Annotated in this window: 76 protein-coding genes, 2 tRNA genes and 2 rRNA genes (2 of these 80 only partly in view); 34 read left to right on the top strand and 46 right to left on the bottom strand. The window is 41.2% G+C overall.

Annotated elements, in window-relative coordinates:
- The 4 genes from AACU32_RS34340 to AACU32_RS34325 form a co-directional block, all read right to left on the bottom strand.
- Window positions 1-1,030 (bottom strand): 23S ribosomal RNA (locus AACU32_RS34340) (it extends 1,799 nt beyond the left edge of the window).
- 265 nt (window positions 1,031-1,295) lie between these two features.
- Window positions 1,296-1,368: transfer RNA gene (locus AACU32_RS34335), tRNA-Ala, on the bottom strand.
- 90 nt (window positions 1,369-1,458) lie between these two features.
- Window positions 1,459-1,532, bottom strand: a tRNA-Ile gene (locus AACU32_RS34330).
- Window positions 1,533-1,651: 119 nt separating this feature from the next.
- Window positions 1,652-3,140 (bottom strand): 16S ribosomal RNA (locus AACU32_RS34325).
- The 16S and 23S rRNA genes sit together here with 2 tRNA genes alongside, the layout of an rRNA operon.
- Before the next feature lie 305 nt (window positions 3,141-3,445).
- Between AACU32_RS34325 and nadC the strand changes: the two genes are divergently transcribed.
- From nadC to AACU32_RS34305, 4 genes are all read left to right on the top strand, one after another.
- Window positions 3,446-4,315 carry a carboxylating nicotinate-nucleotide diphosphorylase gene (gene nadC / locus AACU32_RS34320; protein ID WP_096608308.1) on the top strand — a complete coding sequence of 290 codons (870 nt, stop codon included), beginning with the start codon at window positions 3,446-3,448 and terminating at the stop codon, window positions 4,313-4,315.
- Between the two features lie 27 nt (window positions 4,316-4,342).
- Window positions 4,343-5,986, top strand: coding sequence for an ankyrin repeat domain-containing protein (locus AACU32_RS34315; RefSeq protein WP_096606611.1), 1,644 nt, complete (start codon window positions 4,343-4,345; stop codon window positions 5,984-5,986).
- Window positions 5,987-6,383: 397 nt separating this feature from the next.
- Window positions 6,384-8,102, top strand: coding sequence for a diflavin flavoprotein (locus AACU32_RS34310; RefSeq protein ID WP_096606610.1), 1,719 nt, complete (start codon window positions 6,384-6,386; stop codon window positions 8,100-8,102).
- A gap of 381 nt (window positions 8,103-8,483) precedes the next feature.
- Window positions 8,484-10,196 carry a flavin reductase gene (locus AACU32_RS34305; protein WP_096608307.1) on the top strand — a complete coding sequence of 571 codons (1,713 nt, stop codon included), beginning with the start codon at window positions 8,484-8,486 and terminating at the stop codon, window positions 10,194-10,196.
- Window positions 10,197-10,412: 216 nt separating this feature from the next.
- On the opposite strand, the gene AACU32_RS34300 is transcribed toward AACU32_RS34305, so the two are convergent.
- The 4 genes from AACU32_RS34300 to AACU32_RS34285 all read right to left on the bottom strand — a co-directional run bounded on the left by AACU32_RS34300 (window position 10,413) and on the right by AACU32_RS34285 (window position 23,178).
- Complete coding sequence (locus AACU32_RS34300; RefSeq protein ID WP_096606608.1) at window positions 10,413-11,495, bottom strand: hybrid sensor histidine kinase/response regulator; 1,083 nt, start codon at window positions 11,493-11,495, stop codon at window positions 10,413-10,415.
- A 12-nt stretch (window positions 11,496-11,507) separates the two neighbouring features.
- Window positions 11,508-19,217 (bottom strand): PAS domain S-box protein, encoded by a 7,710-nt coding sequence (locus tag AACU32_RS34295; RefSeq protein WP_096606606.1) that lies wholly within the window; start codon window positions 19,215-19,217, stop codon window positions 11,508-11,510.
- A 243-nt stretch (window positions 19,218-19,460) separates the two neighbouring features.
- On the bottom strand, window positions 19,461-19,964 hold the full coding sequence (locus AACU32_RS34290) for a hypothetical protein (protein ID WP_096606604.1): 504 nt from the start codon (window positions 19,962-19,964) through the stop codon (window positions 19,461-19,463).
- A gap of 226 nt (window positions 19,965-20,190) precedes the next feature.
- Window positions 20,191-23,178: a CHAT domain-containing protein gene (locus tag AACU32_RS34285; RefSeq protein WP_096606602.1), complete on the bottom strand. Its 2,988-nt coding sequence runs from the start codon at window positions 23,176-23,178 to the stop codon at window positions 20,191-20,193.
- A 334-nt stretch (window positions 23,179-23,512) separates the two neighbouring features.
- On the opposite strand from AACU32_RS34285, the gene AACU32_RS34280 reads away from it, so the two are divergent.
- Window positions 23,513-23,869, top strand: coding sequence for a hypothetical protein (locus tag AACU32_RS34280; protein WP_096606600.1), 357 nt, complete (start codon window positions 23,513-23,515; stop codon window positions 23,867-23,869).
- Window positions 23,870-24,034: 165 nt separating this feature from the next.
- Here AACU32_RS34280 and AACU32_RS34275 read toward each other — a convergent pair whose 3' ends face one another.
- Window positions 24,035-26,665: a DNA polymerase III subunit alpha gene (locus AACU32_RS34275; protein ID WP_096606598.1), complete on the bottom strand. Its 2,631-nt coding sequence runs from the start codon at window positions 26,663-26,665 to the stop codon at window positions 24,035-24,037.
- A 175-nt stretch (window positions 26,666-26,840) separates the two neighbouring features.
- Between AACU32_RS34275 and AACU32_RS34270 the strand changes: the two genes are divergently transcribed.
- The 4 genes from AACU32_RS34270 (at window position 26,841) to AACU32_RS34255 (ending at window position 30,700) form a co-directional block, all read left to right on the top strand.
- Window positions 26,841-28,136: a dicarboxylate/amino acid:cation symporter gene (locus AACU32_RS34270; RefSeq protein WP_096606596.1), complete on the top strand. Its 1,296-nt coding sequence runs from the start codon at window positions 26,841-26,843 to the stop codon at window positions 28,134-28,136.
- Between the two features lie 459 nt (window positions 28,137-28,595).
- Complete coding sequence (locus tag AACU32_RS34265) at window positions 28,596-29,018, top strand: DUF1636 family protein (RefSeq protein ID WP_096606592.1); 423 nt, start codon at window positions 28,596-28,598, stop codon at window positions 29,016-29,018.
- Between the two features lie 149 nt (window positions 29,019-29,167).
- Complete coding sequence (locus AACU32_RS34260; RefSeq protein WP_096606590.1) at window positions 29,168-29,908, top strand: cobalt-precorrin-6A reductase; 741 nt, start codon at window positions 29,168-29,170, stop codon at window positions 29,906-29,908.
- Window positions 29,909-29,989: 81 nt separating this feature from the next.
- On the top strand, window positions 29,990-30,700 hold the full coding sequence (locus AACU32_RS34255; protein WP_096606588.1) for a Uma2 family endonuclease: 711 nt from the start codon (window positions 29,990-29,992) through the stop codon (window positions 30,698-30,700).
- A gap of 13 nt (window positions 30,701-30,713) precedes the next feature.
- Here the strand turns inward: AACU32_RS34255 and AACU32_RS34250 are convergent, their stop codons facing one another.
- Window positions 30,714-31,046 (bottom strand): hypothetical protein, encoded by a 333-nt coding sequence (locus AACU32_RS34250; RefSeq protein ID WP_096606586.1) that lies wholly within the window; start codon window positions 31,044-31,046, stop codon window positions 30,714-30,716.
- A 146-nt stretch (window positions 31,047-31,192) separates the two neighbouring features.
- Between AACU32_RS34250 and AACU32_RS34245 the strand changes: the two genes are divergently transcribed.
- On the top strand, window positions 31,193-32,584 hold the full coding sequence (locus AACU32_RS34245) for a lysophospholipid acyltransferase family protein (protein ID WP_096606584.1): 1,392 nt from the start codon (window positions 31,193-31,195) through the stop codon (window positions 32,582-32,584).
- A gap of 120 nt (window positions 32,585-32,704) precedes the next feature.
- Here the strand turns inward: AACU32_RS34245 and AACU32_RS34240 are convergent, their stop codons facing one another.
- From AACU32_RS34240 to AACU32_RS34125, 24 genes are all read right to left on the bottom strand, one after another.
- On the bottom strand, window positions 32,705-33,577 hold the full coding sequence (locus tag AACU32_RS34240) for an SGNH/GDSL hydrolase family protein (protein ID WP_096606582.1): 873 nt from the start codon (window positions 33,575-33,577) through the stop codon (window positions 32,705-32,707).
- A gap of 992 nt (window positions 33,578-34,569) precedes the next feature.
- Window positions 34,570-34,776, bottom strand: coding sequence for a hypothetical protein (locus tag AACU32_RS34235; protein ID WP_339378519.1), 207 nt, complete (start codon window positions 34,774-34,776; stop codon window positions 34,570-34,572).
- Between the two features lie 626 nt (window positions 34,777-35,402).
- A complete protein-coding gene (locus AACU32_RS34230) occupies window positions 35,403-36,341 on the bottom strand; it encodes a phosphoribulokinase (protein ID WP_096606580.1) in 939 nt (312 codons plus the stop codon).
- A 446-nt stretch (window positions 36,342-36,787) separates the two neighbouring features.
- A complete protein-coding gene (locus AACU32_RS34225; RefSeq protein ID WP_096606578.1) occupies window positions 36,788-38,788 on the bottom strand; it encodes an alpha-amylase family glycosyl hydrolase in 2,001 nt (666 codons plus the stop codon).
- Window positions 38,789-39,111: 323 nt separating this feature from the next.
- On the bottom strand, window positions 39,112-40,398 hold the full coding sequence (locus AACU32_RS34220; RefSeq protein WP_096606576.1) for an MFS transporter: 1,287 nt from the start codon (window positions 40,396-40,398) through the stop codon (window positions 39,112-39,114).
- Complete coding sequence (locus AACU32_RS34215) at window positions 40,358-40,837, bottom strand: MarR family winged helix-turn-helix transcriptional regulator (protein WP_096606574.1); 480 nt, start codon at window positions 40,835-40,837, stop codon at window positions 40,358-40,360. The genes AACU32_RS34220 and AACU32_RS34215 overlap by 41 nt, the downstream gene beginning before the upstream one ends.
- A gap of 20 nt (window positions 40,838-40,857) precedes the next feature.
- The gene (locus AACU32_RS34210) at window positions 40,858-41,712 is read right to left on the bottom strand and encodes an ABC transporter permease (protein WP_096606572.1); all 855 of its coding nucleotides are present in this window, start codon (window positions 41,710-41,712) and stop codon (window positions 40,858-40,860) included.
- Window positions 41,669-42,523 carry an ABC transporter ATP-binding protein gene (locus tag AACU32_RS34205; RefSeq protein WP_096606570.1) on the bottom strand — a complete coding sequence of 285 codons (855 nt, stop codon included), beginning with the start codon at window positions 42,521-42,523 and terminating at the stop codon, window positions 41,669-41,671. The genes AACU32_RS34210 and AACU32_RS34205 overlap by 44 nt, the downstream gene beginning before the upstream one ends.
- Window positions 42,524-42,798: 275 nt before the next feature.
- The gene (locus tag AACU32_RS34200) at window positions 42,799-44,175 is read right to left on the bottom strand and encodes a cytochrome P450 (protein WP_096608305.1); all 1,377 of its coding nucleotides are present in this window, start codon (window positions 44,173-44,175) and stop codon (window positions 42,799-42,801) included.
- Between the two features lie 30 nt (window positions 44,176-44,205).
- Complete coding sequence (locus AACU32_RS34195) at window positions 44,206-44,835, bottom strand: Coq4 family protein (RefSeq protein ID WP_096606568.1); 630 nt, start codon at window positions 44,833-44,835, stop codon at window positions 44,206-44,208.
- A gap of 84 nt (window positions 44,836-44,919) precedes the next feature.
- Entirely contained in the window at window positions 44,920-45,345 is a 426-nt protein-coding gene (locus tag AACU32_RS34190; RefSeq protein ID WP_096606566.1) for a VOC family protein, read from the bottom strand.
- 658 nt (window positions 45,346-46,003) lie between these two features.
- Window positions 46,004-47,017: an HNH endonuclease gene (locus tag AACU32_RS34185; protein ID WP_096606564.1), complete on the bottom strand. Its 1,014-nt coding sequence runs from the start codon at window positions 47,015-47,017 to the stop codon at window positions 46,004-46,006.
- 631 nt (window positions 47,018-47,648) lie between these two features.
- The gene (locus AACU32_RS34180) at window positions 47,649-47,834 is read right to left on the bottom strand and encodes a GNAT family N-acetyltransferase (protein WP_339378726.1); all 186 of its coding nucleotides are present in this window, start codon (window positions 47,832-47,834) and stop codon (window positions 47,649-47,651) included.
- Window positions 47,795-48,043 carry a hypothetical protein gene (locus AACU32_RS34175; protein WP_339378518.1) on the bottom strand — a complete coding sequence of 83 codons (249 nt, stop codon included), beginning with the start codon at window positions 48,041-48,043 and terminating at the stop codon, window positions 47,795-47,797. Before AACU32_RS34175 ends, AACU32_RS34180 begins: the two co-directional genes overlap by 40 nt.
- A gap of 57 nt (window positions 48,044-48,100) precedes the next feature.
- Window positions 48,101-48,802 carry an NADH-quinone oxidoreductase subunit NuoB gene (gene nuoB / locus AACU32_RS34170; protein ID WP_096608304.1) on the bottom strand — a complete coding sequence of 234 codons (702 nt, stop codon included), beginning with the start codon at window positions 48,800-48,802 and terminating at the stop codon, window positions 48,101-48,103.
- Window positions 48,803-49,089: 287 nt separating this feature from the next.
- Window positions 49,090-54,519, bottom strand: coding sequence for an NHLP family bacteriocin export ABC transporter peptidase/permease/ATPase subunit (locus AACU32_RS34165; RefSeq protein WP_096608303.1), 5,430 nt, complete (start codon window positions 54,517-54,519; stop codon window positions 49,090-49,092).
- 191 nt (window positions 54,520-54,710) lie between these two features.
- On the bottom strand, window positions 54,711-56,150 hold the full coding sequence (locus tag AACU32_RS34160) for an NHLP bacteriocin system secretion protein (protein ID WP_096606562.1): 1,440 nt from the start codon (window positions 56,148-56,150) through the stop codon (window positions 54,711-54,713).
- 688 nt (window positions 56,151-56,838) lie between these two features.
- Window positions 56,839-57,060 (bottom strand): hypothetical protein, encoded by a 222-nt coding sequence (locus tag AACU32_RS34155; protein ID WP_339378517.1) that lies wholly within the window; start codon window positions 57,058-57,060, stop codon window positions 56,839-56,841.
- A 510-nt stretch (window positions 57,061-57,570) separates the two neighbouring features.
- The gene (locus AACU32_RS34150) at window positions 57,571-57,858 is read right to left on the bottom strand and encodes a hypothetical protein (RefSeq protein ID WP_096606558.1); all 288 of its coding nucleotides are present in this window, start codon (window positions 57,856-57,858) and stop codon (window positions 57,571-57,573) included.
- Window positions 57,859-57,915: 57 nt separating this feature from the next.
- The gene (locus tag AACU32_RS34145; RefSeq protein WP_096606556.1) at window positions 57,916-58,194 is read right to left on the bottom strand and encodes a hypothetical protein; all 279 of its coding nucleotides are present in this window, start codon (window positions 58,192-58,194) and stop codon (window positions 57,916-57,918) included.
- 67 nt (window positions 58,195-58,261) lie between these two features.
- Complete coding sequence (locus AACU32_RS34140; protein WP_096606554.1) at window positions 58,262-58,528, bottom strand: hypothetical protein; 267 nt, start codon at window positions 58,526-58,528, stop codon at window positions 58,262-58,264.
- A 58-nt stretch (window positions 58,529-58,586) separates the two neighbouring features.
- Entirely contained in the window at window positions 58,587-58,868 is a 282-nt protein-coding gene (locus AACU32_RS34135) for a hypothetical protein (RefSeq protein ID WP_096606552.1), read from the bottom strand.
- 570 nt (window positions 58,869-59,438) lie between these two features.
- Window positions 59,439-59,723 carry a hypothetical protein gene (locus tag AACU32_RS34130; protein WP_096606550.1) on the bottom strand — a complete coding sequence of 95 codons (285 nt, stop codon included), beginning with the start codon at window positions 59,721-59,723 and terminating at the stop codon, window positions 59,439-59,441.
- A 737-nt stretch (window positions 59,724-60,460) separates the two neighbouring features.
- Window positions 60,461-60,673: a hypothetical protein gene (locus AACU32_RS34125; RefSeq protein WP_339378516.1), complete on the bottom strand. Its 213-nt coding sequence runs from the start codon at window positions 60,671-60,673 to the stop codon at window positions 60,461-60,463.
- Between the two features lie 1,241 nt (window positions 60,674-61,914).
- Here AACU32_RS34125 and AACU32_RS34120 point away from each other — a divergent pair.
- From AACU32_RS34120 to AACU32_RS34100, 5 genes are all read left to right on the top strand, one after another.
- Window positions 61,915-63,183 carry an HlyD family secretion protein gene (locus tag AACU32_RS34120; protein ID WP_096606546.1) on the top strand — a complete coding sequence of 423 codons (1,269 nt, stop codon included), beginning with the start codon at window positions 61,915-61,917 and terminating at the stop codon, window positions 63,181-63,183.
- Window positions 63,184-63,234: 51 nt separating this feature from the next.
- A complete protein-coding gene (locus tag AACU32_RS34115) occupies window positions 63,235-63,678 on the top strand; it encodes a hypothetical protein (RefSeq protein ID WP_339378515.1) in 444 nt (147 codons plus the stop codon).
- 164 nt (window positions 63,679-63,842) lie between these two features.
- Window positions 63,843-65,846 (top strand): ATP-binding cassette domain-containing protein, encoded by a 2,004-nt coding sequence (locus AACU32_RS34110; RefSeq protein ID WP_096606544.1) that lies wholly within the window; start codon window positions 63,843-63,845, stop codon window positions 65,844-65,846.
- A gap of 17 nt (window positions 65,847-65,863) precedes the next feature.
- Complete coding sequence (locus AACU32_RS34105) at window positions 65,864-67,009, top strand: ABC transporter permease (RefSeq protein WP_096606542.1); 1,146 nt, start codon at window positions 65,864-65,866, stop codon at window positions 67,007-67,009.
- 422 nt (window positions 67,010-67,431) lie between these two features.
- Entirely contained in the window at window positions 67,432-68,520 is a 1,089-nt protein-coding gene (locus AACU32_RS34100; RefSeq protein ID WP_096606540.1) for an aromatic ring-hydroxylating dioxygenase subunit alpha, read from the top strand.
- Window positions 68,521-68,799: 279 nt separating this feature from the next.
- Here the strand turns inward: AACU32_RS34100 and AACU32_RS34095 are convergent, their stop codons facing one another.
- Window positions 68,800-69,000 carry a hypothetical protein gene (locus AACU32_RS34095; RefSeq protein ID WP_096606538.1) on the bottom strand — a complete coding sequence of 67 codons (201 nt, stop codon included), beginning with the start codon at window positions 68,998-69,000 and terminating at the stop codon, window positions 68,800-68,802.
- Between the two features lie 436 nt (window positions 69,001-69,436).
- On the opposite strand from AACU32_RS34095, the gene AACU32_RS34090 reads away from it, so the two are divergent.
- The 10 genes from AACU32_RS34090 (at window position 69,437) to mnmH (ending at window position 80,508) form a co-directional block, all read left to right on the top strand.
- Window positions 69,437-70,195, top strand: coding sequence for a DUF5995 family protein (locus AACU32_RS34090; RefSeq protein WP_096606536.1), 759 nt, complete (start codon window positions 69,437-69,439; stop codon window positions 70,193-70,195).
- A gap of 523 nt (window positions 70,196-70,718) precedes the next feature.
- A complete protein-coding gene (locus AACU32_RS34085) occupies window positions 70,719-71,669 on the top strand; it encodes an ABC transporter ATP-binding protein (protein WP_096606533.1) in 951 nt (316 codons plus the stop codon).
- A 153-nt stretch (window positions 71,670-71,822) separates the two neighbouring features.
- Complete coding sequence (locus AACU32_RS34080) at window positions 71,823-73,721, top strand: ABC transporter permease subunit (protein ID WP_096606531.1); 1,899 nt, start codon at window positions 71,823-71,825, stop codon at window positions 73,719-73,721.
- Window positions 73,722-73,795: 74 nt separating this feature from the next.
- A complete protein-coding gene (locus AACU32_RS34075; RefSeq protein WP_096606529.1) occupies window positions 73,796-75,499 on the top strand; it encodes a hypothetical protein in 1,704 nt (567 codons plus the stop codon).
- Between the two features lie 174 nt (window positions 75,500-75,673).
- Window positions 75,674-75,982 carry a hypothetical protein gene (locus tag AACU32_RS34070; protein WP_096606527.1) on the top strand — a complete coding sequence of 103 codons (309 nt, stop codon included), beginning with the start codon at window positions 75,674-75,676 and terminating at the stop codon, window positions 75,980-75,982.
- Between the two features lie 30 nt (window positions 75,983-76,012).
- Window positions 76,013-76,474 (top strand): nitrogen fixation protein, encoded by a 462-nt coding sequence (locus AACU32_RS34065; protein ID WP_096606525.1) that lies wholly within the window; start codon window positions 76,013-76,015, stop codon window positions 76,472-76,474.
- A 315-nt stretch (window positions 76,475-76,789) separates the two neighbouring features.
- The gene (locus AACU32_RS34060; protein WP_096606523.1) at window positions 76,790-77,548 is read left to right on the top strand and encodes an ATP-binding cassette domain-containing protein; all 759 of its coding nucleotides are present in this window, start codon (window positions 76,790-76,792) and stop codon (window positions 77,546-77,548) included.
- Window positions 77,545-78,192, top strand: a complete 648-nt coding sequence (locus AACU32_RS34055) for an ABC transporter permease (protein ID WP_096606521.1) — start codon at window positions 77,545-77,547, stop codon at window positions 78,190-78,192. The genes AACU32_RS34060 and AACU32_RS34055 overlap by 4 nt, the downstream gene beginning before the upstream one ends.
- A gap of 26 nt (window positions 78,193-78,218) precedes the next feature.
- Entirely contained in the window at window positions 78,219-79,118 is a 900-nt protein-coding gene (locus AACU32_RS34050) for a glycine betaine ABC transporter substrate-binding protein (protein ID WP_096606519.1), read from the top strand.
- Between the two features lie 322 nt (window positions 79,119-79,440).
- Window positions 79,441-80,508, top strand: coding sequence for a tRNA 2-selenouridine(34) synthase MnmH (gene mnmH, locus AACU32_RS34045; RefSeq protein WP_096606517.1), 1,068 nt, complete (start codon window positions 79,441-79,443; stop codon window positions 80,506-80,508).
- Between the two features lie 108 nt (window positions 80,509-80,616).
- On the opposite strand, the gene AACU32_RS34040 is transcribed toward mnmH, so the two are convergent.
- The gene (locus AACU32_RS34040) at window positions 80,617-81,456 is read right to left on the bottom strand and encodes a prohibitin family protein (RefSeq protein ID WP_096606515.1); all 840 of its coding nucleotides are present in this window, start codon (window positions 81,454-81,456) and stop codon (window positions 80,617-80,619) included.
- Window positions 81,457-81,904: 448 nt separating this feature from the next.
- Here AACU32_RS34040 and nfi point away from each other — a divergent pair, with 448 nt between their 5' ends.
- The 7 genes from nfi to AACU32_RS34005 all read left to right on the top strand — a co-directional run bounded on the left by nfi (window position 81,905) and on the right by AACU32_RS34005 (window position 89,551).
- Window positions 81,905-82,570, top strand: a complete 666-nt coding sequence (gene nfi, locus AACU32_RS34035) for a deoxyribonuclease V (protein ID WP_096606513.1) — start codon at window positions 81,905-81,907, stop codon at window positions 82,568-82,570.
- 129 nt (window positions 82,571-82,699) lie between these two features.
- Entirely contained in the window at window positions 82,700-83,323 is a 624-nt protein-coding gene (locus tag AACU32_RS34030; RefSeq protein WP_096606511.1) for an FHA domain-containing protein, read from the top strand.
- Between the two features lie 150 nt (window positions 83,324-83,473).
- A complete protein-coding gene (locus AACU32_RS34025; protein ID WP_096606509.1) occupies window positions 83,474-85,432 on the top strand; it encodes an FHA domain-containing protein in 1,959 nt (652 codons plus the stop codon).
- Window positions 85,433-85,533: 101 nt separating this feature from the next.
- Window positions 85,534-86,244, top strand: a complete 711-nt coding sequence (locus AACU32_RS34020; RefSeq protein ID WP_339378514.1) for a GDSL-type esterase/lipase family protein — start codon at window positions 85,534-85,536, stop codon at window positions 86,242-86,244.
- 223 nt (window positions 86,245-86,467) lie between these two features.
- A complete protein-coding gene (locus AACU32_RS34015) occupies window positions 86,468-86,902 on the top strand; it encodes a hypothetical protein (RefSeq protein WP_096606505.1) in 435 nt (144 codons plus the stop codon).
- 393 nt (window positions 86,903-87,295) lie between these two features.
- Window positions 87,296-89,020 carry an AarF/UbiB family protein gene (locus AACU32_RS34010; RefSeq protein ID WP_096608302.1) on the top strand — a complete coding sequence of 575 codons (1,725 nt, stop codon included), beginning with the start codon at window positions 87,296-87,298 and terminating at the stop codon, window positions 89,018-89,020.
- A 156-nt stretch (window positions 89,021-89,176) separates the two neighbouring features.
- Window positions 89,177-89,551 (top strand): hypothetical protein, encoded by a 375-nt coding sequence (locus AACU32_RS34005; protein ID WP_096606503.1) that lies wholly within the window; start codon window positions 89,177-89,179, stop codon window positions 89,549-89,551.
- Window positions 89,552-90,087: 536 nt separating this feature from the next.
- Here AACU32_RS34005 and AACU32_RS34000 read toward each other — a convergent pair.
- The 10 genes from AACU32_RS34000 to AACU32_RS33955 all read right to left on the bottom strand — a co-directional run bounded on the left by AACU32_RS34000 (window position 90,088) and on the right by AACU32_RS33955 (window position 101,722).
- Window positions 90,088-91,116, bottom strand: coding sequence for an Npun_R2821/Npun_R2822 family protein (locus tag AACU32_RS34000; protein ID WP_096606501.1), 1,029 nt, complete (start codon window positions 91,114-91,116; stop codon window positions 90,088-90,090).
- A gap of 16 nt (window positions 91,117-91,132) precedes the next feature.
- Complete coding sequence (locus tag AACU32_RS33995; RefSeq protein WP_096606499.1) at window positions 91,133-92,023, bottom strand: Npun_R2821/Npun_R2822 family protein; 891 nt, start codon at window positions 92,021-92,023, stop codon at window positions 91,133-91,135.
- 3 nt (window positions 92,024-92,026) lie between these two features.
- Window positions 92,027-93,004, bottom strand: coding sequence for an Npun_R2821/Npun_R2822 family protein (locus AACU32_RS33990; protein ID WP_096606497.1), 978 nt, complete (start codon window positions 93,002-93,004; stop codon window positions 92,027-92,029).
- Window positions 93,005-93,007: 3 nt separating this feature from the next.
- Entirely contained in the window at window positions 93,008-93,967 is a 960-nt protein-coding gene (locus tag AACU32_RS33985) for a glycosyltransferase family 10 domain-containing protein (protein ID WP_339378513.1), read from the bottom strand.
- A 44-nt stretch (window positions 93,968-94,011) separates the two neighbouring features.
- Window positions 94,012-95,229 carry a glycosyltransferase family 4 protein gene (locus AACU32_RS33980; RefSeq protein WP_096606493.1) on the bottom strand — a complete coding sequence of 406 codons (1,218 nt, stop codon included), beginning with the start codon at window positions 95,227-95,229 and terminating at the stop codon, window positions 94,012-94,014.
- A gap of 42 nt (window positions 95,230-95,271) precedes the next feature.
- Window positions 95,272-97,590 carry an ATP-binding cassette domain-containing protein gene (locus AACU32_RS33975; RefSeq protein WP_096606491.1) on the bottom strand — a complete coding sequence of 773 codons (2,319 nt, stop codon included), beginning with the start codon at window positions 97,588-97,590 and terminating at the stop codon, window positions 95,272-95,274.
- A gap of 32 nt (window positions 97,591-97,622) precedes the next feature.
- Window positions 97,623-98,783: a glycosyltransferase family 4 protein gene (locus AACU32_RS33970; protein ID WP_096608301.1), complete on the bottom strand. Its 1,161-nt coding sequence runs from the start codon at window positions 98,781-98,783 to the stop codon at window positions 97,623-97,625.
- A gap of 13 nt (window positions 98,784-98,796) precedes the next feature.
- Window positions 98,797-99,840, bottom strand: coding sequence for a glycosyltransferase family 2 protein (locus AACU32_RS33965; RefSeq protein WP_096606489.1), 1,044 nt, complete (start codon window positions 99,838-99,840; stop codon window positions 98,797-98,799).
- Between the two features lie 100 nt (window positions 99,841-99,940).
- Entirely contained in the window at window positions 99,941-100,957 is a 1,017-nt protein-coding gene (locus AACU32_RS33960) for a hypothetical protein (protein ID WP_096606487.1), read from the bottom strand.
- Between the two features lie 537 nt (window positions 100,958-101,494).
- Window positions 101,495-101,722 carry a hypothetical protein gene (locus tag AACU32_RS33955; RefSeq protein WP_096606485.1) on the bottom strand — a complete coding sequence of 76 codons (228 nt, stop codon included), beginning with the start codon at window positions 101,720-101,722 and terminating at the stop codon, window positions 101,495-101,497.
- Between the two features lie 405 nt (window positions 101,723-102,127).
- Here AACU32_RS33955 and gloB point away from each other — a divergent pair, with 405 nt between their 5' ends.
- Together gloB and AACU32_RS33945 are read left to right on the top strand one after the other, a co-directional pair.
- The gene (gene gloB, locus AACU32_RS33950) at window positions 102,128-102,901 is read left to right on the top strand and encodes a hydroxyacylglutathione hydrolase (RefSeq protein ID WP_096606483.1); all 774 of its coding nucleotides are present in this window, start codon (window positions 102,128-102,130) and stop codon (window positions 102,899-102,901) included.
- 82 nt (window positions 102,902-102,983) lie between these two features.
- On the top strand, window positions 102,984-103,655 hold the 5' portion of the coding sequence (locus tag AACU32_RS33945) for a DUF2817 domain-containing protein (protein WP_096606481.1). The gene runs 408 nt beyond the window's last position; the window shows 672 of its 1,080 coding nt (coding positions 1-672); it begins with the start codon at window positions 102,984-102,986; its stop codon lies off the right edge, out of view.

Raw genomic sequence — 103,655 nt, 5'->3', positions numbered from 1 at the left:
ATTTGGGGACCTTAGCTGGTGGTCTGGGCTGTTTCCCTCTTGACAATGAAGCTTATCCCCCACTGTCTCACTGGCAATGTGTGCTCTGGGTATTCTGAGTTTGTCTCGATTTGGTACCGGTCTCCCAGCCCGCACCGAAACAGTGCTTTACCCCCCAGATATATTCATTACCGCTGCGCCTAAACACATTTCGGGGAGAACCAGCTAGCTCCTGGTTCGATTGGCATTTCACCCCTAACCACACCTCATCCGCCGATTTTTCAACATCGGTCGGTTCGGACCTCCACTTGGTGTTACCCAAGCTTCATCCTGGACATGGTTAGATCACCAGGGTTCGGGTCTATAAACACTGATTTTTCGCCCTCTTCAGACTCGGTTTCCCTTTGGCTCCAGCATTCTCGCTTTAACCTACCAGTGCCTATAAGTCGCCGGCTCATTCTTCAACAGGCACGCGGTCATCCGTTTAATCGGACTCCCACTGCTTGTAGGCTGACGGTTTCATGTTCTATTTCACTCCCCTTCCGGGGTTCTTTTCACCTTTCCCTCGCGGTACTTGTTCACTATCGGTCACACAGTAGTATTTAGCCTTACGAGATGGTCCTCGCTGATTCACATGGGATTCCTCGTGCCCCATGCTACTCGGGATGAAGCTACTATCCTTAAGTTTTCGACTACAGGACTTTCACCTTCTTTGGTGCAGTATTTAGCTGCTTCGTCTAACCGCTAGATTCGTTATTGCTTTCCCACAACCCCAAAAGGTAAACCCTTTGGTTTAGGCTTTTCCCCTTTCGCTCACCACTACACAGGGAATCTCTTTTGATTTCTCTTCCTCCAGCTACTAAGATGTTTCAATTCGCTGGGTTGGCTCTTTCCTGCCTATATATTCAGCAGGTAGTATTTAGGGTTGCCCCATTCGGACATCTCCGGATCAATGTCTGCTTCCAACTCCCCGGAGCATTTCGTCGGTAACCACGTCCTTCTTCGCCTCTGTGTGCCTAGGTATCCACCATCAGCCCTTATTAGCTTGACCACAATTCATTTGGTCTTCACCACTGCAAACACATTTCATTCATTAAATGTCTGTGTCTGCCTGCTTTTTTCGCGTTACTATGCAGTTTTCAAGGTTCTGGCTGGTTTTCACCCAGCAGTTTGACTTTGAGATTTGTCAATTGCTGAATTTAACCACAATCTTTGATTGTATCATACTGTCTTTGTCATCACAACCATTATACCGTTTTCAGCTTTTGACTGCCATCGATATAACTTTGGCGATTTTCACAAGGAAGTACTTGATGTGGAGGTTAGCGGACTCGAACCGCTGACATCCTGCTTGCAAAGCAGGCGCTCTACCAACTGAGCTAAACCCCCTAACACAATTCAAAATTCAAAATTCAAAATTCAAAAATAATTTATTTCTTACTTTTGACTTTTGACTTTTAACTTTTGACTTGCTTCAGGTGGGCCATCCTGGACTCGAACCAGGGACCTCACCCTTATCAGGGGTGCGCTCTAACCACCTGAGCTAATAGCCCATAATTGAACCTCATCATAGTTTGAAAGCCTCAACAATACTTGCGACCGACCTAGAGTAGACCATCTTTACATCTATTCGCTGTTTGCTTTCGATTTTAAAGTTGGGTAGGTCTCCCTAAAAGGAGGTGATCCAGCCACACCTTCCGGTACGGCTACCTTGTTACGACTTCACCCCAGTCACCAGCACTGCCTTAGGCATCCTCCCCCACGAATGGTTGGAGTAATGACTTCGGGCGTTGCCAGCTTCCATGGTGTGACGGGCGGTGTGTACAAGGCCCGGGAACGAATTCACTGCAGTATGCTGACCTGCAATTACTAGCGATTCCGACTTCACGGAGCTGAGTTGCAAGCTCCGATCTGAACTGAGCTACGGTTTGTGAGATTTGCTTGCTATCGCTAGCTTGCTGCCCTTTGTCCGTAGCATTGTAGTACGTGTGTAGCCCAAGACGTAAGGGGCATGCTGACTTGACGTCATCCCCACCTTCCTCCGGTTTGTCACCGGCAGTCTCTCTAGAGTGCCCAACTTAATGCTGGCAACTAAAAACGAGGGTTGCGCTCGTTGCGGGACTTAACCCAACATCTCACGACACGAGCTGACGACAGCCATGCACCACCTGTGTTCGCGCTCCCGAAGGCACTCCTCCCTTTCAAGAGGATTCGCGACATGTCAAGTCTTGGTAAGGTTCTTCGCGTTGCATCGAATTAAACCACATACTCCACCGCTTGTGCGGGCCCCCGTCAATTCCTTTGAGTTTCACCGTTGCCGGCGTACTCCCCAGGCGGGATACTTAACGCGTTAGCTCCGGCACGGCTCGGGTCGATACAAGCCACGCCTAGTATCCATCGTTTACGGCTAGGACTACTGGGGTATCTAATCCCATTCGCTCCCCTAGCTTTCGTCCCTCAGTGTCAGTTGCGGCCTAGCAGAGCGCTTTCGCCACCGGTGTTCTTCCTGATCTCTACGCATTTCACCGCTACACCAGGAATTCCCTCTGCCCCGAACGCACTCTAGCCATGTAGTTTCCACTGCTTTTACAAGGTTGAGCCTTGCTCTTTAACAGCAGACTTACATAGCCACCTGCGGACGCTTTACGCCCAATCATTCCGGATAACGCTTGCATCCTCCGTATTACCGCGGCTGCTGGCACGGAGTTAGCCGATGCTGATTCCTCAAGTACCGTCATTTTTTTCTTCCTTGAGAAAAGAGGTTTACAACCCAAGAGCCTTCCTCCCTCACGCGGTATTGCTCCGTCAGGCTTTCGCCCATTGCGGAAAATTCCCCACTGCTGCCTCCCGTAGGAGTCTGGGCCGTGTCTCAGTCCCAGTGTGGCTGATCATCCTCTCAGACCAGCTACTGATCGTCGCCTAGGTGCGCTCTTACCACACCTACTAGCTAATCAGACGCGAGCTCATCTTCAGGCAGCAAGCCTTTTACCTTTCGGCACATCCGGTATTAGCCACCGTTTCCAGTGGTTGTCCCCGACCTGAAGCTAGATTCTCACGCGTTACTCACCCGTCCGCCACTATCTCCGAAGAGACCGTTCGACTTGCATGTGTTAAGCATACCGCCAGCGTTCATCCTGAGCCAGGATCAAACTCTCCATTTTGTTGAAGTTTGTTTTAGCTCTTTTGACTGTTTTTACACCTCAGTCCGGTGATTTTCTTTACTGACGCAAGAAACTTGTTGTATACTGGCTTTCAAACTATAATATTTTCAAGGTTCGGTGTTCCTGCCGCGCTGCGCTTTTGGCACTCCGCTCTCAGGCACTTATCCAATATATCGAGCCGACTTTAGTTTGTCAACTCTTTTTTTCAAAAAATTGAGTTTTTTTTGAATCGAGATTGTAAGGCTTGCACAGTCAGGGTTTTCAGCTATAGTATTCCTGGCAGTTTAGAAGGAAGCAATGAAGTTGTGAGCAAGTTTGCTGTTTTGCCACCTTGGCTGGTGTTAGATCCGCTGTTGCATAGCTGGTTGTTGGAGGATATTGGTCGCGGCGATCGCACAACGAACAGCCTACTAGCTAAAGATGTCACGCCAGGAACAGCTATATGGATTGCCAAAGCTCCAGGAGTTATTGCTGGGTTACCAATTGCAGCTAGGGTATTTCAGCTTTTGAACGAAAAAGTCAGCTTTGTACCCATGACAGATGAAGGTGCATGGTGTGAACCAGGACAAGTAGTAGCGGAAATTCATGGTTCATTGGATGCGCTGCTGATGGGGGAAAGGGTTGCGCTTAACTTGACTATGGGTTTGAGTGGGATTGCGACGTTAACTCATATATATGTAGAGCGAATTGCGGATTTACCTGCTCAGTTGGTGGATACGCGCAAAACTACCCCAGGGCTGAGATTGTTGGAAAAATACGCAACGGCTGTGGGAGGGGCGATTAATCATCGCATGGGGCTGGATGATGCGGTGATGATTAAGGATAATCACATTGCGGCGGCTGGGGGAATTGGCGAAGCAATTACGCGCATCCGTTCTCAGATACCTTATCCGCTCACAATAGAGGTAGAGACGGAAACTCTAGAGCAGGTGAAGGAAGCGCTAGAGCATAAAGCTGACATTATTATGTTGGATAATATGCCTCTAGAGATGATGTCTGTTGCGGTGCAGTTGATTCGCCAAGAATATAGTCACATTAAAATTGAAGCTTCAGGGAATGTGACTTTGGACACGATTCGGGCTGTGGCGGAAACAGGTGTGGATTATATTTCTAGTAGCGCACCGATTACACAGTCTAAGTGGTTGGATTTGAGTATGAAGATTCCACTTAAATAAACAACAATAGTCGCATTTGGTAAGACTATGGCGTTTGTGGATGAAATCACACCTGAACAACAATCTTTAATGCCAAGTTACCGCGACAAGTGGCAATCAGTTTCATCTAGCTATGACTTTTATTGGTTTGTGCCACTCCACTCGTATGCTTGTAAAGGTGGATTATTCGATTTTCATTTTTCTGTGGTAAGTCATAGGCTATTTCAGCCTTATGATGAATTTGCCTGGGAAGTATTTCAAAAACTGGTTAAATCTTGTGGTTGGATTATTCCTTTTGAAACAATCTGTTTAGTTTGCGATCGCCCGTCTCAGTTCTTGTTTAATTCAGAAAATATCCTTCATGCAGAAGGAGAAGCGGCGGTTAAATTTAGTGATGGTAATGGGCTTTATTCTTACCACGGTGTAACGCTGCCAATGGAATATGGACAAATGCAACCTCATCAATGGCAAGCATTGTGGTTATTAGAAGAAACGGATAAGGAACTGAAACAAATTCTAGTTCGAGCTATTACCAGCAAATCTGATAACTATAAAATTTGCTATTTTAAAGAAGCTTTAGAAATGGCTACTCGATTGGGAAGGCTGAATATTGTACAACAAATATTAGCAATCCAAAAGTTTGATGGACATTCTCTATCTAATTCTCTTGCTCATGGAGTCTGGAGTAAAGATATCAAAATTGTAGAGGTTTTGATTGCGGCTGGTGCTTACTTAAATCTCCGCACAGATTGGGGGACACCTTTAATTGCTGCTGCTAGAACCGGAGAAGTGAGGATTGTTCGTTACTTGGTAGAAGCAGGTGCAGATCCAAATCTCTGGATTGACTATGATGGATACATGAGTCCGCTTTCAGTAGCAGTATATGAAGGGAATCAGGAAGTTTGTGATTATCTGCTTCCTTTAATTACAGATTCTGAAGAAATTGAATATGCTGAACGAGAATTACCAAAAGCGGTTATTCGCAAACAGCGACGAGAAAATAAGTCCTTACAAAAATTCTTCGATGCTGTTATTGAGGGTGACACAACTACAGTGCGTCAGTTAGTCGCACAAGGTTTAGATATAAATTCTTTAAATGAAAATGGTAGTACTGCTGTTCATTGTGCTGTTGCTGGTGGCAATGTGCAAATGATCGAGTTGCTGGCAGAATTAGGAGCTGATTTAAATCGCCTCAATGAAGATGGAAAAACACCCTTGATGTCAGCAATTGGCATCTACGCTTTTCAAGCTAGGGCATTGCGGGCGCTGATTCGTGCTGGTGCTGACATAAATTATAAAGACTGGGAAGGATATACAGTTTTAAATTATGTGGTTTTAGATGCAGTTATTCCACCAGTTTTTACAAAAATACTTTTGAAAGCTGGCGCTAAATATGGTTGTTGGAAAGGAGCAGAAATTCATCTGGCAGCCGAGATTGGTAATATTAGGTTAATTAATCTTTTAGTATCTTCTGGGATAGACGTTAATCAGTTTGCTACAGATGGTTTAACTCCATTAATGAAAGCTGTTCTCCGCTCTAAAGCTTGGGCAATGCGAACTTTGTTTCGCTCTGGTGCCAATGTGAATATGAGAACTGAAAATGGTGAAACAGCTTTATATTTTGCTGAATACACAGGACAGAAACATCCTGTAATTAAGAAGATTTTGCTACAAGCTGGTGCGACTTACTAAAAAGCAACAATTATACTGTAGGCAAGATTAGCTATTAATTTTGAATTTAATTGTGTATAAATACTAAGTAATAACAAGCATAAAAAATAAAAGCTAGATACATCGGTATAGCAGTTTATGCTTTTTGTTACGAAATGATTTTCAAAATGCAAATGATATGTATGATAAGTTGGGGATTTTAAATTAGGCAAATAAATATCAATATTTAATACTTGATACCTGAGAAAAATATGAGATTTTTAGTATAGTTTTGAAGTTAAAAAATATTCTAAAAAAGAGCAACAATTGCTACAAGTCGATTTTTACAAAAACTAACGTTTATTACAGCTTAAAGAAAAAATTATAGGGACAATGGGGACAGACAAAAATACTGTTGTTTTGCGCTCGGAGACGAATAATGGTAGCGATCGCAGAGAACGTTCAGCATCGGCTAACTATACAAACTGTAGAAATTGCCCCTAACACAACGGCGATTCGCTCTCTTGATTGGGATCGCGATCGCTTCGATATCGAATTCGGACTGCAAAATGGAACGACTTACAATTCCTATCTAATTAGGGGTGAGCAAACAGTTTTAATTGATACTTCTCACCAGAAGTTTCGGGAACTGTATTTAGAAACGCTCAAAAGTCTGGTAAACCCCAAGACTATTGATTACATTATTGTCAGTCACACAGAGCCAGATCATAGCGGTTTGGTAGAAGATGTGCTTCAGTTGGCTCCGAGAGCGACTGTTTTGGCTTCTAAAATTGCATTGCAGTTTTTAGAAGGTTTGGTACACGAGCCATTTTCCAAGCGGATTGTCAAAAGTGGCGATCGCATAAATATTGGTAAAGGACACGAAATCGAATTCGTGAGTGCGCCTAATCTGCACTGGCCTGATACCATCTTCAGCTATGACCGCAAAACCGAAGTTATCTACACCTGTGATGCTTTTGGGATGCACTTCTGTGATGAGCGCACCTTTGACGAAGACTTAGAGGCGATCGAAGCTGACTTTAGATTTTATTACGATTGTTTGATGGGTCCCAATGCGCGTTCGTTGCTAAATGCAATGAAGCGAATGGGTGATTTAGGAAAAATTAACATTATCGCCAACGGTCACGGGCCCCTACTGCACCACCATTTAGATGTTCTGACCGAGTGTTACCAAAGTTGGAGCCAAAGACAAGCAAAAGCAGAAACCACTGTTGGCTTGTTTTATGTCTCAGAATACGGCTTTGGCGATCAGCTAATTCAGGCTATTGGTGAGGGAATCCAAAAAACTGGAGTTGGGATCGAAATGATCGATCTCAGTTCTGCGGAAGCCCAAGAAATTCAAGAACTTGCAGGTAGAGCAGCCGGTATTATTATTGGTATGCCGCCAACTACAAACGTTGCTGCTCAAGCTGGGATTAGTTCGCTGTTGGCTGTGGCTAATACCAAGCAACTGGTGGGATTGTTTGAGTGTTACGGTGGGGATGATGAACCTATTGATACACTGCGCCGTAAATTTATTGACTCAGGTATCAAGGAAGCCTTTCCAGCAATTCGGATTAAAGAAACTCCTGGTGCGTCTACATACCAGCTATGTGCAGAAGCTGGTACAGACTTGGGACAAGTGCTGATGCGCGATCGCAACATCAAGCAACTCAAGTCCCTCGACGTGAATATGGAAAAAGCGTTGGGTCGGATTAGCAGCGGACTATATATTGTCACTACCAAAAAAGGTGATATTAGCAGTGCGATGCTTGCATCCTGGGTCAGCCAAGCAAGTTTACAACCTTTAGGATTTACCATTGCGGTAGCCAAAGACCGAGCGATTGATTCGTTGATGCAAATAGGCGATCGCTTTGTTCTCAATGTCCTAGAAGAAGGAAATTATCAGGAACTGAAGAAACACTTCCTCAAGCGCTTACCTCCTGGTGGTGACCGATTTGCTGGTGTAAAAACTCAAACAGCGAAGAACGGTTCCCCAATTCTTACAGATGCGCTGGCGTACATGGAATGTGAAGTGCAAAGCAGCATTGAATGCAGTGACCACTGGATTTTATATTGTACTGTCCAAGAAGGTCGTGTATCCAAATCAGATGGATTAACAGCGGTTCGCCATCGCAAGGTAGGTAATTACTACTAAAGCTGAGTAGAGCAGTAGGATTTGCTCTTTCAAGGTGCAGACAAATTATTGCTAATTTCTCTATTATCTCTTCACTCTGTGTCCTCTGTGGTTTTAATATTTTTTGAACCGCCGAGTACACAGCGAAAAGTCTGAGCGCCGGCTTCCGGCGATCAGAACTTTTCAAGACAGAGAGCGCAGAGATGAGAAAGAGATTTTTTCAGTCACTTTGAAGGAGAGATTAGCTGTCCTCTCATTTCTTGTTGCTATCTCATGCATGAGAAGGATTTCATCAAACAAATGAGATTCGCAAAACCCTTCATTCACATTTTTGAATTAGCTAAAAACTGGGTAAATAGTACCCGGTTTTTCCAAGTTTTTGCTAAAAATAACCGGAAATCTATGAGCAATTCCAAACCCCGTGACGTACAAGTTTTGCCCATTGCGACAAATACTAAAGTTCTTAGAGCGCGTAGTTGGTCACGTTTGCGGTTTGAAATTGAATATGCACTGGAAAGGGGAACTACTTCCAATTGCTATTTAATTGAAAGCGATAAAACGGCAATTATTGACCCACCGGCAGAAACTTTCACCGAAATTTATCTCGAAGGCTTACAGCAGACCCTGAATTTAAAAAAGTTAGATTATGTAATTTTGGGTCACTTTAATCCTAACCGGGTTGCAACTTATAAAGCTCTGTTAGAATTAGCACCGCAGATTACTTTTGTCTGTTCGCTTCCGGGTGCTGCTAATTTGCGAAATGCTTTCCCTGATGACACTTTAAATATTTTGGTGATGCGAGGGAAAGAAACTTTAGATTTAGGTAAGGGTCATGTTTTAAAATTCTTACCTACTCCTAGTCCTCGTTGGCCCGAAGCCCTTTGTACCTACGACCAACAAACACAAATTCTCTACACAGATAAGCTATTTGGCTCTCATATCTGTGGTGACGAGGCGTTTGATGACAACTGGGAAAGCTTTAAGGAAGACCAGCGCTACTACTACAATTGTTTGATGGCTCCCAATGCTTTGCATGTAGAAGCAGCTTTGGAGAAAATCTCTGATTTGCAGGTGAGAATGTATGGTGTTGGTCACGGGCCTTTGGTACGTACCAGCTTAATCGAACTGACCAAATCCTATGGAGAATGGAGCCACGCGCAGAGAACTAGAGAAATATCTGTAGCGCTGCTGTATGCTTCAGCTTATGGAAATACGGCAACTTTAGCACAGGCGATCGCCCTGGGATTAACTAAAGGCGGAGTCGCGGTAAAATCTATTAACTGCGAATTTGCGCCTCCGGATGAAATCCGTGCCACCTTGCAAGAGTGTGATGCATTTATTATTGGTTCTCCAACTATCGGTGGTCATGCACCTACCCCCATTCATACTGCTTTAGGAATTGTCCTTAGCGATGGTGATAATAATAAACTAGCTGGGGTGTTTGGTTCCTATGGCTGGAGTGGTGAAGCCTTTGATTTAATTGAAGGTAAACTCCGGGATGCTGGCTATAAATTTGGTTTTGATACCCTCAAGGTCAAGTTTAAACCAGATGATGTCACTCTCAAATACTGTGAAGAAGTCGGTACAGACTTTGCTCAAACGATAAAAAAAGCGAAAAAAGTGCGCGTACCACAACAATCCGCTACTCCTTTAGAACAAGCTGTGGGGCGAATCGTTGGTTCTGTTTGCGTGATTGCGGCGAAACAAGGAGAAGTTTCTACAGGAATGTTAGGTTCTTGGATATCTCAAGCAACATTTAACCCACCGGGAATTACTGTGGCGATCGCTAAGGAACGCGCCGTTGAATCTTTGATGTATCCTGGTGGTAAATTTACCTTAAATGTTTTAGAAGAAGGCAATCATCTAGACTACATGAAGCATTTCCGCAAATCTTTCGCCCCTGGGGAAGATAGATTTGCTAGCTTTAGTACAGCAGTTGCTGATAACGGCTGTGTTGTGCTTACGGATGCGATCGCTTATTTGGAATGCTCAGTTAGTCAGCGTTTAGAATGTGGCGATCATTGGGTAGTTTACGCAACTGTTGATAACGGTAAATTACTCAAACCTGATGCGGTGACTGCTATTAACCATCGCAAAACTGGTTCTCATTATTAGTAAGCCGTCACCCATCTAATTTGCACATTTTTTCGTGTTGGCTGTTGACTGCTGACTGCTGACTGTTGAGTGTTAACTCTCAGCAGTCAACTCACCTCATGAATAATTGTGTAATTTAAAGGTGTAATAACTTAGTTTGTTCCACTAATTCTGAGGGTACGATACCTTATCTTGCATTTTTGATGGTGCTTTGTTACTAAAAAAAATCTACAACAACTATACTAAATCTTTCAATAGTACTGTAAAAATGCTACCTTGGGGAGAATTTTCCTCGACATTAATAGTACCATCATGAGCCTCAATCGCCATTTTACAAAAAGCTAATCCTAAACCAATTTGCGAAACTTCTTGCAGTACAGTTCCAATTTCATACTTCTCAAAAATTTTTTGGCGGAGGTGGGAGGGAACTCCACGACCAAAATCACAAACTTGGACTTTAATAATTCCTGCATCTAAATATTCTGCTTTGAGGATGACTTGAGAGTGTGATGGTGAGAATTTAATTGCATTGGAAAGCAAATTATCCAGCACACGCCGGAAGATGGCTGCGTCTACTTTAATTATTCTGCTTAATTGAGGTAATTGACTAACTAATGTGAGATCCTTTTGAGTCGCGATCGCTTCAACATCTGTGACAGCTGACAGACAAATTTGTCCAAGGTCTACTTCTGTGTAGTTGAGAATCATTGTGTCAGATTCTAACTTTGCCATCAGCAATAAGTTATCAATTAAAGATTGGAGTTGTTGAACGGCGATGCCAATTTGATCGAGCTTTCGTTGTTGTTTTTCTGGTTTTATTTCCGGAAGTTGCAGAATTTCCGTTGCGAGAACAATACTCGCCAGCGGATTTCGCAAGTCATGCACAATCATGTTGACCATATCTTCTCGCAGTTTCAGCAAGGTTTGCAGATTGTCGTATTGCTGCTTAATCCGCAACATGGAATTAACTCTAGCTCTTAATTCCACACCGTTAACGGGCTTACTGATAAAGTCATCTGCACCTGTGGCTAAACATTGGGCCAAATCTTCTTTAGTGGTTAATGCAGTCACAATAATAATTGGTACTACCCGCCATTGGGGATCTGCTTTAATGCGCCGACATACTTCCATCCCATCGAGATCGGGCATCATGACATCAAGTAAAATGACATCAGGCTGAAAGCTACTCAGGCGATCGAGGGCTTGTTTACCGCTAGGAGCGTAGTATAGACGATAGTTTTCTCCATCTAGCAATGTTTCAACAACATCGAAGTTATCCGGTTCATCATCAATGACCAAAATAGAGGGTTGATTGTACATGGAGAATTATCGCTATTTGGCTAAAAGTTGTTGAATTGTAATTGCTAATTGTTTAAGTTTTACAGGTTTGGTTATATATTCGTTAGCTCCCGCAGCCAAACAAATTTCGCGATCGCCTGACATTGCTAGGGCTGTCAGTGCAATAATTGGCACATTAATTAATTGCGGGTTTTCACGGATGCCTCGCATCGCTTCTAGTCCGTCCATCACAGGCATTTGAATGTCCATCACAATTAAGTCAGGGCGTTGAGATTTGGCAAAATCAATGGCTTGTTGCCCATTTTTTGCTAACACCAGACGGTATCCTCGACTTTCAAGGTAGCCGGACATCGTATCAATGTTTGCTTGATTATCTTCTGCTAGCAAAATCAAAGGAGTTTTAACATCAGGTAGCTGTACTTCCATCCCCGCAGATAAGCTGGGATGAGTAAGATATTGTACTTTTTCTAGAGTTGCCTGAAACTGGGGACGAGTAATAGGTTTGACTAAATATTCACAAGCACCATTAACAATTCCTGTGGTACGCTCGTCCACTACGGAAATGATAATGACGGGAATTTCTTTAGTTTTCGGGTTGGCTTTGAGTTGAGTGAGTACGTCCCAGCCTGAGAGTTTAGGCAGTTGGATATCCAAAAAGATTATAACAGGCTGAACTCGCAACACTTCATCGATGACTCCTTCACCTTGGGAATAAACGATGGGTTGCATGTCCATTTCCTGGAGGTAGCGAGTAATTTGTTCAGCCGCCGGAACAGAATCTTCGATAATCAAAACTGGGGCATTAACCCCAAGTAAGCGACAGCTAGGCAATGGAGCTATTACTTGGGTAGTGGGAGAATTAATTGCTTTTTTGTAGGGAATGCGGACGGTGAAACAGCTACCTCTACCTACTTCACTGCTAACGGAAACTGTTCCGCCATGCAAGCTAGCAATCCGCTGTACTAGTGCCAAACCTAACCCTGTGCCAGAATATTGGCGGTTGAGGCTGCTATCAAGCTGGACAAAAGGTTGAAATAGCTTGTCGATGTTTTCTGGAGCAATCCCAATACCAGTATCAATGACACGGAAACAAAGATCAGGAATTTCAGGAGAATTGGGTTCGGGTGCTGACGATTTCCAGGAAGTGTTGTATAATCGTGGGTTGCTTATTACTTCCCCGGCTGTTTCCAACTTTACTTCTAAAATGACTGAACCGCCATCGGAAGTGAATTTAACGGCATTACTGAGCAAGTTGATCAGCACTTGACGTAAGCGGCGATCATCTACTTGAATGTAACCAATATTTTTGGCAATACTGGTACTGAGACTAATGTTTTTCTTCAATGCCATCTGTTTAATGAAAGCGAGGCTGGCATCGCAGAGACTGCTGACGGAAACATCACTCAGTTGCAATTCCATTTTGCCAGATTCGATTTTGGATAAATCCAAAATGTCATTAATCAGTTCTAGCAGATGTTTGCCACTACGTTCGATAGTGGCGATCGCTTTTGCTTGGCGTTGATTTATGGAACCAAACACACCTTCTAGGAAACCTTCTGACATACCCAGTATGGCATTTAGCGGTGTGCGCAGTTCATGGCTCATGTTGGCGAGGAATTCATCTTTGAGGCGAGTGGCGCGAGCTAGCTGTTCATTTGTTTGTCGCAGTTGTTCTTCAGCTTGCTTGCGATCGGTGATATCTTCATAAGACCCCAAAATGCCAATTACCTCACCTACGCTGTTAGTTAAGGGAACTTTGCTAGTTCGCAGCCATATTTGCTCACCGTTAAAATTGTTTGCTGGCTCTTCATAACCAAGTTTGGGGGTTCTTGTGTTGATCACCACAGCATCATCTGCACGGTAGAGGTGTGCCCACTTTGAGCAAGGTAACTCTAAATCGCTTTTGCCAATAATTTCATCTGGAGTCAGTTGATAATCATTGCCAAACGCAGGGTTACAACCCAAATAACGCAACTCACAATCTTTCCAGAAAACACGTTGGGGAATTGTATCAAGTATCAATCGCAACATTGTGCGTGATTCTTCTAGTTTTTGTTCAGCTTGTTTGCGATCGCTAATATCAAATAAATTTGCTCGGCTATATAGATAGTTTCCATCTGCATCCTTGACAGCAGTAGCACTGATCAGCACTGGTAAAATTTTGCCATCTTTACAAACCATGTCATACTCTAGGTCTTTCGCCCAGCCCCTTTCTTTGAAGGCAGAATAGTTTTGCACAAAAGCTAAACGACTAGCTTCAGTGAAGAAATTTTCCATCGGTTGACCAAGGATTTCCTGACGGCTATAGCCCAACAATTGCAGTTCAGTCTCATTTACCTTGATGAAGCAGCCTTGGCTATCAAGAGAATGGTAGCCGCAGGGAGCTTTGTTGTATAGATCTTCAACCTCACGGGCATATTTCATGATTGCTTCTTCAGCAAGTTTGCGATCGCGCATATCAAACATGCTGGAACGGCTAAATAAATACGTACCATCGTCGAGTTTGACAGCAGTTGCATTCAGCAGCACTGGTAAAATCGTGCCATCTTTACAAACCATCTCAAACTCTAGGTCTTTCACCCAACCACGTTTTTTGAACTTTGGATAGTTCTGCCAAAAAATCGAGCGACTTTTTTCTGTCACAAACTCAATAAAGTGTTTGCCAATTATTTCTTCATAGGTGTAGCCCAGCAATTGTAATTCCGTATCATTGATATTGACAAATCGGCCTTCAGCGTCGAGAGAATGGTAGCCACAGGGAGCATTGTTGTAAAGATCTGCAAGCTCGCGGGTATATGTGGCTAGTACTTCTTCGGCTTGTTTGCGATCGCTAATATCTGTAATCCGCACTAAATTAAGATGACGTCCAGCTACGTTAATGGGCTTGGCGGCAATATTCCCCCAGAAAAAGTTGCCTTGACGAGTCACATATTCAATTTCTCCGCTCCAAAAACCTTTTGACTGCATTTGTGCTATTACCGCTGCTATTTCCTCAGCGGAGAATTGATGGCGTTGGAGTAACTGTCCTTGAATGCCAATGAGTTCAGCTTTGTTAGCTACCTCAAACAGTTCTACTGCCCGCTGATTACAATCCAAGTTCAGCAGCGTTTGCGAATCAACTAGAAACAGGGCATCGGTAGATTCATTAAAAATTACCTCCCGCAATTTCTTTTGCCGCACTAGTTCTTCTTCGGCAATTTTGCGACTAGTAATATCCGTGAGTGTACCGATATAACCAATAATATTGTTGTTGGGGTCGGTTTCTGGTAAAGACTGGATGTAGAACCAGATGATGCTACCATCTGGGCGCAGACATCTGCCTTCGTTTTGGTACACTACTTGTTGCGCACATGCTTGAGACCAGGCGTTGAGCAGGCGATCGCGGTCTTCTGAGTGCAAGGTATCTACCCATCCCATGCCCATTGCTGCTGTTATTGGTCTACCTGTCATTTCGCACCAGCGATCATTGACATAAACACAGTTACCATGAATATCAAAGCGGAAAATCGCCACTGGTGAAGCTTCTGCTAAAGTTGCATAGCGGCGTTCGCTTTCCCGCAGGGCTTGTTCTATCTTTTTGCGTTCGGTAATATCATAATTAATACCCACCATCCGTATGGGTTCACCCTGTTCATCGCTTTGAATTAGCGCCGCAGCTTTAATAAAATGGATGCTGCCATCTGGATGAATAGCGCGAAATTCTATGCTTAATTCCTTTTCACCCCTCACAGTAGCTTGAATACTAGCTTCGACTGGAGCCACATCATCTGGATGAAGTAAATTTAGCCAATCCTGATATAATAGTGGAGCATCAGATTTTTGCATTTCATACAGTTCATACATCCGCTCATCCCAGTAGACGTTGTGGTGTAGATCCCAGTTCCAAGTACCGATCGCGCCTGATTGTAGTGCTAAGGTCAAGTGATCGGACAAACTACGCAGCTGTTGCTCAAATTGTTTGCGTTCGGTAATGTCTAAAATAGTGCCAATCAACTGTTTGGGGTTGCCATGAGCATCCAAGATGACTTCACCCCGGGACAGTAAACAGCACAAACTGCCATCCTGACGATAAAAACGGCTCTCTATTTCATAGGATTGCCCAAGAGCGATCGCTTGCTCAAGCACAGAATTGCGATGCTCGCGATCTTCTGGATGAATATACTTTTGCATTTCTTCGTAGGTTGGTATACCAGATTCTGGATCGCGGCCAAAAATGCGATACACCTCTTGTGACCAAACAATTGCTTTGGTTTGTAAATCAAATTCCCAACTACCTAAATTAGCAATTCTCTGGGCGGTAGCCAAGTGAGCTGCACTTTTACGGATTTGCGCTGCCATCTGTTTTTGCTGGGTAATATCTTTAGCAACACCCAAAAATCCAATCGTTTCTCTTTGATTGTTGGAAAGAGCTGTCACAGTCAACATTACAGGGAACCGAGAGCCATCTTTGCGGATGTAAGTCCATTCCTCCTCATAGGTTTTTTCCTGTTGGGTGATCACAGTAAAAAATTCTAACCCTGGTGCAATTTCTCTGCCTAGTTTCAACGAAAGTGCTGCTGCTTGTTGCTCGATTTCTGCTTGGTCGTGTAGCACATCGCTGGGAGTCGTCAAACCCACCACCTCATCTGCGCGATAGCCAAACATTTTTTCGGCACCTGCATTGAAGGTTTGAATAATGCCTTGGGAATCAGTAGAAATAATCGAATAATCTGTAGCATCTAAAATTGCTTGTTGCAAACTCGAAATAGCTAATAACCGGGCTTCGGTTTGTTTGCGATCGCTAATATCTTTGTGGGTTCCTACCATCCGCACCGGAGCGCCATTTTGATCGCGAGCCACAACTTTGCCATAATTGGCAATCCATTTCCATTCACCGAATTTTGTCAGCATCCGATAGTCGAAGGCATAAGGTGCATTGATGTTTTGCAGATGGGCGTTGAGCAGCTCCATCACCCAAGGTCTGTCCTCTGGATGAATCAGTGATTCCCAAGTACTTACATCATAGGCTAGCTCGTTTTCGCCATAGCCCAACATTTTCAGCCAATGAGGACTTAAATATAGTTCTCCCGTGGCGATATTCCAGTCCCACAGCCCATCGCCAGACCCCTCTAAGGCTAACTGTAACCTTTCTTGGCTAACGCGCAGGGCTATTTCCGCTTGTTTGCGTTCGGTAATATCCATGACAGTGCCGATTAAGCTGCTAGGTCTGCCATTTTCATCAAATATCACTTCTCCCCGTGATAATAAATGAATTATCGTCCCATCTGTGCGATATGAGCGATATTCCTCTTTATAAGACAGTCCGTATTTGAGCGTTTGCTGCACTAATAGATCGTGAACAATCCGATCTTCTGGATGCATTATCTGGCGAAACTCTTCGTAGCTGGGTGCGCCAGCGGCCGGATCGCGTCTATAAATCCGAAATACCTCTTCTGACCAGGTAATTTTTTGCGTTTGAAAGTCAAATTCCCAGCTGCCCAAATTGGCAATCCGTTGAGCAACAGTGAGGTGAGCGGCATTTGTGCGCAATTGCGCTTCCATTTGTTTTTGCTGGGTAATGTCTTTGGTAATACCCAGCAGTCCCATCAATTGCCCTTTGGCATCACGCAGAGGTGTAATCGACAGCAGCACCGGAAAGCGAGAGCCATCCTTGCGGATAAAAGTCCACTCCTGTTCATAGTTTTGTTTGTGTTGGCTGATCGCCATAAAAAATTCTAAATCTGGGGTAATTTCTCTTCCCAGTTGCCATGAAAGTGCGGCGGCTCGCTGCTGGAGTTCTTGCTCTGCGTGAAATATCATCGGAGTTAGCTTACCAACTACCTCATCTGCTGTATAGCCCAACATTTTTTGCGCCGCCGGATTGAAAGTTTGAATAATTCCTTCTAGAGTTATGGAAATGATGCCATAATCGCTAGATGCCAAAATAGCTTGTTGCAGTCTAGTGATGCTCAACAGATGGGCTTCTGCTGTTTTGCGATCGCTAATATCTGTTCCTGAACCTGCGATGCGAATTGCTTTACCTGTTTCATCCCACAATCCTTGTCCGCGATCCAGCACCCATATATATGATCCGTCTTTGCACTTAAATCGGTATTCTTCACAGAAAAAAGGTGACTTAAGTGCCAAATGATCGCCAAGAGCTGTTAAAACGCGATCGCGATCGTCGGGATGAATTTGGTTTAACCATTGCTCTACGTTGTAGTTAATCTCATGTTCAGCAAAGCCGCGCATTTGTTGCCAACGACTGGAAAAAAAGATTTCATCGGTTTTAAGATTCCAATCCCAAATCCCGTCATTACTCCCTCGCACTGCCAAATGCCAACGTTCTTCACTTTCCCTTAAAGCTGCTGTGCGTTCTTCTACTCTATCTTCCAGTTGATGATTTAGCTGTTGTAATGCTTGTTCTGCAAGGATACGCTCGGTAATATCGATACATGAACCCATATAGCCGAGAAATTCACCTGTATGGGTAAATCTCGGAACTCCTGTATCTAAAATCCACCGATATTCCCCATCAAAACGTTGGAGACGATATTCTATTTGGAAATTTTGGCGCGCCTCAAAGGCATTTACATAGCTATCTAAACAATTTTGAAAATCATCAGGATGCACTCCTTGTGCCCAACCATTACCTAGCTCTTGTTCTAGAGTACGTCCGGTAAAGTCTAGCCAGGTTTTATTGAAATAATAACAGTGCTTGTCAAGTCCAGAGATCCAGATCAGGACAGGCGCGGTGTCTGCTATAGTCCGAAACCGTTCTTCGCTTTCTCGCAGGTAAGCTTCTGTTCGTTGCCTTTCTAGCAGTTCTGCTTGTAACTGTTCATAGGCACTTGCTTGCTGAATGGCGATCGCTATTTGCACTGCCAGTTGCTCTAACAATTCTAGTTCTACTGCTTGCCAATTCCGAGATGCTGAACATTGGTGAGCAATTAATAATCCCCATAACTGATCGGCAAGCAAAATCGGTACTACCAAGTTGGCTTTGACTTCAAACTGTTCTAGCATCTGTAAATGACAGTCTTTTAAGCCTGCAAGATAAATATCGTCAATCGCCCGTTTTTTTCCCTGCTGATATTCAGCTGCTGCTTGCTGCTGTTGAAAACAGGTATCTTGAATTTGCTGACCCAAAGCCACTGTCCAACCGGGAAGAACTGACTCAGCAACTACATTGCCGCTCATATCCGGTTTAAATTGATACACTATTACCCGGTCTGTCACCAGAAATTCACGGACTTCTGTGGCTGTGACTCGGAGAATTTCTGCTAAGTTGAGAGACTGGTGAATCCGTAAAGCGATCGCATTAATTAGTTGTTGTTGTTCTCGGCTTTGTTCTAACTGCCGATTTAGGTGCATCCGTTCAACTGCATGATAAATTGCCCCTTGCAGGACTTCAGGTGTCACCTTGTCTTTGACGAGATAATCTTGAGCGCCGCTTTTCATCGCCTGGACAGCGATCCTTTCATCTCCTTGTCCTGTCAGCACAATCACAGCAGAATGGGTATTTTTTTGCTGTTCTCGCAATTGCCTAACAAACTCCAATCCATTCCCATCAGGCATGGAAAAATCCACCAAAATCACATCTGGTATCTCCTGCTGACACCATTGCATTGCCTCCGTTGCCCGCTGAAATTCTAAAATCCGATAGGTATATCGGTTATCCTGCTTCAAAAAACGACGCAATGCCATCCGATCTATAGTCGAATCATCAATTAATAATATAGTCAGGCAGTCAGGATGGCTCATAAATCACAATTCCAAACGCGATCGCGTTTTACATGAGATTGTACCATCACCATCCATCATCTTACTAACTTGATGTTAATAAAACTTTAGGATTTTCACCAGTCCAAACTCCAGAGTTAATAGTCCAAGGTCAACAGTCAACAGTCAACCGTAAACCGTCAACAGTCAACAGTCCACTTCAAAAAACTAATAAACTTTGATTTTTAACTAATGACCAATGACCAATGCCCAATGCCCAATATTTTAAAGTTCATCCTTAGTTGTTAATTCTTTTTCAATAGCATCTGCACCATATCCCACAGCTAATAAAGTATTTTTAATAGTTTCGGCATCACTATTTGCTGCTATTTTTGCTGTAAAGACAGCTATATTTGTTTGGTCTTTAGTAAATATTTGCCAAGCAGCTATTTTATTCAAAGCACTATTTTGTAATAATTTGTTGGCAATATCTGCCGAAAATGCTCCCTTTGATATATAACCTGGAGATGAAATATAGCGAATTTCAAAGCTGCCTAATTTTTCAGTTTTTGACTCAATAAATACTACTTGAGTCCTTTTATTTTCAGTTTCTACTAATAATTTAAAATCTCCATCAGCCATGACTTCATATTTAGCACCAAGTTTATCGAGGACATCTTTAATACGCGAGTCAGGTGATGGCTTGGTATTAGGTTGAGCCGAGACATTCTGGATATATATAGCAACTCCCATAATAGTTAAAATTGCTAATTTCAGGATGGGTTTCATGATATTTTTCTCAGAGATTTAGTAATTATAGTTTTACATATAAATAAACGGAAATAAACATAACTATATTAAGAAGGGAAAAGTGAAAAACCTTTACCCTTTAACTTTTCCCCTTTCTCTTCTACAAAACTTTACATATTTCACTTGAATCGCGCCTTACTTAAAAGTATAACAATTGTAAATACGTTGATAAATCTTAATATATAATTAGAGCTGTATTGTATGTTCACTCGGCTTCACCGATGAGAGTAAATGCAGCCCAGTCAAGAGGGTTGCTATACTTTTGTCTGGTAGTTAGCATTGCTTGTCGTAATGCTACTGCTTTATCAGAATTATGTTGGAGATGGCGATAAAACTCACTCATCAAAAATGCAGTAGATTCATCAGATACAGACCAAAGCGAGACAATCACACTAGGGACTCCGGCAGTAATTAAAGAGCGTGATAAGCCAATCACGCCATCGTCTGTAATATTACCACCTCCGGTGTTACAAGCACTAAGTACAACTAGTTCGGCATTGAGTTTCATGTCGAGAATTTCGCCGGATGTTAGCAAACCGTCGTCTTTGCCACTAGGAGCCAGAGCGATCGCACCTGGTACACCCAATCCTTTAAAATCATCTAGTAAGCCGTGGGTTGCAAAGTGAACAATCTGGGCGTGCTTCATCTTCTGTACCATCGCTGTTTCGGTAGCTTTTTTACCTGTAATTGCTTGTGTCTGGAATAAATTGGCAATTTGAATTGCTTCTTGTTCCGCACCTGGTAGAGGTTCTAATTGCTCATTGGTAATAGGAAGCTTGGGCATGGTAGGATTACCAACTATCAACACATCTTTTGCAGACTGGTTCAAGTTTTGTTTCTGCTTGCGAGTTAAGTCCAAAACTTGAATTGCAGGTACAGTTAGGATAGTATGTTTATCGATTAAATATTTACCTTGATCGTCTTGTAGTGCGGGGAATGGTACAAGAAACAGCGATTCTTGAGGAATGAAGATGACACGGGACTGAGGATTTGTGGGTAAATATTCAGCGATTGGTTTAATTAGGATTTCATAGAGTTTCTTTAACTGTGATTGTTTTTCACCGGGATTTTCGTTATTCTCAGATCTAGCTTCCCCATAGATACTTCTTCCTCTTACACCTATCGCTCTGCGACCTTTAATCACCAAACTTTTTAGGGTATAATTCAGAGATTTTTGCAGATTAATTTGCTCAAATTTAATTTCGCCTGTAGGCTTTACTACCCAAATAAAAAGTAATTTATCCTCCAAAGTTGAGTATTGAACGAGAGTAGCATTTTCCTGTTTGGCAAGGTTTTGAATTTGTTGCAGGTTTAAAGGTTTAACATTGATTTGCGCATTTGGCTTCTCTAATTGCTTTGAGGCTAACAACTCAACAAAAGCCCTGGCTCTTGCGCGATCGGAAACTTCTAGGGCAGAATTAATTTTATTCTGGGCAATCAGAGATTGTATAAGGGAGCGATACGTGATAGATTGACTTTCAAAGAAGGAGATTTTTTGAGTATCAGTCAATCCAGGGCGGAGAGATTCCCAAATTTTGACAGCAGCAAAGAGAGTTTTTTCAGCTTGAGGATACTGACTGGCTTGAATGTAGATTAAGCCAATATTGTTGAGAGTTTTTCCTTCTCCTACCTTGTCACCAATTTTGCGAACAATACCTAAAGCTTGCTGAAAGTATTCTAAGGCTTTAACATATTGTCCTAAGTTACGGTAAACTTCGCCAATATTATTGACATTTCCAGCTTCCGCAGCTTTGTCACCAAGTTGTTGATTAATAACTAAAGATTGCTGAAAGTAATTCAAGGCGATATCATACTTTTCTAAATTGCGGTGAAGTTCTCCAATATTGTTAAGAGTCTGGCCTTCCCCTTCTTTGTCACCGATTTGTTTACGCAAGACTAAAGCTTCCTGAAAGTAAGTCTTGGCTTTTTCATATTCTTTTAATTCCCGGTAAGCTTCGCCAATATTATTACGAGTTGTTCCTTCTCTAGCTTTGTCACCAATTTGCTGATGGATAGCTAAAGCTTGCTGAAAATATTGCAGCGCTTGGGGATATTGTCCTAAGTTGCGATAAATTTCCCCAATATTAGCAATATTTCCCCCTTCCCTAGCTTTGTCACCGATTTGTTTACTAATCGCTAAAGATTGCTGAAGGAAATCTAATGATTTAGCATATTGTCCTAAGTTTTGATAAACAGCGCCAATATTGTTAAGAGTTACCCCTTCGCCAGCTTTATCACCAATTTGTTGACGAATGGCTAAGGCTTGTTGATAAAACTCCAACGCTTTGCCATACTCTGCTAATTTGTCATAAATTAATCCCATATTATTGAGAGTGGTTCCTTGCTGCGCTTTCGCACCAATTTTTTGACTAATGGCTAAAGCTTGCTGATAAAATTCCAAGGCTTGGGGATACTGCCCCCAGTATTGATAAACTAAGCCAATATTGTTAAGATCTATTCCTTGCTCACTTTTATGACCAAGTTCTCGGTCAATCGCTAAAGCTTGCTGATAAAAGTCCAACGCTTTGGTATACTCGCCTAAGTTAAGGTAAGTTGTGCCCATATCATTAAAAACTACTGCTTGAGAAGCTTGATTACCAACTTCCTTGTGAATAGCTAAAGCTTGCTGAAATAACTTTAAAGCCTTATCATACTGTCCCAAGCTATTGTAGACTGAGGCCATATTGCTGAGTATTGAGCCTTCCTGTGCTTTGTTACCTACTTCCTGAGTAATAGCTAGCGATCGCTCAAAGTAATCCAAGGCTTTGGTATACTCGCCTACAAAGCGGTAAATCAACCCAATATTGTTAATCATCGCCCCTTCACCAGCGCGATCGCCTGTTTCTTTGACAATGACTAAAGCTTGTTCTAAAATTTCTATAGCTTTGGGATACTGTGCTAATTTGCGGTAAACAGCACTCATCTCATTCAAAATTACCGCTTCACCCTGACGATATTTAATTTCCCGAATAATTGCTAAAGCTTGTTCATAAGACTTTAAAGCTTCAGGATACTGCCCTTGATCGAATTGTTCTAAACCTATGTTATAAAGCCTTGTAGCCTCAGCTTTACGGTCTTGAGGCGTTTGTGCTTGCGCTGTCAGGGGAGAGGGTATGACAGGGACAAAGGGAGATAAGCACAGCAGGGGAAGTATAACAGCTAAAGATGAGAAGTATTTTAAGCGATCGCCCATCACAAATCCTCCAGTAAGAGTATAATTAACTACTTACTATCATTTATACTCTTCAGTTACCTGAGAATCAGCAAAACGACATAAAACTTTCGTAGTCAAGACTTCATACCAATTCTCTAAAATTGGGTGCAAGTAAGAAAATTAATTAAGAAAAATTTGATTCCCTTGCTGCAAAGCTTTATTTATAGTAGTTTCAGCAGCCAATGATGAGCAACTTCCTTGCGCGATAATGGCTGGTAGATGGAAAAAGCTTTGGCTTGAAGCTGCTAGTAAGGGGTAACGTAAAATTGGAGATTATTATATACAAACGTTCCCGGAATAGATTGAGCATTGTATGAGATATATTAGCGCCGAAGATTGGGAACTTTTATCATTTTTTGAGGTAGAGCCTCAAAGAGCCGATCCTTCTATTCCTTGGGTATATGATGACTCAGTTTATTTAGTAGAAGACGGAGAATTAGCTTTGTCATTTGCAATTCATCCAGCCTATAAAGATATTCAAATTATTTTGAAGTACCAAGGGCATAGTTTATATGAATTTGCCGCCACAGGAGTTAAAGATATACGAGTTCTTAAAGAAAAAGATGATGAAATGCTTGAGATTATCTTGTCAGAACAGCAAAAACTTTGGATTAGACTGCACCCATCAATTAAAATTGTCCAAGACAGCAGGGAGGAAACAATAGTTTAAAAAACCTGTATTTGCAAGTAAGAAAAACCACAACCGAGCAATAGAGATGTGCAACAATGGCTCCCAAAATTATTGATATACCTCGCTTGTAGCAACTAAAGTAAGAAAATGAGAACGCTCATTTTCTTACTTTGAGCATCCAATATTAATCATTGGTATTAGTTCTTATATTGGTAATCGCGGAACCTGTAGCAAATCTAACCCGCGTTCAAAAATTTCGTCAATGGGTAACATTTCCCCATCTGTAGTCATAAATTTATGGTCTTTTGTCGCCCGAATTATCGAACCATCTTCTAAACAATACTCAAATACTTCTTGTTGACCGCGATTATGCCACTGTGCTACAGGTTGGGTATAAACATTACCATGTTCATCAATACTATATACTCTGCATTCCAACTGTTTCTCAACAATTTCACCAATCGGAATCAAGCCGTATTCTACTGTCAAAACTTCTGTATCATAGCTCAAGCAATATTCGGCGAACTTCAACATATCCGCAAATAACTGTTCAGCTACTTGCTTTTTCACCCCATTTTTAGTCGCACCATCAATAAACTTTTCCTGCTGCTTTTGCATCTCCGAAACTTTCTTTTTCCCCATCGCCCGACGCAGTAAGTCAGCTTGTCCTAAAGAATATCCAGCCATATCTTGAGCAATTTTCATAATTTGCTCTTGATAGACCATAATTCCATAGGTTTCATTTAATATCGGTTCTAAAATCTCAGTTTCATAGGAAATTTCCTCTCGACCATGTTTGCGGTTAATAAATTTCGGAATCAGCCCCGCATCTAATGGGCCTGGTCGATAGAGTGCTAAAATTGAAGAGATATCCTCGATATTAGATGGCTTTAAATCTCGGACTATCTGCTTCATCCCCGAAGATTCTAACTGAAATACCCCTTCTAATTCTCCGGCTTCTAATAATTCATAAGCCTTTTTAACATCTTTTGGTAGAGTAGTATGTTCCCCTTTAGCTAATATCTTCTGTGCTTTTCTTTCTTGACCTGTAATTTCATCAGGGTCAACACGATAACCTTTAGTTTCTTCAATTAAATCTAAAGTCTTTTGAATCAAAGTTAGGTTCCGTAAACCAAGAAAGTCCATTTTCAACAATCCCATTGATTCCAAGTCTTCCATGAAATATTGAGTAATCACGGAACCATCATTATTTCTTTGTAATGGGACAATTTCATCCAGAGGATCAGCAGAAATCACTACACCTGCTGCATGAACACCAAAGGTTTTATTAGTTCCTTCAATTCGCATCGCCATATCAAGCCAATGGCGCACATGGGGTTCATTATCATATTTGGCTTTAAATTCTGGTTCTGGGGTGTCATCAGAAATCATCACCTTTAACTTAGTTGGTTTACCCCGCACCACCGGAATTAATTTTGCCATTTTATCGGCTTCCCCATAGGGAATATTTAATACTCTGGCAACATCTTTTAATACTGCTTTGGAAGTTAGACGGTTAAAGGTAATAATTTGGGCAACTTTATCAGCACCATATTTTTCAGTTACATATTCAATAACTTTATCTCTCTGTTCAATACAGAAATCCGTATCAATATCAGGCATGGATTTCCGTTCTGGGTTCAAGAAACGCTCAAATAGTAGCCCATGATGCACCGGATCAATGTTAGTAATGCGCATTGCATAGGCAACTAATGAACCCGCCGCTGAACCACGCCCAGGCCCCACAGGAATATTATTATCTCTAGCAAATTTGATGTAATCCCACACAACTAAAAAGTATTTGGAAAAACCCATTTGTTGAATCATTTTGAGTTCGTATTCCAACCTTTCTTTGTAGGTGGAATCGACTTCATTACGGGATTTGCGATTTAATCTTTCTAATAGTCCTTGCCATGCAACTTCTTCAGCATAAGTATCAGCAGTATGACCTGAAGGAATCGGCGGTGTAGGAATTTGCGGCTCACCCATAATTTGGTAAGGCTCAACTTTATCGGCTACTTCTTCGGTAGTAGCTATAGCTTCGGCAATTACATCATCGGGTAAATGATCGCGAAATAGCAGCTTCATTTCTTCGGCAGATTTGAGATATTCTGTGCCGCTATAACGCATCCGATTTTCTTCAATAATTAGCTTCCCTGTTTGAATACACAACAAAGCGTCATGTGCTTCTACATCAAAGCAAGAAATATAATGGGAATCATTAGTGGCAACAAATTTAATACCTAACTCACGAGCAATTTTAATAATCTCAACGTTAACAATTCTATCTTCCTGGGAACCGTGGTCTTGAATTTCTAAATAATAGTCATCGCCAAATACATCTTTATACCATTGAGCAACTTTCCGCGCTGCATCTGGTCTACCGCTAAGAATTGCTTGGGGAATTTCTCCACCCAAACATGCACTAGTAACTATCAACCCTTCATGATATTCTTTTAATAATTCTTTATTGATGCAAGGACGAGAAAAAATACCTTTTCCTTGTACACCTTTTAAATGGGAAATAGTAGTTAATTTAACTAGATTTTTGTAACCTTTTGTATTTTTCGCTAAAACGACTTGATGATAACGGGGGCGGCGTTCTTGCTTTTCAATATCACCATTAATGATATACATTTCATTGCCAAGAATCGGCTTAATGTTTTTACTGCGGCAAATTTTGATCAGTTCTACCGCACCGTACATCACACCATGATCGGTGAGGGCGATCGCTTTCATCCCCAAGGCGATCGCCTGATCCACCAACTCTGGTAGCTGACTAGCCCCATCAAGCAAGCTGTAATCACTGTGAATATGCAAAGGAACAAAAGACATATCAATCTCCAACCACAAACCAACGATAGCTCTTGGGGCATTTTGCTGACATACCCCTTTGAGCAGGATTTTGCAAACAAAGCAACGGGATCTTACATTAACCCGTTTACGGAAATTTCACTTCCGCAAGTGATGTTTAAATAATTACAGCAGTTCAATTAGCCCGCATTAAGCAATGAGTGAACCAGATACCATTACAACGCTTACAACCAAAACTCCTCCTTGGTGGCTGCGTATTCCTCTGACATTACAAATTGCGATCGCCTTAGTGCTTGCTATCAGTTTAGGAATAGCCCTTGGTGCAGGAAATCCCAGCCCAGAAAACGCCACTTTCATCACCAACTTAGCAATTCCGGCAGAATTGGTACTCAAAGCCCTCCGCGCCCTAGCGACACCCTTAATTTTGGTAGCAGTGCTGCACACCTTCATGACTACCAATATTCCTGGTACTGCTGGCAGACGATTAGCAGTACTACTATTAACAAACACCACCGTCGCAATTGTCATCGGTTTGCTGGTAGCCAACGTTTTGCGTCCAGGTACTTGGGGAAATTTAGCAGTATCCCCAGCAGACGCGGAGGTAGCTACTCAAAGTCTCGATCCGTGGAGTTTATTAAAAGATGCTATACCGGATGCCATCCTCAAGCCACTAGTAGATAATAACGTTATCCAACTGATTGCGATCGCCCTTTCTTTTGGCATTGTACTCAGAGCCTTAAAATCAGAACAAATCGCCCAAAGCAAAACCGCATTCCAACCAATTGAAGATGTCATCGGCATTTTATTTGAGGCGGTAATTCGCATCCTCAATTGGGTAATCGCCTTAGTCCCCTTAGCGGTTTTTGGCATTGTCGCTAAAACAGTTGCCGAAAAAGGTTTTGCGCCCTTCCAATCCTTAGCGGCGTTTATTGTGGCGGTGCTAGTCGCCCTAGCCTTACAAGCTTGCTACTATCTGACTAGGGTAAAATTAGGTTCTTGGGTGAACCCGTTAAGATTTCTAGCTGGTGGTTCTGATGCCTTTCTGACAGCTTTTTCCACATCTTCCTCAACAGTCACAATGCCGATTACCTTTGAGATATTGCAAACAAAAATCGGTTTAAGAGAATCTTCAGCTTCTTTAGGCGCATTAGTCGGGGCAAACTTTAATAACGATGGCACAGCCCTTTATGAAGCGATGTCTGCATTATATATTTCCCAAGTCCTAGGACAACATTTAAATATAGGACAACAGTTAATTGTCGTCCTCACCTCGATTTTTGCCTCTGTAGGCGCAGCAGGTATTCCCAATGCGGGACTAGTAACGATGACCTTAGTATTTACTTCAGTTGGCTTGCCCACACAGTATATTGCTTTGTTAGTCACAGTCGATTGGTTTTTAGATCGCTGCCGGACAGCAATTAATGTTATGGGAGATATGACAGTCAGTGCGTTACTAGATGGTAAAAAACCTCGTACTTTAGACGAGGCTTAGTTTGCACTCTTAATAATAGACATCTAATGCTGTTGAGGCCCCTTAGCATCACATTCTTTCGTCCAGCACCGTTCTAGAAGTTTAATTCGCCAGAGTGAAGCAAAAATACGCGGATTCCATATCAATTTATTATCACGGCTAAACAAAGGCTGGTTGAGATAAGGCCACAGTGGAAATCTAATCTTTTTAAGTTTGGGAGCCATAGGAAAAAATACTATACAAGCTTTGTCGTAGTCTAGTTAAAGATTAAACAATGATATATACGATCGTCCTGGTGAAAATTGCGGAAAATTACTAAATTTTATTTCACAAACTAAGACAGTTGTCATTGGGCATTGGGCATTTGTCTTCATCATCTCCCCACACTCCCCACACTGCCCACACTCCCTCATCTCCCTTGTCCCCCTTCCCCCATCCTATGCCCCACCAAATTTTTTTCCACACACCTGCGAGGTACAAATGACTGCTGTCAATAACTCTCCAACTAGTAACTTTGGTGTATCATCCCATACTCTATTCGTTTGCAAAACCTGTGCCAGTGTTTGGCAAGATGGGAAACGTTTAGGTGAAAGTGGCGGCGAAAAATTACTTAAACAACTGCAAGATCTCTCAGAAAATTGGGAGTTACGAGATCAATTCCCTATTCAACAAGTAGAATGCATGAGTGCTTGTAACCGTTCTTGTGTCGTCGCTTTTGCCGCACAGGGTAAGATTACATATTTGTTTGGTGATTTAGCTAGTGATACTAGTGCATCTGCGGTGTTAGATTGTGCTACTCAATACCACAGTAAGCCTGATGGTTTACTGCCTTGGTCAGAACGACCAGAAGCTTTGAAGAAAGGTGTTTTAGCTAAAATTCCACCGATACCTGAGTTGAAATAAGACCCCACCCCTAACCCCTCCCCCGAAGTTCCGATGCCTTCGGCAACCCCTTCGGTGTACGGAGGAAGCCTCCGCTCGGACTTCTCTCCGCAAGCGAGGAGGGTAAGCAGAAGTTTTTTCATGATGGCTACTTTTAATCCAAAATTGCTATGAAGCGCGTTTTGATTTTGGGGGGAACGGGAGATGCCGCCAAACTAGCGGCTAGAGTTGCTACTATTCCAGGAATTGAGGCGATCGCATCTTTAGCCGGTCGTACTCGTCAACCTTCAGTCCCAGCTGGTAATGTGCGCATTGGGGGATTTGGTGGTGTGGCGGGATTGGTTAGCTACTTACGTGAGATGAGTATCGATTTCGTGATTGATGCTACCCATCCTTTTGCTAGCCAAATTTCCTTCAATGCGGCGGCGGCTACAGCGGAAGTTGCTATCCCCCGCCTGCTGTTCAATCGCCCTGCTTGGGAAAAGGTGAATGGCGATCGCTGGATTGAAGTTGATGATATTGCCGCCGCCGCTACAGCATTGTCAAATCAAGCACAGCGAGTATTTTTAACAGTTGGGAGGCAAGAACTCAGTGCTTTTGCGGAGTTAGAATCAATTTGGTTTTTGATGCGAGTAATTGATCCACCTAGCCCTGACACCTTGATACCGCAGGGTTTGGTATTGTGCGATCGCGGCCCCTTTGCTTTAGATAATGAACGAGAAATATTGATTCAGCACAAAATCGATACCATTGTCAGTAAAAATAGCGGTGGTGATGCCACTTATGCCAAAATTATCGCGGCGCGAGAACTAGGTGTAAAAGTCGTGATGGTAAAACGTCCACCTACACCCCCAGGGGAGCAAGTAAGTAACATTGAAGATGCTATAGCTTGGTTGCAGGATAATTTGTAATTAAGTCAACAGTCAACAGTCAACAGTCTCCTGTGCCTTCCTATAAAATTAAACTATTAACAATACCTGGAGTAATGCTACATGGTGACACAACGGCAACCACAGCAACCAGAAATTAACGAAACTCCAGCTTTGATTCCACCTTTGGAAAGCGGTGATAGATTATCGCGCCATGAATTTGAGCGTCGCTATCAAGCTATGTCCGAACACAAGAAAGCTGAATTAATTGAAGGAGTAGTTTACTTGGCATCACCTCTACGTTTTGAACGTCATGCAGAACCACACAGTAATTTAGTGGGTTGGTTATGGACTTACCGGATTGCTACACCCGGTGTCAAGTTAGGAATAGAACCAACCCTCAGACTAGATCAAGATAATGAACCCCAACCAGACGCAGTTTTGTTAATCGATCAAGCCTTGGGAGGACAATCGCGATTAACCGCAGATGACTATATTGAAGGCGCACCAGAATTAATTGTAGAAATTGCTGCTTCTAGTGCAGCTTATGATTTGCACGATAAAAAAAAGGCTTATCGGCGTAACGGAATTCAAGAATATATTGTTTGGCAGAAATTAGAAAATCAACTCGATTGGTTTCGGTTGATTAACAGTGAATATGTTTCTTTAGAACCCAACGAAGATGGGATTTTACAAAGTCAAGTTATGCCTGGTTTATGGTTAGCAGTGACAGCGTTGCTTGCTGGAGATATGTCCACAGTTATGGCAGCATTGCAAGCAGGCTTAAATTCATTGGAACATCAAGAATTTGTCAAAAAATTATCACAACAGTAGTAATTGATAATTTTTAATTTCTACCATTTTTACGTAGCGGTACAAGCTTGTTAGCAAAAGAACGTTGCCACATCTGCCTTCCTAAAAAAAGCAGGCTAATAATTTGCCGTATTTGTTGAATTTGTACTTCTAGCCGTTGATTTCCCTGTCGTAAGTTATAAATACTTTGCTGGGCAGAAGAGATTTTTTCTGGTGCAGCATACAAAAGTGTATGGCTACAGCTTTCATAATAGGATAATCTATCTGTGATGATGCGCAACTGTTGTTTCAACTTCCATACGCGCCAAGCAACATAGAGTAACGCGAAGGAAATCAGGGTATTAATTACGACAACTAATATTACCATTTTTTACCTTGAAAAAATAACCAATGCCAGCTTTCAGGATTTATCACATAATTTATCTTGGATTGCCAGGGTCAGATGCGATCGCCCATTTCTAAAAATGTCAAAATCAAGTAGGCGATTCTGAAAAAAACAATCTGGAGCCTAACTTGCCAAAATCGATTCAATCCATTCAACCACCGCTAAAATTTATTCCTCCACGCTTTAACGCAGTCATACTCCAGATTGCCAAGTGGTTACTGCCAGTATTTCTGCGCTTCAGGCTTCGACCTTGGTTACCAGCGGGTATTATCAATATTGAAGCTAAAAATGCTCAGGTGTTAGCTCAGCTTTATCAACAATTCCAAGCTGGCAAAGTTCGTTTTTTGCTGGCTTTTCGACATCCAGAGGTAGATGATCCGCTTTGTATGTTCTATCTACTTTCCCGGATTGTACCACAGGTCGCTCGTGAGCAAGGAATACCGTTACAATATCCCCCTCACTCTCATTTTCTCTACGACCGAGGTATGACTTTATGGGCTGGGAATTGGCTAGGTTGGTTTTTCTCTAGCTTGGGGGGTGTAGCAATTCGTCGGGGTAAGCGATTAGATAGACAGGCGATCCAAACAGCACGGGAGTTATTTGTTAATAGTAAAATACCGATCGCGGTTGCCCCTGAAGGTGGTACTAATGGTCATAGCGGAATTGTTAGCCCCTTAGAACCCGGTGTTTCCCAATTGGGATTTTGGTGTGTCGAAGACTTAGCCAAAGCCAATCGTCCTGAGACTGTTTTTATTGTGCCGATCGCCATCCAATATCGCTACATTAACCCACCTTGGTCAAAATTAGAGCGGTTGTTAAGTAAATTGGAAGCTAATAGCGGCTTACCAGCGTTACCAATTGACAACAGCATCAATAGTCAAGCAGAAATTTACTATCAACGCCTCTATCGGTTAGCTGAACATGTCATTTCCGAAATGGAAGAATTTTACCGCCGTTTCTATCATCAAAATCTTCCTGTTATCCCCAATCAAGATATAAATTCCCGTCTTCATCGCCTCATGGATACCGCTTTACAAATGTCAGAGCAATATTTTAATATCCAGCCACAGGGAAATTTTATCGATCGCTGTCGCCGTTTAGAAGAAGCAGGCTGGAGTTATATTTACCGCGAAGATGTACCTGATATTGCTGCTTTATCACCTCTGCAACGCGGATTAGCAGACTGGATTGCAGAAGAAGCCGATTTACGAATGCGACATATGCGCTTAGTCGAAAGTTTTCTCGCCGTTACTACTAACTATATTCAGCAACAACCAACCGCTGAACGCTTTGCCGAAACAACGCTAATTATATTCGATATGCTTTCGCGAATTAGTGAAACTAAAACACCCGCACGTCCTCGCTTAGGTTGGCGACAAGCATGTTTGTCTGTTGGCGAACCAATTTCTGTCACAGAACGCTGGCTAAATTCCCAAAGCGATCGCCAAGCTGCGAGACAAGCTACAAGCCAGTTAACACAAGACTTAAAAATTGCTTTAGAACAATTAATTAATAGTTAATTTCCCTAGTATTTCATTGCAAAATTTTTCATAGCTTTGTAGTCAAGACTTCAGTCCTGACTACAAAATTAGGAATTACGAACTCGTACTGAGCGAAGTCGAAGTATTACGAATTACGAATTACCTTGGTAGTGAGAGTGCTTTTAGCGCTGCATCTGCCAAAATGCGATGAGCAGCAGTTGTGGGATGAATACCATCCCAAAATAAAAATTGGTCTGGATGGTTACAAGTAGTCACATTAGATAGACAAGAACTAGTCACATTTGCGAAACCAAATTTTGCTGGGTGAGAAATTGCTTCTTTATAGAGGTAATTAACATCGAGTTGGATGATATTATTGCCAGAACCAGATTTTTGCTGTAGTAAATCAATCGATTTAGTTAATTCTGAATTATGTAGCTTTGTGACGGCACTCAAATTAGTGGCATTTGCAGTATTAGAAGTAGCGGGAATTTTCCCTAAATCAGGTAAATTAGCTACCAAAATTGTTTTCGCTCCGGCTATTAACAATGACTGAACTGCATTGGATACATTGGCGATCGCCGCAGTCGTATTAGTTGCCCCAAAAAGATAATCATTGGCTCCAGCCCAAAGGATATAAAGCGCATTTGGGTTTACCTTTGGCTGGGATTTTGTATAACTATAGACTTGGGATAAAACCCCCGGAATGCCATTAACACTACCGCTAATACTAGTCGCACCACCATAAGCAAAATTATTATTTTTGGTATTATTCAATCCCAGTTTAGAACTAAGATGTTCTACCCAAACTGGGCCATTAGAATAACGTCCTTGAAAATAAGGAGGACTAGGGGGATAAACTCCGTTTGTAGCTTTGAATATATTGCCTGTATCGGAAAGGCTATCCCCAAAAACATAAACTTCATTGATTTTATCGTTAGTAAAACTTTGAGAACCCTGGGTAGAAGCTGTAAGTATAACCATAATAAAAGCTAAAAGAGATAGTGCTAGTGCAAAAATCTTTTTTTTCATTTGCAAAGTTTGAGCGAGTAGGGGAACTCCAAGAAATGAAAAACTCCACCCACTCTAGGGTTGGAGTTTCCCGCCGCTTTCAATAAATGTTAAGTAGGTCAACCAAAGAAAACGTAAGATGTCATTGCGTTCGCGTAGCGTCTCGTCCCTTGCGCGTCTCCCCTTGGGAGAAGAGAATAGGAACAACGACGCAATCGCATGGACTTGCTTTTAGTTAAAGATTTTGCGATTGCTTTGCTTCACTTCGTTTCCCTCGCAAAGACATACAAAAAACTAGGATGCTCTCGTTCTATTTAACCTTAGTTGTGGTTATTGAATCTGATTTTGATACTTGGTTTTACTCCGGTTATAGAGACGCGAGTAATTGCGTCTCTACATTCCGGAATCCGATAATTCCTTACTTATAGTTGAGGGAGCTAATATCTTAATGTGCCCCCAAATATAAAGGCTTGATACCGAGGTGATATTGCCTTTTCTTGGTTCGTGTGTCAGTTTGCTTTATTCTGACTTCTCTAATATAACAGGCAATATTTACTTTTCTGGAGTAGTAACCGTACTTGCTTAGGATAATTACACTACTTTTACTTCCAGGTAAACACTTAATTCTCTGATTATTTTTATAGACAAGCAAAGGGCACGGCACTGTTCCCTACATGCGACGATATAATTTTGTCTTGCATCCAACTGAGAACCGCTATATTCCGCATTTCTCACAAGCTTTAAGCGTTTGATGAAGCAGAGGGGCACAGGGGAAAGAACTTGTAAGTACTAATGCAAAATTAAATATACATTGTCATTGCGAGTGTAGCGTTCGCGTAGCGTCCCGAAGGGAAGCGAAACGACGCAATCGCAAGGGTTTGAGATTGCTTCACTTCGTTCGCAATGACATAAATATTTTTGCATAGGCACTTACAAGACTCTCTCCTGCTCCCTTGCACAAGCGCACAAGCGCAGGCTTTGAGAGGTATGGTGAGAAATCCGGGAGTATATTATTACGCCTGACAATGCGTAGACGCGGAGCGGCTTGTCGTAGACATCGCATCGACCTGCAATTGAGTTGCATCGACCTGCAATTGAGTTGCATCGACCTGCAATTGAGTTGCATCGACCTGCAATTGAGTTGCATCGACCTGCAATTGAGTTGCATCGACCTGCAATTGAATTGCATCGACCTGCAATTGAATTGCATCGGTCTGCAATCATTAAATTATACCAATTTGAAAAAAGAATGCGACAGATGGTAGGGGCACGGCACTGCCCATTGGTGTCAACTTAACGTGAAACCCGCTTGGTGAAAAGGTTTCGCCCTCACCCCCAGCCCCTCTCCCCAGGGGAGAGGGGAGCTAGAGATTCAATTCCCCTTCTCCTTGGGGAGAAGGGGTTAGGGGATGAGGGCGTGGGGGATTTGTACAACGCTTGCCCGATATAGCTTTCGGCTTAAGTTGACACCAATGGGCACTGCCGTGCCCTCTAGAATATATTGATGTGTCGCAAACATTATTTGAATTGGTATTACAGCAGTTTTCACGTATTTGAACCACATCGATCGTAGGGGCACGGCATAGACAATCTTCTGGTACATACAATAATCTACTGGTGCCGTGCCCCTACAGTGTGGTCTATTTACTTCACTGTACTGATATTTTTTTTGTGATTATTGAAGAAAAAATCAGAACACAAGCGTTCTAAGCGTAAAAAGTCAGATACGATCGCCAGTTAATTAATAATTAAACTTAGGCTAAAAAAAAGGAAAAGGGGAAAAGGCGAAAGGTTTGAATTTAGCCTTTCCCCTCTTCCCCTTTTCCCTTTCGCCCTGAAGCGAATGTTATAAATACATTTGTGTTGCTTTCAGCATATGGTAAGTAATGATCAACTGAGTCAACGCCAGGGGGTAACTCTGGAGTGTTTCGCCAGTTGTACCGGCAATTTTGCCAAGTTCAGGATTACTTTCGCGATCGCATATACTCTTTAAATGTGGCATGTCAGAGCAGATGATCTGCTCTAGTTTATTTACTTGCTCCAAAGTCGCGTGACCATCTACTTCTAAGACATCTACAGGCTTATTCATATCCCTGTCTAATCCTAGGCGGATTGCTGAGGAGGAGCTACCATTAGTAGATTTAATAATCTGGGTAAAATCCGGGTGGGGAATTGTGGGACGCAGTACCAGTCGCACATTGAGGTGTCCATTGAGTTCATCTGCTTCTTCTTCTGGTGGATAGAAGCTGACAACTATATCAGACCATTGTCTTTGGGGACGGATAAATTGCTCTGAGTCTGGTTCGCGCTTTTCTAATTCTGCAAGTACTTGTTCGGGAGTGTAGCCTCGCTTTTGGGTATCTCGTTTCACTTTCCATTGGGCGCGAACTTGTTCGGGGGGTGCGAGATAAACTTTGACATCATAAGCATCACGGGCTGCACGCGTAGAATAACCAAGTAATCCTTCGATAATTACGAATTTACTGGGTTTAATATACTGCGGTGGCTCAAATGTACCAGTTTTGTGGCTGTAAACTGGTTTAAGAATTGACTGTCCAGTGCGCAACAGCGATAGGTGCTGCTGCATAATATCTAGATAGTTGCAATCAGGGTGAAGTGCGGTAATCCCAATTTCTGCACGTTGTTGGCGATCGTAACGGTGGTAATCATCCGTACAGATAATCGTGACATTTTCGGGCCCGAGTACCTGAGCAATCCCTCTAGTTAGTGTTGTTTTTCCAGCGGCACTGTCACCGACAATACCAAGAATAATCGGACGGCTCATCATACCCCCCCACAAAGAGTAAAGTAAGTCTGTTCAGAATTAACAATATTCTTAATTTTAGAAGGGAATTTGCCAAGTAACTTAAATGAATAGGTTGTATGCAACATCTCTACACAATATTCTTGCTGATCTAATTTATGGCACAGTATACAACCCTAATTAAATCTAGGTTTGCTGAATTAGATAATACGGTATTTTCGTATAGTATTAGTTAAATGCAGAGGCTAAAAATTTTGTTTTGTCTTGATTTTCTTACATGGTCTTGAAATCAAAATAATCAGAATCTGCAAAAAAATTCTTTGTCGGGACAGTGCTGTACTTTCCTCAAAAAGGAAAGTGGGGGCAGGTTTACGAAAATTCTCGTTAACAATTGCGGTTATTTGTCACCCACCCCTACTCTCAACTCTCTGGCTGTTGCGATCGCCTGTAGCGATCCTCGCTCAAGATTAAACTAGTGTGTAAACTTTAGCTTCCCAAGGGAAGATGCCTTCTCTACCCACCCATTCTGAGGGGACTATACGCTCTTGAGTAATTTCTTTCCATTGCTTACCAGCTGGGGTTGCAGGCCAATTGGGAACTTTATACTCAGAACCCCAAGAAGTGCCGTAGTCAGAGAAATTTGCGACGACAACTACTAAATTATCGGCTTGATTGCCACGTTGCCAAACTAAAACTCGTTTGCCATCACTGAAGTCTGTGTGAATAAATTGCGTATCATTGGCTGCTAAAGCATCAGAGGTTTTGCGGAAATGAACCAACCTCGCAACATATTGGAAAATGCGTTTTCGCCAATCGTCTTTGACACGGCTGTAGTTAACCGGATCAATCTGTTTATGACTACCATGTTCGTCAGCTATGACTAAATCATGTTGATCGGCAAATTCATCACCAGCGAGAATCATGGGAATTCCCACAGCAGTTAGTAAGCAGACAAAGGCCAGCTTAATCCGTGGTTCAGTATGATTAATCCCATTACTAACTAAGTAGTTAAAGAAACGTTCGTTACCATAACCGCCGACATCATGGGAAGTTAGGTAATTTACTGCTTGCGAACCATCTGTAAAACCTAAGTTGCGACAATCAATGAGCTTGCGGACACTCCATTCAAAACTTGGTTCATCCCAAGCATTTTTACCTAAAATTACTTGACGGATGATTTGTTTGAACTTTTCGTTCCAAAGTCCATCTAAACGATTTTGATGCACTAAAGCTAAGGGTACGCTTAATTCTTCTCCGACTACCAAAAAGCGATCGCCTGCTCCTCCCCTTTTATCCCATAAAGTGCGGGCAAAGTCTTTAAACTCTTGCAAAAAGTCGTAATTGGCAACATTATTCACACTATCCAACCGCAACCCATCCACGCGATAATATTCCATCCAATGGGCAATGTGGGCTTTCAAGTATTCACGGGCGGGAACAAATGAGGATTTTTGTCCAGTAATTGGGTGATAACCTTCTACCCAATAGTTGTATTTAAATAAATCCCCACCAAAGCCATCTCTATTACCTTGTTCTGGATCTCCACTACCCCATTTCAGGTAAAAATCGAGAAAATTAACGTTATGGTAAGGATTATTCCGCGAAAATGCCATCACAATGTCAATAAAAAACCGCAAACCATTTTGATGGCACACTTTGATTAGGTTAGCTAAATCAGTTAAAGCCGTTGGTGCTGATTGTTCATCTGGCTTCCCTAAGTCGTAATCTGCTGCAAAATAATTTGCTGTACCGTAACCCCAATTCAAAGTATCATCGCTATCTTCTGGGGGAAGGAGTTCTAATGCATTAACTCCCAATTCCACAAGATGCGCCCGGTTATTTAAGGTACGCACTGTGCGAAAACTAGGCGCAGTTGCTTCCGGAATCAACAATGATAGAATATCGCGAAATGTCCCATTTCCTACATCAATCGCTCCATTTGGGCTAATTTTCGTCCAGCGGGTAGGTAATTCATAGATTACCAAGCGATTATTGCTTGGTAGTCTATCCAAAGAAGTATCACCTTCCCAATTCACGGTTTCGCCGTCGGGATCGCAAGGAATCAACTGTCCATTTTGATAAAGCACGACACTTGCGGGATCAAAGCTAGCAACTCCCCCTGGTTCTGAGGGTGTGGGTGCAGATTTTCTTCTATCTACAGTTGTGGCTGTGGGATCGGTGCAGTAAAGAACTTGGGTAGTATTGGCGGGATCGTAAGGATCTGTATTGCGGACTTTAAACCAGTAAAAGTAGACTTGTCCATCCACTAAACCACAATCTTGCGGTGAAACTTCCCACAGTTCTGGAAATTCTGGAGATTGATGAAGCTTAAATTCTCCTAATTTCTTGATTTGATTGGGATTTGCGGGATTGCTAGTGCCAATGTAGAGAGTGGGCGCTGTTGCTAAATAATTGGGTCGCCACAAGACAAAGTGAGTCTGTTTGCGGCTCAATAAATCAATAACCATTGCAAAAACCTCTGATTGGTAAAAGTTAGCTCAAGGATGAAATATAAACTATGAACTTAGAAATGGCGAAATATTCATCCTTCTACTTTTTTGGTCAGTTCTGTAATTATTACAACATGGTTGAGTGCGATTCCAGATTGGCGGTTAAATTTTTAGAGGCTAAGCTAATGGGCGTCTAAATTGCATAAATACTAATAAGGGCTGTTGAGTTTTGTACGGGCGGGTTCACAGATATCCTCGTTGATCGACAATGATCTAAATAAACCCGCCCCTACGGTCAACAGTCAACAACCTGAAGTTGTTGTTTATTTTTTGGAGTTCCCTTAAACCGTTGTTTTTTCGGTTGTATATTCTTGTAATGCTCCTAGTTTGGCAATACCCGGCCAGATTGCAGCTACAGCAATCACGACAACAATTGTGCCAATTCCACCACCAACTACGGAGATAATGGGCCCAAATAAAGCCGCAGTCAAGCCTGATTCAAAGCCCCCTAATTCATTGGAGGCACTAATAAATACATTATTAATCGCCGCAACGCGACCGCGTAAATGATCTGGTGTTCTAATTTGCACTAATGTATGGCGAATCACAACGCTAATGGTATCTAGTGCGCCACTCAGCACTAGCATCAATAATGATAGCCAAAACCAACGAGACAGCCCAAAGATAATAGTAGCAAAGCCGAAGCCAACGACTGACCAAAGTAAGGCTGGGCCAGCTTTGCGTAAGGGCGGTAGATATGCCAGTACAACTGACATCAGTAAAGCACCAATTGAGGGAGCTGCTTGTAGGTAGCCTAATTCTAATGGCCCAACGTGTAAAATATCCTTGGCGAAAATTGGTAGTAGAGCGATCGCACCCCCTAGCAATACTGCGAACATATCCAAGGTGATGGCGGCTAAAATCAATTGATTTTGCCAAACAAATTTAGCCCCGGCTGAAAGTGCTTGGAGTGAGATTGGTTCTCTGGAAACAATCGTTTGTTGTTTGGAGATTGCCACAGTTAAAATTAAACACATCAATCCGGCGATCGCCGCTAGCACATATACCCCTGTAGCACCTTTCAATAAGGCTATGCCAAATCCTCCCAAAGCTGGGCCGATGACTGAGGCTAACTGAAAGCTACTACTATTCCAAGTCGCAGCATTGGTAAAGGCGCTGACGGGTATTAATTGCCACATCAATGCATCGCTGGCAGGCTTCAAGAAGGCTCTGGCAATACCTGTAATGACCAAGCAGGTATAAATTAAAACTACTGCTCCTTTACTCCAGGAAAGTACTGCCAAAGTGAGGGAACATAAAGTTAACAGCAGCACTGCTAGTAACATTGTCAATTTGCGATCGCGGCGATCGGCGACATCGCCAGCAATCAAGGTCAGCAGAATCATTGGTAAGACTTGGGCTAGCCCGACACCACCTAAAGCTAAAGCTGAGTTGGTGCGATCGTAGAGTTCCCAGCCAATGGCCACAGTCTGCATTTGTGACCCGATAAATAAAAGTACACGCCCGATAGTAAATAGTCGATAATCTCGAAACCTCAACGCCGCAAAAGGATCGTGTTGTGCCGATTCAGCGTTGGGTAGGTTTATTTTCCGTTTGCTCGAAGACATTTTTCAGTAGAGCCAACCCTTCTTCTATGTGGGAAACTTGTTCTTGTGTCAGACCTTGCAAAAGGTCGGTAATATGAGCGCGAGTTTGGTCTTGAGATTGCTTTAAATGATACCTTCCGTCTTCCGTCAGATTCAGAAGCACTCGCCGCCGTTCTTGGGGATCATCAGCGCGTTTGATCAAGTTGCGTTGTACTAGCCTTTCTACTGTGGCTGATGCTGTCGCACAGGTGACTCCTAAATGGTCTGCTAAATCAGATAGTGAAGCACCGGGACTGCGGTTGAGAAATGCTAGCGATCGCAACTGCGGTATCGATAAAGAAGCTGCACTGTTAGCTCGCATATCCGCTCGGATAAACCGCATCACTAACGGAATTGTCTCCATTACTCTGGCAGCACATTCTTCAGAAGTTCCGCCTTGCGTAGTTTTACCGAGGGTCATGTCGCTCTTTATTCTCCAAATTACATGGCTACCCGTGGATAAAGTTTTCCACAGATTAAGGTCAAGCCTATTAATGTTAACAAGAGAATTGTACAGTCCCAACCAAAACCATAGATACTATTTCCATTTGCTAGCATCGTACCGCGTAATGCGTCTACTTGGTAAGTCAAGGGATTAATGTGAGATAGGAACTTTAACCAGTTTGGCATCATTGAAATCGGATAGATGGCATTACTAGCAAAAAACAACGGCATTGTTAACAATTGTCCAATTCCCGTCATTCGTTCTCTGGTTTTGACCACACAGCCAATAATTAAGGAGAAAGTGCAAAAACAACTAGCTCCCAGCATGACAATTAATAGCACCTGCAAAATAGCTACAGGACTCAGGTTGAGTTTGACACCTAACAGTAGTGCTAAGACGTAAATCACCAATACCTGTGATAAACAACGTACTCCACAGGCTAGGGATTTACCTAATACCATTGCCACTCTTGGTGTGGGACTCGCCAAGAATTTATGCACAACTCCTAAGTCTCGCTCCCAAATCAGTGTCATACCACCTGTAAAAATGGCGACAAACAAAACGCTCTGTGCCAGAATCCCCGCAGTCATGAAATCTAAATAAGGTAAGTCCCCTGTAGGAATTGCGCGGATGCGGGTGAAGACTTGTCCAAAAATCAGCAGCCACAGTGATGGTTGCACGGCTCGGACGACTAAATCTGTGGGATCGTGTCGGAGTTTTCGCACTTCCATCTCGGCAATCACGAGGGTTTTTTTCCAGATCTGAGTAATTGCAGAGATTGCATTGGTTAGACGATGAGGTTTTGCCTTAACCCAACCGTTTAGCTGTACGTCTGGTTCTGGCTGTATCACTGTAGTTGACTCCTGATGTTAATTGATCGCCTGTGTAGTGAATAAAGACATCATCTAAAGTTGCATTCGGCTGATTTAAAGCCGCTTTTAAATCACTGGGTAAGCCTGCGATCGCAATTTTGCCTTGCTGCATAATCGCCACTTGAGTACACAGATTATCGGCTTCTTCTAAAAAGTGCGTAGTTAAAAAGATGGTTGTGCCGTAATCTAGACGCAGTTGTTGCACAAGTTGCCATACTTGAGAACGAGCGATCGGATCTAGCCCTACAGTCGGTTCATCGAGAAACAAAATCTTGGGTTGGTGCATAATTGATTGGGCAATTTCTAGCTTGCGGATCATCCCACCAGAGTAGTTACGTACCAAGCGATGGGCGGCTGCTTGCAAACCCATAAAATCTAGAACTTCCCGAATAGATCTTTCCCTGCGGTTGCGGGGAATGTCGTATAACTTGGCAAAAATTAAGAGGTTTTCGTAGCCCGTGAGACTACCATCAGCAGATAGGGCTTGGGGTACATAGCCCAATAGTCGCCTCACCTCAGCCGCCTGATGAGTAACATCATAACCAGCTATTGTGGCTCTGCCTGCACTCAGGGGTAATAGCGTAGTCAACATCTTAATTGCTGTGCTTTTACCTGCGCCATTCGGGCCGAGTAAGCCAAATACCTCACCTTGTTCTACTGTGATACTCAAATTATCCACAGCAACTGCTTTACCGAAGTAACGTGTCAGTCCCTGTGTTTCTAAAATCACTTCTTTAGAACCACTAACGAGTGATTCTGTCAAATCAATGTTTCCCGTAAGTCTAGTCACGAGTTTGATGCACTGCTGAATACTTAGTTTAACTAAATATTAGCTTCGCACATTTCATGTCAAAGTCAAGAATCTAGCTTGAAAATGGGCATTGGGCATCCCTACCCTTCTCCTGACGGAGACGCTGCGCGAACGGGTTCTGCTTCGCAGTACGACTTCGCTCAGGGCAAGTGGGCATGGGGCATTGGACATGGGGCATGGGGAAAAAACTGCCCACACTTCGCACACTCCCCACACTCCCCACACTCTGCCCCCCCTCCCCCTGCCCCGAATCCCTATCTCTTTACCGCTAACCGCACACCCCCAGGCGGTGCAAATACAATACCGCGCCGGACAGGTTTGAGGGGAACTTTATCCAGCAATTCTAGTGAGTAGCGCGATAGGATAGTTGCGAGTACGAGTTTCATTTCAAACATGGCAAAGGCTGCGCCAATACAGCGACGATTACTACCGCCAAAGGGTATAAATTCATAGGGAGAAAATTGCCGTTCTAGGAAACGTTCTGGTCGAAAACGTTTAGGTTCGGGATAGATATCAGGACGCTGGTGAGTTAAATAAGTGCAGATTGACAGGTACATTCCTTTTGGTAAATCGTAGCCCATCAATTGCATATCAGTGCGCAGAATTCGTGGTAAACAAAAGAAAACAACGGGGTAAATCCGCAGTGTTTCGCAACAGACCGCATTTAAATATGGTAATTGCGCGATCGCCATTGGATCAGCATTGGCCATATCAATGGAATTGAGTTCCCAAAGCAATTTTTCGCGGACTTCCGGGACATAGTGAATCCAATATAAAGCCCAAGCCAGAGCGATCGCAGTGGTTTCATGACCTGCAAATAACATGGTCATCAATTCATCGCGTAACTCTACATCAGTCATTGGCTGACCTGCTTCATCATGCGCAGACATTAACAAGCTGAGGATATCTTCAGCGTCAGTTTTACCTTGTTCTCGACGTTTATTAATTTCTTGGTAAAGCAGTTGATCGAGTAGCTGTCTGCGCCGGACAAATTTTCCCCAAGGACTCCAAGCGCCTAAATCCTTTTGTAGAGATTTGAAAAACAGTAAAGTCGCACTCAACGGAGAATTAAAAGTATTCAACATCTCAATTAATATCTGCTTGATTTGTTGATAACGCTCTCCTTCTTTTAGTCCAAAAACAGCCCGTAAAATCACTTGCAAAGAAATATCCTGCATACTGGAACGAGCGACAAAAGGTTGACCAATCACCCACTGGCTAGTTACCTGCTCTGTAATTTCACGGATAATTTGACCGTAAGCCCGCATCCGTTCACCGTGCAAGGGAGGCATTAAAAGCTTACGCTGTTGCATGTGGCGATCGCCATCTAATAAAGTTAGTGAGTTTGCTCCCAGTAATGGTTGCAGAATTTTGCTTCCTGAACCTGATTCAAACAGCTTGGAATCAGCCGTAAAAATTTCCTGAATAGCTTGGGGATTACTAATAATTAATTGCGGGGGAAAAGCACTAAATTCACTATAAAAAATATCTCCATAGCGCCGTTGTAAATTTTCTAAATTTTCTACTGGTTGTAAAACTATTTTGAATGTTTGCAACCATTTGGACTCTTGGAAACCGTTTGGCAGTTTAGCGACAGTTGTTTTGGCAGATTTTTCGAGAATTTTAATCATTGGTTGCATCCAAATATTTAATCACAGCATTTAGCTGAAAAAATGTGAAATAGAAGAAATTTGCTTTAATCCTAAGCGCTGTCTCACCTCATTAATTGGTTCTGCCCAATGCTCCTCAAAGCGATAGCCTAGAAGAAAATCAGCTTGATTACCTAATTCAATTCCTGTTTTTAGGTTAACAAAAATTGCTTTGATTTGTTGGGGAGCTAAAAGCGGATAGAGCAATTTGGCTAACCACAAACTAATTTTGAGTGCATAACTGTAATTTTGGGCAGCAGCAACAGCAAGAACGCCAATTTCTCCAGCATAGCTGGTATCAAAACCCAGCAAAACATGAAAAATATCATGGGTGACGACATAGCGCAAAGCAAAGGCATTACGTTTAGCTACATCATCAAGCTCTGGACTGATATTCAATGGCTGGAGATGATTTCTATGCATGTGTTCAGCATATTCTCGCCCAAAAGAACCTGGGGGATATTGGCTTAATTTTTCTAAATCAATTGGGGGATAATATCCGACTACCGATCGCAATTTATCAGCCACATCTGGAGTAACTTTTGCACCCAGTAAATCAGACTTGAGAATCGCAAAGTCGCCTAAATTGCCGGAATTTTTGGCAGCTAAAAGAGTTCTGAATTGTTGCAGTTGTTTTAACATAGTAGAATCACCATTTTTGGGTGATGCGATCGCACCTCAACTTGCAATCGTTAAAAATAGCGATCGCCAATTTAAAATTGTCAATTACTCGTGATGCAGAGCTTGCTCAACTGTGAAAGTCACCTCTTGACCATAGGAAACCTCAAGGGTATGACCATCAGGATCGCGCAGAAAAGCCCAGTAACCGACCGGCGCACCCCAGTCATGGGGCCCATCTATCAACACACCTTCTGAGCGCGCCTGATTGCAGAGACGATCCACTTCCTCACGAGTTTTACAAGCCACCCCTAGATGAGATGCAGGTGCAAGTGTGCATTTTAATTCAGCAACTTGAATTAACACAATCACAAATGGTCGAGTTAAATCGCTAATCCAAGCAACATCTACGTGCTTCGTTTTATCGGTGCGACGATGTACTACTTGCATAGCCGCATACTTTGTATAAAACGAGATGCTTTGATCTATGTCGCTTACCCCAAGTGCAACATGAGTAAAACCAAGATCCGACATCAACGGTTTCCTTTTTTAAAATAAACAATATCTTTCAGATTAAGATATTGCACATTAGCACAAGGATGGAATAGCAAGTGCGATCGCGCAATTCTTCTACAAGTTCACATTACTTCTCAGAAGTTGCAACGATCCCAAAGGTCTACTTTACAGGCTGCTCCTCTGTGTTCAGCGTGCATAACTTAGGGACATCCAATTTTTTAAATACCCAATAAGTTTGTAGCGCGTGCGCGTAGCGTGTCCGTAAAGCCTGCGGCATAGCTACGCTTAGGGCACAGCTTCCCGCAGGGAAGGACAAACGTCTCGCTCGATGAATGAACATCAGCGAGCAAGATGCTCGCACTACGGAATATGGCTAATTTATTTCTTGTAAATCGCTTATACCGATTCTCTGTGACATCTCTCCGACCTAAAAGGACGGAGCTTCTAAATTTCACAACTTAGATTTTTCTGGTTACTTGAATTGACAAGAATTTCACCCATAAACTTGCACTTAAATAGTTAAACCACATCTATTTTGAGAACCATAGTTTTAAAAGTAGTGGGAGCATCTTGCTCCCTGTTGTTCTTAGTGGGAGCATCTTGCTCCCTGCTGTTCGTAGTGGGAGCATCTTGCTCCCTGCTGCTAGAGAAAGTAGTAGCGTGGGCTTTCTGTCACTCAAGTAGAAGCAGAACCACCGAACGCACCCTTGTAAGCCTCAGCAGCTTCCATGCCAAAACCGCCGGCTTGGGTGTGGCGAAGTAGCGATTGGATAATCGGCATAGCAATGCTTATACCTAATAAGGAATTGAATCCGGCAACAACCACTGGTGCTGACAATATGACTGCAAACTCTGGGAATAACGCCAACACAGCTACTAAAACCAGAAAAACAATTGGTGTAGCAATACCTGCTGCTTTTGCTGTTGATAAAATTAAATTTTTATATTCTTCAACAGTAATGTCACCCCGATAAAGATCCAAGGAGTATGAAATTGCTGTCACTATCACCTGGGTGAGAATAGCAGTTCCCGTTGCCGTAATGCCAAGTTTAGCAATTGTTCCAGAATTGCTGACAATAGAATCTACGGCATTGTAAACCCGAATATAGAACTGCTCCCCAACAGTCATAACTTTCGCACCGCGACGGAGATTGTCAACACCTATTTCCCAAAGGATATTGTCAGCACCATTTGAGCCACCTTGAGAGCGGGGAATAATATGACTACCATGTTTATCACTGAGAAATTGACGAATAGTCCTTTCGCTACCTCCCAGCTTTGATGTGCCAGGAATTTTCTCAAAAAGCTTGATAACATCTGCATCAGAGCGAGGAGAATCGCCAACTCTTAGACCAGCACGATACCTCAACCTATTTGCAATCTTGGGCATTTCTGCCGCTAATTCTGTAGCTGTTGCAGGCAAGTTTTTCAGAGCATCAGCTATCACCAGACTAGAGGTAGTAGCCCCAATAGCAACTCCTTCCAATGCTTGAAAACCTTGCTGTGCTGCTGTAGTTGATAATCCTTGTAAATCTTTGACTACATTAATACTTGAAGTGGTAATTTCTACAGTAGTATTCTTAATTCCATCAACCACCTCATCTACACCGTTGGCTGTATTAGTTACCACTTCTTGAACTTTATCTCTAACCTGAGATGCTAACCTTTGTGCTTGGTTGATGAAATCCATATTTTAAGCTGTTTTTATGCATGAGTATATAATCCAGCTTATCTGTTGACTCCTGAGAAGCACAAGAACATTAATCACCAACTTCTTGCCAAAATTTTTAAAGATATAGTGAAGAAGAATTGTGAGGAGTAGGTTCGGCATTGCCCAAGCTACAAATACTCATTCGGTGTTAGCAGATCAAATAATACCAATTTGAAAAAAGAATGTGACAAATGGGTAGGGGCACAGCAGTGCTGTGCCCTCCGAATGAGTTATCTGTCGCAAACATTTTTTGAATCGGTATAAAGCGTCTTGAAACTTGCAATTTCGGGTTTTGAACTTGAAGTTTCCTGTTCCGAATTCGGAGTTTTGTGTTCCGAACTCGGAGTTTTGTGTTCTGAACTCGAAATTTCCTGTTTTGAACTCGGAGTTTTGTGTTCTGAACTCGGAATTTCCTGTTCCGAACTCGGAATTTCCTGTTCCGAACTCGAAGTTTTCTGTTTTGAACTTGGAGTTTTGTGTTCTGAACTCGGAATTTTGTGTTCCGAACGCGAAGTTTCCTGTTTTTAACTCGGAATTTTGCGTTCCAAACTCAAATAATCTTCATCGTAGCCTCGTTAATTGCAATGACAACAAGAAACGAGTCCCTAACTTACTCAATTAAGTCGATTGCAAAATGATAAGCTCTGATTTCTAAACGCTGTTTGAAGTAAAAACGGTGAGCCGCGAAACGCTGAACCCCGGAGTCGAGGTGTAACTGTTGGCAAGCATGAGCTTTGGCATAGTCTAAGAGCCAATTTAAGAGATTTGTACCATAACCTTGAGAGCGTTCGCGAATGCGTTGGCGAAGCCATCGCTTTCTCGAGTGACTAAATCATCCACATACAGAAACTTACCGCTAGATAAGGACTCACCGATTCTAAATCCTGCTACAGCCTTGATGCTCGCCTCATCTTCCAGATAAGCTAGTTGAAAACCTTGCTGCTCTTGTCTTCTAATCCGAGTGACAAACTCGCTAGCGACGAGATGGGGACGAAGCGCTTGCATGATTGCAAAACAACGCTCAATTTCTACATCCGACTTTGCAAGGCTAATATGAGTCATTTAGTCTGGGTTAACTTCAGAATTATGAGTTTCTGGCAATACTAAAAATAATTCTAACCCTGGAGCGGTAGCAAGTTCTGCTGGTGGAACTTCTCTTGTTGAACTTCTGAGATATTGTCCATCGTTGACAGGCTCTACAGACTTCATGCGGTGAGTAATACTGTAATAGCGGTGAATTTGTTGATTTTGCTGCCGTTCTTGAATGCTTTCATTACCAATTTTCTTGCGCAATTTGATAATTGCATCGATGACAGCTTCCGGTCTGGGCGGACATCCTGGTATATAAATATCAACTGGAATTAATTTATCTACACCTCGCACTGCGCTAGGAGAATCGACACTAAACATTCCCCCTGTAATCGTACAAGCTCCCATCGCAATCACATATTTAGGTTCTGGCATTTGTTCATAAAGCCGCACTAAGTTAGGAGCATACTTCATAGTAATTGTCCCGGCCGTGATTAATAGATCTGCTTGTCGCGGAGTCGCCCTGGGAATCATCCCATATCGTTCTAAGTCGAAGCGAGACGCATAAGCAGCCATGAATTCCATGAAGCAGCAGGCTGTACCAAACATCAATGGATACAGACTGGACATTTTCACCCAGTTGTACATGTCATCTACTGTGGTGAGAATAATGTTTTCTGATAATTGTTGCGTAATTTCCGCGCGCTCAACGGGATTGATAATTGAACTTGTCATGAGTTGAGTTCCCCAATAAATCTTTGTAGAGCAATTAATCACTACATCATTGCTAACTAAAATTTCTGATGACTTTCCAAACTGCGCACTTCGACTTCGCTCAGTGCTAGCACTTCGGCGGCGCAAAAGTCGAGCGGTGATTGCTGAGCGAAGTCGTTGGCGTAGCGTCTCGCAGAGAAGCAAGTCCAGATTCAGGACATTCTTTCCGGTTCTCCATCATCTGATACATGTGTACACTGGGAGCGATCGCAGAAGTTTTCGTTATCTACTATCTTCCCAATACCCAGTTAAAGCAACTGTTGCATCATGAGTTGTGCAAATAGCCCTGATTGATTTGCTAGTTCCACGAAACTACCTTGCTGTACTACTTTGCCACTTGCAAGTACATAAATTCGGTCAGCGTTTTGAATAGTACTGAGGCGATGGGCGATCGCAATCCTTGTTACCTTTAACTGTTGTAAACTTTCACTAACAATTGCCTGGGTTCTGTTATCTAAAGCGCTAGTCGCCTCATCAAATAGCAAAATCCGGGGTTTCAACACCAACGCCCTAGCAATCAACAGCCGTTGTCGTTGTCCACCAGAAAGATTACTACCTCCCTCACTAACGATTGTATGCATCTGCATTGGCATGGCCGCAATTTCATCGGCAAAACCTGCCATTTGCGCTGCTTCCCAAGCTTCGTCCATCGTAATCAACGCACCACTGGCAATATTGTCAAAAATCGAGGCTGACATTAACCGACTATTTTGCAGTACCACACCCAATTGACGGCGTACAGCATGGACATCCACAGAAGCTAAGTCTTGTCCATCGTAATAAATCGTGCCAGATTTCGGGAATTCAAACCCCAATAGTAACCTCAATAAAGTTGATTTACCGCTACCAGAAGGCCCAACAATGGCAATAAATTCTCCCGGTTCAGCACGAATGTTGACATTATCCAGTATCAAGGGGCCATCATCACGATAGCGGAAAGTTACACGGTCTATAAGTAATTTGCCCATTAGCCTACCCGGATCTGCTTGAGCGGAACTAATTTCCGGTTCAGCTTGCAAAATTGGTTGCGCCCGTTGCCACAAGGGTAAGACTTGTAAAATTTCCACAACTGTGCTGCTTAAGCTAGTGGCTCCGTTAATAAATGTGCCAAAAGCAACGTTGAATGCTAAGAAAGTACCAGTAGATAAACCACCACCTCCAGGAGTTTGGGACTGGACAATTAAGCTAGTAGCAAACCAGAAGATAGCGGCAGTTGTGATCGCAGGTAATACTTGATTGATTACCGCAACACTGTCTTCAATGCCTTGGGTACTTAGCATTAATTTCAGTTGATGGGTATACTGTTTACCCCAGTAGCCAAAGGCGCGGGTTTCAGCTTTGGCGACTCGGAGTTTGGTAACTCCATTAATTAACTGCACCATCACGCCAAAGATTTGTCCTTGTAACTCTAGTAATGGGCGAACTTTACGGACAATCAGAGTACCAGAGATGATAGTGACGGCAATATTCACCAGTGCCACGACACAAGCTATTAAAGCTAAGTAAACATTGTAGTAAAATAACAATCCCAGATTCAGCAAGGAGAACAAACTTGAGAAAATTGTTTTTAAGACTGTGTTACCCAGTCGCTGGCGAATTTGAGTAATAGCCGTGACTCGAGAATCCAAGTCACCAATTGAGAAAGAGCGAAAAAAGGAAGCCTTCAAGTTTAACAATCGATCCCATACGGCGGCTTGGGTAGAGGAATCGGCAAAAGTTTCCAACCTAATGGTGGCAAACCCAAGGGCTAGTTGAAACAGCATTCCGCCAAAGGCAGCAGCTACCAAAGCAACAGCAATTTGACTCAACAAGCCTCGATTAGCATCTGGGATAGCTTTGTCGATGAGGATAGCTGTAGCTTGAGGTGTTAGCATTCCTAACAAGCTGGTGATCATTCCCATTACTAAAACTACAATTAGTTCTTTGTGATGTCCTTGGAGAGCAAACTGAAGTAAATCAAAAGTTTTCAGCTTTTTATCGGGTAAAGGTCGATAGAATACGTAGGCAGTCTTAGCTAGAGCCGCTGCTATGCGGGCATCGACAGAAATAGGCGTTGGTTCCCCAGGAACGTAGAGTTTGTAATGAGTATCAGAAACTGGTAATAATGCCACTGGCATTTTATCCGCAAGGATGAATGCCAACATTGCACCGCAATCCTTTTGCCACCAGTTGTCCCGCAACTGAATTCGGCGCACGCGGATACGCGAAGCACGAGCGATCGCTTCCACAGGATCTTGTACTCGTGATAAATCTTCTGAGGCACCTGGGGGACTAATCTTAATTCCTAATGCTCTTCCCACAGCACCAGCCGCAATTAGTAAGGCTTGGTTTGGGTCAGTTGCATCAAGATTACTACTTAATCCTAGATTATTTAGCCCGTCTGACTTTGGCTGTGGCAATACAGATGCTAATTCTGTTAACGTCTCTTGCATCACTTGGCTCTCAAGACGTTCCCTGGCTTGAAATCTTAGTAATTCTGCATCCATTTCCTGCCGTTGCAGCAGATTAACGCAGTTGAGGAAGTAGGTTTGTAGTTGGGACAAACCACTCAGCAAGGAATTGATCTCTTCAATGTCTGCGGTGTTAACACTGTTCAACTCTACAGTGTTATCTGCTTGTAACCACATGTTTGCACCTAAAGGCATCATTCCACAGGCAGAATTTAACAGCAGATCGTCAAATCCCATCCATCTAGCATGTCCTTCGAGAATTCGCACCCAGCATATTTTATGCGGCTGGAAAATTTGGTTTTTGACTAAGGAGAAATGGCCGATTTCTGGCAGCGATGTTGGTGTTGTGGGCGTAGTAATACCTGCAAGTACCGAACCTAATTGCGAAATCCAGCGTTCTATCAGAGTTACTACTTCTTGATGAGCTTCAGCAAACAACTGGTAAAAGTCTGCTTTCGATACTTTGAGAATTTCCGTATCTTCCAGTGATACTGCTAAAATCTCTTGCTGCTTGCCTATGTTACTGGGTGCGATCGCAAATATTGCCTGTCCGGCGGTGCTACTAAATAAATAGCGGCGAGTGCCTTCGGGAATGCCATCATTAACTGCGATCGCAAATAGTGCCAAGTAACCAGATTTCACTAGCCAAATTGACTCCGGATCGTCTAGCAATAGCGAATCATTGCATTGAAAACGATAGTGTTGTCCTTTGAGATTTGAGAAGGACAAGAGGGATGAGGGGGATGTGGTTCGACTCCCTTCGACTGCGCTCAGGGCAAGTCGCTCACCAACCGGGGACAAGGGGGACAAGGAAGACAAGGGGGACAAGGGAGTAATTTCTTCGGCTACCTCCCCTGCTTCCTGGTCACTGAGCGTAGTCGAAGTGCTGCCTTCTGCCTCCTCCCCTGCTTCCTCACTGCGAATTAATTGTAAATACGGCCCTTCAACTTGCCGCAATTGTTTATGGCTTCCCCGTTGGACTATCTTACCGCGATCGAGGACAATAATTTCATCACAATCTCGGATGGTTGAGAGGCGATGCGCCACAATGATGCAAGTGCAACCGCGTAACCGCAGATTACGAGTGACGTTCTTTTCTGTTTCGGCATCTAGGGCGCTGGTGGCTTCATCCATAATCAGGATACTGGGATTATTTACCAAAGCACGGGCAATTTCTAGCCGCTGTCGCTGACCACCACTCAAATTGGTAGCACCTTCTAAAAGGTCAGCATGATAGCCTCCAGGCAGTGAAAGGATGACATCGTGAAGCGCTGCGTCTTGACAAGCTCGGACGAGTTGACTGTCAGGTATGGTAGTATCCCAAAGCGTTAAGTTATCTTTGACACTACCAGCAAATAACAAAATCTCTTGCTCGACAACAGAAATAGAATTGGCTAGTACCTGGCGAGAAATTTGCTGTCTTGGTTCGCCGTCGAAGAGAATTTCTCCCTGCCACGGTTCGTACAGCCCACATAAAAGTTTGGCAATGGTAGACTTACCTGAACCACTCCCACCCACCAAAGCCACTCGCTGCCCTGGTTTGAGCGAAAGACTAAAATTTTCAATCAACGGCGGGGCAATTTGACTATAACCAAATGTTACATTGTGTAATTCAACATAACCCTGGAGTTTGGGTAAAGGGTAGGGAGATGAGGGAGATGAAAGGGATGAGGGAGACAAGAGAGATAAATAAGTATTTTCTTCGTCTGCTGGCGCTGAGCGAAGTCGTTCGCGGAGCGTCTCGCAGAGAAGCGCTCCCCTGCGATCGCTGAGCGAAGTCGAAGCGCTACCCTGTTCTAACTGCGGATCGATGGGGTTACGCAACACATCATCAAGGCGGTTTAGATTACCTTCCATCTCTTGGAGTTGGCTTCCTAGGCTGATAAGATTACTTACTGGAGCGAAAAATCTTTGCATCATGCCGAGAAAGGCTATTAACATGCCGATGCTCAAGGCACCATCCATGACTCGCAGACCACCTACAGCTAAAAGCAGCATGGAAGCGATCGCTGACAGAAAAGTTGGTAAAACACTGATTGTCTGGTTTGTTTCTTCTAATTCTTGCTGGGTGTTGATGGCTTTGGCATAGTGTCCCCCCCAACGGGAGAAGAAATCTGACTCTAACCCAGAGGCTTTGATTGTCTCCATACTTTGAAGACCAGAAATTTCTACGCCGCGAACTTTTCCTTCTTCTTGAATAAGTTTAATATTGGCATCTACGCGCCGCCCTCTCACCCACTGCAAGGCGGTAAGGTTGATAATGACGAAGGCGATCGCTATTACAGTTAGTACAACATCATATTGCAACATCACTATTACATAGAGAAATACTGATGCTGCGGCAATTACTGTAGTCGCTAACTCACCGGAAAGCATACCAGCGATGCTGTCGTTAAGTTCCATGCGGCTACTGATTTCTCCTGCATACCGCTGATCGTAAAAACTAACGGGTAGGCGTAAAATGTGCCACAGATACCGACTCTTCATGCCTACGGACAATTTAATTTTCATTTGACGCAAAAACTGCAACTGTAGCAGCGTCAAAAATCCGCTGAGTCCGGCGGTGAAGATCATGCCTAAAATTAGCGGACGCAACCACTCATAACGACGCTCAATTAAGATGTTGTCTACAAATACTTGGGAAAATGCAGGTATTGCCAGTCCCGGAATTACTAACAAAAATCCTGCCAGCACGCAGTAAATTAATGCGCCCAGAGAACCCCGCAGCCGTGTCCACAAACCTAAGATTGTGCTGGGCTTGCGTCCGCCGCGTTGAAATTCTGGAGTCGGTTCTAGAAATAGTACCACACCAGTGTAAGCACCGCTGAATTCTTCTAAAGAGACGCTGCGCCTTCCCGTAGCCGGGTCATTGAGATAAACTCGCTGTTTGTGGAATCCTTCTACTACTAAAAAATGGTTAAAGTTCCAAAATACAATGTAGGGAGATTTTAACTGCAACAAGCCAGCTAAGTTGGTTTTAAAGCTTTTAGCGCTGAGTTTATATTTTCTGGCAGCTTTCAAGATATTTAAGGCACTAACACCATCCCGGGAAACACCGCAAGCTTGTCTCAGTTCCGTCAGTGGGACAATGCGATTGTAATAACCGAGAATAATTCCTAAAGCAGCAGCACCACATTCTACTACCTCCATTTGTAGCAGAGTCGGAGTGCGACACCGCTTGTTTTTCGGCGCTCGCCTGAATATATTTTGCAGATTTCGCCAGAACATAAAAATATTTTTAAAACTTGGACTTTGGCTGAATTTTATTGATATATAAGTTATTGTTGGTAGGCGTGTAGGCGTAGCCCAACTTAAGCATCGCGTTGAATGAATGTCAGTTGGTAATTGGTAATCGGTAATCGGTAATTTTTCCTCCTGTGCTTCCTCTGCTTCCCCTGCTCTCTTCCTCCTCATCCTCGTCACGAAATGCCACTCCAGGATCTGAGAATCGGCAAGACAAAAGTAATCGGGGCGCGTTCTTCCACAGTGACTTGTACTGAGGTGGTAGTTCCAGAAGTGACTTTCATCTGTGGCCCTTGGGAAGAAGACCATTTGTACTTGCTGAAGGTGGAAGAGTCTGGTTGCAGTCGCGCGGTAATTAGCATCTGTGGCCCTTGTGACATCAAAGCTTCTACGAATTGGGAATTGCCGACTACACTTAATGCACCTTCTTTAGTCACGGGAAAAGCTGAGACTTCTGTGACAGTCCCCATGATGCCACCAAAGCGTTCGCGTTGCACTGTACTCGGTGTAACTTGTAACTTCATCCCTGGTTGAATTTGCTTACCTTCGCCAACGGGAAAAAATGCCAAGCTCACAGGTTGAGCCGATCGCTGTTGTGCGGCGATCGTTCCTATGGGTGTACCTTGTAAAACAACTTGTCCTGGAGTTGCGGAAATTTCTAAAATCCGCCCGGAGAAACTGCTCTTGATGAAGCGGTTGTTCGATAGTTGCAGTCCTAATTGCACAATGTTGCGCTGGACTTCCTGAATTTCTTTTTTGCGGTTGGTTACAGTTTCTAAATCTTGTTGCGCCGCCGTCGCTTCTTTACTATCTAGTTGTTTTAACTGAGCTTGCAAATCTTTAATTGAGTTCAAGTTCTCTATGTATTGTCGTTGTGCATCTGCTTCCTTGACATCAAGTTGCTTGAGTTGGGATTCGGCTTCATTAATTTGTCTGACAGCATTTAAGTAGTCTTGCTGTGACTGTAAGACTGTATCGCCAGAAATTGCTCCTTCTTTTAATAGCTCTTGGCGCTTATCCCATCTCTGCTTAAAAGTGGGTAAAAGCTCCCGCAGTGCTTGTAAGCTTTGGATTTGGCTGGCGCGATCGCGTTGAATTGAGTCCAGCCCTTTTTCTTTTAAAATCGGGGTGAGCTTCTGTACCGCCCGGATATTTTGCTCTAATGATTGGCGTTGCTCTTGAATGGCTTTTTTGTCTGCGTTTTGGCGCTGTAGTTGCACTAAGCCAGCAGCGCGATCTTCTGCTTGTAGTTGCTCTAATTTAGAGCGTACTAGTTCTAGCTGTTTCATCTGTTCGTTTTGGTCTAGGGTCGCCAGCACATCTCCTCTATTTACATAAGTGCCAACCCGGACGTTGATTGTTCGTAATCTGCCCGCGATCGGTGACTGGAATGAGGTAACTGTACTCGGATTGACTATTATTCCAGTACCCGTCACCGTAATTGGGATTCGACCTAAAAAACTCCAAGTCAGCCCCGTTGCTACTAACGAACCAACAGCAACTAGAGGTAGCCACTTTTTTGGGCTGACTACCTGCATAATTTGATCTAATTCTTCAGGCGAAGAAGCACGCTCTAAAGCTTCTTTGCGGAACAGGTCGCTTTTTTCCTTAACCACCGAACACCGTCCCAATCTCTATGGGAATGAAAACAAAATACACTTTTGACTCACTACAATATTGCTGCAAACACTGGGATTTGCAGCCTAAATAGAAAATAAGCAAGACAATTGTTTGCTTATTTGATAGTATTAATACCCGAAAATAGTAGTTAAAATATCATAACATTTTCTGAGAATTTGGAAAATTAGAAATTAAATATTTTTTAATTTTTATTGTTTTAGACATGAATTGAATTTTCAGCAAAGAAGCCTTTACTGATAACTCAGGAGAAATATAACCAACTGTTCACAGCCTTTAAAAAAAGGGTGTAAAGGTTTAGAGAAAAGACTTTTACTTAAGAGTTTGTTTTTTTAGTGGTTTGTTGTGTTTTTAAGCACGTTTAGATCCACTCAAGTTCCCCTTTTCAAGGGGGTAAACTGGACTCAAACTCCCCTTTTTGACAAGGATTTAGGGGTGTATACCACGTTTTGCTAACGATAGCAAGACTTTTCAAACAGTCCTCTAAAATTAAATAATCAATCCCGCCTACACCTTTACACTCTAGTCTAAAATAGACCTGACAGAACTTGTGAAAAGTCTACTTAGCCGTAAGCGTTGCTTTCTATCATTTTTTCTTTGTTTAGATGTCAGGTTAACTGATATCTCAACACTGAATTAATGATAGTCTGAACAATGTGCAATTTACTACAGCTTAATCTTCAAATTAATCAGGCCAAGAACATTTAGTTTGAGCGAAACAAGACTCTGGCCTTTTGAGCGGAGAAAGTCTGGTAGCTCAGGTAGTTCTGGTAGGTCAGGAAGTTTTGGTGGTTCCCAAGAACTTCCGCCTACGAGGGCGACTGTTTTTTCATCATCCAACTCTGTGAGAACTGCAACCTCTTCTTGTTCAAGAGTGATGTTAGACATAACAAATCCTTCCGTCATCAAAATGAGTCTGTTCTAGTGAAACTTTTTCAGTCACTTAACCAAAAATTACAGTAACTGCCGTTAAGGTAAAGATTCTGTAATCTTGATACAAAAACATTGACGGGTAGGTAAGAACTAAGGGATGATAATGGTTGGTCGCTTACCTTTGACCTGCCACATTATCCGGCTTACACCCGCCAATGTTCTTATAACGTTGTCGTAAGTTGTGATACCAAAAATAGTCAGACCACTATGTAATAAGATGTCTGTACACTTATTCGTAAGGGTTGTTTGTAGTCCTTTGTCAGTTGTTCGCAGCAATTGGCGAAGGATTACTGCTTTATAAGCGTCTTAACGAAATATTGTGTAAATTGCATACTTATTTGCTTTGTGCTGTTTTGATTTGTAGTAATGATACAAATCATGATGAAGAAATTTTTGGTAATACAAACCGTTAAAGTGACTTTTGTTGAGGTGATAATTCAAGGCAGAGCGTACTAGAGAGAAAACCTAGTAACTGTAACCACCGAAAGTTATTACCTTGTTTTTGCTGTTATTAATTGTGCTGTCTGAGTTTTGCTTAACAACAGCATCTCCACCACCAATTGCAACTGCGTTACCAATTTGAGTGGTTACGATTACGTTGGTACCTTTGACTTTAACACCAACCTTAGTCTTGCTACTGACATCTGGACTTTCGTAGTATCCGTAGCTTCCGCCGACAATTTCACTGATTTCTTCATCAGCTAACTCGCTCATAACTACGAGTGTTTCTTGTTCAAGTGTTACAACTGACATAAAGTTTCCTTCCTTTGTTCAAGCGATCAATTAAGCAGAGCGTACTAGAGAGAAAACCTAGTAACCGTAAGGGCCCCAAATCTTCACATTGTTTTTGCTGTTATTAATTTCACTATATGAGTTTTGAGAAACAATAGCATTTCCGCCACCATTTGCAAATGCGTTACCAACTTGAGTGGTTACGTTTGCGTTTTGAGCTTTGACTCCAGTGTCAACGCTAGTCTTGGGCTTGAAAGATGTAAATGCGTATCCGCCGCCGACAATTTCACTGATTTCTTCATCAGCCAACTCGCTCATAACTACGAGTGTTTCTTGTTCAAGTGTTACAACTGACATAAAGTTTCCTTCCTTTGTTCAAGCGATAAATTAAGACAGAGCGTACTAGAGAGATTATTGAGTGACTCTAACCGAAAATTTTCACCCAGTTTTTGCTGTTATTAATTTCGCTATATGAGTTTTGCTTAACAACAGCATTTCCGCCACCATTTGCAAATGCGTTACCAACTTGAGTGGTTACGTTTGCGTTTTGAGCTTTGACTCCAGTGTCAACGCTAGTCTTGGGCTTGAAAGATGTAAATTCGTATCCGCCGCCGACAATTTCACTGATTTCTTCATCAGCCAACTCGCTCATAACTACGAGTGTTTCTTGTTCAAGTGTTACAACTGACATAAAATTTCCTTCCTTTGTTGAAGCTATAAATTAAGGCAGAGCGTACTAGAGAGATAATTTAGTGACCGTAACCACCGAAAATTTTCACCCAGTTTTTGCTGTTGTTAATTTCGCTATATGAATCTTGCTTAACAACAGCATCTCCGCCACCATTTGCAAATGCGTTACCAACTTGAGTGGTTACGTTTGCGTTTTGAGCTTTGACTCCATTTTCAACGCTAGTCTTGGGCTTGAAAATAGATGTAAAATCGTATCCACCGCCAACAATTTCACTGATTTCTTCATCAGCTAATTCGCTCATAACTACGAGTGTTTCTTGTTCAAGTGTTACAAATGACATAAAATTTCCTTCCTTGTACAAAATGGCTTTGGAATAGTGAAGTTTTTCTTTTGCTTAACCAAACTAATTGCCAATAACAAAAATTATTAGATTCTTAAATATCTAACGATATTTGTTATTAACCCTGCCGTTAAACAATATTTATGCAATGAGTTTAACGACGTTTGTTTTGATTGCTTTGTTTGAATTTCACTATATTTAAATAATACATTCTTTTAAACAAAAAAATATGAAGTAATGATGAAGTTAATATATTGTATTTTTAAAGTCTAGGTTTTTAAGGATTATAAAACGTTGGCGTTATTTCAATCTACTAAAAGTAGTAATTTTGGGAATTTTGCAATAGTTTTATAAACTCTTGAGACGTTAAAAATCGATGTTTAAAGTAGACGGGATACCTAAAAATGAAATTTTGAAAAAGTGACTACAAGTATTACAGAACATAGGGTAGAGGCGACGTAAAACATACTAAATTTTTCATAAAAAAATCCCCAACTTCTTTATAAGTCGGGGATACCTACTTTCACTTGAATACACAAACTATAAATTTAAGTTGAATTGCTGTGAATGCTAAATAGGTGAAGTCTCCACTGATGCTATGCTTTGCGCTACTCCATTTAAAATCGTTGTTTTTTGAATTTTGCGTGTTCTTGTCTTATTTTTCAAATCCACAATTTCTTGAGTAGAGTCTACAATGCTAGAGTTAGTTCCATCAGTTGAAGTCGTATTTACCTCTGAAGTATAGGAAGAAACAACTCCTCCCACTATTCCCTTTAATTCACCATCTATCAGTTCCTCGACAGTAACTTTTTGATTACGGATGGATTTGAAACTCACTTGATTTACCTTAGCCATAATTTTCCTCAAAAATTATCCAAACGGTTTGCATTTGCGATGTCTTCACCAGTAATAGTTTCTTTAATAGCTTTTCAAAAGTTAATCCAAAAGATTCTGCCTTTTCTACTTACCCAACTTTCAGCTATTTTCAGTTTTCAATTTTTTAAAGTTTCCGATTGGTCTTACTCATGTTTCTCGATACATAAGTTTAAGACTACGATTTTTAACGAAATAACATAGGCTACTATGCTTTGCATTTCGCTCAAAGTGAACTATTAATAAGCTCTGTAAAAATCTTAGCTACATGCTTAGCAGATGACTGTTGAAGTTGGCAGCATCATGCATCTTTATTACGGCACTGAAGCACTAAAATCTCAAATTCTCAATCTCAATTCCAATTTGAGACTTCCGGCATAAATAGGTTATGAACACAGGAGTGTCATGAGAAATTTCAGAAGTCGGAATATTCCGACTTCTGGTTACAATAGCAGATAGATAATGAGGAGTGTTTAATTAGGGTAACACTAAGTATTATTTGAGCGACAACGAAGATTAATTTGTAGTACTATCTTCGGTTAACAAACTTTTATCAAAACAATAACCTTTGCAGGCTAATAGTTTTATAGTAGCTGTTTCCCTGTTTTTATTTACATCTCAAGAATTACCTTGAGTTTATGATATTGCTTCGCTCAAATAACCTCATATCTTAGAAATCGCATTTTTTAAACTTGACTTCGTCGGATTTGGCAGATTGATTATTGTTTTGGTCCTAAAAGCGCTCCTAGTGCCGGCAAAGCGTATCCCAAAACTCCTTCAACAATTGCGGTCACACCGAAGACTGTCCCAAGTGCTGGGCCGGTTATATCGGTAAGTCCTCCTCCTACTACTCCGTCTAATTCTTCCTCGTTAATTTCCTCAACAATAATTTCTTGGTTTTTGATGTTTGTCAAATCATTATTGTTAGCCATAATTGCCTCCAGAAAGTGTATAGGTGTTTTCGCCTTGGCTGTAATAATAAATAACAAATTATTAAAAAGCTTGTCAACGGTTTATATAAAAGCTCCCACCTTTCCCACCTTTCCCACTTTTCCTACTTTTTGGAATCTAATATTTTAATTTTTCTTGTAACGTTTTTACTCTGATTATAAGGTATTACTTTACTACTAAAGTAAGATGTCTTATCTAAAATTTTGTTTACTTAGTCGGTATGCTTTGAGTTTCTGTGTAAGACAATAAGTCTACGGATATATTTCTGTAGAATTTACTAACACAACGCATAGAATAAAAAATCTAGCTTATATCCAAAGGCAGATTTTTAAATTGACATCGGCAATTTGGTATTGTTTTGCAGCTACAAAGCACCACAATATCTGGCTTTGATGCAGCAATCGGCACAAGGTTTGTAATTCCCACCAACCTCACTACCAAACTTGTATGTTAATCAGGCTATTCTTTCTGTGTTCCATGTATCTCTGCGAGCTTTACAACCCTGGACACTGAAAGAACAGATTGGAGTTTTGGCGCTTGAGTCCAATACACACGTAAGGGCACGGCAGTGCCCTTACGTGTCAACTTAACGCGAAACCCTTGCCAAGACTTGATAAGCAAATTCTCTCACTTAAAATCAAGATCCGCGTTACCCCACCCCGGCTTTGCTGACGCAAAACCTCCCCTCCCCGTAAACGGGGAGGGGATTGAGGGGTGGGGTAAAACGCTTGTGGGATAAGCCTTTTAACTTAAGTTGACACCAATGGGCAGTGCCGTGCCCCTACACGCTAGGATATATAGCATTCCTATTTGATTTGTGAAAATCGAGATGCTCAGATCCCGGACTTCTCAAAGAAGTCCGGGATCTAATTTTTCACAAATGATTTAGGACTGTTATAGTTTTGTATTGCATCCAAACCAGAAGCGCTATATTCACGGCAAAAATGGGATGCTCCCCTTTTTAGGCTTGAGGTTTGTCTTGTACCTAAGTTTCTTAAGATTGAGTGTTAGCGATCGCATCACCTAATCTGGCGTATAAGTTCCTAGCCAGAATTCAACAAGCCCTCAAAACTTCTGCGATCATTTAAATATTGCTATGCCTGAGATATCCGGGTTGTGTAAGGCATAGCCGACATACTATAACCTATGTACTCAGGCTTAATCTCCTGGGCAAGCACAATTATAATTTTCAGTTTGATTTACTTTCAAACCCCGAAAAAATATGGTTCAGCCACTCTCCCCACCCCAAGAACCTTTTGATACCACAGCATCAGATCAAGCTAAACGCAGACTCTCGCCGCGTTTACTAATTCCATTAGGCTTATTACTCACAGGTATTGGGATTTTCACATCGTATGTGATCTCATCTCGTTCCGCAGTTAATACACTGCATGTTAGCGGTCGCATTGAAGGTTATGAAACTGATATTGGCGCTAAAGTAGCAGGACGCATCGCCTCTGTAGCAGTGCGCGAAGGCGATGAAGTTCACAAAGGACAAGTAATTGTCCAGCTAGATGACGCAGAGATTCAAGCTCAACTTAAAGGCGCATCTGCTCGTGTCGATGGAATGCAACAACAACAAGAACAAGCAAGATTACAAATTAATCTTTTAGAAAGCCAAATTCGCGAGAATCAACTGACCTTAAAACAGTCGATGGGAGATGCGCAAGGTCGGATTTTTCAGGCTGAATCATCAGTAGCTTCCAGCCAAGCTCAGCTAAATCAAGCGATCGCTCAGGTGGAACAAGCCAAATCTGAGTTGAAACTAGCGCAAATGAATCGCGATCGCTACACTAAATTGGTAAATCAAGGGGCTGTTGCTAAACAACAATTTGACCAAGCTCAAACAAACTGGGAAAGTGCATTAGCTAATCTCAACTCACGCCAAGCAGCAGTAAATTCTTTTCGCAAATTAGTCAATTCTGCTCAAGGACAATTAACACAAGCTCAAAGTGTCGGATTAAATCCCGCCATCCGCAGCACTCAACTCTCAGGTTTAAACACCCAATTAGCTCAAACTCGCTTGAAACTAGCCGCAGCACAGGCTGATGTCGCCAATGCTAAAGCCTCTTTGCAAGAAATGAAAGCGAAAATTGCCGACCTCAATGTAACTAGTCCCATTAACGGGGTAGTTATCAGCCGCAGTGTCGAACCTGGTGCAGTTGTTACCACCGGCAAAACTTTGCTCACAGTCATTGATCCGAGTAAAGTTTATCTACGTGCTTTTATCCCCCAAGGTAATATTGGTAAAGTTCGCATCGGTCAAGAAGCTAAGATCTTTTTAGATTCAGCACCCCAACAACCCCTAAGTGCCAAAATTGCTGCAATTGATACCCAAGCATCTTTTACACCTGAGAATATTTATTTCCAACAAGACCGAGTTAAACAAGTTTTTGGTGTGAAAATCACCATCGACAACCCAGCCGGATTAGCCAAGCCGGGAATGCCAGCGGATGCCGAGATTAATATTACACCAGAGATGGGGAAGTAGGGATTGGGGAGCAGGGGAGCAGGGGAGGACAAAAGTTGTGATGAAGTGAGGATGTCGTTTGAGTATTTGAGCTTGGAAGTTGAGCCTTTGAAGCTGGAGGTTGAGCCTTTGAGCCTGGAAGTTGCGGCTTTGAGCTTGGAAGTTGAGCCTTTGAAGCTGGAGGTTGAGCCTTTGAGCCTGGAAGTTGCGGCTTTGAGCTTGGAAGTTGAGCCTTTGAGCCTGGAAGTTGCGGCTTTGAGCTTGGAAGTTGCGGCTTTTTGCTTGGAAGTTGCGGCTTTTTGCTTGGAAGTTGCGGCTTTTTGCTTGGAAGTTGCGGCTTTGAAACTAAAATTTCCAGCTGATACCGATTCAATCCATGATTTTATGTCATGGATCGTCGTAATGGGCGGGGAAACCCATTGGTGTCAACTTAACGTGAAACCCTTATCAAGACTTGATGAGCAAATTCTCTCACTTAAAATCAAGATCCGCGTTACCCCACCCCGGCTTTGCTGACGCAAAACCTCCCCTCCCCGTAAACGGGGAGGGGATTGAGGGGTGGGGTAAAACGCTTGTGGGATAAGCCTTTTAACTTAAGTTGACACCAATGGGGGAAACCCCGCCCCTACAAATGACCATTGACCATTGACCATTGACAAATGACAAATGACAACTGACAAATGACAAATACCGTAATTCAAGTGGAGGCTTTACATAAACGTTACGGTAAATTAGTTGCCGTGAAGGGAATTGATTTTACCGTGAAGCAGGGAGAAATTTTTGGCTTAATCGGCCCTGATGGTGCGGGAAAAACTACGACATTCCACATTTTAGGGGGGGTGATGGAAGCGTCAGGGGGGAATATCCAGATTTTAGGTAAACCTCCCCGTGATGCGCGTTTATCTATTGGTTACTTGACACAGCAATTTTCTCTTTATCTTGACCTGAGCATTGATGAAAATCTCCGCTATAGTGCGGGGTTACGTGAAGTTACTGAGAATACTTTTGTTCAGCGTCGCCATAAATACTTGCGATTGATGAGCTTGGAAAAATTTGGCGATCGCTTGGCTGGTCGTCTCTCCGGTGGAATGAAGCAGAAGTTGGCTTTGTGCTGTGCGTTGATTTCCCAACCGGAAATTTTGTTGTTGGATGAACCGACGACAGGTGTTGATCCGGTATCGCGACGGGAATTTTGGGATGTCCTAGCGGCGATCGCAGCTGAGGGAGTAACAGTAGTTGTGGCGACACCTTATTTAGATGAAGCCGAAAGATGCGATCGCATTGCTTTAATGTACGCAGGAGAAATTCACCAAATTGGTACTCTTTCCCAGTTACGCGAAAGTTTAGGTTTACAACGTCTAGAAGTTCGCACCAATAGTATTGAAGCAGCCGAGCGAGTCTTACAAGATGCAACAAATAATACACAATCATCAATTGTCGATGTGCAAACTTTTGGCGATAGATTAGATGTATTGGTAAAAGATGCTGTAGTAGCTACCGCCACAGTTAAGAAAATTTTTGCCCAACAGCAACTACAACTTAATAATATCCAAACAGCCGATGCAACTCTAGAAAACGTATTTGTTACCCGCCTACGTGCATCGGGAAATGACCCAGAATTTATTTCTTTTCCCCGTTCTCGACAGCAGCAACCTAACCCCCTAACCCCCTTCCCTAGTAGGGAAGGGGGAAATGATCTCCCCTCCCCTCATAGGGGAGGGGTTGGGGGAGAGGTCGCTATTGGTGCAAATAAATTAAGAAAGGTGTTTGGTGATTTCTCAGCAGTTAAAGGTGTAGATTTAGAAATTCACTATGGGGAAATTTATGGGTTACTCGGAGCCAATGGTGCAGGTAAGACAACTACAATTAAAATTCTTTGCGGATTACTAGAACCAACATCAGGAAAAATCACCTTAGCGGGACAAACTCAAAATCTGCGTAGCAGCGCTTTGCGAAAACGCATTGGTTACATGAGTCAAAAATTCACACTCTACGATGATTTAACTATTATCCAGAATTTAGAATTTTACTGTGGCGTTTACGGTGTGGCGAGACAATTACGGCGCAGCAAAATTGACTGGGTATTAGCGACTTGTGGCTTAATTGGTAGAGAAAATATGCTCACCGGACAACTTCCCGGAGGCTGGAAACAAAGAGTAGCCTTTGGTGCTTCCGTAATGCACGAACCAGAGATATTATTTCTCGATGAACCGACATCAGGAGTAGATCCTTTAGCACGCCGTCAATTTTGGCGATTAATTAATGAGTTTGCCAGATCGGGAACAGCAGTGCTAGTGACAACCCATTATTTAGAAGAAGCGGAACAATGTAACCGTATGGGGTTTATGGTAGCAGGGGAAATGGTAGTTCAAGGTTCGCCCAGTGAAATTAAAGCCGCTCAACCCGGACAGTTGATAGAAATAGTGACAGATAAAACTCAAGATGCGTCTAATTTACTGAAAACCCAGTTAGCTGCGTGGCGAGTATCAATTTTTGGTGATCGCCTACACCTAGTCCTCGACCATCCCAACGCAGATATCCCCCATATTCGCTCAATTTTACAAACAAATCAGATAAATCTGCACTCCCTACGTCCCATCCCCTTCTCCCTCGAAGATGCATTCATTGGTATAGTCCAACGCACGGAGGAAGGACAGGGGGGACAAATGACAACTGACCACTGACAAATGACAAATGACAAATGAAAAGAATTTTATCCCAATGTCGTAAAGAGTTAGCACAATTTAGGCGCGATCGCCTTTCCTTAGCGCTGGCTTTTCTCTTACCAATAATGACCTTAATTATTTTTGGTTTTGTGATTCGCCTAGAATCGAAAAATATTCCTTTATTTATTCAAGATTTTGATAATAGTCCCCTGAGTCGTGCCTATATTGAGCGCTTATTTGCTACTAATCAATTTGAACCAATTCATCATTTTAAATTTCCCCTTTTCAATTCCACCAATAAATCCCAAGCTGAAATCTCCAATCCTCAAGAGGCTATCGATAAAGGACTAGCAAAAGCTGCTGTCATTATTCCCCCTGATTTCAGTCGGCGCATTAAATCAGATTTAAGTACTGATGTCCAAGTTTTAGTAGATGGAACTGATGTTAATAATGCACGAATTATCAAAAATAGTATTCAAGCAACCACAATATTTTTCTTAAGAGATTCAGGTCTACAATCCTCATTTAATAAAATTGTTGCTCATATCCGCCTCTGGTTTAACCCAGGCAGAAAAGAATCATTATACATCGTCCCTGGTCTTTATGCAGTTATTCTCTGGATTTATCCCTCATTATTAACAGCAGTCGCAATGGTGCGAGAAAAAGATAAAGGGACAATATTACAAGTTTACGCCTCTAGCCTCACTGCCGAAGAATTGCTATTAGGAAAAGGCTTGGCTTACCTCTTAATTGGAATTAGCGAAGCTTTATTAATTACGGTAATGAGTGCAATCATTTGGCGATTAAGCTTGGCAGTAGAGCCAACACCATTATTACTAGGTACACTCATATTTATCATAGATAGCGTGATGTTTGGTTTATTAATTGGTGTGCGTGTAAATAACCAAAATTCTGCTGTTCAAGCTGTAGCATTAGTTGGTTTCTTGACAGCTTTACTGCTATCTGGATTTATTTACCCCCTCAGTAATATTCCTTTCCCTCTCTCCCTAGTTTCCGCCATTATTCCCGCCCGTTATTATATTGAAATAACTCGCGATGCTTACGTGCGCGGTACTGGATGGACTGGTGTTTGGTTTGCAATCATCATGCTAATTATCCTAGGGTTCTTACTTTTTAATGCTGCACGTCGAATATTAAAGCGAATGCAGTTATCCGATTAGTTATTTATAATAACAGCTATTTTCAGGTAAATAGACCACATTTGCCGTAGGGGCACAGCACTGCTGTGCCCTAAGAGTGTGGTTCAACTTGTGGTGTGGGCATCTTGCCCTTGTGTACCTCATTTAGATGAAATGTGCTGTAATTTATATTTGATATTTCCTTACCGAAATTTCTCAGAAAAAAGCGACACAGGATTTTCTCAAATTCTCTTCAAATATTTCCCAAATCGGCTCATGCTAAACATTTCATCCTGCTGAAATCTTTACCTAGAGTATCCAAAATGTAAAAAATAGTGAGCCAGCAAATAGAATTAAAGAATTGATTGTCTGACTAAATATCAAGAGTAACTATCATTACATTTTTAGGACTGCTAAATAGGAACTATATAATCAAGCCCTTCGCTGTCAGTGAACTCCTAAAAATGAATTTTAACTCACAGAATGTTAGCTCAAATCGTAAATCTAAAACTTTCAATAACCCAGAACGTTTTATCGAAGGTTGGTATTGGGCAATTCCTTCTACTGATCTCCGCGTCGGTGAAGTAAAACCTATCACTTTATTAGGTAGAGACTTAGTCATTTATCGAGGTAAAGATAAAAAAGCTGTTACTTTTGATGCCTACTGTCCCCACATGGGCGCTCATTTAGCTGAAGGTAAAGTTGAAGGTAATGGACTGCGCTGTTCTTTCCATCAATGGAAATTTGATAATGAAGGGTTTTGCGTTGATATTCCCTGTTTAGATGAACCCCTTCCTCTAAAATTAAAAGCTTGGCCTACGGCAGAAAAATATGGGATGATTTGGGTTTGGACTGGAGAAGTTTCATTACAACCGTTGCCATTTATTCCAGAGTTAGAACAACAGGACTGTGATGTCGCTATTGTTTCTCAACTTCTCACTAACTGTCATCCCAATGTAGTGATAATTAATGCCATAGATACCCAATATTTGAATACAGTTAAAAGATTACCATTAGAAAATCTTTTTGAAAAAGAAGAACTGAATCAAAATGCGATTACCTTCAGCAACAGTACACGAGTGAGAGAAGGTAATTTTTTACGCAGGCTTATTCGTCCTTTCTATAAAAATGCTCTTAATTATAGTATTTGTTATTGGTATGGCAGTACTAGCATGGTAACATTTATCCCTAATTTTCTCCATTTGCACATCATGCTTACCCTCCGCCTGATTGCAGGAGGAAAGACTGAAGGATATACCCTATTGATGATTAAAAAACGTCGGGGAATTTTTGGTCACTTATACAATTGGATTGTGTTGTGGGTAGGTAAAATTTTGAGTCAGGATTTTCTCAAAGTTGACGCGAAGATTTTCGAGAAAATTCAGTTTGATTTAAGAACACCTATTAAGACAGATCAGGCTATTATGCAGTTTATCAATCATCTGGAAAGACAGACAGCCCTGTGTTGGGGAACTTGGCAAGAAGGGCGATCGCTCCGTGATCCAGAAACCAGGGATAATAGAGATAAATGGCGAGATGTGCTGAATGACTGAGTCATTAGTCATTAGTGATTAGTGATTAGTCATTAGTCAGTTGTCTTCCTTGTCTCCCTTGTCCTCCTTGTCTTCCTTGTCCTCCTTGTCTCCCTAGCCCCTAGTCCCTAGTCTGTATTTTGTTTTTAATTATTTTTTAGGCTACCATTTAAATAAAAAGAAGTGGCAAAGCCACTTCGTAATTCCCAGGTAGAACCTAGAAATGAGTATAACTATTCTAAAAACTGGAAATCGTATAAATCGTCACTGATTCACTGTATCTAAAGATTCCAGTGTTGATCACAGCAATTCTGACTCAAGTCGATCCAGTTCATCGCCTAGATGAGCCAGTTTTGTCTCTTCATTGAGTAGTTCCTTTTCTAATTGAAACTTAATTGCTGTTCCAGCCTCAATCGCTAAATCTTCCCGCATCTGCTTTACCTTTTCAATGCGGCTGTCCCATTCTGGTTGTAGTGTATCTAGGCGCTGCTGTGATCGCATTTTAAATTTCGCACATCAGTCCTTACACACATATCGCCATTTTTGTCACTAGTTATTAAGTATAAAATATTACGCAGTATTCACAATATTTCGGAATTCATTTAAGTATTTTTACATTACTGTTTTTCAGTTTGTATAAATTCTGAAGAGAAAACAATAAATACGTAGACTAATAACTGTAATTTTTTACTAAGTATCCATCACCGCAATTCTCTCAAATTTGCCAACAGATTTATACCTAGATACTTAGATGGTGTTGGATTTACGTAGTTAAGAAATATTAAGTAATAATTATAAATTACGAATTGGGATCACTTGGGGTTGATTGCAATTATATGGAAAGCGTAGGTGCGAAGCAACTTGTCGTTAGACATCCCCATTAGTATTGAAAGCCTTCCAAGCTCAATCAACTTTATCCCTATCACCAGAGAATATTATGTTAGCAAACAACACTGATGAAGTAATCCAATACTTAGACACCATCATTGCCAAAGCTATAGAAGAACGTAGCCCCAGAGGATTTTTTGCTGCACTTTATCGTCAAGTAACTTTGAAAGTGAAAATAGGTATTAAACATGGCTTTTTTGACGATGCAGCCAGAATGGAAGAATTCACGACGCAATTTGCTAATCGTTACTTTCGTGCTGGGGATGATTACCAAAATAATATAAAATCAACCAGAAGCTGGCAGGTGACATTCGACGCATTACAAAATCCAGAGTTACTAATTTTGCAACATTTACTGCTGGCAATTAACTCTCATATTAATTTAGATCTGGGTATTGTAGCTGCCGAACTTTGCCCTGGTGATAAACTGCACACCCTACAAGATGATTTTATTAAGATTAACGCTATTCTCAATGATTTGCTCGAGCCTACGGAGATGGTTTTGGGACAACTGTCACCACTAATTGAGATTTTGGATAGATTTGGTGGCAGAAAAGATGAAATTATCTTCAATTTTAGTATTCGTAAAGCTCGTCAATCAGCCTGGAATAATGCAAAAATTTTGGCTTATCAAACTCCTGATGTCCAACAGAATATTATCAACCTAATTGATAGCAAAGTAGCATTTATTGGTTGGGCGATCGCTAATCCAAACCGTAATTTTGATCGAGCGATCGCCCTGATAAAAAAATCTGAAAGTGATGATACTGTGACTATTATCAACGCTCTCAATAACATTGTTCACTGAAACTATGATCGGGAAAATTATTGTCGGGTGCATTTTATGGCGCTACGCATGTCATTTGTCATTTGTCAGTTGTTGTGGGAAAGAGTTTAATATCTTCATTGTGGGCAGTTATTAATCCCTTTTCCACTAACTACTGACAAAAACTTCATTTATCACAATCATAAAATTGCGTAGACGCAGAGCAGCTTGTCGTAGATATCGCTCTTACTACACAAGATATTTATGTGTATAAAAAAAGATTTAAATACTGAAAATATGTCAGGAAAAAGCATTGAACCGATAATCCCAGCATCTACTATCGGTAAAGACGACAACTTTACATAGTCGAATAAGACAAATGAAAAAGTAGGGAAGGTAAATGTCTTACCTATTTTTTTATCTAAAATTTACACTTTTAAGAAAGTATTAATACGCAATAACATGAAGTTTGGATAAACCTGGTTTCCATTTCTGAAACGAACCTGACAAATGCTGTAGAGACAGGTTAGGTTAACTGTAATTCACAAGCCGCACCAAAGCAGCTATGGTAAAAGAATTAGCAATTCGCACCTCTGGACTGACTAAGCAATTTGATCGGCATATAGCCGTTAACGATGTGCATTTGGAGATCCAAGCAGGTGAAGTATACGGACTGATTGGGCCGAATGGCGCAGGTAAAACAACTCTCATCCGCATGTTAGCAGCCGCAGAGGAGCCGACTACGGGTGAGATTTATATTAATGGCGATCGCTTGCTACGTGACAAAAGCAACCCCACTCTCAAGCGTCATCTTGGTTACTTACCTGATGACTATCCACTGTATGAGGATTTGACAGTCTGGGATTATCTAGATTACTTTGCGCGGCTGTATCGCTTACGAGAACCCCGGCGCACTCAACGCCTCCATGAAGTATTGGAACTGATACAACTCGAAAATAAGCGCAATAGCTCAATTTCTACTCTGTCGCGGGGGATGAAGCAGCGCTTGAGTTTAGCGCGTACCATTATTCACGAACCGATTTTACTACTGTTAGATGAACCCGTTTCCGGTCTTGACCCCATAGCGAGGATGCAGTTCCGGGAAATCATCAAGGCTTTGCAAGAAGCTGGGATGACAATCTTGATTTCTTCGCACGTACTCAGTGACTTAGCGGAACTTTGTACTTCTGTGGGAATTATGGAACTGGGCTTTTTAGTAGAAAGTGCTTCACTCCAGCAACTTTACCAGCGACTCTCCCGACAACAAATAGTGTTATCCACCTTGGGGAAACTAGAACCACTTTTGAGCGAATTGAAAAATAATCCTTTAGTGGAAGAGTGGGAGGTATTACCAGGAAGGAATAGCGCCAGGGTGAACTTTTCCGGTAAACCGGAAGATTGTGCTGATTTATTGCGATCGCTGATTCAAGCTGGGATTCCCATCAGCAATTTTCACTGCACCCAAGAAGATTTAGAAACTATCTTCCTGAAATTAGGTCACAAACAAGCATCTTAATCCAAATAATTAGTAATTGTTCATAACCTGAGTCCAGCCATCTTGCGTTTACTTAATTCGTAATTTTCAACAGTGATTCCTCTGCAATTTTAAATTACGAATTACGAATTACGAATTACGAATTATTGCTTCCCTTTTTGGAGAACTTTTCTAATGACATTCAATCTTATAAATAAACTCGGTAACTGGAATCCTCAACTATTTCGAGAACTTAAAGGTCGCCTGAAAGTTGTCAACATCTTAATTGCTTTGGCGATATCGCTGCTTACTCAACTAGGAGTATACATATATCAATTTAGCGGCTTTCCTACTAAAACTTATCCCATGTCAGGGATATACTGCAATCTGAGCAAAGGTTATCAAGCAAAACTAAATTTACTATATAAAACTAGTGAGGAAACTTACCAAAAACTCAGTTTATTTAGTGGCAAACAAAACTACAATTTGGAAAAAATTCAGGAATACAAAGCCCAAATAGCATCACTGAAAATTGAACAATCTCAGCTTGATAAACTTTTATATCAGAGTTACTGCCCTCCAGATCAAGTAAATATGGCATTGTGGTGGGAAGACCACTGGAGGTATATATTTATGACCTTGAGTGTGATGTTTGTCTTCACACTTTTAGTTGCTGGTACTTATTTGCTCATCAATAACTTAGCCCAAGAAGAACGTCGCGGTACACTGAATTTTTTGCGCCTCAGTCCCCAGTCAGAGAAAAGTATTTTGATGGGTAAACTGCTAGGAGTACCAGCTGTAATCTATCTCATAGTTTTAGTGGCATTGCCTTTAAATTTATGGGCAGGAATTTCTGCCAATCTCTCTATAGTTTCGATTTTAAGTTTCTATGTAGTTCTGCTGGCTAGCTGCATTTTCTTCTACAGTAATGCACTGTTACTTGGTTTAACTAGTCGTTGGTTTAGCGGGTTTCAACCTTGGTTAGGAAGTGGTTTAGTCCTGCTATTTTTAATGATATCTATACAGAACTTAACTTATAGTGGAGACTTTCACAATACAGCTACTTGGTTAAGATTGTTAAGCCCCTTGGAGATTATGGGCTATATATTGCCGTTGTCAAGAAATAATCAATCATCTTTACAAGAATTGCAGTTTTTCTATATACCAGTAGGTAAAAGCGCCTTTGGTATGGTTGGCATCTATTTATTGAATTATGGTGTAGGCATCTATTGGGCTTGGCAAGCCATGAAACGCCGCTTTCGTAATCCTGATGGAGCAATTCTTAACAAAGTACAAACTTATCTTTTAGTAGCAAGTTATCAAGTGGTTTTTTGGGGATTTACTTTACAATACTATAAAAATTATTGCCCAGATCCCAGAAATAATGTTTGCTATTATGATGTGAATTATCAAATAGGGCCAAATTTATTCCTGATAGCATTCTTTAACATAGTGCTATTATTTGGATTACTTGTAATTATTTCACCCCACAGACAAACTATACAAAATTGGGCAAGATATCGACATCAAAAGTTTGCTACTTTCCAGGATATTAGGAGTGAATTTTGGTTAAAAGATTGGATTGTTGATGAAAAAAGTCCGTCATTATTAGCAATGTTAATCAATTTAGCGATCGCCACCACCCCAGTAGTAATTTGGATTGTACTTGCACCTATTTTAAATACCCACCATAACAACGCCATCGATTGGGTTAATGATATGGGAAGATTAAAAGCTATTTTAGGTGTAGTTTTATGTATTAGCTTAATGATGATTTATACCACATTAGCTCAATTACTACTGTTAATGAAAACTCCCAGACGTGCTTTATGGGCAGCCGTTGCTGTAGGTGCAGCAGTGATAATACCACCATTGTTTTTAGGAATTTCAGGTATTACACCTACCAACAATCCTGAAGCTTGGCTATTTTTTACCTTTCCTTGGCCTGCTTTAGAAAAAACAGCAACAATCGCAATTTTTACAGCACTCATAGCTGAAATTAGCGTCATCATATTATTAAACATCCAATTAACAAAGCAAGTTAAATTAGCAGGAGAGTCGGCGACAAAAGCATTGTTAGCTGGACGTAAATAAGGAGGATGAGGGGGACGAGGGAAGGGGGACAAATATAAATGACAACTGACAACTGACAAAAGAGAGTTTTTACTATGGATCTCAACTGGATTAATCAAATAGGAGACTCGAATCCGCAACTTTTGCGTGAACTCAAAGGAAGACTGAAATCGCGCAATTTATTACTGTCTGCTGCTATCTCATTGCTGGGTCAGTTTATCCTATTTATGTATTTTCAAACCCAGCTACCAACTAAGCTTGAATTGGTATATAATCACTCCCACAAATATTGTACAGGTGGGCTTCAATATAATCTGCCTAAATGCCTAGTTGATGAATTTGGTCATGTAATTATTAACTGGCAATTGTGGTATTTGGATGTATTTACCTGGCTCAGTATTATTGGCTGTTTTAGTCTTTTAACTGCCGGAACTTACCTGATAATTAATGATTTATCGGCAGAAGAAAGACGAGAAACACTGAATTTTATCCGCCTGAGTCCACAATCACCCCAAAGTATTTTATCCGGCAAAATGTTGGGTGTACCAATTTTGCTATTTATTGGGGTACTGTTAGCTCTTCCTTTGCATTTATGGTCAGCTTTAGCAGGAAAAATTCCCTCGGCTGAGATTTTCAGCTTTTATGTAGCAGTGGTTGCTGCCTGCTTTTTATTCTATAGTGCTGCACTGCTATTTGGCTTAGTTGGTTCTTGGCTAGGTGGTTTTCAATCTTGGTTAGGTGGTGGCGTAGTTCTCGGTTTTCTCATCGTCACTATGCGAGTAGCCTTGACAGAAATCTCAGATGATTATCCTTTGGTTTTTGCTAGGCTAATTAATCCTACTTACTTAATTCCAGAGACTGCTATTAGCTCTACATTTGCATCTGCTAGTTCCCGATTTAGGAATTTTCAATTTTTTGCCTTACCTTTAGGAGATAGCTTATTGACAACACTTGGATTTACGCTCTTGATTTACGGTTTAGGAACATATTTTATTTGGCAATCCTTACAACGTTGTTTTCGCGATCCTAATACCACGATGTTGAGTAAGCATCAAAGTTATTCATTAACAGCTTGCTATGCATTGATGACTTTAGGGTGTGCAAATTGGGAAAGATTAGTTTTAGAATCAAATCCTGGTTCTTATCTGCTTGCTGAAAATCTAGTGAGTTTGTTGTTCTTAGATTTTTGGCTATTTCTCTATTTAATTGCTGCTCTCAATCCTCATCGTCAAGCCCTCCAAGATTGGGCACGTTATCGTCGAACTGCGCGTGTCAAAGGATTAGTAGATAGCAAACTTGTTAAAGATTTAATTTGGGGCGAAAAAAGTCCGGGTTTATTAGCGATCGCAATCAATGCCACAATTGCTATCATTGGCATCAACTGCTTAATATTACTCTCTCAATACCCCATTAGTCACAAAATCAATGCTCTTTTTGCCCTCGCGCTCTCTTTTAGTTTAGCTATGCTCTATGCAGCCTTAGCGCAACTGCTTTTATTCACCAAAAATCACAACCGAGTATTTTGGTCTGCGGCTACTGTCGGTGCATCAATGATATTACCAGTGATAATTATAGGCGTATTTACCTCTTCCTATAGAGACAACAATTTTCTCTGGTTATATTCAATAGTGGGGCCAATATTTGCAATTTCTCCTGATGGAAAATCACTATCACCCATAACAGCATTGCTGCCAATTTTCAGTTACTGGACTATGATGAGCTTGTTAGTATTCCAATTGCGGCGGAATTTGGTAAAAGCTGGGGAATCTGCTACAAAAGCAATGCTTGCAGGTAATTAATTCAGTTTCCGAATTTTTTTGATTAACTTTTGTTAAGTCTGGCCAAATTGGCCAGACTTTTTTATGAGTTTTTGTGATTATACATACAATCAACAAGCTAACTAAGCAAATCCAGTTCTAGCAATAGATATTAAATTACATTCGCCTGCAAAATTTTGAGGAGGCTACATCGTCATGACAATTTCCATTTCTGACTTATCACCTGTGACTTCTGACTCTCTGTTAGAATCAGTCGATCAAGAAGAAGGAGGCGTGATTAAATCAGCCGTAGCACGCGCACTCGAAGCGCGTAAAATTGTGGGAGGTACAACCATAAGCAACGTAAAACTAAAGCCTGAGATTCTTTGTCCACCTCCAAAACCTATAATCACTGGTAAAATTGCGCCCAGTTATTGCCCTCCACCGATCATAGTTGGTAAGATTGCTTGCCCTCCCATCACAATTGGCCTGATTGCTGTTGATCCTACAGCCTCACTTGCTTAGCACACCAAGATTTTGGTGATAGTTATCAACATGGAAAATACAACGGATACTAAAAATCAACCTCTTTGCCCCAGTGCTAGGCCAGAGATGGCAAATAGTGTAGTATTTGCTGTAGTGGTTGGGACAGTAGAAGAACCGCGTCTGGCTCACCTTGCAGAACCACAGCCCGTCACCGAGGAATTATTGTCCCTAGCTGCACCAGTTTCTCCAACAGAAATTTTTAGATTTGCAGGCACTTGTGTACAAAAAGAATGTCAGCACTTTGATGGTGCTAATTGTCGTTTAGCACACCGAATTGTAGAGAGTTTACCTGCTGTAGTAGAAGCACTTCCACCTTGCCAAATCCGTTCTAGCTGCCGTTGGTGGCAACAGGAAGGTAAGGCAGCATGTATGCGTTGTCCGCAAATCGTTACAGATACTTTCAATTATTCTGAACAGCTATACCAAGCGTCAGATCCTTCTGTATACGTTTCTGCACAAGCAGCATCTTAAAGTTTCACACTCACTAAATTAATCACGGCCTCAGGTAGATGATTTACCTGGGCTTTTTTGTTGACAATACACCTCTGGCGCACTCAAATTCAAAAACCCAGTTGTTGTGACTGGGTTTGAGTTGGGGTATGTCCCCGTACCTTTAGTTATAGAGTTAGTTATAGAGTAAGTTATAGTTTGCTTGTCTAGTAATGATTACAAAGGCGTGCTGGGCGATTTCGGAAAACTACTAAAATTTCTGAAAGCGATCGCATAATAACCCAAAGAACCAGCTAAAAGTGCGATCGCTGTTTATTCTTGTCAACAAAGTCAACCATGCCCCAAAATCACCAAATCGCTGTAGAATTCCGTGATGTCACCTTTAGCCGTAACCACCGTCCTTTGGTGTCTCATCTCAATTTCTCGATTTTCCAAGGAGAAGCACTGGTATTACTGGGACGCAGTGGTAGTGGTAAAACTACGACGATGAAATTAATTAATCGCCTCTTGACACCTACCGAAGGGGAAGTGTTATTTGATGGCGTTCCCACAACTCAATGGGATGAAATTAAGCTGCGGCGTAAAATTGGTTATGTAATTCAAGAAATTGGTTTATTTCCCCACTTCACAGTGGAACGCAATGTTGGCTTAGTCCCCGCCTTAGAAGGCTGGAAACCAAAACAAATTAAAATGCGAGTGTATGAATTGTTACGTTTGGTAGGTTTAGAACCCGAACAATTTGCTGGGCGTTATCCCAATGAACTATCGGGAGGACAAAGACAACGTGTTGGCGTCGCTAGGGCCTTAGCAGCCGATCCGCCTGTATTATTGATGGATGAACCCTTTGGCGCACTCGATCCAATTACACGCTTAGAAATTCAACAAGAGTTTCGCCGGTTACAACAGGAATTAGGCAAAACTGTTGTCTTTGTCACCCACGATATTCAAGAAGCCTTTGTTTTGGCATCAAGAATTGGTTTAATGTATGGGGGAGAATTGGTAGTATTAGGAACAAAGGATGAATTTATGCGATCGCTCCATCCAGAGAGCCTAGCTTTTCTTCAATGTCTGCGTTCTCTGCAAGACAATTTATGAAAGACTTTTTTCTCATCAAGTATGCCCCAGAAATTTTTCAGCATACGCTGGAACATTTATTTATGGTAGGCATTGCAATTGGAATTGCTATTTTAATCGGCATTCCTTTAGGAATTTTAATTACACGCCAAACCCAACTCCGCCAACCAATTTTAGGCATTGCTAATATTCTGCAAACTATTCCCAGTTTGGCATTATTTGGATTACTAATTCCTGTCCCCATCATTGGTGGTATTGGTATAGTACCAGCAATTGTGGCATTAACTTTATATTCTTTATTACCGATAATTCGTAATACTTATACTGGTATTACTACTGTCGATCCAGCGATTCGGGAAGCTGGGCGAGGTATGGGGATGACAGATAGACAATTGTTATTCCAAGTAGAAATTCCTTTGGCGATGGGAGTAATTTTGGCTGGGGTGCGAGTAGCAACTGTAATTGCCATTGGGATTGCAACTATTGCTGCTGCGATTGGTGCTGGTGGTTTAGGAGTATTTATTTTTCGTGGCATTGCAGTAGTAAATAATCAGTTAATTTTAGCAGGGGCAGTTCCTGCGGCAGCTATTGCATTAATCGCTGATTTAGTAATTGGTTGGATTGAAGTCAAATTAAAGAAAGGCAGCGTTCAAAAAAACAATTGAATAGGCTGTAAGAGCCAGAAATTTATATGAAAAAGTTTGTGTTTTTTTGCATATTAACATTTGCTTTGGTAATGGCGATCGCTAGTTGTAGCCCGAATCCAAATACTAATAGCGGTGGTGATATTATTGTTGCTTCTAAAGATTTTACTGAACAAGATATTTTAGGCGAACTTTTAGCACAACAAATCGAAGCTACCACTAATTTAAAAGTGTCGCGTCGCCCGCGCTTGGGTGGTTCTTTCGTCTGCCATAGTGCAATTACTGCTGGCAAAATAGATGCTTATATTGAATATACAGGTACAGCTTTTACAGGAATATTAAAGCAGAAGGTAGTTAACGATCCAAAAATAGTTTATGAAAAATTAAAACAAGCATACGCCCAAAATTTTAACTTGGAAGTTATGCCTAGCTTGGGTTTTGAAAATACTTTTGCCATCATTATTCGGGGTGAAGATGCTAAACGCTACAATCTGCAAACTCTCTCCCAAGCTACTGAATATACACCCCAATGGCGTGGCGGCTTTGGCTATGAATTTTTAGAACGGGAAGATGGCTTTCCGGGGTTAGCGAAAACCTACGACTTACATTTTGCTAAATCACCGCAAATCATGGATTTGGGTTTAATTTATCGGGCGTTAATTCAAAAACAGGTAGATATGGTAGCGGGTAACTCCACTGATGGGCAGATTGCTCGGTTGGGTTTAGTTGTGCTAAAAGATGATAAACAATATTTTCCACCTTATGAAGCTACGCCCATTGTCAGACAAGCAACATTAGCAAAATACCCGCAATTAAAAAAAGCGATCGCCCAACTGGCTGGAAAAATTACCGCCGATGAAATGCGCCAATTAAACTATTTAGTTGAGGGTGAATTAGGTGATATTAAAGAAGTTGTACAGGATTTTCGTAAATTAAAAGGCTTATAGTCACTACCCCTACTGACTCTTGACGGTTGACTCATCACTTTTTCAGGGTTGAAAAAATTGGTCTAACCCCTAATACTGCGATCGCTCACTACCGATACAATGACTTTAGTTGTTACTCAACCTGATTGACTGCATCTGCTAAACTTCAATGGGCGATCGCTAGTTGACTTTCATCTATTCTCATAATTCCCCGCCAGCAGTTAAAAGAAACATTTTGATAGTCTTTTTGTTTACATAGATTGATTTAAATTAACCAAAATATAAAAACACCCCATTAAACTTATAGGAGTGCCAAAATTGAGAAAGTGAGAAATTAAAGTTTATGTTACATTCAGTTACATATACTCAGCAGCCTTGGGCTGAAAGTTACAGCGAAATAATTGATGTGCGATGCCATCGTGAATTTCTAGAAGATCACATCCCTGGTGCAATTAATCTACCAGTCTTGAATGATGCTGAACGCGAGGAAGTGGGCACAATTTATCAACAAGTTTGCTCTTTCACGGCGCGCAAAATTGGTGCTGCATTAGTAACGAGAAATATTTACCAACATCTGAGTCAACACTTTGCTGCGAAAGATCCGGAATACCATCCTTTAGTTTATTGTGGAAGGGGTGGACAGCGTTCAAGTAGCATGGCTTCTGTGCTGACACAAATTGGATGGGAAGTTACTGTACTTGATGGCGGATACAAGACTTATCGTAATTATGTACGCCAGCAACTAGAACATTTACCAGAAAGATTTACTTATCGGATGTTATGCGGTTTAACGGGTACTGGTAAAACTCATATCTTAGATAAGATGCGTCAACGTGGCGCACAAGTTTTAGACTTGGAAAGTTTAGCTAATCATCGTGGTTCTCTTTTGGGTGGAGAATGGCCAGGTAAACTTTCATCCCAACCCTCACAAAAATACTTTGAATCTCTCCTTTTACAACATCTGCAAAAGTTTAATTCTCATCAGCCAGTGTGGATCGAATCGGAAAGTATCAAAATTGGGCAAGTCTATTTACCTCAGTCTTTATGGCAGAAAATGAGGCAAGCTAGTTGTGTAGAAATTCAACTACCGATAGCAGCTAGAGTCAAGTTTCTTTTACAGGAATATCCACACCTAGTAAGTCATCCCAATGTTTTAAAACGCCAGCTAGAAAAACTCAAAACTCGCTGTGGTTGGGAGAAATTAAGTCAGTGGTATCAATTGATTGATGCCCAAAATTGGGAATCATTAGTGCAAGATATATTGCATTCCTATTACGACCCTATCTATAACCACTCAACCAAGAGTTATTTTAGTAAAGCTCACAGATTTATATCGATTCCAGATTTATCTGACGGTAGTATTGAGAATGTGTTAGATTCTTTGCTGCCCAATTATGCGGCGATACAATGACAACATGTTAATGGATGGTGTCATGGATGTAATGGATGCTATCAATAGCAATTGTTCACTACATCCTCTACAACATCCACTATTTTTATCTAGCAAATACAAGCAAAACTATCTATTTTGTGGGGCGGTGAGATTATTAGGATTAATATTAATTAATGGCACTGCACCATTACCACCCATAACCATAGGAAAACGTCCATCCCATTTTTCAATTGCTTGTTTCTGCAACAATTCTGCTGTTAAAGTTTGTCGCTGCAATCTTTGCGCTTCTGCTTGACCTTTGGCGCGGTTGATATCTGCTTGAGCTTCTTGAGTTGCCTTTTTAGCAATAAATTCAGCCTGTTTAGCCTCTTGTTCCGCTATTTGTTTTGATTCAATAGCTTTGCTAAACTCTGGCGAAAACGAAAAATTCACTAGAGACACATCATCGACTATCACACCATAAGCCAATAGACGGGTTTTCAGATGGTTATCCATTTCTTCTTTAAGTTCGGTTCTTTTAGTAATGATTTCTTCTGCTGTTTTTTTGGCTGTTGCTGCTTTCAAAACTTCAGATACAGCAGGTGTGATAATGCCAATAATAATTTGTTGCTGATCTCCGACTTGTTGAAAAACCTTATTAACTCTTGTCGGATCAACGTGCCAGTTAATAGCAAGTTCGGTAGTGATTTTTTGTAGGTCTTTAGAAGCAGCATCTGATTGAAAAGTATTTTGCTGCACCCGCACACTCAGCTTTTTGATTGACGTAACAATTGGCATCATGGGATGCAGACCTTCATCTAAAATCTGATCTTGAACTTTGCCAAACTTCATGATAACGCCCCGTTCCCCAGCATTTACAATCGTAAAAGGACGAAAAATAAATGCCAACATTAATAAAAAGATGCCCCCGGCGATATAAAAACTTAACTGAAAAGTATTGGCTGTATTTGGGATGTGATTACGCATGGTTATTTTTTAATAGTAATTTATAATTAATTACCAACCTGAGTCAGGTGGTTATGGGTGCATCCCAATTTTTATTTTGCAGCAAGAGAAAAGTTAATCTGTCATTGCGTTCGCGAAGCGTCTCGTAGAGAGGAGGAACGACGAAGCAATCCCAGAATCTCTAACTTAGAGCGCGTCTATTGCGATTGCTTCGCTTCTCTTCGAGACGCTAACGCGAACGCTCGCAATGACAGTAATTACAAAAAAGTGGGATGCTCCCGGTGGTTATTGCCAAAGATACACTAATAAATATATTTCTGATTACTAAAGTGAACCAGAGAAATAATAACAGTTTAACTTTAGCTAAAGGATACAAAATTTTTTTAATTAATCACAACAGTAGATACACTATTGCTAAGAGAGATTTCGGCAATAAGTCCTTTAAACTTTGTTAAGAAAAACATTGATTATGAAGATTTATCAACAACATGCCTGGCCTCAAAACGTAGAAGATGCGATCGCAATTCAGGAAGGATTGCGCCATCAGATAATTACAGAAGATAAATTGCCAGAAACTGTGCAATACGTTGCAGGTGTGGATATGGGCTTTGAAGCCGATGGGACAATTAGCCGTGCCGCAGTTGCCGTGCTGAGTTTCCCAGGCTTGCAAGTAGTAGAGACAACATTAGCCTACCGTCCGACTACGTTTCCTTATATTCCAGGGTTTCTCTCGTTTCGCGAAATACCTGCTGTCTTGGATGCCCTAGAAAAAGTCAAAATCATGCCAGACCTAATTTTATGCGACGGTCAGGGAATTGCCCATCCCCGCCGAATGGGTATAGCTAGCCATTTAGGATTGCTGATAGATATACCGACAATCGGTGTAGCAAAATCTTTATTTATTGGCAAATATGAAGAAGTACCAGAAACAAAAGGTAGCTGGCAACCCCTAATACATCAGGGCGAAACGATAGGGGCAGTTTTACGCACACGCACAGGAGTCAAGCCTTTGTATATCTCCAGCGGTCATCGAATTAGTTTACCCACAGCAATTGACTACGTATTGCGTTGCACCACAAAATATAGACTGCCAGAAACCACACGCATTGCTGATAAATTAGCATCGGACAGATAAAGCGACGATGATATATATTGTTTTATTTGAAGTTTTTTCTAAATACTTGCTTACTACTGGCTAATCGTGTTAGGAATCGCACAAGGAGGACTTGAAGTAACTAAATAAAAGTTACTAAGTTAGAACTAAATGAACGCACTAACTTTACAGTGGCACGATGCAGGTCAAGAGAGAACTCAAAACATTTACGAACAACAACCAAGCAAAAATCCTGGAACTGTCCGCATCGGTCGAGATCCACTCCGGTGCGACATTGTTGTTAGTAACCCTACCGTATCCGGTCTGCACGTAGAAATCTTTTTTAACTCGCAGCAACAAAGATTTTACATCCGCAACCTGCGATCGCCAAATCCCCCTTTAGTAGATAGACAACAACTAGCCCAAGGTGAACTGCCTTTAAGAGAAGGTAGCATCATCCAATTGGGGCAAATGGAAATCAAAGTTATTTCTGTAGCCATCAACGGTATTCCACCAACAATTTTGACACCTCCAGCCCCACCAATACCACCAATCGGAACTACCCAGCCCACCAAAAACCTAATCAACCAACAGCCAAATAACCAACAGCCACCAGTACAACCCAGATATCACCAGCATCCACCCGTACCTCCTGCACCACCACCTGGAGTTTACGGCTTAGAATGTCCCAAATGTCATAAAGTCTCCCCCTTTGAGAATCAGCAAGTGGGCTGTCCTTGGTGTGGAACATCCTTAGCCGCAGCCGTTAGTGTGTTAGTCGCCCCGAATCATTGAGGGGATGAGGGGGATGAGGGGGATGAGGGGGACAAGGAGGACAAGGAAGACAAGGGGGACAAGGGGGACAAGGGAAATAAATAAGAAATGACTTATGCCCAATGCCCAATGCCCAATGCCCAATGCCCATTGACCATTGACTATTGACAAATGACTAACTTACAAATTCTATTAAGTTGGGATGATCCAGCTACAGGAGAACGACGAGAGCCAAGGTTGAGTGTACCTATCGCTTTTGGTCGAGAATTTGCTCGTTTACCCAACGAAGTTAGGGGAGAACGTGTTTCGCGGATGCTCCTCAATAGTGAGCAAGTTTCTCGCTACCATGCTCTAATTGATTGGGAACAAAATCAACTGGTAGTCACCGATCAAGGTAGTGTTAATGGTGTATTTGTCAATGGCCAACGACAAAAACGCAGCGTTATCGCTAACGGTGACACGGTACAAATTGGCCCGTACATGATTACGGTAACCTACAGTGTCAACGCACCTGCACCGATTACTAGTCCGCCTTCAACTATTCAGTTTAATCCGAATACCAATCTCCCTGATCCGAGTTTGCCTGCTGCACCAGTTGTGACACCACTGGGTAGCAATTTTCCTCCACCAGCATTTCAGGCTCAACAGGTGGTTGTACAAGCGCTGCACGCTACAGGCTTACCTGTAGATGAATGTGATTATCTCGCAGTTGGGGCGGGATTGGGTAGCTTTGTCTGGACGGATTTATTGCGCATTAGCGGTGTTCGTGCTGACAAAATTGTCGCCTTGGGGTTAGACGCTGAACCTTATGCGCGTTACAAGCGCCTCTGTTTAAATTCGCAAATTCCTTTACATGAAAGATTACGGTCTAATTCAGACTCCTGCCCTGATAATATTTGGGGCTGGCCTAGCTATGCTTTAAGAGAAGCTTGGCATGATTTTAGGCAAGGTCAGCTAAACACAGCCTTGAGATATTTATGGCAGGTGTTTGCTGAACCCACATTTATTGAAACTTATACTCCTCGTGCGGGTAATGTCTTTGATTCTATCGATCGGGAAGCCCGACGCATTGGCTGGCAACAAATTTATCGCTATGGGAGTGTTAGGGCAATTCGCAAAACTGAAGATGGTAGATATTGCGTAGCCTATTCTCGCGGCCCGAGAAATTATGCTTTTTTAATTACACGTTATTTGCACTTAGCAACAGGCTATCCAGCAATTCAGTTTTTGCCAGATTTACAAGCTTATAGAGAAAAATATCAAGACTTTAAGGCTGTTGTCAATGCCTATGAGGAACACGATCATGTTTATCAGCAGCTAGAACAATTAGGTGGGATTGTCTTACTGCGAGGGCGGGGAATTGTGGCTTCGCGGATTGTGCAGCGAATTTATGAAGCGCGAAAGAAAAACCGGAATATTTCAGTTTTGCATTTGATGCGATCGCCTAAACCCCACGGTAACACATTTCAAAAGGCTACGCGGTTAGTGAAAAATCATTATGAATTCCAGCCTTTTAACTGGCCGAAAGCCTGTTGGAGTGGTGAACTGCGGGTAATGCTAGAAAAAGCCACACCCGATGAACGCAAAAGCCTACTCGCAGACTGGGGTGGTACTACCACCGCCGATCGCCATGATTGGCAACAAATAACCGCCCAAGGTTTAAGTGAAGGCTGGTATCAAATTACCTTTGGTGATGTCCTTGGTGTGGAACAAGGGAACCAAAAACGCACTATTACCCATATCCGTGAAAAGGGCTTGGGAGAACTGAAACTAGAGGCTGACTTTATTGTTGATGCTACTGGCTTAGATGCCAAAGTCCAGACTAATCCCCTATTAGATGACCTAGTGAAACATTACAATTTGCCCCTCAATCACCTCGGACGCTTGGTGGTCGCCAACAACTTTGAGCTAGTAGAAATGCGTAACACCAAAGGTCAAATGTATGCCGCTGGAGCCATTACCCTTGGTGGCCCCTATGCAGCAGTTGATAGTTTCTTAGGCTTGCAGTACGCCGCATTAGTCGCCGTTGATGGACTCGCTACCGCCCGTGCGCCAGGAGTCAACAGGTTGAACGCCATCAGTTCTTTTAGCCAATGGTTGAAGTGGGTGTTCAATCAGTCTCCGACTTAGGTGACAGCTAACAAAACTAGAACAGAAGAGTAGAAAGATACTCTGTAATGGTGTAGAAATGTATAGAATCTTGTAAAGATATAAAATAAAGTCTTTTTAAGATGCAAACATTCGAGCGACCTTCCTCAATGCAGCTGTCCATAGCACCAAACCATTGTCAGCCTTTGAAGATTATCGCACTAGGGGATAGCTTAATATATGGATTCGGCGATCCAGACAAAGGCGGTTGGGTCGAACAACTACGGCGACAGTGGATGTTACCGGATAGTACAGGTCATGTACTTTATAATCTGGGAGTAAGAGGCGATCGCACCCAACAAGTCGCCCAAAGGCTAGAAGTAGAATTTCGCCACCGAGGTGAACTGCGAAATCGTGTCCCCGACTTAATTATTTTGTCCGTAGGCGTAAATGATTCAGCGCGGTTATCTCGTCCTGATGGACGGAATTATACAGATTTTGGCTTATTTGAATCACAAATCGCCGAACTCCTAGAACAAGCACAACAACTTTGCCCTGTAGTGTTTGTGGGGATGGTTCCAGTTGATGAAACTAAAATGCCATTTCTCGATTGCTTCTACTACAATCACGCCGATCAATATCGCTACAAAGAAGCCACGAGAATTGCTTGCAATCAACGCCGTATTCCGTATCTCGATATTTTCGACCAATGGATGGAACGCGGTGAACTTTGGCGGCGCAAACGCATCTCTCATGATGGACTTCACCCCAACACCCTAGGTTATCAAGCTTTGTTAGACGATGTAATCAATTGGCAAGCACTAGCCACTTATCATTCTTCCGTAGCGATTTAAGGGACATCCAATTTTTTAAATACCCAATAAATTTGTAGTGCGAGCGTCTCGCTCGCTGGTGTTCATTCATCGAGCAAGATGCTCGCACTACGGAATATGGGTAATTTATTTTTTGTAAGTCCCGAACCAAAATTTCCCACTTAGACGGAAAGCTCCACAATCTTGTGGAGTTTTTTAATATGAGTATGATGAAACTTAATTAAACTCAGTACTCAATACTTTTATGACTCCCACTTTATTTGGTCGTTGGCAAACTCGATTATTACTACTAGTAACTGTAGGCGTATTAGTCTCATTACCTTTTGCCGTTGGTTTAATTGGTAATGCACCTGGCATAATTTATTTCTGGATACTTACCTACGTCGCCATCTTTGGCTTAGGTTGGGATGTACTGTATAACTATCTACAAAAATTTCGTTGGGATCGAGACTGGCCCGCAGCTTATCAACTCTTCGCGGGAATTTGGGAATTTATATTTGTTTTCTGTGGCGTAAAAATATTTGGCTTTCTACCCATCCCCATACCCAAGGAAGAACTACCACCAACAGTCTTTTTCATCCATTACACCATCGTCTGGCTAGCAGTTTTCATTTCCTCCCAAAGCCTCATGCGGATCATCTTTCCCCGCTGGCGTTTCCGGGGTGGGGAGTGGCTGTAGGTTTCATAGCAGGGAGCAGAAGGGACAAGGGAGACAAGGGAGACAAGGGAGACAAATTACCAATGCCCCATGCCCCCTTGCCCTGAGCGGAGCCGTTCGCGTAGCGTCTCGCAGAGAAGGGATGCCCAATGCCCAAATGTATTTTATATCACATAAATACCTAAAATCCTTATAGAGAAGGAATATTTGTACTTTTATAAAGTATAATTAACAAAAAGATAACAAAAAATCAGCAGTAAAGTAGGCTAATTTGGCCACAAAAACTGCCCAGAAATGGGTACAACTTTATTGTGTTTTATAAAAACTATCGGTATCTTGTACTTGCAATTAGCAAGTAATTTTAGAAACCAACAAAAAAGTGTAAATTTCCCAGTTGAAGAGGCAAATAAAAGCGTGGGTCAGTATCAATCTGCTCAGCTAAGGCGCTACAATCCAGACGCGATCGCTAGTTATTATCGTTACCGTCCCTGGCTCGCATGGGGGCGTTTACTGAGAATTATCTGGTTTTTTGCTGGATTTATTATTAGTTTGAAGTGGGATGAATGGCAAAATCAAGTAGAGCAGAACAAGAGGAAACGCGCCACTCAATTACGAGAACTGCTCACTCGCCTAGGCCCCACATTCATTAAAGTCGGTCAAGCCCTATCCACCAGACCAGACCTGATACGTAAAGACTTCCTCGAAGAATTGATCAAACTGCAAGACCAATTACCAGCTTTCGATAATGCACTGGCTTATCAGATTATCGAAACTGAACTTGATCGCTCAATTAGCGAAGTCTTTAGCGAACTGTCACCTAAACCCGTAGCAGCTGCTAGCTTAGGTCAAGTTTATCGTGGTCGCTTGCTCAGTGGCGAAGAAGTCGCCGTGAAAGTGCAACGCCCCAACTTAAGACCAACTTTGACCAGAGACTTGTATCTCATGCGTTGGGCTGCAACTTGGCTATCGCCTTGGCTACCCCTGAATCTCGGTCACGACCTCACCTTAATTGTGGACGAGTTTGGCACTAAGTTATTTGAAGAAATTGATTACATCAATGAAGGTCGCAACGCGGAAAAATTTGCCCATAACTTCCGTGATGACAACAGTGTCAAAGTCCCCAGTATTTATTGGCGTTATACCAATAGCCGTGTATTAACCCTGGAATGGATTAACGGCTTCAAATTGACAGATACTAAAAGTATCCGCGCCGCAGGTTTAGACCCAGAGGACATCATCAAAATCGGTGTCACCTCAGGTTTACAACAGCTATTAGAACATGGATTCTTCCATGCTGACCCTCACCCAGGTAATTTGTTCGCCATGCCTGATGGTAGGATGGCTTACATCGACTTTGGGATGATGGATCAGCTAGAGGAAACCACCAAAGAAACCCTGGTAGATGCGTTAGTGCATCTGGTAAATAAAGACTACACTGACTTAGCCACAGACTTTGTTCAGTTGGGTTTTCTCACGCCAGACACAAATATTTGCCCGATTGTGCCAGCATTAGAATCAGTGCTAGGTAATGCCATAGGTAAAAACGTAGGGGATTTCAACTTCAAAACCATTACCGATGAATTCTCGGAACTGATGTATGAGTATCCTTTCCGAGTCCCAGCGAAGTTTGCTTTGATTATTCGTTCCCTAGTTACCCAAGAAGGTATTGCTCTTAGCCTCAACCCCAATTTCAAAATTGTTGAGGTAGGTTATCCCTATATTGCTAGACGCTTGCTCACAGGAGAATCTTCCCAATTACGGCGACGGTTGCTGAATGTGCTGTTTAAAGATGGTAAATTCCAGTGGCAGCGTTTAGAAAATTTAATTGCGATCGCCCGTACTGACGACAGCTTTGATGTCTTACCTACAGCCCAAATGGGGTTGCAATTTCTGCTGTCTGAAGAAGGTAAATTTCTGCGTCAGCAATTAGTGCTAGCCCTCACAGAAGATGACCGTCTGCATACAGAAGAAGTTCAACGTCTGTGGAACCTAGTCAAAGATGACTTACAGCCAAATCGTTTATTCAATGTAGCGATCGGCTTGTTAACAGAGTTATCGAGAGAAGGCGCAGCCACTATTCTCCCAAAAGCTACATCCTTTATTACTTTTGGTAGCAATCCCGCCCGAAATCAAAACTAACAAGTTAACTGAAGGCTGAAGTCTGAAGTTTCAAAACGCCCAATTAAGTAAGTAGGCAATTGAACTTAACTATTAAACTGGCTGCACAAATGACCAATGACCAATGACCAATGACAGCTACTTACTTTTAAATTTCTCTACCAATTAGGAGTTTTCATGTACTATTACCCTGTGCATCCACCATATTTTCTACTACTTGTTGGTTTATTGATAGCAATAACTTCTGGCATAGCCTTATCTGGTACTTTAAAAGTAATTGTACAGAAATGGCCAAGTGAGCGAGCAAAAAATGTTAAGCCAGCTTCCCCATTAAAACAACTCATTGTGCCATTTATTGGTATCACTGGTGGTACTTGTTTATTTCTCACCTCAGGGTTAGAAATATTTGGTTTTCCCACCTTGCTGGCTTTAGGAGTTGGCTTGCCAATTAGCTTACTAACTTGTCTACTAGTGTGGGTGCAATTGGGAAGTATGCTGGAGTTTGTAAAGCGCCAAGGTATGCAATCTCTGGATTTAGATTCTTTATCTTAGGATTAAAGAAAAATCATAGTTTTTCTCCCCTCTCCTAGTAGGAGAGGGGCTGGGGGTGAGGTCAAAATCCTCTACATCGAACTTACTTTAAGTTACGTCAAAAATATTGTATAAATCATCATCTTCTTTTATAAATCTTTTTAGTCTGAATATTCGATAAAAAAACACGCTGCGGTTAATCAACTTATCAAGTATTTTTCTCCAAAGAGAAATTTTTGGATATTCAATTTCTTTGTGAATCTGGAAGTAAATTGCTTTTTCTTGCAGATTCGATTGTCCATTTTGGATTCTTACTTATTCTATGCAGAATTCTTTAGAAATATTCATATGGGTTGAGCGAATTAGACTATAGGATTCATATTTGATTTTTGAAATATACGTAGTGGGGCTATGCCACACATATCCGGGCTTTGGTGGGCAATACCTACAGGTACTGAGATTTTTTCAGAAATCAAATCGGATTCCTATAGTAGTTATATTTATGTTTTATTAATTTTGAAACACATATTTTTACCTGCTTAATTTTTGCCTAAATCTTATTGAGCAACTCTATTCTTAAAATTGCGATAGTTAAGCTTAATATTGCTAACTTTTTGCTCGATAAAACTGCTAGTAAACTTTTTCAACTGCGTGAGTGCATTTGGACGGATAAATCTTTGAGGACGGCTTTCAGGCGATTTTAAGTAGCGATAATATAAAAAAACATCGCGATAAGGAATATCAACATCTTCACCACTACAAAGCCGCGTAAAATCTGAAGACGCTACACTCATATAGTGAAGATATGTTAGTGGTTCGCCTTGGTCATAAAGTATATTATCTACAACATCAAATTTAGAACTCCAATGACAACCAGTTCCTTGACCATGATAGGCGTAGTTGTAATAAGAAATTCCACTACGTAAAACTAAATAGTTAATAACTGTTTGATCCGAATCAGCCCATGCTAAGACATCAGCTTCACCAGCCTCTAAATTTTCTAGTAGCTTGGCTAAAATTGCATCATCAAAAATACCCTTTTTAGAAGCAAACCAACCAGAACAAAAAATATTGCTACTGACGTTTTTTAAATGCAAAAGATTTTCTATTTTATCTTGCGACCAGTTAAAAATATAATTCAAATCCGATTTATATTGATAATCATTTGTTACCCAATCATACTCATCTAATTTTTGATATACATCATCTAATGGTCTCATCAAAAGTGTATCACCATCAAAGAAAATAAACTTGTCAAATGGGCCATCTAGACAACAAAGTTTGCGATGCCTTTCTAGACGATAATTATCTGGTAAACCATATTCTTGCCATAGCTTTAATGCTCTTGGATGAGCTTTCCAAATCCGAGAGCCAAAGTTTTCCCAACGCGCTATGGAAGCATAATCTGCAAATAAAGTAACATTTTCTCGGATAGCAATTTCTGCCTTTACCTTGTCTAATTGCTCATTATATGGAATTACACAAACAGGAATTTTTCTACCTGCGTTAGCTTCTATACTGTTGAGTAAAGCAACCAATTGGTCATAAACGACATCATTAGCGAGAGTGTAAATACCATCAATCATGGAAGTACTCCTGATATTAAGTACGAGCAGTGACAAAAGGAAATAAACGCCGAGTTAGTTTTGGGATAAAAGCAAATTTACCCTCATGAAGATAGCGATAGTGATTCCACAATTCCCCATAAGGACTCTTGGTATTGATTTTGATTCCAGCCCAATGGAGATACTTTAATCGTTGTCCTCTGTCATAAAGAGCATAACCTTGCTGTTGAAAATTTCGGGAACCAGCCCAACTACCAGCCCCTCCCCCAGGAATTTTGACAAGATTACCGCGTTTATTAATTAGTTTGAGGACAAGATAATTTAAAATTGGTTGATCTGTAACGCCTTCCGAGAAATCAAAATATTCGCGATGCGCAGCACATTCACGCAAAGTTTCATCCATCTGTTGCTCAGTAATAGCGCCTTTTTTGGAAGCCCAAAAACCACTGTTGAAAACATCCTCTAGTTGGGTATCGGAAAAAATTTGTTGCTCTTTGACTAATGGAGAAAAGATATTGCGTAGCTTGTCATTCGCATGATGATAATCGCAGCAGAAGAAATCAACTTCAGCCAGCTTGTCTAAATTATCGGCAATTTTTTCAAAAACAACAATATCAGTATCAATATAAATAAACTCATCTAAAGGCCCAAACCAAGCTACTAGTTTCCGCATTTTGTTGGGTAAAGCCAAAAAATCCCGCTCAAAAATTTCGCCTATACGGTTGGTAAATTGCTCAATTAATTCTAGGTTTGGGAAAAGTTGCACGTTATGTAAGGTGCTGATTTTATCGGCAATATTATGATAATTATCATTAAAAGGTATGAGATAAATCAGAACTTCTTGGTCATAGAAGCGAATACTATTGAGTAATGCGATCGCATTATCCATCACCTTGTCGTTAGCAACTATATAAATACCTCGATTCATAAATTATCCTTGGGGAATTAACTTAAATTTTCTTAAAGCTCTGGTAAGGAAATTGGGTGGTGGAGCATCATAAGGTTGCCGATTATGATCAAACACTGGATGCTTTTCGGGTTCGTGTAAGTAGCGATAATAAAGAAATAATTCTCGATAGGGAAAATCAATATTTTCTCCAGCACATACAGCTTGATGGATGTTAGGAGGAACACCAATATAATGTAAATAAGTTAAACGATTTCCCCTGTCATAAAGAATATGCTCTTTTTCTTCAAAGTGCTTTGAGCTTATAGAACATCCTGTAGATTCATCAGATGGTAATTCTTGAGCAAAATTATATGTAGAAAGATTCGCTCTCATTACCATATAGTTAAGCAAAGGTTGTTCTCCTGCACCTGCATACAAAATTTCTCTTTCACCATTTTGCAGAGATAATAGCAGTGATTTTCTTTGTTCAGCATTAAAAATACCTCGTTTAGATCCATAAAAACCAGAACAAAATATTTCTGAATCTATCCGATTTTGCGGAAAAATTTCTCGCAATTTTAGAGAATTAACGTTATATACTTTACTAACGTCTTTAAATTGGAAATCATAAACAACAAAGTCATAACTATCTAGCTTTTCAAATACTGTTGTCAGTGAGTTCATCACTAAGGTATCAGCATCTAAGTAGATAAATTTATCAAAAGGGCCATCAAAGGCACAAAAACGACGGTGCGCACCATAGAGACGAAATTTACTGCGATTTAACCGTTCTGGTGCGGCTGACAGCATAAATTGATCCCAGCGGTTAATAGATTCTTGATCGTCGTAAATAAATACATTAGGACGCTTAACTATTTCATCCGCTATTTTTTGTATCTGATCATCAAAAGGATAGATACAGACAGGAATATCTTTACTTAAGATGGCATCAATACTATTAAGTAAAGCTAGTAACTGATCGAAAACATAATCATTAGCTAGGGTGCAAATACCATTCATATTTTATGAGTATTTATCAACAAAATTTGACAACCAATTCAAGAGATTTAGCTTGTGTAAAATGATTTGGCGTGCTTCAGCGATCGCATCTTTAGCTGCATACCAAGCATCAGGTGTAGCAGTCACTTCTTTGATGTAAGCAATGCCTTTTTCATCCAAACTAGGCAACCTTAAAAAGCTACCAGGTGGTAATAATTTATCAGCAGCAGATCCACCATAATAAATTGGTAGACACCATGCCAATAAAGAATCCCACATTTTTTCACTCACATACCAACCGTTGTCAGCATAATTTTCGATTGCCAAATTATAGTAGTATGGTGCCATGCCATGCCACTTGTGACCAAGTTCTCCCTTTGTATGCGACCATTCAGGTAAATTACGGCCATACAAATCAAATTTAATTCCACTCTCTTGTAGAGACTGCAAAAAATCTAACCGCTGGCGATGGTTAGCTGTACGATTAATTCCCGAAGTAATCCAACTACATGGCGCAACTTTTTCTGGTAATGGCATTTCATTTAAATCTTTAAATGATTTGGCGTGATACCAAATAGCCGGCATATAGTCAGGAACAGGCGCAAAGTCATCTGGGCCTGTAACGTAACCGCAATACTGTTGTGCTGACTGATAATTCTGTTTATTTATTTCTACAATCTCATCTAAAGGTGGTTCCCGGAGAAAATAAATAATTCGCTCTTTCGGTACACCACGCAATAAAGAATCGATATTAACTTCTGGTTTTTGTTGTCGTTTACGGAAACGATCTAACCAAGATAGCTGTGGGGCAGGTTGGGGAAAATCAAATTGATAAAGTAACAAAAAATCTGGCTTTGGTGCTGTTGTTAATACTTGGATATTTTGCCATAAGCCAAAGTGTTCAGGGGTTTGTTGCCACATCCAATCAGCACTTGTATTCAGTGATGAATAGCTGCTAATCATGCCAATAGTTTTCATAGTCATTTTATTATTGATAATTTGTTAGTTTTTAGCTGATTATTTTACCGTTACAATATAATTTGTGGACGCATATAATCTTCTAAGTAATTTAATATTTTAGTAATTCTATTCTCCCAAGAAAATTGATGTGCAAAATCTATACTAGCAGCATAACCTTCTATTTTTCTGGGATACACCTCTAAAGCATATTTAATAGCTTGAGCAAATTCATGTGCATTATCAGGTTCACTCCAAGTGGCTATTAAAGGCGAGTTTTTAAACTCCATTAAAGGTGGAATTTCAGTTGCAACTATTGGTGTTCCCGAAGCCATATACTGAAAAAATTTAACTGGATTCGTGAAGTTTGCTGATTTTCCAGAGCAGTGAGGATGAGCTAAAATGTCAGCTGCCTGAAACAAGCTAACTAATCGTTCCCGTGGAAGTATCCAGCCTAAAAATTTAATGTTTTCTATATGTTTATTTTTGACTATCTGTTCATAACCTTGTACTTGTGATTCTGTACCTCCCGTAATTACAAACTGCACTTCTGGTAGTTCCTTAGCACTGTCAATTAAAACATCAATTCCTTTGAAAGGATACAAAGCGCCGGAATAGACAACCAAATACTTACATTCATCTGTAAGTAGTTCTTGCCGCCATGCTTGAGCCTCTTGAGGTTGTCTAACTAAAAATGATTGATTGAATCCGTTATGTAGCCAAACAACCTTGTCTGCTGGCATACCATATTCTATTAAGCTTTCTCTGATTGGTTCAGACTGAGTTATGGCAATTTTAAAATATGGGCTATGGACAATTTCTGGCTCAAATTTTTGGTCTTGATAATAGTGCCGTTCATAAATAGTAAAAATTTGATTTTTGACTGCGGCTTTGGCAAAATTCCAATCTCTAGTATGGACAGTTTTTGTATGAGGCAATAGATGAAAAGGTAAGTAATACTTAGTCACTACTGTACTGGAGTTAGTATACTTACCACCTACTTGATCAATCGGCCAAGGCATTGGTAATGGAGCAACTTTGAGCTTTTGTTCAACATCATAAAACTCGATAAATTCTGCATTTGGTCGTCTGGGTTGATAAGGAGAAAGTAACGAAAGTGGATTAACAAACCGATTTCCTCTATCTGGATAGACTAAAACTGAGGAATACCCCAAGTTAGCTGCTGCATTAGCACAAAGAACATCATGAATTTCATGAGCAGTATCAGGTTTGAGTGAGAGTTCTGCTGTATAAAAAATATATTGATTCTTTCTTGATGAATTGTTCATTATTTTGAGAAATAAATAATATAGTGTGATTTGTTATTTGGGTTAAATATTAATTTTTTGCTCAATTATTTGTAATGTATCGATAAGAGAAATAGCAGTAGAATAAATTTCCATAACTAATTTATTTTCATCTTGAAGATTATAGTCTAAGTTGTCTGATAAGAACTTCAAGGAACTAAGCAAGAAGTTTATACCAATTCGTAGCTGCTTAGAACATTCACTAAATTTTTGAGCGTAGCTATTAAATTTGATACTCTTTTCAGTATCTAAAGGCAATTGACAATTAATATTGTGACGATCGATATCATCTAAGATATCAATCATGTTTAGAGTTTCTAAAGCTGATTTGTAGGATTCTTCAATTAATTCCTGCCATTCTTGGGAATTTTCTACAATGTCATCAAGTAATAGATTCAGAATGCCAATTATCGAGTTAAGCTGCGTCCGAATTTCGTGAGAAATGCGGATCAAGCTTTGATTCTGTGGAGCAGCAACCTCAAGGGGATAGCTCATCTGCGCTGAATACTTACGCATTGCATTCAGGATTTTGACACGAGCCGAGTTCTTGTGAGGAGGTTCAGCAAATTGCATTGAGTAGAGGCGTGAATAATAACCACCTTTTTCTAAAAGTTCTTTATGGGTTCCCACCTCTACTACACGCCCATGATCTAATACAGCAATTTGATCAGCTTTTTGGACTGTGGAAAGGCGGTGAGCAATAACTAGTGTTGTGCGATCGCGACTGAGATCCTCAAGAGCAGCTTGTACTAAGCGTTCAGACACCGTATCTAAAGCGCTAGTAGCTTCATCTAAAATCAGTATTTCTGGATTTTGTAGTAATGCGCGGGCGATCGCTAATCTTTGTCTTTGTCCACCTGATAGCATCACACCGCGATCGCCAATTAAAGTATCCAATCCTTGAGGTAATTTGCTAATAAACTCATAAGCATTAGCCCGCTTTGCGGCTGCGATAATTTCATCATCACTCACCTCACTGCGCCCATAGCAAATGTTATTCCGCACTGAGTCATTAAACAAAAATGTATCTTGACTGACAATTCCCATAGACTGTCGTAGTGATTTCATCTCAAAGTCACGTAAATCTATGCCATCTAGGGTGATGCAGCCAGATGTGGGATCATAAAATCTGCTTAACATGTCAGCCATTGTCGATTTACCTGCACCAGAACCACCTACTAAAGCTAGAGTTGTTCCTTGTGGCAAATATAAATCTACGTTATCAAGTACTAAATTCTCATGGTTAGGATAGGCAAAACAAACATGATTGAAATGTATTCCCTGCTGTAAATTTTGATAGAGAATCTTACCACGATTCATCAATGGCTTATTATCTTTTCGTAAAAAGTCAGCCACAACATCTACACTCGTAGAAGTGTTAGCAAAGCTACTACGAAGAACATTTAACTGAGAAATTAATGGCAGCAGTCGCAGTAGCACTAATAAATATGTCAGCAAAACGGCTGAAACTGTAGTAATTTGAGATGTAAATAAAGCGCGACCGATTAACACAATCAATATTAAAGCTATAATGCCAGTGACCTCGCTAACTGGCCCAATAGCTTCCGAATTAACTTGAGATAGAAAATCTGCTTTTTCGCGATCGCGAATTAGTTGCTGAATCCGTTTATATTCTCTTTCTTCGTTTCCACTTGATTTAACTAAGCGAATTCCGTTTAATACTTCTAGCACAGTGATAGAATAAGCTTTCGACATCTCCGAAAGCTCATTACCATAATATTTTGAACGTTGAATAGCGTACTGATTTACTAATGTAATTAAAGTCAACAAAAGCGTAGTAGCGATAGTTAACTGCCAGGAAATTGATAACAGCAAAGCTACGAAAACTAAAATAGTAATTACTAAAATAACTAATCTAATTGCACTACCTATTGTACTCGCAGCACGGCTAATTTCTCCACCAAGTGTGTTAATTATGTCCCCCACTCGCATCTTGGTGTAATAATGTAAATCTACTTCTAGTAATAATTCTAACCCAGCTTCTCTCATGTCTGAAGTTAGAGTTCGCGTTAAAGAGTTTGAAACTAAACTACTGAGATAACTAGATAAATTTTTCAAAAAAATTATAAATACAATAGAGGTAGACATCACAGCTAGTCGGTAATTTTCTGGCACCTTATCGAAGGGAGATATGATTATTTTAAGAAGAGGTGGAGCGCCTGTTAAATCTACTGTTTGACCGACAATTTGGAGAATAATTGGTATAATTAATGTGGTGCCAACACCATTAAATAAAGCTCCAGAAAATCCTAAAAAAATTGTTGATAATATCCTCCGAGGATATGGTTTAACAAATTTACTTAGTAGCTTAAGGTTAGACATGATAATTTAAAAATAAATTTATATATAATTGGTTATAAACGATTCATTACTTCTGTTATGGTAGATGACATGGTTAACAAACTATATTTTTTTACACATCTTTCTCTAGCTTTTATTCCTCTTTCATTTGCTGCTGCTAAATCCTCAAATATTAATTGAATTTGTTCAGCAATTTGTTCGGGACAACCAGGATCAACTAAATAACCAGTGTCATCTAAAATTTCGGGAATATCTCCTACCCGCGTTGATAAAATAGGTTTAGCCATTGCCATTCCATCTGTTAACTTGAGGGGAAATTGGGCTTGAGCAATTAGAGTATCTCGTTGGGGAACAACTACAATATGAGCAGCAGCTACTACTTCAGGCATTTGCTCTACAGGGCACTTTGGCAACTTAATAATCCAACGACCCCATTTTTGAATTAGTTGGTCGTCATAATCATCGTAAGGACTACCACCGACAATCACTAATCTTAAATCTTGTTCATTCAATAGATCTAAAGCTAGTAAAACATCTTCAACTCCTTTGTGAGGTCGTGGCGCTCCCGGAAACATTAAAACTCTATATTTAGAAAGTCCATAACGCTCTCTACTTGCTTCAGGGTTATACTTATGGGGGTCAAACATTGCCGTATCTTTGCCATTAGGTATATAAACACCACCAAAGCGTTTTTGGAGAAAATTAGTATCTATGGTGACTACATCTGCTTTTGGCACTAAGCGTTCTATCCACTGTAGATAAAGTGGATGATCGGGAAATTTTAATGCTCCATTTTGCTTGAAAATATCCCTATATAATTGCTTAAGACTCGGATTATATTTCCATTCAAACCCTCCATGCCAACTGAGTTCCCAATCATCCATATCTAAAAATAAAGGACGATGTTGGCTGAGTTTGTGAACTAAAGACACACCAAAACTTGATGGTTTGGGTTTAACTGCATAAATAATATCGCCATCCAGTTTTTGTAACAGTTTTTTGGCTGATAGCAGAAACTCAGGATAGTTTTTCCCAATCACATAATTAATAGGTATTCCTGAAGGAGGAGTGGCGTAGATTTCTTTACCAAATAAAAATCCTACTACCTCTACTTCATAATCTATTTTTTGGAGAATTTGAGCTAGTAAAAAGGCTCGGACTGTGCCTCCACCAGCAAAATCACTAACTACTAAGGAAACTTTACCTTTTATCATATTGACACATGTTTCATTCACTACCAATAAAAGTTGGATTGTAACTTTTGAAGATGTTAGTTATTTTGTGCCAAACTGCTATGATTTTTTGGGAGCGTGGCCCCCGGTATTTTTCATATAATAAAAAGCTGGGAATAATTAGCCGAATTCTGTAAATCTGTTTTAGCAAATAGCTAGAATTAATCTGAATCTTATTATTGAGCAAGTAAAAAGGAGGGTAAAACATTGTCATCAACTTAGCAAAATTGTTTTCCTCTTTTTCTCTAATTGCTTCTTTAATTAAGAAATGTATGCCTGTTTGACACAAAGGAAGTAAATCCTTGTGCTTACTGTATGCTGTCTCATAGAACATAATGTAATAATTTTTCATGTAAGACCAATTATTAGTTCTATTAAACTGATGTTTGGTGTAATATGCTCCGATCATAGGTGTGTAGACAAAATCTACACCTAAAAGTAAAAGGTCTAGTGGAAAGTCTCTATCTTGCAGAGCCTTAAGGCGCTCATCAAAAATTTTTTTCTCTAGAACATGTCTATTCATAAGTAGACATTGTTGCAGCAAGGGAAATGGAGAATCAGCTAGAAAATCAGGAATTAGCAATCGCGCAATTAATTCCTCTCTTGTCAAAGCACCAACAATATTTTCTTGGATGTTAATAATTTTTTGCTCTTTGTTGATAAAGACTCGTTCATAATCTGTATAAAAAACAGTATTATTCTCATTTACTTCCTCAGATAAATGAGTTAATTGAAATCTAATCTTATCTTCGTGAATCCAATCATCTCCATCTAAAAATTGAATCCACGTACCATTGGCTTTTTTAAATCCAAAATTACGAGTTGAAGATACCCCACCATTTTCTTTGTAGAAGTAACTGACTCGGGAATCAAGACTCATCAATTGCTCAACAATTTCTTGAGTGTTATCAGTAGAGCCATCATCGACAATAATACATTCAATGTCTGTAAATGTTTGTGCTAGAACACTTTTTACTGAGCGTTCTAGGTAGCTTGCTTGATTAAAACAGGTAACAATGATGGAAACAACTGGAGCCATTTAGTAAACACTCCTCTGATTGAAAAGTTGCAGATAATATTTTGCTGTTGTTGTGATAGCAAAACTTAGTTTCCCAACTATAAGATAGTAAATTTAGGATTTACAACTTAGAAATAGCGGGAATTTTGATTGATATATTAGCGCACTGCAAATAATACTTAAGCAGTGCTGTATAAATGCGATCCATTGAAGGTGATTGATACTTTTTCTCAGGTTCACCATCATGTGACCCCCAAATTACTGGAAAAGGATTTGGTTCCCACACCATTAAATTTCCCTGGGTGTCATAGCTGTAATCAAAAGCCATGAAATCAAAACCTAATGCTTTTCTTGCCTTTTGCAATAGATAATGATTAGGATCTTCGCCACTAAAATAAGCAATCTCTTCAGCTATTATTGCTTCATTAGTGACGCGATCATCGTTGTCTCTCACTTCCCAAGATTTTGAAACCATTAAAGGGCCGGGAATGCCTTCATCTCCCATAGCAAAGTAGCGATATTTACGATACAAACCATCCTCTCCCTGAACATCTAAAAATTCCACTGCTATGGGAGCAATGAATTTTTCAAAAGGTACGTTTTCTATTTCTTCAGGATGTTGTATGAAAAAAATTTGACTACCATGTACCCAGTCTTCTCGGATGAAAAAAGGAGTTGATAAACCTCCTTGGGTCTTTTTAAATTCCTCTACATTGGTGATGGGAATTGTTTTAGCAGTACGAATTCCGACATCCCCAATTAACTTTGATGCAATTGATTTGATGGAATTGGAGAGATTATCTACAGGGTTAATAATAGGAATGTTGTGTAATTGACACTGCGCCTCTAATTCTTGGGCATATTTATAAATATGAGGAAATCTTTCTTTGAGTGGGTCTTGTAACCAAGGTAAAAATAGGGCGTATCTTTCCCAATTATTTATTTCACAAGGAAGATAATGGACTTCAAATAGATGTGCGGCTTCTGGAACGTTTTGACTGACCCAATAAAGAAAGTAGTCATTATATGTAGACTGGTGATCGCGCTGTCGCACTACAAGGATACGCTTTGGATAACGGATGTTATTTATAGCATCCCGAATTGCGGAAATTAGCTGTTGACCTAATTGATTGCTCATAGATATCTATGCTTAATATTATGTAATCATGACTATTTTTTACTGGAATATTAGGACTAGCCATAATCCAGAAAATTTTATCAGATGCAATTTTGTTTATTAAATTTTGGCTGGATTTACATTTTTACAGTTTTAAATTCATCTTAATCTAATTAAAGATAATTTAATATTGGTTACTTTAACTAGGGAGAATCTACGTAAAATATTGATAAGGAATTATTGAAGTAAATTTAAAATCAGTAATTCTAGGGTTGTAAAAAATTATAGACTTGTTAGCAAATAATTAATTGTGATTTATATTTACTAATAATTAGAACAAAAACATAGGTTATTTTTTTTGTGGCTAGTAGTCATTTGTAGGGAATTATTTTTATTTCGGATAAAAATGAATTCGCTTATATTTTAGGTTTTCTTGATACTTTTAATTTGATTTAATATAAATATTTAGGATTGCTATAACTAGTGCGTTTCATCGTTCTAGAGTATACGCACTAGTTTTTACCCCTGAGGATATATAGCCAAAATTACCCAAAAATTTTACCAGTCAAGTAATTTTAGCCTCCCTGTTTGCAGATAATCAAATATGCGGTTAATTTGGCGGCGATCGCCATCATTAATATTGCCATTAGCCAAAACAGTGGAGGTAAGTAAGGTATGATCTGTACGGCTCATTCTACCTGATGAGAGAATACGGTCTACAATTGGCTTAACTCCTATGTCTGATTGACTATTGACGGGTGCGTACATCAATGTTTGATAATTCATAAATCTCCTACAGATGCAATCAAACATGACAATATTTGCTCACTCTTAAATATGTAAAAAAGAGCTAGGTCAAAATTTAAGAAATATTAAATTTTATCCATATAGAGCAAAGATTGCAGATTCCTGATGATCAAATTTCTTTTTGTATTAAAAACAAAAAGAATAAGTTCACTCTAACTTCGCATTTTAGCTACTTTCCAGAGAAATTGTACTGATTAATCAAAGCATTTATTATTGTTTTTTATTATCGATTAGGGGTAAATACGGTTGTGTATTGAGATGGTTAATGGGTTTTCCAGGTAGAATGAACAAAATATAGAGACTTCGTATAGCTAAGCTAATACGCTTCTAAATTTGTCAAAGCTGTCATTAGTCATGGATCATTAGTCCGAGGAATTTGAAGTTATGCAGGTTTTTCATCTTGAAGCACTTTCCGATAACTACATATTCTTGTTATATGATCGCACGCAGAATATCGCGGCGGTTGTCGATCCGGCGGAGACTGAACCAGTATTAAAGCAACTGGCAGAACTGAAAGCTGAGTTGGTTGCAATTTTTAACACACACCATCATCAAGACCATGTGGGTGGTAATAAGCAGCTCATGCAACACTTTCCTGGGGTGACAGTATATGGCGGAGTCGAGGATCGGGGGAGAATTCCCGGACAGCAGGTATATTTAGAAGACGGCTCTCATGTGCAATTTGCTAACCGTGTAGCTGAAGTTGTCTTCGTACCTGGACATACCCGCGCCCACATTGCTTATTATTTTCCCCCAGAAATAGCTGGTGAACCTGGGGAATTATTCTGTGGCGATACCTTGTTTGCTGGGGGTTGTGGTCGTTTATTTGAAGGGACACCTACACAAATGGTGAACTCTTTAAATAAACTCCGCTCTCTCCCTGATAATACTCGTGTTTGGTGTGCCCATGAGTACACATTGAATAATTTAAAATTTGCTCTGACTGTAGATGGAGAAAACAGCGATTTACAAAAGCGCTTTGAGGAAGTCAAGGCTTTCCGTAGTCGGGGGGAAGCTACTGTCCCTTCGCTGCTGGGAGTGGAGAAACGCACCAATCCTTTTTTACGCTGGGAGCAGCCAACACTACAATTAGCTGCGAAGAGTAATGATCCTGTGCAGACTTTTGCGCGTATCCGGGGAATGAAGGATAAGTTTTAGTCATTGGTCATTGGTCATTGGTCATTTGTCATTTGTTCTTTGTTCCCGTGTCTCCGTGTCTCCCTCATCCCCAATCCCGGATATGTCCTATACCAACGCCTTTTCTCCCGACTACACCACAGCGCGGAATCGGTTCCGGGCTTCGGCGTTGGCTTTGGGGTGTCGCCTAGAAGCATACTCGATTGAGGAAACTGGGCCTGATGGGGAAGACTTGACTATTGATGTGGCGATGCTGGGAAACGCCAATCCTCAGCAGGTGGTAGTTGTTTCCAGTGGTTTGCATGGGGTGGAGGGGTTCTTTGGTTCTGCTGTGCAATGTGCTTTGCTGGAGGAGCGTCTTGTAAGTTGGAAGCGAAGTCAGGAGATGGCTTTATTACTATTACATGGGTTGAATCCCTACGGTTTTGCTTGGTGCAGGCGGTGGAATGAGGATAATATCGATCTCAACCGTAATTTTCTGCTACCTGGTGAAGAATACCGGGGGAGTCCCCAAAAGTATGGTGATTTAAATGCTTTCTTTAACCCAACTTCACCGCCATCTCGGTTTGAGCCGTTTGTTTTAAAAGCGATCGCAATTATTCTGGGCTATGGTATTACTTCTTTAACAAAGACTTTACCAGTAGGGCAATACGACTTTCCCCAAGGATTATTTTTTGGCGGACATTCTCCCTCAAAAACTTACCACATTCTGGATGCAAATTTGTCTCGCTGGATTGGAGAAGCTACAGATGTAGTACATATTGATTTACATACA

Source organism: Calothrix sp. NIES-2100 (assembly GCF_963875285.1).
Taxonomy (GTDB): domain Bacteria; phylum Cyanobacteriota; class Cyanobacteriia; order Cyanobacteriales; family Nostocaceae; genus Aulosira.
This window is presented reverse-complemented; position numbering and strand designations above follow the sequence as displayed.

Excerpts from the sequence above, each read along its gene's own strand:
- AACU32_RS33975 (WP_096606491.1), bottom strand. The coding sequence starts at position 97,590 with ATGTCTAACCTTAAGCTACTAAGTAAATTTGTTAAACCATATCCTCGG.
- AACU32_RS34005 (WP_096606503.1), top strand. The coding sequence starts at position 89,177 with ATGTACTATTACCCTGTGCATCCACCATATTTTCTACTACTTGTTGGT.
- AACU32_RS34060 (WP_096606523.1), top strand. The coding sequence starts at position 76,790 with ATGCCCCAAAATCACCAAATCGCTGTAGAATTCCGTGATGTCACCTTT.
- nuoB (WP_096608304.1), bottom strand. The coding sequence starts at position 48,802 with ATGACAAGTTCAATTATCAATCCCGTTGAGCGCGCGGAAATTACGCAA.
- AACU32_RS34070 (WP_096606527.1), top strand. The coding sequence starts at position 75,674 with ATGACAATTTCCATTTCTGACTTATCACCTGTGACTTCTGACTCTCTG.
- AACU32_RS34050 (WP_096606519.1), top strand. The coding sequence starts at position 78,219 with ATGAAAAAGTTTGTGTTTTTTTGCATATTAACATTTGCTTTGGTAATG.
- AACU32_RS34000 (WP_096606501.1), bottom strand. The coding sequence starts at position 91,116 with ATGATTGATGGTATTTACACTCTCGCTAATGATGTCGTTTATGACCAA.
- AACU32_RS34115 (WP_339378515.1), top strand. The coding sequence starts at position 63,235 with ATGTCGTTTGAGTATTTGAGCTTGGAAGTTGAGCCTTTGAAGCTGGAG.
- AACU32_RS34295 (WP_096606606.1), bottom strand. The coding sequence starts at position 19,217 with ATGAGCCATCCTGACTGCCTGACTATATTATTAATTGATGATTCGACT.
- AACU32_RS34040 (WP_096606515.1), bottom strand. The coding sequence starts at position 81,456 with ATGCGTAATCACATCCCAAATACAGCCAATACTTTTCAGTTAAGTTTT.
- AACU32_RS34300 (WP_096606608.1), bottom strand. The coding sequence starts at position 11,495 with ATGTACAATCAACCCTCTATTTTGGTCATTGATGATGAACCGGATAAC.
- AACU32_RS33970 (WP_096608301.1), bottom strand. The coding sequence starts at position 98,783 with ATGATAAAAGGTAAAGTTTCCTTAGTAGTTAGTGATTTTGCTGGTGGA.
- mnmH (WP_096606517.1), top strand. The coding sequence starts at position 79,441 with ATGTTACATTCAGTTACATATACTCAGCAGCCTTGGGCTGAAAGTTAC.
- AACU32_RS34240 (WP_096606582.1), bottom strand. The coding sequence starts at position 33,577 with ATGAAAAAAAAGATTTTTGCACTAGCACTATCTCTTTTAGCTTTTATT.
- AACU32_RS34015 (WP_096606505.1), top strand. The coding sequence starts at position 86,468 with ATGACTCCCACTTTATTTGGTCGTTGGCAAACTCGATTATTACTACTA.
- gloB (WP_096606483.1), top strand. The coding sequence starts at position 102,128 with ATGCAGGTTTTTCATCTTGAAGCACTTTCCGATAACTACATATTCTTG.
- AACU32_RS34315 (WP_096606611.1), top strand. The coding sequence starts at position 4,343 with ATGGCGTTTGTGGATGAAATCACACCTGAACAACAATCTTTAATGCCA.
- AACU32_RS33990 (WP_096606497.1), bottom strand. The coding sequence starts at position 93,004 with ATGAATGGTATTTGCACCCTAGCTAATGATTATGTTTTCGATCAGTTA.
- AACU32_RS34095 (WP_096606538.1), bottom strand. The coding sequence starts at position 69,000 with ATGCGATCACAGCAGCGCCTAGATACACTACAACCAGAATGGGACAGC.
- AACU32_RS34120 (WP_096606546.1), top strand. The coding sequence starts at position 61,915 with ATGGTTCAGCCACTCTCCCCACCCCAAGAACCTTTTGATACCACAGCA.
- AACU32_RS34080 (WP_096606531.1), top strand. The coding sequence starts at position 71,823 with ATGACATTCAATCTTATAAATAAACTCGGTAACTGGAATCCTCAACTA.
- AACU32_RS34265 (WP_096606592.1), top strand. The coding sequence starts at position 28,596 with ATGACTGCTGTCAATAACTCTCCAACTAGTAACTTTGGTGTATCATCC.
- AACU32_RS34250 (WP_096606586.1), bottom strand. The coding sequence starts at position 31,046 with ATGGTAATATTAGTTGTCGTAATTAATACCCTGATTTCCTTCGCGTTA.
- AACU32_RS34025 (WP_096606509.1), top strand. The coding sequence starts at position 83,474 with ATGACTAACTTACAAATTCTATTAAGTTGGGATGATCCAGCTACAGGA.
- AACU32_RS33960 (WP_096606487.1), bottom strand. The coding sequence starts at position 100,957 with ATGAGCAATCAATTAGGTCAACAGCTAATTTCCGCAATTCGGGATGCT.
- AACU32_RS33995 (WP_096606499.1), bottom strand. The coding sequence starts at position 92,023 with ATGAATCGAGGTATTTATATAGTTGCTAACGACAAGGTGATGGATAAT.
- AACU32_RS34135 (WP_096606552.1), bottom strand. The coding sequence starts at position 58,868 with ATGTCATTTGTAACACTTGAACAAGAAACACTCGTAGTTATGAGCGAA.
- AACU32_RS34285 (WP_096606602.1), bottom strand. The coding sequence starts at position 23,178 with ATGGGCGATCGCTTAAAATACTTCTCATCTTTAGCTGTTATACTTCCC.
- AACU32_RS34225 (WP_096606578.1), bottom strand. The coding sequence starts at position 38,788 with ATGGTTATTGATTTATTGAGCCGCAAACAGACTCACTTTGTCTTGTGG.
- AACU32_RS34100 (WP_096606540.1), top strand. The coding sequence starts at position 67,432 with ATGAATTTTAACTCACAGAATGTTAGCTCAAATCGTAAATCTAAAACT.
- AACU32_RS33965 (WP_096606489.1), bottom strand. The coding sequence starts at position 99,840 with ATGGCTCCAGTTGTTTCCATCATTGTTACCTGTTTTAATCAAGCAAGC.
- AACU32_RS34130 (WP_096606550.1), bottom strand. The coding sequence starts at position 59,723 with ATGGCTAAGGTAAATCAAGTGAGTTTCAAATCCATCCGTAATCAAAAA.
- AACU32_RS34090 (WP_096606536.1), top strand. The coding sequence starts at position 69,437 with ATGTTAGCAAACAACACTGATGAAGTAATCCAATACTTAGACACCATC.
- AACU32_RS34200 (WP_096608305.1), bottom strand. The coding sequence starts at position 44,175 with ATGATTAAAATTCTCGAAAAATCTGCCAAAACAACTGTCGCTAAACTG.
- AACU32_RS34020 (WP_339378514.1), top strand. The coding sequence starts at position 85,534 with ATGCAAACATTCGAGCGACCTTCCTCAATGCAGCTGTCCATAGCACCA.
- AACU32_RS34270 (WP_096606596.1), top strand. The coding sequence starts at position 26,841 with ATGAGTGAACCAGATACCATTACAACGCTTACAACCAAAACTCCTCCT.
- AACU32_RS34065 (WP_096606525.1), top strand. The coding sequence starts at position 76,013 with ATGGAAAATACAACGGATACTAAAAATCAACCTCTTTGCCCCAGTGCT.
- AACU32_RS33955 (WP_096606485.1), bottom strand. The coding sequence starts at position 101,722 with ATGAATTATCAAACATTGATGTACGCACCCGTCAATAGTCAATCAGAC.
- AACU32_RS34185 (WP_096606564.1), bottom strand. The coding sequence starts at position 47,017 with ATGGATTTCATCAACCAAGCACAAAGGTTAGCATCTCAGGTTAGAGAT.
- AACU32_RS34305 (WP_096608307.1), top strand. The coding sequence starts at position 8,484 with ATGAGCAATTCCAAACCCCGTGACGTACAAGTTTTGCCCATTGCGACA.
- AACU32_RS34220 (WP_096606576.1), bottom strand. The coding sequence starts at position 40,398 with ATGTCTTCGAGCAAACGGAAAATAAACCTACCCAACGCTGAATCGGCA.
- AACU32_RS34030 (WP_096606511.1), top strand. The coding sequence starts at position 82,700 with ATGAACGCACTAACTTTACAGTGGCACGATGCAGGTCAAGAGAGAACT.
- AACU32_RS34105 (WP_096606542.1), top strand. The coding sequence starts at position 65,864 with ATGAAAAGAATTTTATCCCAATGTCGTAAAGAGTTAGCACAATTTAGG.
- AACU32_RS34145 (WP_096606556.1), bottom strand. The coding sequence starts at position 58,194 with ATGTCAGTTGTAACACTTGAACAAGAAACACTCGTAGTTATGAGCGAG.
- AACU32_RS34230 (WP_096606580.1), bottom strand. The coding sequence starts at position 36,341 with ATGAGCCGTCCGATTATTCTTGGTATTGTCGGTGACAGTGCCGCTGGA.
- AACU32_RS34290 (WP_096606604.1), bottom strand. The coding sequence starts at position 19,964 with ATGAAACCCATCCTGAAATTAGCAATTTTAACTATTATGGGAGTTGCT.
- AACU32_RS34215 (WP_096606574.1), bottom strand. The coding sequence starts at position 40,837 with ATGACCCTCGGTAAAACTACGCAAGGCGGAACTTCTGAAGAATGTGCT.
- nfi (WP_096606513.1), top strand. The coding sequence starts at position 81,905 with ATGAAGATTTATCAACAACATGCCTGGCCTCAAAACGTAGAAGATGCG.
- AACU32_RS34195 (WP_096606568.1), bottom strand. The coding sequence starts at position 44,835 with ATGTTAAAACAACTGCAACAATTCAGAACTCTTTTAGCTGCCAAAAAT.
- AACU32_RS34165 (WP_096608303.1), bottom strand. The coding sequence starts at position 54,519 with ATGTTCTGGCGAAATCTGCAAAATATATTCAGGCGAGCGCCGAAAAAC.
- AACU32_RS34275 (WP_096606598.1), bottom strand. The coding sequence starts at position 26,665 with ATGTCTTTTGTTCCTTTGCATATTCACAGTGATTACAGCTTGCTTGAT.
- AACU32_RS34155 (WP_339378517.1), bottom strand. The coding sequence starts at position 57,060 with ATGTCTAACATCACTCTTGAACAAGAAGAGGTTGCAGTTCTCACAGAG.
- AACU32_RS34150 (WP_096606558.1), bottom strand. The coding sequence starts at position 57,858 with ATGTCAGTTGTAACACTTGAACAAGAAACACTCGTAGTTATGAGCGAG.
- AACU32_RS34140 (WP_096606554.1), bottom strand. The coding sequence starts at position 58,528 with ATGTCAGTTGTAACACTTGAACAAGAAACACTCGTAGTTATGAGCGAG.
- AACU32_RS34085 (WP_096606533.1), top strand. The coding sequence starts at position 70,719 with ATGGTAAAAGAATTAGCAATTCGCACCTCTGGACTGACTAAGCAATTT.
- AACU32_RS34110 (WP_096606544.1), top strand. The coding sequence starts at position 63,843 with ATGACAAATACCGTAATTCAAGTGGAGGCTTTACATAAACGTTACGGT.
- AACU32_RS33985 (WP_339378513.1), bottom strand. The coding sequence starts at position 93,967 with ATGACTATGAAAACTATTGGCATGATTAGCAGCTATTCATCACTGAAT.
- AACU32_RS34190 (WP_096606566.1), bottom strand. The coding sequence starts at position 45,345 with ATGTCGGATCTTGGTTTTACTCATGTTGCACTTGGGGTAAGCGACATA.
- AACU32_RS34125 (WP_339378516.1), bottom strand. The coding sequence starts at position 60,673 with ATGGCTAACAATAATGATTTGACAAACATCAAAAACCAAGAAATTATT.
- AACU32_RS34280 (WP_096606600.1), top strand. The coding sequence starts at position 23,513 with ATGAGATATATTAGCGCCGAAGATTGGGAACTTTTATCATTTTTTGAG.
- AACU32_RS33980 (WP_096606493.1), bottom strand. The coding sequence starts at position 95,229 with ATGAACAATTCATCAAGAAAGAATCAATATATTTTTTATACAGCAGAA.
- AACU32_RS34055 (WP_096606521.1), top strand. The coding sequence starts at position 77,545 with ATGAAAGACTTTTTTCTCATCAAGTATGCCCCAGAAATTTTTCAGCAT.
- AACU32_RS34310 (WP_096606610.1), top strand. The coding sequence starts at position 6,384 with ATGGTAGCGATCGCAGAGAACGTTCAGCATCGGCTAACTATACAAACT.
- AACU32_RS34260 (WP_096606590.1), top strand. The coding sequence starts at position 29,168 with ATGAAGCGCGTTTTGATTTTGGGGGGAACGGGAGATGCCGCCAAACTA.
- AACU32_RS34255 (WP_096606588.1), top strand. The coding sequence starts at position 29,990 with ATGGTGACACAACGGCAACCACAGCAACCAGAAATTAACGAAACTCCA.
- AACU32_RS34075 (WP_096606529.1), top strand. The coding sequence starts at position 73,796 with ATGGATCTCAACTGGATTAATCAAATAGGAGACTCGAATCCGCAACTT.
- AACU32_RS34175 (WP_339378518.1), bottom strand. The coding sequence starts at position 48,043 with ATGCAAGCGCTTCGTCCCCATCTCGTCGCTAGCGAGTTTGTCACTCGG.